This is a genomic window from Pseudomonas sp. GL-RE-26, assembly GCF_019956275.1.
Taxonomy (GTDB): domain Bacteria; phylum Pseudomonadota; class Gammaproteobacteria; order Pseudomonadales; family Pseudomonadaceae; genus Aquipseudomonas; species Aquipseudomonas grandcourensis.
Map to the genome: position 1 here is coordinate 1 of NZ_JAHBDI010000019.1, position 84018 is coordinate 84018.

Genomic DNA, 84018 nt, shown 5'->3' on the forward strand with positions numbered 1-84018 from the left:
CACCGGCTTGTTCCAAGGCCTGTTCGACCAGCGATGGATCAAGCAACGAGTCCAATCCCTCGAGGGAATTGGGAGTCGAGACGAAGTTGTGGGTCAGTTCCAGTGCCCGAGCCAGACGCATAAAAAATCCGATGCCTATTCAGGCATCGGATTTTGATTTCTTGCGGCCAAAGGTCAAGCAATGAGGCTTAACTGATCGGCATTACCGGCATGCCCGGGCTTTTTATTGTCTGGCGTTCCAGCCACTCACTGATTCCGCGCTTTGGCCTCGGCAGCTTTCGCCGCGCGCAGTCGGCGCACCTCTTTCGGATCGGCCAGCAACGGGCGGTAAATCTCGATGCGATCCCCGGCCTGGACTGCCCGACTCTCCGCGTCAGCTACCAACTTGCCGAAGATCCCCACAGGGCAATGGGTCAGATCCAGCTCCGGAAACTCTTCTGCCACGGCCGACCTGTGCAAGGCCGCCCGCACGGTCGTTCCGACAGGTACGACCACTGTCAGCAGCACCTGACGGTCTACGGCCGCGTAGACCACCTCGACTTCAATCATGACCTCAACCATGTATCTGCTTGGCGCGCTGACAGAACGCATCCACCAAAGTGTTGGCCGCCTGATTGAACAGCGGCCCCAGGGTGGCACGAACCAATGGTCCGGCATAATCGAACGACAAATCGAGGCTGATCTTGCAGGCTTTGTCGGTCAGCGCCTTGAATACCCAGATGCCATGCAATTGGGTGAAAGGGCCCTCTTCGAGGTTCATTTCGATCGACTGCCCCGGAACCAGGGTGTTGCGCGTCACGAAATGCTGGCTGAGCCCGCCCTTCGCCACGCCGACGCTCGCTCGCATATGCTCGGGTGAGCTCTCCAGGACTTCGGCGGACGAGCACCACGGCAGAAATTCCGGATAGCGCGCCACGTCGTTGACCAGGTCATACAGCGCTTGCGCCGGGTACGGCAGCAAGGCCGAACGTGAAATGTGTGTCGTCATGTCAGCGTCACTTCCACAGCTGGGCGGCAAACACTACGAGAATGCCGATGGGCGCCACATAGCGCATCAAGAACAAGGACAGGCCAAACAGCGCAGGGTTACGGATCGACAGCTCGTCGCGCACCGCTTCACGCCCCATGATCCAGCCCGCAAACACCACGAAACACAAACCGCCAAGCGGCAGCATGAGTCGCGAGGTGAAGAAATCGATCACACCGAAGAAGTCGAGGCCACCCGCGGCTCCCCATTGGTAGAGGTGGAACATCCCGCCTTCGTTCACGAAGAACTTGGCCTCTTTCCAGATATTGAAGGAGAACACCGTACCCAGGCCGACAAACCAGCAGCTGAAAGCCAGCCAGAAGGTCACCCAGGTACGACTCACTTTAGTGCGCTCGACCAGGTAAGCCACCATCGGTTCCAGCAGGGAAATTGCCGAACTCCAGGCAGCGACCGCCACCAGCACGAAGAACACCACCCCCATCAATTGCCCGAACGCCACGTTACCGAAGGCAAACGGCAGGCTGACGAACATCAGCCCCGGCCCTTCGCTCGGATTCAGGCCCGCCGCGAAAACAATCGGAAACAATGCCAGGCCGGCCACCAGGGAAACGAAGGTGTCGAGCAGCGCCACACCAACAACCGTCCCTGAGATCGACGAGTTCTTCGGCATGTAGGCGCCGTAGATCATGATCGAGCCGACGCCCACGCTCAGGGAAAAGAACGCATGCCCCATCGCGGGCAACAAGCCGTCCAGGACCTTTTCCGGGTGGAAGTCGAACATGAAATGCACGCCGTCCATGAAATGCCCGGTGGTCATGCTGTAGCCCAGCAGCACCAGGATCATCACGAACAACAACGGCATCATGATGCGCAAACTGCGCTCAAGCCCGGCAACCACGCCCCTGGCGATCACCACCGCTGACAACAGCATGAAAATCGTGTGCCAAAGTGTAAGGCGCCAGGGATCGGCGATCACATTGCCGAAGTAAGCCCCCACCTGATCAGGCGTCGCGCCCTGAAAATCGCCACGCCCCATGTCGATGATGTAGTCCAGCGACCAGCCGCCGACCACACTGTAGAAAGACAGGATCAGCAACGCCGTGATCATCCCGGCAAACGCGCCCCAGGACCATTTGGCCGAGTGCCCCGCCTCCACCGCCAGGTTCTTCAATGCATTGGCCGGGCTCTGCCGGGCACGCCGGCCGATCAGGGTTTCCGCCAGCATGACCGGCACCCCGATCAGCGCGATGCAGGCCAGGAACATCAACACGAAGGCGCCGCCGCCATAGACGCCGACCATGTACGGGAATTTCCAGATACTACCCAGCCCCACGGCCGAACCGGTCGCGGCGAGTATGAAGACCCAGCGGCTAGCCCAACTGCCGTGGACAGAAACCTTGTCTGTCGACATCGTTATCACGCCCAAGCGTTCAAAAAAGAGGCCGCATTGTCCGGGATTCAATCAACCTGCTCAAGCACGTAGCAACACCGTAGCCGACTCGCGTGCAACTCCCTATAATGCCGCCCCTATGGCTAAACAGAAGAAACACCCAACAGGGACCATCGCGCAAAACAAAAAGGCGCGACACGATTACTTCATCGAACATCGTTTCGAGGCTGGTCTGGTCCTGGCCGGCTGGGAAGTAAAAAGTCTGCGGGCAAGCAAGCTGCAGCTGGTTGACAGCTACGTGCTGCTCAAGGATGGCGAAGCCTGGCTGCTCGGCAGCCACATTACGCCCCTGACGACCGCCAGCACCCACGTCATCGCGGACCCGGTGCGCACCCGTAAATTGCTGCTCAACCGGCGCGAGCTGGAAAAGCTGGCCGCGGCCGTGCAGCAAAAGGGTTACGCCTGCGTGTGCCTGTCCTGGTACTGGAGCAAGCACATGGTCAAGTGCGAGATCGCCCTGGGCAAGGGCAAGAAGGAATACGACAAGCGCGATACCGAGCGCGAACGCGACGCCGGTCGCGAGTTGCAGCGCGCGGTGCGCAACAAGGGCAAGGAAGACTGATTTTTCTGCCCTGATGCGACTTTGTGGCGAGGGAGCTTGCTCCCGCTGGGGTGCGAAGCGCCCCTCGCTTGACGGCCCCCCTCACAAAAACTGCTAACGACTGCTGCGCAGCCGAACGGGAGCAAGCTCCCTCGCCACAGCAAGCTCCCTCGCCACAATCAAGCTACCGCCTCACATCCCCTTGCGCCGCTCCGCCCGGGCCATGCGCTGCACTTCCTGACGCACTTCTTCCAGCACCTCCTGCACATACAGAATGTGTCGACTGGAAACTTCTCGCGCCTGCTCCGCCCGCCCTTCGATAATCGCCTGATACAACTCCCGGTGCTGCGTGATCAGCATGTCGCGGGTTTCAGTGCGTTGCTTGTACATGCCACCGATGTTGGTCACCACGTTGCGCTTGAGCAGGTCGAACAGCCCGCGAATGGTGTGCAGCAACACGGCATTGTGGCTGGCCTCGGCGATCGCCAGGTGAAAGCTTGCGTCCGCCGCCCCCTCTTCGGCACGACTCACTTCTTCGTGACGCGAATAGCAGTCCTGCAATTCGTTGAATGCCGCGGTCAGCCGCTCGCGATCCACCTCCGTGGCACGCAACGCCGCGTAGTAGGCGCAAGACGCTTCCAGCGTATGGCGAAACTCCAGCAGATCGCGTTGCGCCTCGGGATTGCTTTCCAGCAGATGCAACAAGGGATCACTGAAGGTGCTACCCAGTGATTCCACCACATAGTTGCCGCCGCCCTGGCGGCTGACCAGCAGGCCCTTGGCGGTCAGCTTCTGAATGGCTTCGCGCAACGAAGGGCGTGACACGCCAAATTGCTCGGCCAGCGCGCGCTCGGCCGGCAAGCGCTCACCCGCTTTCAGCGTGCCCTCGAGGATCATGCCCTCAAGCTGCTCGACAATATCGTCAGACAAACGGCGCTGACGAATCTGATCAAACCCCATAACTCGATTACTCCACGATCCGACGGCTCGCCGGGGCTCTATTCTGGCCTATCGGCGCCGCGCCAGCACCTGCCACAGCGCATTTGGTCATACCAGACAGACGACCTGCGCACTTTGCATTCGACAAAAGTTTTAGGGCGGCAAATTGACACACCGCCTACAAGGCTTTTACCCTAGCCAACAGCGATTGTAAATTGGTCTTACCAATTATCCAAGAACGCTGATCAGTGCCTGACCAACAACAATTAGGGGCCACCCCATATGCAAACCTGGCAACAGCTCTATACCCCGCTCGGCAGCCTCGGCCTGTCCGCACTCGCCGCCGTCATCCCCATCGTATTTTTCTTCCTGGCTTTGGCCGTGTTCCGCCTCAAAGGGCATGTGGCCGGCAGCATCACCCTGGCTTTGTCGATCCTGGTGGCGATCTTCGCTTTCCAGATGCCGGTCGATATGGCGTTCGCCGCCGCCGGGTATGGTTTCGCTTATGGCCTGTGGCCGATTGCCTGGATCATCGTGGCAGCGGTGTTCCTCTACAAACTGACGGTCAAGAGCGGGCAGTTTGAAGTCATCCGCAGTTCGGTCCTGTCAATCACCGATGACCAGCGCCTGCAGGTCCTGCTGATCGGTTTCTGCTTCGGTGCCTTCCTCGAAGGTGCAGCCGGTTTTGGTGCACCCGTGGCGATTACCGCCGCGCTGCTGGTAGGTCTTGGCTTCAACCCGCTGTACGCCGCTGGCCTGTGCCTGATCGCCAACACCGCGCCGGTGGCCTTCGGCGCCCTGGGCATTCCGATCATCGTTGCCGGGCAAGTCACCGGCATCGACGCGTTCAAGATCGGCGCCATGACCGGCCGCCAACTGCCACTGCTGTCGCTGTTCGTGCCGTTCTGGCTGGTGTTCATGATGGACGGCCTGCGCGGCGTACGGGAAACCTGGCCGGCAGCCCTGGTGGCCGGCTTGAGCTTTGCCGTCACCCAGTACTTCACCTCGAACTTCATCGGCCCGGAACTGCCGGACATCACCTCGGCCCTGGCCAGCCTGATTTCCTTGACCCTGTTCCTGAAAGTCTGGCAACCAAAACGCGCCGCTGGCCAACACATCGTCGGCGCTGTCTCGGCCTCCGTGGTGAGCGCCAGCGTCGGTGGTTTCGGCCAGAAGCGCACCACCGTGGCTTCGCCTTACAGCCTTGGGGAAATTTTCAAGGCCTGGTCGCCGTTCCTGATCCTGACCGTACTGGTCACCATCTGGACCCTGAAGCCGTTCAAGGCGATGTTCGCCGCCGGCGGTTCGATGTACAGCTTCGTGTTCAACTTCGCCATCCCGCACCTGGACCAGATGGTAGTCAAGGTTGCACCGATCGTGGCCGCGCCAACCGCCATTCCGGCAGTGTTCAAACTGGACCCGATTTCCGCCACTGGCACAGCGATTTTCTTCTCGGCGCTCATCTCGATGCTGGTCTTGAAGGTCAATCTCAAAATTGGTCTGACCACTTTTAAGGAGACCTTCTACGAACTGCGTTGGCCAATCCTGTCCATCGGCATGGTGCTGGCGTTTGCCTTCGTGACCAACTACTCGGGCATGTCCTCGACCATGGCCCTGGTACTGGCGGCGACGGGTGCAGCTTTCCCGTTCTTCTCGCCATTCCTTGGCTGGCTGGGCGTGTTCCTCACCGGTTCCGATACCTCGTCCAACGCCCTGTTCAGTTCGCTGCAAGCGACCACCGCACACCAGATCGGTGTCAACGACACCTTGCTGGTGGCGGCGAACACCAGTGGCGGCGTGACCGGCAAGATGATCTCGCCACAATCGATCGCCGTGGCTTGTGCCGCGACCGGCCTGGTGGGTAAAGAATCGGATCTGTTCCGCTTCACCCTCAAGCACAGCCTATTCTTTGCAACGATTGTCGGCTTGATCACGTTGGCCCAGGCCTACTGGTTCACCGGCATGCTGGTGCACTAAGGGCTACAGGCAACACGATAAAAACCGACGCTGGGCCACGCCCCCGGCGTCCGCTATTCACACCCCGGTCTGTAAGGCTGCTGAAAGCTTCCGGCTCTATATTCAGCAGCCTCGACAGACGAATAACCGGGACCACCCGGAGACCGCCTGATGAGCGAGCTTTTTTACAACGCCGTGCCGAATGCGACCCGTGTCGCCCCGCCACTGCCCGAGCCTCGGCAGTACCCCAGCGAGAAACCGTCACGGGTCTACCTGTTCGGGACCTGCGTGGTCGATTTGTTCTACCCGGAAGCCGGGATGGATGCGATCCACCTACTGGAACGCGAAGGCATTCGTGTCGAATACCCGCAAGGGCAAAGCTGCTGCGGCCAGCCGGCCTACACCTCGGGTTACACCGAACAGGCACGGACCGTGGCGCGCTCACAACTGGCGCTGTTTGCCGGCGACTATCCGGTGGTGGTGCCGTCGGGTTCTTGCGCGGGCATGCTGCGCGAACATTACGCCGACTTGTTCAAGGACGAGCCGGACACGTTGAAACAGGTCCAGGCGCTGGCTGCCAGAACCTACGAACTGGCCGAGTTCCTGTTGTTTGTCTGCAAGGTGCAGCTCAAGGACAGCGGCGAGCCAGTGAAAGTGGCGCTGCACACCTCGTGCTCGGCACGCCGCGAGATGAACACCCACCTGCACGGCCGCGAATTATTGGCGCAGTTGAGCAACGTGGAACGGGTCAATCACGATCACGAAAGTGAATGCTGTGGCTTTGGCGGGACATTCAGCGTCCGTATGCCAGACATTTCCGGCGCGATGGTGGCTGACAAGACCCGGGCGCTGAAGGAATCTGGCGCGCACAAGGTGTTGAGTGCCGACTGCGGTTGTTTGATGAACATCAACGGCTCGCTGGAAAAACAGCAGGAAGCGTTGCGCGGTCAGCATCTGGCCAGTTTCCTCTGGCAGCGTACCGGAGGTGCCCGATGAGCACCTCGACGATTATTCCTACGGTCGCCGTAGAAGAAGATTTCCGCACCCGCGCCCGCAAGGCACTGGGTGACGCGCAATTGCGAGGCAACTTTCGCAAGGCGATGGATTCACTGATGACCAAACGGGCAGCGGCGTTCAGCGATGCCTATGAAAGAGAACACTTGCGTGCGCTGGGCAATGCAATCCGTGCCCGCGCGCTCTCCAAGTTGCCCGAGTTGCTCGAACAACTGGAACAGAACCTGACCCGCAACGGTGTGACAGTGCACTGGGCGGAAACGGTGGACGAGGCCAATGGCATCGTCCTCTCGATCATCCGCGCTCACGAGGGGCGGCAAGTGATCAAGGGCAAATCGATGGTCAGCGAAGAGATGGAGATGAACCATTTCCTCGCTGAACAGGGCATTGAATGCCTGGAATCGGACATGGGCGAGTACATCGTCCAGCTCGACCACGAGAAGCCTTCACACATAATCATGCCGGCAATCCACAAGAACGCCGGTCAGGTCGCGTCCTTGTTCCACGACAAACTTGGCGTGGAATACACCAAGGACGTAGACCAACTTATTCAGATCGGCCGCAGAGTCCTGCGGCAGAAATTCTTCGAAGCGGACATCGGCGTCTCCGGCGTCAACTTCGCCGTGGCCGAAACCGGCACCCTGCTGCTGGTGGAAAACGAAGGCAACGGTCGCATGACCACCACCGTGCCACCCGTGCACATCGCCGTCACCGGTATCGAAAAAGTCGTGGAAAACCTGCGCGACGTGGTGCCGTTGCTGTCATTGCTGACCCGCTCGGCCCTCGGAATTCCAATCACCACCTACGTCAACATGATCTCCGGCCCGCGCAAGGAACATGAACTCGACGGCCCGCAGGAAGTGCACCTCGTACTGCTCGACAACGGCCGCAGCCAGGCCTTTGCCGACAGCGAACTGCGCCAGACCCTGAACTGCATTCGCTGCGGCGCCTGTATGAATCATTGCCCGGTCTACACCCGAATCGGTGGTCACGCCTATGGGGAGGTTTACCCCGGGCCTATCGGAAAAATCATCACCCCGCACATGGTCGGCCTGGCGAAAGTCCCGGATCACCCGAGCGCCTCGTCGCTGTGCGGCGCCTGCGGTGAAGTCTGCCCGGTGAAAATCCCGATCCCTGCTCTGTTACGGCGCCTTCGGGAGGAAAACGTCAAAGCCCCGGACAGCCCCCATCAAGTGATGCGCGGCCAAGGAAGCAAGTACTCGCGCAAGGAGCGGTTCATCTGGAACGCCTGGGCGAAGCTCAACAGCTCGCCGACGCTGTATCGCCTGTTCGGTTTCTTCGCCACCCGTTTGCGCGCCCTCACGCCGAGCAACGTCGGCCCGTGGACGCAAAACCACAGCGCACCGAAACCCGCTGCCCGCTCGCTGCATGACATGGCCCGCGAACATTTGGCCAAACAGGGAGACCGTTGATGAGCGCCAAGCAAAATATCCTCGGCAAGCTGCGTAAAAGCCTGACAGGCACCACGCCGGTGGCTGACGACTTCGATGTCGATCTGGTGACCCAGCCTTACACCTACGCGCCGGAGCAGCGCATTGCGCAACTGCGCAAATTGATGGAAGCGGTGCACACGGAAATTCATCTGACGTCCGGTGAACAGTGGCCGACGCTACTCGCGCAATTGCTGCAGGACCGCCAGTTGCCGAGTCTGCTGATCGCACCGACAACGCCCCACGGCCAAAGGATCACGCAGCACTGGGCGAATAATCCCGACCTGCCAATGCTCAAGGCCTACGACCGTCCGGTTGAAGAATGGAAGGCTGAGCTGTTCAACGACACCCCGGCGAGCATCACTGGAACCCTCGGCGCCATCGCTGCCACGGGCAGCCTGATTCTCTGGCCGACCCGGGAAGAACCACGTCTGATGAGCCTGGTGCCACCGGTGCATTTCGCTCTGCTCAAGGCCAGCGAAATCCGCGACAACTTCTATCAGGTGCAGCAGGAGTTCGAATGGGCCCAGGGCATGCCGACCAACGCGTTGCTAGTGTCCGGCCCGTCGAAGACCGCCGACATCGAGCAAGTGCTGGCGTACGGCGCCCACGGTCCGAAGGACCTGGTGGTACTGATCCTGGAGGACCAATGAGTCTACCGGCTGCTTTCCTGCGTGATGCACAGCAACTGATTCCCCAAGAGCGACGTTTCGACGACCCGCTGTCGACCCTGGCCTTCGGCACCGACGCCAGTTTCTATCGCTTGATTCCGCAACTGGTGATCCGCGTCGAATCCGAAGACGAAGTGGTGGCACTGCTGCAACTGGCGCAACGCGATCAGGTGCCGGTGACTTTCCGCGCCGCCGGCACCAGCCTGTCCGGCCAAGCCATCAGCGACTCGGTACTGATCGTGCTGGGGGATAACTGGAACGCTCGCGAAATTCGCGGCCAAGGCACGCAAATCCGCCTGCAACCTGGGGTGATCGGCGCTCAGGCCAATGCCTGGCTGGCACCGTTCGGGCGCAAGATCGGCCCGGACCCGGCCTCGATCAACGCCTGCAAGATCGGCGGCATCGTCGCCAACAATGCCAGCGGCATGTGCTGCGGCACGGCGCAAAACACCTATCACACCCTGGCCGGCATTCGTCTGGTGCTGGCCGACGGCAGTCGTCTCGATACTGAAAATGCCGCCAGCGTCGCGGCGTTTCGCCAAAGCCACGCCGCCCTGCTGGAACGTTTGGCGACCCTGGGCCGCGAGACCCGGGAAAACGCCGAACTGGCTGCGAAAATTCGCCACAAATACCGTCTGAAAAATACCACCGGCCTGTCGCTCAATGCCCTGGTGGATTTCGACGAGCCTGTGGATATCTTGAGCCACTTACTGGTGGGTTCCGAGGGCACGCTCGGGTTCATCAGTGCCGTGACCTACGACACAGTGATCGACCACCCGAACAAGGCCTCTGCCCTGATTGTGTTCCCGGATGTCGAAACCTGCTGCAACGCGGTCACTGTGTTGAAAAGCCAACCGGTGTCGGCCGTGGAACTGCTGGACCGCCGCAGCCTGCGCTCGGTGCAGGACAAACCCGGCATGCCCGCTTTCGTACAGCATCTGTCGAACAATGCCTGCGCCTTGCTGATCGAATCCCGCGCCGCGTCGTCCACCTTGCTGCACGAGCAACTGGCGCAGATCATGGCGGCGCTGAAGGCGTTCCCGGTGGAAAAGCAGGTCGACTTCACCGAAGACCCGCAGGAAAACGCCCGTCTCTGGGCCATCCGCAAAGACACTTTCCCGGCCGTCGGCGCCGTGCGCAAGACCGGCACCACGGTGATCATCGAAGACGTCACCTTCCCGGTCGAACAGCTGGCCATCGGCGTCAACCGCCTGATTGAACTGTTCGACAAACATCACTACGACGAAGCGATCCTTTTCGGACACGCCCTGGAAGGCAATCTGCACTTCGTCTTCACCCAAGGCTTCAACAACCCGGAAGAAGTCGCACGCTATCAGGCGTTCATGGACGACGTGGCGCAACTGGTGGCGGTGGAATTTGGTGGTTCGCTGAAAGCCGAACACGGCACCGGGCGCAACATGGCACCGTTCGTTGAACTGGAATGGGGCAGCGATGCCTACCAGTTGATGTGGCAACTCAAACGACTGCTCGACCCCAACGGCATTCTCAACCCGGACGTCGTGCTCAGCGAAGACCCACAAATCCACCTCAAACACCTCAAGCCCTTGCCCGCCGCTGACGAGATTGTGGACAAGTGCATCGAGTGCGGCTTCTGCGAACCGGTCTGCCCGTCGAAAGGCCTGACCCTGAGCCCGCGTCAGCGCATCGTGATCTGGCGCGACATCCAGGCGAAGAAACGCGCGGGCATCGATACGTCCGAACTCGAAGCCGCCTACGACTATCAAGGCATCGATACCTGCGCCGCGACCGGCCTCTGCGCACAGCGTTGCCCTGTAGGCATCAATACCGGCGAACTGGTGAAAAAGCTGCGTAGCCGGAAGGCGACGCATACGAAAACCGCCAACTGGCTTGAAGGACATTTCGCCACGGCCCTGCAAGGTGCACGCTTCACCCTGCACGTGGCCAATGGTGCGCGTATATTGCTGGGGGCGCCGAGATTGGCGAAGTTGTCGGCAACGTTGACGCGCCTGTCCAAGGGTCAGGTCCCGCAATGGACCAACGCGATGCCGCAACCGGAAAAAGCCATTCGCTTCAGCCCGACGGTGACGGATGCGCGCCCGCGCGTGGTCTATCTTGCGGCCTGTGTATCCCGCGTCATGGGTCCGGCGGCGGGCGACACGGAGCAAATGTCGCTGCACGACAAGACCCGAGGCCTGCTGGAAAAGGCCGGCTATCAGGTGGTTTTCCCGGACAACCTCGACAACCTGTGCTGCGGTCAGCCATTCGCCTCCAAAGGCTACGCCGAACAAGCCGAACACAAACGACAGGAACTGATCGGCGCCCTGCTCCACGCCAGCCGTGGCGGGCTCGACCCGATCTACTGCGACACCAGCCCCTGCACCTTGCGCCTGGTTCAAGACCTCGGCGAAGTCCGTCTGGACTTGTATGACCCGGTACGCTTCATCCGCACTCACCTGATGGATCGCCTGGATTTCACGCCTCAGGAGGCCCTCATCGCCGTGCACGTAACCTGCAGCACCCAGCACCTCGGGGAAAGCCAGGCGCTGATCGACCTGGCGCGCAAGTGCAGCAAAAACGTGATCATTCCCGAAGGTATTCACTGCTGTGGCTTCGCCGGTGACAAGGGTTTCACCACCCCGGAACTGAACGCCCATTCGTTGCGCACGCTCAAGGACGCGGTGCAGCAATGCAGCGAGGGGATCTCCACCAGCCGCACCTGTGAGATCGGTTTGACGCAACATGGCGGCATTGACTACCACGGACTAGTCTATCTGGTGGACCGCGTTACCCAGGCTAGGGTGCCCTGATAGCAGGATCTAAAGGAAGGTGCATAAAGGTGCCCTTCGTTAACGCTTCTTGTCGGAATCGACAGCTCTACAGCAGAAAAAAGAACCCTGATGTGCCGCCGCAGTCCACTGATGAAGTCCCGCTAATGCGGAACCTTCCAAAAACTCGGTAGACCGATTTGATGGCCAGCAATGTCTGGCCCTTCAGCTCAAGGAGAAACACATGAATCGTTCTGTGCTTTTAGGTTTGTTCGTTGCTGCTTCCATGATGGCTTCCACTTCGTTTGCGGCCGAAAAAGACCAATGCGCGGTCAACCTGCAAACCATCGAAAACGGCAAGGCACAGATTCCCGGGGAAATGCTTGACCAGGTGGAGGCCTCCGTCAAGAAAGCCAAAGCCGACCAGGCAAAAGGCACCAAGGCAGGTACTAATGATTGCATCGCCGAGACCAACCAAACCATTATGGACGTCACGAACGCGCACAAAGGCGGGAAGTAACTCAGTTCAAGGCCAACCTTCGGGTTGACCTTGCGGGCCACGTTGGCGTACATCGACAACGGAGTACTGGCGGCCGGGAGTTCAAAGCCCGGCTGCGCCCGCTACGAAGCAAACCAAAACCCGCCAGTTGCGGGTTTTGTTGCATCTGGTCTCTGGAAATGTGTCCCCCCATCCCTGGAAAAGCTCGACACATTGTCTGAAAAAACCGAATTCTTGCGTTGAATCGTAGTCTTTGAGGTAGGCCCCATCAGATCGTGGCTGATTTTTCGGGCTCGGCTTGGCCGTCCGTTCATACGGCAGCACTGAGACCATCAGCTCAAGGAGATACCCATGAAACGCACCACACTCGCTGGCCTGTTCATTTCAGCAGCAATGCTGGCCTCTCCTGTATTTGCGGCGGACAACAACCTTTGTACGAGCAAGCTGCAAGAGCTCAAAGGCAAAGTGAATGCGCTGCCGGCGAACGCCACAAACACCTCAATGGAGATCAAAAGGCTGATATCCAGCGCCGAAGCCTCACAAGCCTCCGGAGACGACAGAAAATGCGTCACCGAGGCCACCCAGGCATTGGCACTCGCTGACAGACAGAGCAACCAGCCAAACCCATGATCTGTGGTGGTCAACCTTCGGGTTGGCCTTCCGGGGCGCGATGACGTACACTGTATAGGCCTGCTGCTCACTTGATTCACAGAGCATCAGGCTCGGGGCCGTTTAGGATTCGACGCCGGTTGCGAAACTTTAGGTGCATGCCGAGTTGGTAACAGAACTCGTAAATCCACTGTTGCAACTACTTATAGTTGCCAATGACGATAACTACGGCCAGGAATTCGCTCTCGCTGCGTAAGCAGCCTTAGCCCTGAGCTTCTGGTACCTTCGGGTCCAGCAATCACCAGGGGATGTCTGTAAACCCAAAGTGATTGTCATATAGAACAGAATCGCCGTGCAGTACGTTGTGGACGAAGCGGCTAAAACTTACACAACTCGCCCAAAGCACCCTGCCCGTCGGGTCGCTGAGGGTTAACTTAATAGACACGGCTACGCATGTAGTACCGACAGCGGAGTACTGGCGGACGGGGGTTCAAATCCCCCCGGCTCCACCACTTCATCATCTAAAGACGTCCACGGACGTCTTTTTTTGTGCCTGCGATCCAGTAAATACGCGGCCTCCAGCGCTTTTGCGGTCTTCTGAGATTTTTTTAGTTCCAGCCATTCGGGTATTCCAAACGGTATTCCAACCCATTCGGTGCTAACCTTTGGAATACCAAATCAGTGCCTGAGGAAAATCTCATGCCTGCTCCAGCCCTCCGCCTATCTGATCGACAGCTCAAGGGAGTCAAACCCGCGCCCAAGGATTACGTCCTCACCGACGGTGACGGTTTGCAACTCCGTGTACGCAGCAACGGCTCTCTGCTGTGGAATTTCAATTACCGTGAACCGGTGACCAAGAACCGCATCAACATGGGCTTGGGCACCTACCCAGAGCTCTCGCTGGCGAACGCCCGAAAGATGGCGGTCGAAGCACGCGAACTGCTCGCCCAAGGCATCGATCCGAAGGTGCAGCGCGATACGCTGAATGAGGCCAAGCGCGCAGAAACGGAACACACCTTCGAGAACGTGGCCACCGCCTGGTTCGAGCTTAAGAAAGACTCGGTCACGCCGGCCTACGCCGAGGACATTTGGCGGTCGCTCACGCTGCATGTATTTCCAGACCTGAAAACAACGCCGCTTTCAAAAATCAGCGCCCCAATGATCATCGAACTGCTTCGCCCAATCGAGGCCAAAGGCAGCCTCGAGACAGTGAAGCGATTGAGCCAACGGCTCAACGAGATCATGACCTACGGGGTCAATTCAGGACTGATCTTTGCGAACCCCCTCAGTGGCATTCGCGCAGTATTTAAAAAACCCAAGAAACAGAACATGGCCGCGCTACGACCCGATGAGCTTTCCGAGCTCATGATCGAAATCGCAAACGCCAGCATCAAGCGGATCACCCGCTGCCTGATCGAATGGCAACTGCACACCATGACCCGTCCTGCCGAAGCGGCTACCACCCGATGGGCAGACATCGACTTCGACAAACGCATCTGGACCATCCCTCCGGAGCGCATGAAAAAGCGTCGTCCGCACACCATCCCGCTGACCGAACAGGCACTCGCGTTACTGGAGACGCTCAAGCCCCACAGCGGCCACAGGGAATACGTGTTCCCGGCAGATAGAAACCCGCGCACCCACGCCAACAGTCAGACTGCCAACATGGCGTTGAAACGCATGGGCTTCCAGGACCGCTTGGTCAGCCACGGCATGCGCTCCATGGCAAGCACCATCCTGAACGAGCATGGGTGGGATCCGGAGCTGATCGAAGTCGCGCTGGCGCATGTCGACAAGGACGAAGTCCGAAGCGCTTACAACCGAGCTGACTACATCGAACGCCGGCGTCCGATGATGGCTTGGTGGAGTGAGCACATCCAGAAAGCGGCCACTGGCAACCTGTCGGCATCTGCGATCAATCAAACCAGGGACCACAACGTTGTGCCGATACGGTGAGCGCTCCCCAGATGGAGTGATGGTTGATTTGGCGACAGCGGCGACACCGGCGACAACCCTTGTAATACCTGGCCTGCAGCATGGCGACAGAAGTGGCGACTGTCGCCGCCGCAAGCCTTGCTCTTGGGGCCTTTTCGACTAAGTCCATGCGAGCGGGAAGGCTCCGCATTCCCGCTCGCATGGACTCTGCGTAATTGCATCCCACTTGACCACCTAATTGCATTGCCACTGACCAGTCGTTTGCATTCGCGCTGACCAGCCGTTTGCAGTTGATAGGTGTCAGCGGGTGCCACTCAGCTCGATTGCGTCAGCCAAGCACTGAAGGACTGCAACCTGCCGATTGTGTTGAAAAAGTCGACCCGGCCGAGCTACCCATTTATCGAACGGTGAAAATGCCATTTTTGCACACCGCTACGTCAAATCTGAGCCTTGAACCTTCTGCGCAACGCACGAATTTCAATCTCGAACGCGTACTTTTCTGCCGTAGAAATAGAAGTCGACTTTTTCAACAGAATCGGCCAAAAGCGGCCCGTTAAAGTGCCTACTAAACTAGGGGCGGCTCAGTAGTCCATTCATGACAATCAGTGAGTAGAGATAGAGCGCCTTGCAATGCTTTAGCCCACTCATGCTTGCTTTCGGTAATATCCGGGATATCTCAGGATTGCCGAAGGTTAAGAAATGAGTGTCATCCAGATGTCGGTATCGCTGCACGACCTTGGCCTCGCCTATCGCAAGGCCAAGGTTGACCTCTACTACTCAACCAACCCCTCGCTGTTCGACATTGCCAACTATGAAGACGACCTGAGCAAAAACCTCACTCGCCTGAAAGAGCAAATCGAAGCCATGAACGAGGATTGGGTGAAAGACCATGCATTTCTCGGCACTTGGACGCTGGCCCCCAAAGAAATCCAGATTGCCAAAGGAAAGCAGGATCCAAGTCTGATCTTCGCCTCACCGGAAGCCGAGTGGGTAAGCGCGACTGAGGCCGGCAACCACCCCACCGCCGTATTCCGCCTCATGGCCCGCTGCAGCATCGACTTTCACGTGCTGTCATCGCTATGGATGATGGAAGTCGGCGATCTCTTCGACAAACAGCTCGGCAGCAACGTCTTTGGCAGCCGCCTGCGCCGTAACCGGCACGATGAGATCAGCACGTGGGCCCTTGGATCATTCAAACCCTATCTCAGACCCTTCCGTGAATGGCGCGACGGTGGCATCAAGGCGATGCGCACAGCCCTGAGCGAGAAGAAAAAAGTATTGGCACTGACAGCCGATGTAAGCAGTTTCTATCACGAGCTAAGCCCCGGCTTTATGCTCGACGACGGCTTCCTCAAATTAGCCAAAATTGAACTGAGCGAATCGCAGTCAAAACTGAACCGCCTGTTCATTTCCGCCTTGTTGGCCTGGGCACAAAAAACGCCACTAGGAAAAGGTTTACCCGTAGGGTTGCCTGCGTCTGCCGTGGTCGCAAACGCGGCACTAATCGGGCTCGACCAGTTCATCGAGCAACAAGTAGTGCCACTGTATTACGGCCGTTATGTGGACGACATTCTGCTGGTCATGGAAAACGCCAGCGACATCAAAACCATTGAGCAGTTTTGGGAGTGGATCTTCAGTCGCGACGGCGGCAAGGACCTGCTTAAAAAAAATAACGGCAGCATCCTGTTCAAACCTGGCTATCTCAAAGAAGACCGCATCGCTTTTGAAAACAGCAAAAACAAGCTGTTCATCCTTGCAGGGTCTGCAGGTACCGCTCTGGTCAACGCCATTTCCGAACAGATCAACCAACGTGCAAGCGAATGGCGCGCGTTACCCGACCTGCCGAATTCGCCCAACACCGTGGCTACGGACCTGCTCAAAGCTACCAACCTTGCCGGAGAGCAAGCAGACAATCTGCGAAAGACCGATGCACTAACGCTGCACCGCGCCGGTTTTGCCCTCAGCCTTCGCAACTACGAAGCCTTCGAACGCGATATCCCCCCGGAGGATTGGCAAGCACACCGCCATGCTTTTTTCGCCGCAGTCATAGAGCATCTGCTAACCCCGATGAAGTTCTTCGAACTGGCTCAATACCTCCCGCGCATCATCCGCATGGCTACCGCCTGCGAAGACTTTGAATACCTAGATAGGATCATCAATGCACTTGATGGCCTGATCATTAAAGTAGAGAACGACTGCACTTTAGCGATCAAAAGTCTGGACGCTGCCAACCTGCCAGCCGAGGCCCGACATTTATGGAAGCGATCCATCTGGGAAGTAACAACGCAGAGCATCGTCTCTGCGTTTCCTCCCCGCCTAAGCAAATCGGGGGCTACCGCCTGGAAGAACCAGATGACCGGTCATATGGAGAGCCTTGCCTTCGTCATCTGGAGTAACTTCCTGGACAGGCCAATGAACATCACCAGCCAGCACATACAGAAGCTTCAAGCTCGGCTGTTCAGCTCCGATCTCGCGCATATCCCCTTGCGCTTTACAGGCCTGCCTCAGGAAATGGTCAGCCAGCGCGGTATTCCACTCCGTAAAAACCTCGCAACTTTTGACGCAGAAGAGCTATTGCCTGACGAGATGACCGACGGCATCGCCACACTGGCGAACTGGCTCAGGCTTAAACGCGGCACCCCGTCTGGTCTAACCTTTGCCACTCGCCCATTCAGTCTCAATGAACTCTACCTCATAGCCCCCACCCCTTTTGCCGCCTCCAGCCGCAAGACACTGGGGTTGGTGGTGCAAGCACTGCGCGGTTTTGAGCTGACCGAGCACAAGATGCCCCACCTCGACAAAAAGCAGGTTTTGCATATCCCGGACGGAGAACCCAAAGCAAAACAGACCATCGCTGTGGCCAGTTTGGAAACCAAAGATGAAAGCTTTACCGCCGCCATCATGGGGTGGCCCGATCCGGACGGCCTGCACCGTTACCAACGCATCAATCGCCTGATTAACGAACTGATCTCTCGGCCTGACGGCGCTGGTTACTTGATCCTCCCGGAAGTGTCTTTACCACCCCAATGGTTTATGCGTATCGCCGACAAGCTCAAGGGCCGTGGCATATCTTTGATCACCGGGGTGGAGTACCTCCATGCACCGAGAAAGTATGTGCGCCACCAGGTTTGGGCTTCGCTAACCCACGACGGTCTTGGGTTCCCTTCGCTTATGCTCTATCGCCAGGATAAACAGCGTCCAGCATTTCATGAGGAGCAAGAACTCTTTCGCCTAGCAGGCCTGCAGATGCAGCCCACTCAAGAGCAACAGTGGCAAAAGCCTCCAGTCATCCAGCATGGTGATTTCCGCTTTGCCATCATGATTTGCAGCGAGCTAACCAATATTCGTTACCGCGCAGACCTACGCGGCCAGGTCGACGCGCTGTTTGTTCCAGAGTGGAACAGCGACACCGACACATTCAACGCACTGGTGGAGTCTGCCGCCCTTGATATTCATGCCTACATCATCCAATGCAACAATCGCCGCTTCGGTGATAGTCGTATCCGCGCACCTTATAAAGACCGCTGGAAGCGCGACATATTACGAGTCAAGGGAGGTAACCACGACTACTGCATTACAGGTGAAATCGACGTACTGAGCCTGCGCCAGTTCCAGTCCAGCCACCGCTCGCCAGCCTCAGGTTTCAAGCCTGTGCCAGATGGCTTTAACGAGGACATGGCATCGGATCGGAAAGTATTACCCAAAGGGGCTTAGACCAGACAAGTCGAATGAAAACGGTTGATCCGCACAACTGCAATTGACTGGTCAGTGACAATGCAAATGGTCAAGTCCATGCAATTACGCAGGCTCACATTAAAACCCGACGAACGACCACCCGGCCATGGAGAACCACCGGGTTCCAAGGTCTTCCAGCACTACCGATTGGCGCAAGAGTCGCCCCCAAAGTACTGTTGACCACGAGCAGAACGAGCGCTAAACCAGAACTGTACCAGCGCTGTCCTCGACAGCACCCAGGTAGCCAGAACCTTTGAGGCTACGCCACATCGTGGTGGTTCACCCCAAGTGCGATTAGCGTCCGGCGGCTCGCACGGTCACAGCGATGTGATGGATGCCTACTTCTCAACTTTGCCCACTGCGGCAACTCAGGCCTTCTCCTGGCTGCTCTGCAGCAACTTATCCGCTTGGCCATTTCTTGCGCCAACCTGTTGCCCGTCTCTTTGCCTCCTAAAGAGACGGGCGCATATCACACTGCTGCAGCCCTGCTCGCACGGGCCTTTGCGGCTTTCCCCCTCGTGACAATCGGCGTGACAAACACCGAAAAGTCACCAACAACAGCGATGCCGATGATGGTGCCGCAGCCCAGGGAATGGACTGCACCTGACTGACAGTCAGGCACGCCCCGGTCATCGCCTCACTGCCTTCACCTGACTCAGGATCTCGCGGCACCGGTCTCGTCAGCCAGTGCAGCCTCCACCCGCCCACCGCTATCGGTGTTCAGGAGGCCAGATCATGAGATGCCCAAGCTCTCGGTCGTAAAGAGCCGCCAGTCCCGCGTCAGTGGACAAACCTCACAGGTCGCAGGGACCTTGATCCCTGATAACACTCAGCAACCGTGGCGGGATGAGTGAGGACGAAGTCGATCATCTCAGGAGAATGGCGATGCAACTGTGTGAAGCGTTCGAGCCACCACAACCCTTGCTGGAATACCAGCAGGCGCCACTGCCGTACCCGGTCGAAGCCCTAGGGGATCTGTTGGGCCCTGCGGTCGAACGACTGGCCGAGGTGATCGGCGTGCCCTGCGCCATGGCCGCTCAATCGGTACTGGCTACTACTGCCCTGGTGAGCCAGGGTCATGCCAATGTCCAACTCGACGGTCGAACCTATCCGCTGTCCCTTTACCTACTGACGGTGGCGTCCTCGGGTGATCGCAAAAGCGCGGTGGACCATCTGGCACTGAAGGCGGCGCGCGACTGGGAACGACAGCAGTGGACCCAGTATGCGGAAAAGCTCAAAGCCTATCGCGCCGCCAGCAACATCATGGCCAAGCCCAAAACCGCAAAGAAACACGCGGAGGCGGAAGGCGGTGAGCAGTCCGAACCGGTACCGCCAAGACTGATCATTGCCGAACCGACCATCGAGGCCCTGGTCAAAAGCCTGTGCCATGGCTTGCCCAGCATGGGTTTGTTCAATGATGAAGGTGGCCAATTCTTGGGTAGCAGCACCATGAGCAAAGAGAATCTGCTCAAGGCAATCACCACCTTGTCGATGCTGTGGGATGGCAGCCCGATCGACCGGGCGCGCTCCATGGCCGGAGAAAGCCTGCGGGCCTATGATCGCCGTCTCAGCCTGCATCTGATGCTGCAACCCTACCTGGCCAACCAACTCTTCAAAGACCCGGTGATCAATGGCCAAGGCATCCTGGGCCGTTGTCTGATCAGTTGGCCCGAGCGCCTGGCCGGCCAGCGGCTCTATAGGGCGATCGACTTGAGCCGGGATGCCAAAGTCCAGCGCTACCAGCAGCGGATCACCGCCCTGCTGCAAAAGCCCTGGTTGCTTCACCAGGATGGCTCACTCAATCCCACCACGCTGGAGCTGACTCCCCGGGCCCGACGGGCCTGGATCGATATTCACGACACCATCGAGTGCCAGTCTGGCGAGTTCGGCGAGCTGGCCGGCGTCCAGTCTGTCGCGAGCAAGGCCGCGGCGAATGTACTGCGTATCGCGGGCGTGCTGGCCATGGTGGAAGAGGCCAGTGCATTGGAGGAAGCACACATCCAGCGCGCCTCCACGTTGATGGATTACTACCTGGCCGAGATCCAGCGCCTGACCGAACAAGAGCCGGTCAATAGCCGATGCGAAGAGGCGGATCGGCTGCTGCGCTGGCTGGTGCAGAAAGGCTGGACCCACTTCACCATCCGTGACGTCAATCGCAACGGCCCTCGCTTTGCCCGCAAGAGCGCTGACCATACCGCCTCTCTATTGGTCGTGCTGATCACGCATCGCTGGCTGAGCAGCCGCGACGGAAAAACCTTCGAGGTCCGCCATGTTTCGCCTCAATGACGCGGTGCGCCGCTACCAGGCGCAACATCAAGCGCCGCCAGAATCAAGGCCTGTCGCCGCCTCTGTCGCCACCCTGTCGCCACGCGCCAGGCCAGCAACGACGCGGGTTGTCGCCACTGTCGCCGCTGTCGCCACACCACCCCAGGAGCCTACCCACCTCGCCCTGCTGATCGAGCAACTGCGCGAGGAAGGGGCACTGCTGCAACACCAGGAGAACGCCCTCCTGATCCGCCCGACACACTGGCAGCAGGTGGACAGGCTCAGCCCTCACTGGAAAGCCCTGCTGCTCTTTCTGCAAACAAACGAAAACGGTGATGATGATGGCTCTGGTCGGTCGGCGTGAGGGCCGCAACTTTGGCTATGGCCGCCAGCTGAGCTACGCCGGCCCACAAGCGCTCAAGGATCTGTTTGCCGGCGGCCACTTCGCCACGGTCAAAGCGCATAGCGATCGCTGGCAAGCGTTCGTGCGTTGGTGTCGATCAGAGGACGGCCCCGGTTACAACGATGCGCGCCAGATCGATCGACAGACGCTGCAGGACTACGCCGCGTACCTGCGCCAGCAGATCCAGCAAGGTGAACTCTGCATCGCCACCGCGCAGAACCGCCTGAGCAGCGTCAACCGCACCCTCGCTGCGCTGCGCGGTGATCAGGACGTGAGGATCGCCAGCCCGAGTCAGGCGTTAGGTCAGCAGCGCTCGAGCGTACGCACCCGCGCGCCGGATGGCCAAGACCTCCAACAGGTTTGGCGAGTACTCGAGGCACTTGGCGAACAGCACCACGAGCGGGTGGCCGCGATTGTCCTGTTGGCCCGAACAACCGGCATGCGCTTGCGCGAAGCGATCCTGGCTGACCTACCACGCTTGCACCGCGAAGCCGAACACTTAGGCCGCATCAATATCCAGGACGGCACCAAAGGCGGTCGCTCAGGGGCTTCAGCGCAGCGGTGGGTTGTGGCCAATGAAGCGGTGAAGGCGGCGCTGCAGTTGGCTCGCCATGCGTCGCCACCCCATAGCCGCAACTTGCTGGCCCGCGACGAAAGCTACGCCGCGTTCCTGCAACAGACCGTGCTCCCTGCCCGAGAAACGCTGCATGAACAAGGGCTGAAGGGTTTTCATGAACTGCGAGCGGCCTACGCCTGTGAGCGTTACGAGCAACTCACGGGCCACGCCGCCCCGATCAATGGTGGCCACTGCTATCGCATTGACCGCGACCTTGATCAGCAGGCGCGCCAACAGATCAGCGTTGAACTCGGGCATTACCGGGTCGATGTGGTTTCAGCCTACATTGGAGGTCGAGCGTGAATAAGCCCTTCGATATGGCGCTGTTCTTGAGCGGCGTACTGACCGGCTCGAAGACCACCCAGCAACGCCACCTACGGCAAGCCCGAGTCATGCAAGCGGCCATTCAACAACGATGGCAGCGAGATAATCCCTGGACCTGGCAGCTCAAGCATGTGCGCTGGCTTTTCACTCAGCACCTGAAAGATCACTCCGACGCCACCCGATATTACTATCGACTCACCGCCCTATTGATCTGGAAGCGATTAGGGAACAACCGAGAAATGCTGATCTAACGCTTGAGCCGTGGATAGGCAAACCTCCAAGCTCACTTGCCCGCCTTCATCTATCCCAGCATGGATATTCTCTTGCGGATAAACCTGCTCGAAAAACACCCACGCAATGGCAAAAAACGACCCAAACCGGCCGGTCACAGCGTCTAGCAAATCAGGGGCGGTTCAGCGGTTTGTTCATGGCTAAGCCTTTAATGAATGGCGTAGCGCCAAGTTATTCGACTTGCTCCTATGTGTCGCTATCCCAGCAAAATGTTTTTCTCACCCGCCTAGGTACGTGGGACGGCTCGCCCACATCGCAGACAGTTCAGCCCTGTTTTCCCCCCGACTCTAAGATGCGCAGGTCAGGTGTTCTGTCGCCGGTAATATGCCCATCCCGGGACAAGGCTCAGGTCACTGATCTTCATCAGTCAATGTTGAGGGGAAGATGTCGAAGCTTGCTGGACGACGATCGCCATCCAGCGAGCATTCAGTGCGATAGCTACTCGGTGGCTGCCGTGGCCAAGTCGCCCGCCGGCTGATCAACGATCTGCTTTTTGATCCAGGTGTCTAACGCATCTATTCGAGCAAATGCAGTTGGGACCTCGTACGGAGGATGGACCATCCAGTAGTAGACCTCTCGACTGACATAAATCTCGAGATTTCGTGGTTGGTTGCCTGTGGGTGTCGGCCAGCCGAGCAGCTCCAGCATCCGTGATCTGTGCTGAATCAAGAATTGCCTACGGCGCAGTATCCGACTGAATTGGCCGCTTCTGTCGTCTTCACTCTTACCGAAGATTTTATCTCTGAGTCGCCGAGTATCTTTCATCGAATATGGCGGCTGGTTGTATTTGCATTCCGCAACGAGCAACGTATCTGTCTCCGGCCAGTACGCGAATACGTCAAAATCTCCAACGTCGTCAAACCGTTCGCTGCGGAACCTGCGATAAAAGTCCAGATTTCGTACCATATACGGCGTGTGCCGGAGAAGCACTTCCCCTGTTCGTTCCTCCAGCCGTTTCTCTATCCCTTCTTTAACGTCTCTGATGAGAGGCTCAACATTAGGCCACGCAAAGTCGGCGGGAAGATATCCATCCCGCACAGAGGCATTCCAGATACTCAGGGCCCGACTGGCCGCTTCTGCGCCCCATCGAAGGGACTCTCCTTCAGTAATCAGTGGGCGGATGGCGTATCGGTAGATTCGTTTGTTGTGTTCCCAGTAAGGGACCTCTGCCTCGTCCACGTCCCGCCCTGCCAGGCGAAGAATGTGGGGCCCTGACAGCGTCAGGAACTCCAGAATTGCGGTGCTCTCGGTGATCTCGAGTCCTTTAAGATTTTCGACTAGGAGCTGTGAGATCCTATCCGAGGTCGCTACGTATGAAAGTGCAAGCGTGTCAGCTAATCCCCATTGGACCGGCTGGGACAGAATCACCAGTGAACTGAGCAAGTGCTGCAATTCAAATCCCAGATCCTGTTTGAACGCCTGGCGCAGTCTCTCGTCAGACAGTAGCTCTTCCGAGGCACCTACTACTTCATCCTGATCGTTCAGGTCGATGCCCAGCCGGGATTTGGCGTACTCACGGGCGAATTTCGTACCACGCTCCCCGGAGTCGGTTGAATAGAAAACCTCAGGTATGTAGAAATCGTCGATTTCAATACCCCCGACGTCCACACCGGTATGCAAGACGTCGCCGGCGTCAGCCAGGACTTTGTACCAATCTACCAATCCGATTAGCTCACGCAGTACATCGTTGGTGACCGGTTGGGCACCCTTGCAAGAAGAACTGAGAACTTTTTCAAGCAGGTACCGATAGTGGCGGGCCGCTGATCCAAGCTCTTTACGAACTTTCTCCACAACCTCAAGGCGGTCGTACTCGACGTCATGCGAAAGACTCTGGCGGGCTCTCAGGATGGCAAATCTTTCGGCCGCCACGAGCGCATCATGCTGTTCGATGCATTGTCGTACGAGCTGATGCCTGTCGAGTGAAGCAAGTCGTTGTTCAATATGGACTCGAAGAAAGTCCCGCCCGGCATCAATTTTCGTCTTGGCTTCTTTGAGTTCGTACCGTCCTGGATTCAATCCTAACTGCTGCATCGCCACGGCCAGATGCTTGCGTGCCAATTTGTAATCAGTCGGAGATGGAACGACGGGGTCTACGAAGTCCGGAACATCAACAACACGCTTTGTGTGCTGCAACTGGAATCGCGCGGCTTCCGAAGCTCGGGATTGGAGCAAGTCGGTCAAGTCATCTGGAAACGGAAGGCCAACCTCCTCGTGGCAGCATTGGAGTGCTTCAATGAGGCATCTCACCTCAAAAGATGCGTCCTTGGCATCATTGAGGCCGGCCAGCACAGCACGTGTGCTGATCTTCAGAAGTAATTTGTGCGGCTGTGCATCAACTCGTGACGCGGTGAAGACTGCGTCGGGGAACGTCGCAAGCGGTTCGGGAGGTTGTTCAGGTTCAACGGTATTCGCCGCATCCACCTCACATATGAGCACCAGATATGGTTGCTGCATGAACGGCAATTTGGAGAGCAGGTCGCGGTTTCGGAAGAACTGGTCTGCGAGAAAATGTGCAAACATTTCCAGCATCCGCCCGTCCATGACATGCAGGCGCGGAGTAATGGGAACCAAGGTCTGGACGGTACAGGAGCCGGTTTGTGTTGAAAATACGAACAGCGGCAGAGCCCGGGAATTCATTCTCGTGACGCCCTCTGTAGCCTGTGTGAGGCGCCAACCTGTTGAATCGTCGGGAAACTTGATGGGGGCTCGGGACCAGAATGAAGTTAACTCCTGGAAGCGACGCGAGGTTCCCCAATGTGTGTCCAGCATCAGCAACGACGGTGTCATGGCCCCTTCGACCAGCACCCCGTGGCTGTCTTTAAACGAAGCAAAAAGATCCGCAAGTCCGCTTGAGAAAGGGCTGAACATCCCATCTTGGCCGTCGACAAACTTCCAGAGAGACTCAATATCGTCAGGTTCATCCAGGTCATCGAAGATCGTAATGAAGTCCGCCAATGGCATAAGCCTCGCAGGCCGTTGGGCTGGAAGGATCATTCCAAGCTCAGTACTCGATTGAGTCAGCACAATCAGAATGCGGACCTCATCAGTTTTGAGCCCCCGCGCCTCCCCGCGACCCAGGCTGAAGCCGCGTCCATCTGCCAAGCGAAAATACGCAAGCTCACCACGGTTAAGAGCAGCATATGCACCCTGCGACGCGCGCGAAGCTTTCTCATACGACGCGTGATCACACGCGCATATGAGGTAGACCCCCTCTTTGCCGGGGATAAGACAGCTGACAGGAAGGTGATCTATCGCTTTGTGGCCGATCATCAGTGTCATCGGACCTACATGAGTGCGGCTGAATCGGTCCGCGACAAAGCGACCGAGCATCCGGTGAACTTGTGCTCCTAGGCCAGCAGTTTGGTGTTTTGCCCAATAGTCGACCACCACTGACGGAAGGCTTCGCACTGACATAGGCACCCAACTTTCTCCGTCTGTCACAGCGAGAAATGGCAGTACCTGACCCTGCATCACTGCATTGCCGAAACCGTCGCGCGTCAAAGGCGCTTTTACAACGCCAAAGCCTATTTCAAGTTCTTTACTTGCTTGGGAGCGCCGGTTCACCAAGTGGTGACCGAGTTGAAGAAGCATTGGCCGGCACGTCAGCCAGAAGTCCTCAGGTGGTACCTCTACATGCCCGCTGCTGGGCTGTGGTAGTGGCACGCGGGACAAATCGGGTATTGATCCAATGATATGCGCCTGTACGGCGACCGCGAGGTTCATGTCGGCTTGTGCGGTATCGATGTCACCATAGGAGATGCGAAACGCCTCCACAAAATCCGGTGTGCGCTCAATGCAACTTCCGTAAAACATGGGGACGAAGTCTGAATCCAGCCGTACCCTCGTCTGACCCCAGTCAGCCTCTGGGGAAAAATCTTCGAGCATTGGGAAGTCAGGCCATACCGCGTAAAGCGCGTTCGCGAAGTCCGTGAACTCCTCATACGTAGCAATAGGAAGCACGTCGAGGGGCGGCTCGCCCATCCTCAGCAACACAGCCCAGGCAAACATATGCTTGATGGGGCTGGCCACATTCGCTGGCCACAGATCGGAAACACTTAAAGCCAAGGCCGTATCAATGCGTCTGTACCGTTGAAACACGGCTAGCGTTCGCTCGATGCGATTTTGAAATTTGCTTTCGAGCTCCGAGTCGCGCGCATCTCGCCGGAACAAAGACGAGAGATCTTGAGACCACCCCTGCGGATCCATGCTCATTTTCGCGGCCTTTCGCTCGCGCTTTTCCCGCGATTTCTTGCCCATTTAACTATTCCTTTTTTAGTTTTTGTCGACTTTCATTTCACCACCGGAGGTGGGCCCCCTCACCCAGGTCTAAGCAAATCCCCTCAGCTTTCTCATCCGATCGACACGCACTCATGGGTCCGGCTCGCCTTGGCTTTTCCCTCTCCAAGAAGCACCTTTCGGTAAAGCGCTACAGCCTCCTGCTATAGGCCACCTGTGTCGCCTTTTCCGTCTACGGAAAGAGCAACGGTGAAAGGTTTTCGAGATTGTCAATGTCGAATTTCACCGACCTCGAGGCTGCGATGCTGGCCGAAATTGAGCCTCAGGACAAGGAGAGGGCACGTTTGCTCGCTGATCGCGGTTATTCAAATTGCTTTATACGCCGGGGCGATCAGAGCATGTCGCTTCGTAAGAGTGCGTTTCCTTACTATGCTGATCTTCGGCTTTCGACCCAAGCTGTGTGAAAACGCATGTGCCGTTTTGAAGTCTGCGTTGCTAAGTAATATCTGCCAGCAGTTTGGTTAACCAGCAGGCCGGAAATTTGCGAAGGAACGCGATTTTCGTTCCAGTCCTAACTGTCAAACCTGCTCTAAAACGTTTTCACACAACCTGGACCCAAAGCGGATGCTTACTAGAAACTATCTTGGCCAGAGGATATCTGCAGTCCGGGCTTCCAATCTCTACGCACCCTATTACCATCCCGGGGCGGTACTCCTTTTTCCGCCCACCGTTTGCGCTCCAGCGGTATCTGCCGCGTCACCTCACGCGCCTGCCGTCTCAGCTCTCAGCTTTCAGCACCGGTGTCGGGAGCTGGTGGCTACGTTGTCTCTCACTACAAGGCAATAAGATGACTATCAACTTCGATTCCTTAGCGTCTGACTTCAGGCTACACGATCTCTTCGGCGACACCGAAAATCTCAGCGCCACCCAACTGTGGGTATTAGAGATCGAGCACAAGAACACAAGCGAGCTCAGATTTCTCTATGGACGGTCGCTGCCAGCTACCTTCCGGTCAGATAAGTGGACGGGGACATTCAGCAAAACCCCTTTAGACGCCGACAGTGCCGTAAAAACCCACGCTCTGACCCTTCATACGTCGGCGGGAAAGCTCATGACTTTCGTTCGAAGCTTCCTTGATGGAGCCACTTTCCGGGAAGCAAGCCTCCGGGCGGGTGTCGAGCTGGATAAGAAACTGGTCGGAGCCGTCTCGGATGTCAGCTTTGGTGGCAAACCCATTGCTCGGCCAGTGATGCATTTTCCAACACGAGACTTCTACTTCAACCACACCAAACGTTTGAGCCCGACTAGCTTTGCTAGCGCGAACACCGGCGCAGTCTCGTCGCCAATCAAACCACTGATCTTCGCTGCTACTGGAAGGGTCGAGAGTAAGCTTGCGAGGGTTGCGTGTGACGCGCTGGACGCCGATACGGGAATGGAGTTCGGTACTTTGGACGCCTGGCGCCTCGGGGATTTCGAGTTCGTCTGCGTGCCTGGCCTGACCAAGAACGAACGCCGAAAATATGAGTTGAAGCTCAAAGGGGAAAACTCATCGCTAACGCTCTTTGAGCCACTAACGCGAGATCCTGCCGAGCTTCTGGTGATAGTGAACTCCTTCAGCGACGGCGGCTTGCAAGCGTCTTACATCACTCGTCTCGCTAGTGATGTCGAGTATCCCGTCAACCATATCTTCAGCATCGACACTTTTAAGAATCACGTTGCCACTGCTTATACCTTGGAAATCTACGCCGTCGGCACTGACGGAGCGGAATCGAATCTGGTACTGCAGACTGGCTCCTACTTCGTTCGCAGCATGAATATGAACATGCAAATCGTCGAATCCATTCGGTCAAACGGTCGCATGGATTGGCTCGCGAGGCAGGTTCCAAACACTGCGAAGGACAAGCTTGAAGCCGCCGGGCGAATTAGCCGAGCTAACCGGCCCAACCGCTCTGAGATTGGCGGGCACACTTACGATCCGTGGGTCACTCAAAATCGGCTCGTCGAGGATGATGTGGGGTCGCTGTTGCCAAAGGCATCCAAAGGACATTTCTTCCAGACGCTGTCGGTTAGCGGTGGTAACAGCCGCCTGCAGTTGTCTGAGTGGCTGCGTAAGATTTTTGAACGGCACCACGACGCGCAGGTTGCCTGGATCGATCCGTATATGGAAAACGTAGGCATCGATCTTCTCAACACGCTTGGCACTGCGACCAGCGAGTACCTCATCATCACGACTGAGAAACTGTCCGCGGAAGACTCCAAGGCTACACAAGGGGAGCCAAACCGCATACAGAACCTGCTGGCGAGCTGTACGGCCTGGAGCAAAGGCTACTACGGCAACGTCAAGCTTAGGGTACTTGCTGTACCGGAAAGCAAGCTGCACGACCGCATGATCCTCATCCGAGCGGCAAACGGACGGCCTATCGCCGGTTACCACTTGTCCAACTCTGTTCAGCGAGCCAACATCGAATACCCGCTACTAGCCACTCCCATCCCACTTGACGTGTTGCCAAGCCTCTTCGAATTGGCGGACGGGATTATTCAGAGCACCTTGTACACGGATGGCAAGAAAGCACCGACCGCGAAGCTCATTTTCGACTCCAGCGCCGAGCCCCCGGAGGATGAGAGTGACCCAGTTCGGCTAAGCTATCGCTCGTCATTTACCGACCACACTCGGTCAGGGGATGTGCTTGCTTGGTGGCTAGACGATCCAGAGCTGGCCGATCGCTCAGGATCGGAATTGCACGATCTCATGCAAACCAAAGGTTACCTGAAAGAGGGCAAGCTCCATCCCGATCGTTTCGAGAAGATTCCCACGAAACTTTGGAGCGATGGGCTTGCACTCCCAGACTTCCACTCTGCATGGGATGCGGCAGGATTTGTCTTGGCACATTCGCACGCCGGTCAGTTTTACAACGATGACCAGACGTCGTTGCCTGACCAGCTGAAAGACAACCTGCTTGCACATCTGAGTTCAACGCGGCCGAATGCATTGGCGCCAAAGGAAAGAAAAAGCTACCTAGACATTGATTACTACCAACGCAAAAGCCTCACAGAGCTTCTGCTTTCCAACGACCATCCTGACCGAGTTTTTGGACACTCAACCACCGACACCGCTTGGAGCGACTACTACGCCATCAGAGTACTGTGGCTGAAGGCGCCCCAAGCCCTTGTGAACTGGCTGGATCAGCAATGTGCCAGCCCGATCGATGGAGATCCTCGCAGGCGTGCAATGGTCGTCCAGGCACTGAGGCTCATTTGCTTATCGCTTGGATTTGATAAAGCCCTCCCTCAGATCGGTGCGTTATTGGCATGTAAAGCAAGTATTCCGACCTGGGTTGGTGTCCATGCCTTTAAAGACGCGATCAACGCTGGCACCTTCACCGCCGACACCCTCGGTATGCTCGACCTGATCGCCCCCGGTGAGCAGCAAACGACTCTGTGTTGGCTGATCAATGAGGCTAACTATGTCGACTCTTCCGCTAAGCACTATCTAGTTGCTAGGCTCACAGCCTCGATAGAGAGCCCACTCAGCGACGCACAGCTGAAGGACATCCTCCAGCCTGTGCGGGGCCGCCTCGGAAGGCTCCATCACTTCACGCCCTGGATCTTGGAATCGCTTCTGATCCCAATGCTAGGGCTAAAGGTCATTGATGCTGCACAAGTGTCCCGCGAGTGGCTGGGTGATCTTACTACTCATTGGAAATCCGCACTCAAAGGTGGCTCGCTTTACTTCAAGTTCGATGCCGACGGTGCCTTCACCGACGAGCTCGCTGCGTTGAGTGCGCATCTTGCGCCAGCAGATCAGCTATACATCGGGGCAGAGCTCACCAAGATCTTTAACAGTCTGGCTCGGACTGTCCGCAAACCGCTGAGCGCGCAGATCGATTGGATTTCTTATATCCGTGCGCATGAGGTCAACCTTTGGCTCTATGCTCTCGCCCGCCGAATGGCAGCGCTGATTCACAAAGATGAAAGCCAGCCGTTCAAGAAACTCGTGGAGGACAGCGAATCGCTGATCGAACGGCTTTCCGTTTCGGAGTGGGAGACCCTCACCAGCCCGGAGCTTATTAAGTACCTCAGGGGCGATCCTGACCAGATCAAATCTCATCGGCTTCTGGACACTATCGCCGCGGCGATAGACAGCAGTCTCTAACAAAGAAAGGAGGCTGAACCGCAAGGTTCAGCCATTTCCAAGATCGCCGTTCTGGCGGTTGGTCGATCCGCACAATGGACTTGAGACTCACATATCGCAACGCTACCAGTGGCCGCTTTGCTCACCTCCTCTGAATCGCTCTTACAGCTATTGATCTCATTATATCGCGCCCAACTCTAAAGGCCGCTGGAGACGCGACTGAACGACATCGACGGTGATGATGGTGGCCCGGGATGGAATATCTCTTTCCTACGTTTCCCGGTTGCTCTTGTGCGGCAGATGGCAGGGAATGGATATTCAGCGAGTGCTGGAAAATGCTGATTTGACAATCCACAAGCTTGTGCTGATCTATGGATTTTCCAGCAATGTTGAATAATATGCATTACTGATATAAATATTTAGACCCCTGGGACCTTCATAGCTTACCAGCGAACTGCTCTTAATAGAGCACACAAATAAATTGCATGCTCTAACGCCGAGACTTACTTTGATCCACCTAAAAACCCTAAGGAGCAACCCCTTACAATCTCGACCAGTTCCTTGCCCAATGTTATGTGCGAACTGTAAAAATCTTTTATTGTGAATAGATCTTCCCCAAGAAGGGCCCTGGAAATAGCGAGTCCGTTTTTTAATGTTATTAAACATGTACTTTCATCAGCTTTTCCTGGATTGATAATTTCATAAATCGCATACTGGAGCCCGAGACCTTTGCACGCCAAATCCTCTTTCACGTACTGCTCGCCAAAGGCAAGCATAAGAAAGTAATCCTCCACTGTACCGTATGAATTCTCGATCCACTTATTAGCATTAGCGTTTTCTACAATGCCATTCCAAGCTAAATTACCTAAATATATGGTTGTCTGCCTCTCTCCGGAAATGACTAGCTGGAAGCTTGGCAGGTATCTGAAGTCATTTTCTCCAAATACTTTGGAAAGGCCCAACAATATGTTTCCTGGATTATAGAGGCTAATTGATACTGTCGAATTAGAAGAATCCGCCTCTATTTCTCTTGTCAATACGTCGAAAAAAGACTCCCATTTTTTGTTTCCCATGAGAACCAAAAATACATCGCTTTTAAATTTGTTCCAGCTCGGCAGGTACTTAGGGGAGGATGTATGTTGCAGATAGTAGTTAGCACCTCCTTCTGTTTTCGTGAACTCTGACATAAGCTGATCATTAGATAGAAGTTCAATATTTTTTTGGTATCGTCCATTACGAAAAACTACTGAAATTGACCAGCCTTGTTCATCCATTAGCTTGAGCTTTTCGGGATGACCTATTTCCGCAGTGTCGTTTCCGCGAATTTTATCCATCATCGCACAGAGAAAATTTTCATCCAGATCATCTAGACACTCATCCCATTTTAATGCCTGCATGATACGTTTTGATTCTTCGCTTTCAGGATTTGAAATCGGCGAAGAGAAACCAAAATATATACCAAAAGGATAAATCACATCACTATTTCGCCCTTTATAATCCGCTGTCAGAATTGCAAAATCTGATAGCTGTGACTGAATTGCAGCACTTGCAATTATGTTAATCCCGCTATCTCTTTTTGTGGCATTTTCGTACAAAATAAGACTTTGCTGCCTACTAATAGAAAGCCCTTGTTCTACATGGACGGGAGCGAATTTATTGCAACGAACGACCTCGCCAGAATCAGTTGCTGATATTATGTACCCTGCAGTCGGGACCTCGCATATTTTCTGGTACTCAGAAAATGGAACTGCCAGTTCTTTCCATTCAGTTGAGACTAATAGGGCTCGTATCTTTTCAGCGGGCACCCCCAAAGAAGACCTTAGTAGGGCTACATATTTTGTAAGCTCATGCAAAGCAGCTCTGGCGGCTTGATTGCTTCTTTTAATTTCTATAATTACATAATGACCAAGACTGTCCTTTGCAAGGATATCTATGCTCCCGTCTGAGCCAAAATTGTTGGCTAGCCTATATTCTTTACGGACAATTGTTAGGTTTGGTTCGATTACTCTCAGATTGATAGCTAAAAAATCCCTGATTCTCTCCTCAAGTCTGTTCACTATCTCCCCTCTATTTTATTTGACATTATTGACAAGTTCTTACTGACGAAGTGCTTACCTTGAATTCCGTAACTATCAGGGATCCGAAGCTTTTTGCAAATAACCGCTTCTGGTCGCGAGCAGACGTTATTGCGTGATCATATCATGGCGGAAAAGTGTGTTTGACGGACCAAAATCCGCCCGCTGCGGCATAGCACCAGAGTGTTATCATGCACATCCCGCCTTGCGCCTTCATAGAAGCGTAGGCCACCGTGATCAATATCAGGAGTGTGTTATGTCTAGTGGACTGGGCACCATCGAAGTCTGGGATATCGAAACGACCGAAACGACAACGCGCAATGCGTTGCCTTCGCTGGGGCGCCCCAGAACCAGTACTACCGAAGTGGATCTGGAAACCCTGAGCGAAAACCTTAAGGCGGTGCTATCCCGGTTTCAGAAGGTACTGGACGAACAGCCAGTAGCGAAGTCGGGTTATTGCGTCGATGAGATCGAGGTATCGCTCGGAGTCAATGGTAAAGGTAGCATTGCACTGATCGGCAAGCTCGAGGCCGGCATGCAAGCCGGTATCAAAGTGAAGTTCAAGCGAGCCCAGTAAATGACCCCGAAGGAATACGTCGCATCCAGGAAGACAAGTGCGAACCGCCGCGTCTACACGGAGAAGGATATCACTTCTGACATCGCCACGGCTTGTCACGCTGCCGGACTAAAACTGTCCGATCTGCTCAAAAAGCTCAACGAGGAGGATTGGGCAGAGTTTCTGGTCAGCTATCTGAAACCCCGGCTTCATCCTGTTCTTCTCTCGCTGTTGGAATCCGACACTGTCGCGATAGGAACAATCGAAAACCCTGTCCCTGATGCCAGCATCACCGAGCTGGAAAACGGATATGCCATCCTTTTCAGTACGGGCATGAGAGAGTTCGTGTACCGGTTGGCACGTATCATTGCAACTCGCTTCTCGATCGCCGACCAAAGCGTTGGAGTGGAGTTGCACGAAACTGCCAGGCTGGTAGCAGAAGTGTTCTGGTGGTTCCAGGAAACAAAGGTTGCCCATGGTCCCGATTATGCGATCAACGATGCCCAGATGCGGATAGCAAACAACCTGGCCATGGAGGCTGAGGCGTTTCTGCTGTGTCACGAGATCGGGCACATAGCCTCGGATACGCCCGGCATGTTAGAAGAGCTATCGGATGACATGCCGGGGGTGGACTTTGCTGCGCACCTAGACGAGTTTGTCGCCGATTTTTTTGGCGCAATGTTTGTGCTGGGGGCGAGAGAAGATGACCACTCTTCGGCCGACGCCATCAATCTGCAATTCAGATACGCCGGCATAGAATTCGTGTTGCAAATCTACCAATGCCTTGAAAAAGTCGGGATAAATTTCAGCGACAGCCATCCCTCGGCGACCGAGCGTTTGGCTTATATCCGCAACGCTATTCGCCACCGTTGTGCCGATGACGAGTCTTGGCTTGGCTTATCGACAATTGCCAGTGGCATCGAAGGCATCTTCAACAATATTCTGGCAATCCTCGATTCACCGCAAGAGCATGCGCAGTATTACGAGCGCAAGGCCGCAGAGTTGCTTGATGACCTGAATCGCGCGCTGGATGAGTGTTCGGGAGAGATGGTGCCCGATTATGCGAATTTTCACCCTCGTGCCGGGGAGATCTTTGCCAGAGGCTATCCTGAGAGTGTCATCGAACGTGTAGCGCAAGTGGCTGCAGACTTTTTTTCCGACGTGTATGCCGACGGCCAAGAGGGCGCAGAGTATGGTTCGGAGCAGTGGGTCCGCTTCCAGCAGTTCAAGCTGCTTCTGTCATTTGTCCGGGATATGCATGAGAGCGCTGTGAAGGCACGTTTTATGGTTGCGCTTGGCTGGTCGGAGGAGTGAGTTCATCCCCGTGCCAGCGCTCTAGCTTCACCTTTGCACAAAGGCTCCTCATTCTAACGAATGAGCATGAACGGGCTTAGTGCATCCAGAGCTCTCCGGCGGCGTCGGTTTTAAAACGTTGTTTGTAACAACCACTTCTAGAAACGACAGTTCGCAGGTGATTCGGCTGTCGCCTTGTTGGAAGGGCCTTCTAGCTCCGCATGCGGGTCGCATCGTCCGTCCACAGGCGCCCCATTTACTCCAATAATATGATCAGGACAGCAACACACATGAACACCAAGGAAAACCTGACCGGTGCGTTTTTTGGCTAAATGGTATTCCAGTCGGTATTCCAAAAGAAAAAAACTATGAAGATTGATCAACTAAATCAATAACATAAAACACCAGTTCAAATTACCCCGGCCCACCAATTGAGACACCAACGAAGCCCGCCCTGTGCGGGCTTTGTTGTTTCTGGCTGCATCGCAAGCCCTGCAACAGTCTGATGCAGAACCCACACTAACGATCAGTACTTGATGTCCCGGGCTGTGCGACGGGTATCCTGCTTGGTGCTGCGCTTGTCCTGGCGACATTCGACGTTGCTCTTGTCACTGCCCTTCCTGCATACATCCTTGGTTTGCCGGGCAGTGGAGCGCCCTTCCTGCCTGGTATCGCGAGCTTCACGTCGCTGCTCACCCTGCTCGGTCGCGTAGACGGGTAGCGTCAGCCACTGCACGCCAGCGGCGATGAGCAGCGTCGCCAGGGCTTTCAAGTAGTGCTTGCGAATCATGACTTTTCTCCAATTCAACATCGCCCGGTCACTTCGTTCGCTCCCCCAGGAATTCAGCGAAAACGTGAGTTACATCGTACGCCCACAACTCACAAAAGCACTTTGTGGCAGGTAAAATCTGACGATAGGGTCACATGGACAGTCGCGCAATGCCGCTATGTGCATGGTTGCAATATGGGCATCGGTAACGGCTGAGCTTCGCAGCTGGCCTGCCAGCGCGACCAGCCAGAATATTTTGCATCCAGGGTTGCCCCTATCACTGCCATTCGGAGAAACCCATGCGCCAAGCCCTCCTGATCATCGACGTACAACCCGGCTTCGCCCCGCCGCAGTGGCTGATCGACGGTATCCAGGCGCTCATTGGCACCCTGCCCAGTGTCGCCACGGTCGAGCGCCATGACGAATCCATAACCCCCTTTGAAAAACAGCTCGGCTGGCACCCCGCGCCGAACGATGACAGCCTGATCCCGGCCGACCGCATCTTTATCAAGCACGGCTACGCGCCCACACCGGAAACCATCGACTACCTGAGAAGCCTCAACGTCGAACGCGTACTGGTGTGCGGCCTGCAGACCGAGACCTGTTGCCTGGCGGCGGGATTTGCGCTGTTTGATGCGGGTTTGCAACCGACGTTGATTACGGATTTGACGGTGGGGTCATCGCTGGACCGGACGGGCGGGTTGGGGGTCAGGCTTTGGGAGCATCATTTCAAGCACACGGTGAGATCAAGTGACCTGTGATCGATGCAACGACTTCACCGCGTCCTAGGACATTTCCCGCAAAACGCATCGCCTTTCATGAACTGGCGGACGCAACTTCTCGACGATAGCCTTCAGGGGTCGCTGCAAATCAGCGATCGGCTTTGACAGGCTGAAAGTGTAATCTTCACACCTCCCAAATCAGACAGCATGCATTCGCGCATGTAGTCACGATTATGGCGGCTGTGCGCGGGGCACCTTCGGGTGCACCGGGTTCTCACACTTCCGGTCTGTCAACCCGCGTATAGCTGCCACCCAATCCTGTTTGACAGCAGGGGATGGCAGCTTCTCTAAACAGTGTGAGGAATGCCATCTTGAAAAAGAACAGCCCCAATCCCCCGGAAACCCCAGCTAATTTAGCTTAAGACAAAATCGACTTATCCCAACTCTCCAAAACCACCGAACCCGCCATCAGCGCCCGCCTGCGCAATCCCAATCACCTCGACCCCATCAGCCACGTCTTCACCCTCCGCCCCAACATCGACACACCGTCCCTGCTCACCCACGCCAGCGAAATCCTCGCCTCGCTCAACGTCATGAGCACCGACCTTGCCTGCGAGCTTGAGAGTTCGCGTCGCAACATCGCCCTGGCGATCCAGCAGTTGGCCGTGCTGGCGCAATTGCTGGTAAACCGGGCACTGGACAACATCGCGCCTCTCGACGAAGTGGAGGCTTGAGATGGATCGATACATGCCGATGACCGGCATCGACTGCACCATCGCGTCGCTGCTGATCGACACCGAGGCACCACTGGATGTGCTGCACGAAACAGCTGCTTATCGCATTCGAACCGCAACGCAATTGCTGGAGAGTTTCGCGGCTGACGAGGGTGTTTACAGCGAACTGGCGCGGGTGCTGGTCACGTCCCTGCGCGATGGTTGCGATTTGCTGGATGTGGTTGGACGGCGGTTGCGGATGCAGGTTTGATCCTTGAAAAATGGACGGTCTCATTGAGGTCGTCCAACTCCAGAGCCGCGATCATCAAGCACGCAGCCGCTTAACCCCAACCCCCACCAATATCCCCAACACAATCGACACCAACGGCACCGCTCCCACCCAAGTCAGCGTCGGAAACACCAACAAAATCTGCGAGTCATTGCCGCCCAGCATCATCGACGCACCGGTCCCCATCAACACGCCTGCGAGCAAATGCCTGCCCGCTGTCATCGCTGCAAACCGCTGAAAGTTGAACGTGCGGCGATGCAAGGTGTAACAGAGCATGCCCAGCATCAGCATGGCGAACACCGCCACACGCGGGGTAGTCAATGATGTGTCGCTCGAGACCCAGAACGATTGCGAGAGATCGTAGAAAAACACGCTGGGCGTCCACAACGGTTCAAAGGCGTAGAGAGCACTGGTCAACGCCCCCAGGAGCAAGCTCGACAGCACCAGGTGTCTGTCGCCGTGAATCCGGATCAGGAACAGCAAAATCAGCAGCACGATGCCAATGACCAGCCAGTAATGACGGCTGGTGATCATCGGCATTTGCAGCGCCCGGTGTTCGGGCAACATGTTCAGGTGATGCCACAGTACGATGCCCAGCACCCAGCCGAGAATGGTGAAGACCTTGTTGAGGTTGCCGCTGGCGAGCTTGGTGAGGGTGCCGACACTGCATCCGTCGTTGAGTACCGAGGCGAGGCCGAACAACAAACCGCCACCGACCAGTGACAGATAGCCAACTTCAGGGATGAACAGCGGCTGACTGACGCCAGACAAGGCGTAGAGCGGTGCGAGCAACAGACCGAACAGACCACAACTGACCAACGACACGAACAGGGTCGGCCGACGCTTGAGCAGCAGCCCCATGGCATTGACCAGGCACATACCCATGCGCTGAGAGACCCAGCCGATGAGGAACGCCAGCAGCAGTGAAACCGGCAATGAAAACACGGGCCTCCTTGTTTCCGGGTGATGGCATCAAGTCGATGCCTGACAGACAGATTAGTCGTTGCGCAAACACTTCGGACGAACCCGCAAAGCCCTTCTACACTCAATCCGCAATTGCCCCACAACCCCTGTCGAATAGGCCTCCATGACCACCCTCACCGACCGTTTGAAGCAAGGCAAGAATGCGCGCAAGAAGTGCTCCCGCAGTTCGCAAGCAGCCCTGGGCAATGTCGAGCGCGACCCCATACCGCTGATCAAGGCGTCGAGTGAAGGACGCATCAAATCGCTGGTGGAGTTGCGCTACGGACGGATGCTGGTTTCACCGTTCACGTTCTATCGCGGCAACGCGTTGCTGCAGGCCCACGACCTGGCGGGCACCTCGAACATGGGGCTGGTTTCGCCGATTTGTGGCGATAGCCACTTGATGAACTTCGGCGGTTTCGCAACGCCTGAGCGCAACCTGCTGTTCAGCGTCAACGACTTCGACGAAGCCCATCCCGGGCCGTGGGAGTGGGACTTGAAACGCCTGGTGGCGAGCTTCCTGGTGGCCGCCCGCGACTTGCGCCATGGGGAATCCGTTGAGGAAACGATCTGCCACGAAGTGGTGCACGCCTATCAGCAGACCATGCTGGAGTGCGCCGAACAGAGTGCGCTGGAAACCTGGTACGAATCCATCAGCTATGACGACCTGCTGGCGCAGGCCAACAAGAGCACCCTGGAGCATGTGGAACGCGCCATCGCCAAAGCCGAACGGCGCACCCACGCCGAACTGCTGCCGAAAATCAGCGAACGCGACGCCCATGGCCGTCTGATCATTCGCGATGACCTGCCGGAAATTTTCCACCTGCACAAAAACACCACACTGCTGGACGCCGATGATGACTGGTTGCGCCTCTCGGACTGGCGTCCGCTCTACGACACCTTCATGCGCGACTACCGCGGCACCCTGCAAGCGGACCGCCGTGATCTGGTGTCGCGTTTTCACGTTCAGGACATGGCGTTCAAAGTGGTGGGCGTCGGCAGTGTCGGCACCCGTTGCCTCGTGGCGCTGCTGACCGACGATCAGGAGTTCCCGCTGTTCCTGCAATTCAAGGAAGCGCGACGCTCGGTGCTCGCCGGCTACGTGAAGACCAGGTCGCGAATACGGCATGAGGGGCAACGGGTGGTCGACGGCCAGCGGTTGATGCAATCGGCCAGCGACTTGTTCCTCGGCTGGACCACCGGCCCCAGTGGGCGGCATTTCTATGTGCGGCAATTGCGCGACATGAAGATTTCTGCCGAACTCGAGACCTTCGATGGCGACGCATTCGCCGCCTATGGCCGGCTCTGCGGCCGGGCCCTGGCTCGCGCCCATGCCAAGTCTTCCGGGCAAGCGGCAGTGATCAGCGGCTACATCGGCAAGAGCGACGCACTGGCCGACGCGCTCTATAAATATGCTAAAGGCTATACCGAGCAGAACGAACGTGATTTCGAGCGGTTCCAGCAAGCCTGCCGCAAGGGCCGTTTGCGTGCCCGGTCGGAAGCCGACTTTGCTGCGGATCATTTGCCGTAGCGGTGTCGCAAGCTCTGGTACGGGGCGTTGATCCAGATGAACTTTTCTTCACCCCACGGTTCCGTTACTGCCTGTACATTGCACTCGCTCATTCAAGAAACTACGGTTTGCCCGCCCTCCCGCGGGCTTTTTTTTGCCTGCGGGTTTGCGCCAATCACTGTGCCACCTGCGCGACGCTCCCTTGCGATTGCTCGGGCAGCAAACAGCCTTTGGCCATCCACTGGCAATCTCTGGCCCAGCGAAAGCCGGACTCCAGATCGCCGCGGTCGTTGTAATACCCCAGCCTGAGTTGAGTGGCGCTCAGGTCAAGTTTGGCAAAACCAGCCCGCGAGTCAGTAAAGGTGCTATCCGGTGTTGGCGCTTGCAAGGCATACAGCCTCTTGCCACCCGCCCCGGAAATCACCCACGCGGGTTCACCTGCACGCAACAGCAACTGCTGGTTGTGATCATGACCTGACAAAAGCAGATCGACGTGGTTGCGTTGCAACACTGGCAAGAGCCGTGTGAGCAGATCCGACTCCTCGCCATGCTGGCCTTGATTGCGCACCGGGTGATGGGACGCGGCTATTCGCCATACCGGTGCCGGTCCGGGTGCCTGGTACGCCTGATCGATCAAGTCGATTTGCTGCTGCAAACTCTCACGTGGCGCCGAGGTATCGAGGAACACCATCCGCACCAATGGCCGCCCGTCGACGTCACCGAAATCCTTGATGTAGAAATTCGCCGGCATCTGCCAACGGCCCGATCCCTTGTGCTGTTGGCCGTACTCGATCTCGTATTTTTGCGACACCGGGTAATCGTGGTTACCCAGCACTGCGTAGAACGGCACATGACTGAGCCAATGGCCCCAATAGACACGCTCGAATCGGGTTTCCCAGTGGAGATCGTGGGTGCTGGTCAATGGCTTGCCATAGAAGTTGTCGCCAAGGAAAACCACCATGTCCAGGCGCCCCTCCCTGGACGCAACCCGCTCCATGGCTTGCCCCACCCGCCACTGTTGCAAGTCACCGCTACCCTGATCGCCCACCGCGATCATCGACACCGATGCAGGGTCCAGACGGCTCAACGGAACGTACGGCGATGGTGGCGTAAACAGCCAGTAACCAACGGTCGCCAACAAAAGAGCGAAGGCAATGCCGGAGCCAAGCACAATCCTTCGGAGCACCAAACGTTTTGCAGAAATCGAGGTGGAATTTTTGCGTTTCACTCAGGGACTCACTGGGCTTGGAAAGCCAGACAGGGTGACGAAATAAAGATCGATCTACCCCCCCAATAGATCACAGCATTTGTTCACGATTTGTTAAGAAATCGTTCCGTACACTTTTTTCCAGCCTGTTTTTTTCGGCCTTCCTTTTCCGGTAGCCAGAAGTCATGTCGTGCACTGTGTTGCCTGCGACTTTTCAGCGAACCGTTTCTGGAAAAACCGCCTCTGAGTCTGCTGTACCGTTGATCGCAGTCGCACACGAACCCTGAGCTTTCTGACGGTTTCCTCGGGCAAAAAAAACCCGCAACCCTTTCGGGTTGCGGGTTTTTCAGTTCAACGCCAACTCAATTCACAGGCTGAGTCTGAGCCATCGGCACCGGTTGTTGCGCTTTGGAGAGCACGGGCTGTTCCAGCCTCGCTCGCCCGTAGAACGCCAGCGCCGTCAGCAAACACGCCAGCCACACGAAGATCCCGGCCCAGAAGGTGTGGGACATGTAGTGCCACCCTTGTAGTACCCGTGTGGTGCCATAAATGAAACCGAGGGTCAGCGAGCCGTACATGATCGCTTTCGAGTAGCGCCAGCGATAGCGGCGAGCTACGAAGTACAACGCCAGCATGGTGAAACCGCCCGACGCATGTCCGCCCGGCCAGCAGCGACCGTCACCGGCGGTCTTGAGCAGGTCGAAATTCTCATACCACTCGATGTGCTCCATTTTGCCGCCGTACAGGGTCGTCTCGATCGGGCAATACACGCTGGTGTGGCCCTTGAGGTAGTGAATGACCCCGGTGCTGATGGAGAACGCAAACACCACGTAGAGAAAGTCGCGACGATGGCGGGTGGCAAAGCGCAGCACCGGTGCGACTTTGATTTTTTCCAGGAAAGCGATGATTTTCGAGTGCTTTTCAGCCTTCAGGCGCGGCCAGAGAAACGACAGCAAGGCACCGATAATCGCAATTTCGCCGGTCCAGTTCGGAATGATCCGCGCCCATTTGTGGGTGATCTTTTCGAACAGATGGACCTGGTCCAACGGGTACGTCTGCGTCACCGGATCGAAAAAGTAATTGTTGAAGGCGATGTCGATGCTGGTCATGTCGAACATCAGGAACACCGCGACCGCGCAGGCCAGCGGAATACCAAAATTCACCCAGTAAAAGCGGTAGCGAGAGGCGGTCAGCATTGTGAATCCTGATTCAGAAAGAAGAGGGAAAAACTCAATGAGTGCTTACCGAGTTCCAGTCGGAAGCGTCGATAAAGCCAAGCATGCGCGGAGTCTGCGGGGTTTCGGCGGAAAAAAACAGTGAAGCGCCATAACCCAGGGCCGAAGGCGGTAACTCGAGGTCTTTTTCCAGTTGCTCCATGCACTCGCTGTGGGTCACCAGAATCAGGTTACGCCCGGCCACTTTATGCGCAAGCGTCTCGCGCAGCATGGTGCCCTTGCAACTGATCAGCCAGTCTTCCCCCGCGCCAACCTTGTTGAACATGAAGTTGGCAGTCTGTGCAGTGCGCAGGATCGGGCTGTTGTAGATATCGGCCTTGCCCAGGCCAAGGTGTTTGAACTGTGCCCCAAGGCTCTCGGCAACACTGCGAGAGCGCTCGGTAATGCCATCGTTGCCAACCAGGCAAGGCGCCGAGGAGTGATCGCAGCGCTCGACGTGACGCACCAGCACGATGATGTCGCCCTTGGCCCATCCCGCCATCAAAGCCTGTGCACCGGCCACATTGCCGTGAGCCAGGTCCGGTGCGGTGGCGGGACGCAACAAAAACAAGGTCAGCGGAATGACCAGCAGCGCCGAGGCCAACACCACCGCAGCGTTGCGATAGCGGGCGAAGCGGTTCAGATCGATCGAGCGTTTTTTTCCGAAAAGACTCAGTCTTAATTCCACATCACGCCGCCTCGCCAGCAAACACTACCCCATTAGATCCCGGCAGGTTAAAGAAAGGCGCGTCGGTGACTGGTGAAACGTATGTGAAAAAAAGCTCAAAAGCGCTGTAAAAATCTTGTTACACAAAACCTGCGGAAAAATCCTTTCAGCTCCCGGGATTGCTGCCGATACATCCTGCTTACACAGCTTGGCGGCTTCCAAAAAAAACAATCTTCCAGCCAACCGACGATAAAGAAGTACCAAGTTCCTGGAGGAATGTGATGAATAGCTGGTTCGGTAACATCAGCGTGAACCTGAAGCTGGGCCTGGGGTTTGGCCTGGTCCTGGCACTGACCTGCGTCCTGGCCCTGACCGGCTGGACCAGCCTGGGCGGGTTGATCGACCGCAGCAACTGGATGAGCGACATCACCCAACTCAACGCCGGCCTGACCAAGCTGCGCGTGGTCCGCCTGCAATACATGCTGACCAACGGCGACGAAACCGCCGCACAGAGCGTGCAGACCACCCTCGACGCCTTCTCGGCCCAGCAGCAAGCCCTGCTGGCGAAGTTCAAGAGCCCGGAAAACCTCAAGCTGCTGCGAGAGCAAGGCGCCGTCATCGACACCTACAGGACGTCCCTGGGCAAGATGCGCAGTGCCTATCGCGCCGGCAACAGCGCCCGTGACGCCATGAGTGCCAACGCCGAAACCGCCAACACGCTGATCAATGACATCAATACCCGCGTGCAGCAAATGCCGTTGAGCGACCAGCGCTTCGAACAGTTCCAGGCCATCACCGCGGCCAAGGAAGCGTTCCTGCTGGCCCGCTACGAAGTGCGCGGCTACACCGCCAGTACCAATGCCGAGACCGAGCAAAAAGCTGTCGGCCAACTGGACGCCGCCATCGCCAGCCTGAAACCGCTGAACGCGCACTTCGCCGATTCCCAGCAAGACGCCCTGCGTCAATTGGAAACCGCGTTGAGCAACTACCGCAACGCCTTGCAGGCCTACAAGGCCGCCAGCAATGACGCGGTGCAAGCGCGCAAGGAAATGACCGACCAGGGCGCCGCCATCGTGTCCCAGAGCGATCAGCTGTATCAGATCCAGCTCGACCGTCGCGACGCCGAAAGCGCCCAGGCCCGTACCCTGCAACTGATCAGCACGTTGCTGGCGTTGCTGGTGGGCATCATTGCCGCCGTGGTCATCACTCGCCAGATCACCCGCCCATTGCGCGAAACCCTGGCGGTGGTCGATCGCATCGCCAGCGGTGACCTGTCCCACAACGTGCTGGTCACCCGTCGCGACGAACTCGGCGTGTTGCAGCAAGGCATCGCACGTATGGGCGTAACCCTGCGCGACTTGATCAGCGGCATCCGCGACGGCGTGACCCAGATCGCCAGCGCCGCCGAAGAACTGTCGGCCGTGACCGAGCAGACCAGTGCCGGGGTCAACAGCCAGAAAGTCGAGACCGATCAGGTCGCCACCGCCATGCACGAGATGACCGCCACCGTGCAGGAAGTCGCGCGCAACGCCGAAGAAGCCTCGCAAGCCGCTGCGGCGGCGGACGGCGAAGCCCGTGAGGGTGACAAAGTGGTCAACGAAGCCATCGCCCAGATCGAGCGCCTGGCCAGCGAAGTGGTGCGCTCCACCGAGGCCATGAGCGTGCTGCAACAGGAAAGCGACAAGATCGGCAGCGTCATGGACGTGATCAAGGCCGTCGCCGAACAGACCAACCTGCTGGCGCTCAATGCCGCCATCGAAGCGGCCCGTGCCGGTGAAGCCGGTCGTGGTTTTGCCGTGGTGGCCGACGAGGTCCGCGGCCTGGCCCAGCGTACGCAGAAATCCACCGAGGAAATCGAAGGCCTAGTGGCCGGCCTGCAGAACGGCACGCAACAAGTGTCCGCCGTGATGAACAACAGCCGCGTCCTCACCGACAGCAGCGTGGCCCTGACCCGCAAGGCCGGCGAGTCACTGGAGAACATCACCCGCACAGTGTCCAATATCCAGTCGATGAACCAGCAGATCGCCGCCGCTGCCGAACAGCAAAGCGCCGTGGCCGAGGAGATCAGCCGCAGCATCATCAACGTGCGCGATGTGTCCGAACAGACCGCCGCGGCGAGCGATGAGACCGCCAAGTCCAGCGTTGAACTGGCGCGGCTGGGTGGTCAATTACAGCAGATGGTGAGCCACTTCCGCGTGTGATGACTTCAGGCTCGCTCCTACAGGGGAACTCAGCTCATCCAGGGATCTATCACTTCAACACCGCTGAACTCGAAATCTCGAACATTGCGGGTGGCTATTGCTGCCCCATGACTTCGGCAAATGGCGGCAATTTGCGCATCTGCCATTGAAACCGCACGCCCATTTGCCTCAGCACCTGCCGTCAGCGTTGCGTACTCAACAGCGGCATGGGCATCGAACGGCAAAATGCGTCCGGTAAAGTCCTCTTCGAACATGGCCATGGCATGGGCTTCAAGTTTTTGTTTGCACTTGCCCGAAGGCAGGCGTGCGATGCCGTGGAGTATTTCCGCCACCGTTACCGTACTGACTGCCAGATCCATCGCCGGCTGCGCATCAACCCAGGCAAGCACCCTGGCTTCAGGCTCGACTCGCATAAACTCTGAAAGAACGTTGGTATCGAGCACTATCATTCAGAAAAATCCACCGCCGTTGCTTTCTCTGAACGCTCTGGCAGATCAAGCTCGACTCCACCGAGAGCGCTGAATCTGTTGCGGATCCTGCTTCCAAGTCCACCGGCGCGATCAACTGTCGCCAAGGCCCTGCCCAGAATCAGGCGAGCCTCTTCTTCCATGGAATGTCCGTTATGAGCCGCTGTGATGCGCAGTTGCTCCTTGAGCTTCTCATCAAGGTTTCTAATTGTGATGCTGGCCATGATGCCTCCTGCAATCAATGAAATCATTGATTGCAGGCTAGCACATCCTGGCAAACCAAAACCCGGCAATCTTCCGAATGGCCAATATCACCGCGTCCCGCGCTGGCGCAATGCCGACGGCATGAAGTAAGCGTCTTCCGGTACCGGTTGGGCGAAGTCCACTGTGCCCGGCTCTTCGTTATCCAGGTTCTGCACGTAGTAACGACGCGCCTGCAAGTCATGGAATACGTCCAGCGCACTCCAGGTGGTGGGCAGGTCGTAGAAGTTTTTCAGGTAGGCCATCGACACCCGCCACAACTCCCCTCGCCCGTCGTATTGATCCACCAAGGCGGCGCCCCAACTGTCTTCGTCCAGAAACAGCACGCGCTTGGAATAGATATGCCGCGCGCCTGGCTTGAGCGTGCCTTCGACCACCCAGACCCGATGCAACTCATAACGGGTGAATTGCGGGTTGAGGTGGCCCGGTGTGAGCAACTGCTCGTACTTCACCTCAGGGCTGCCGACTTTGTAATTGTTATAGGGAATGTAGACCTCTTGCTTGCCCTTGAGCTTCCAGTCGTAGCGGTCTGGCGAGCCGTTGAACAGGTCCGTATCGTCCGCCGTGCGCAGGCCGTCGGATGAGGCGATCGGGGTGTCATACGCGAGGTTCGGCGCCCGGCGCACACGGCGCTGGCCGGCGTCGTAGACCCAGGCCTGGCGCGGGTCCTTGAGCTGGTCCAGGGTCTCGTGAACCAGTGCTGCACCGCCCGCCAGCCGGGCCGGGCTCTTCACGAACGCCAGGTAGTAGAACAGGATGTTTTTCAGGTCGGCAAACTGCCCGCCCGAGCGGTAATAATTGAAGAGCCCTTCCTGCTGCGAGGTCACCAGCGCGAAGCTGCCGTTGCGTTGTACCGGCGCTTCGGAGGCACGACGGACCACATAGATGCCGCGATAACGGGTGATGTGGTTCCACAGCACCTCGACCCCATCCTTGGGCACCGGGAACGGCACACCGCCATAGGCATCGGCAAAACCGGTCCCGCCATCGAGCAGCTTGGCCGAGGTCGCATTTTTCAAGGTGTTGTCGTACAGCCACTGCGGCGCCGAGCTCGAGCGGCGAGAGGGATAGACCGGCATCTGGAAGGTGTCGGGGTAGCTGTTGAACAGTGCGATCTGACCCGGGCTGAGGTGGGCCTTGTACTGTTCAAGGTTGGCCTTGGTGATGGTGAAGAGCGGCTTGTCCGCCGCATAGGGATCAAGGTGATGCTGGCCTGGCTTGTAGCCCGCCGGCGCCTGGGTGATGCCGCCGCTCCAGGCCGGAATGGTCCCGGCCGCGTTGCCGGCACGCTCGGCCCCCAGCGGCGTCAGCGTGGTCTTCAATTGCTCGGCCTGCTGGGGCGTGACCGCGGCCAGCGCGCTGCCGGCGGCCAGGCTCAGGAACAGCGCCAGCGTGGTCTTGGTCAGTCGTGAAGTGTGAAACATGATCGTTCTCCGAAATACAAAAACCTGTAGGAGCGAGCCTGCTCGCGATAGCGGTGTGTCAGCCAACATCAACTTCGACTGAAAGTCCGTCATTGCGAGCAAGCTCACTCCTACAGGGGGATGAGTTGGAACTCACAAGAAGTACTTGAGGTTGAAGCCAACGTTGTCGCGATCACGCAGGCCGTTGTCCTGCCCGCCGCCGTAGAACTCGGTGTATTGCAGCTCGGCCTCCAGCTTGTTCTGGTAGTTGGCCTTGATCCCCAGGGTGTAGGCCTTTCGGCCCTCGATGATGTTGCCCGCCTGATAGCTGTTGCCCTCGAAGTCATCCTTGTAGACGACATAAGGCGAGACGTTGACCCCGGCATACACGTCGTTCCAGGTGCCGTTGAGCATCGCGGTGTAGCTGTAGGAGTTGCGGTTGACCTGGTCGCTGCGCTCGCCGCCGGACACATAGGAAAAGTTACCGGTGCCAGCGAAGTAACGGGTACTGCCGTCATACGCGGTGTATTGCAGGCTGCTGCCCCGCAGGTGCTCGGACGCCAGTTCGAATACGCCGAACATCGAGTCGAATGACAGGCTCGGGCCAAAGTTGTAGATCGTGCCCAGGGACGTGTTGAACGCTTCCACCCGCTCGGCGTTATTGATCTGGCTGTCGAGCGTGACCTGCTGCCCGCCGATGTTGATGGTCTGGCCGCCTGCCGCTGCGGCGGCGCCGTTGGCCAGGTCGCCGATCAGGTCGTTGGTGGCGGCGACCCCGATGGGCAGGTTCGGCCGATAGGCCACTTCACCGAACACCGACGCCTGGCCCAGGGTGGTATTGAAACTGAAGCCGTACATGCGGATGTCTTCGGCGTAGCGTCGATGTGCCTGGATATTGCCCAGCACATCCACGGTCGCCAGGCCATTGGCGAGTTGCCCCGCCTGACTGCCGGCGACACCGGCCAACAGGTTGGTCAGGGCATTCATGTCGATGCCCTTGTACCCGCCCAGATCGGCGGAAATGGTTGGTTCCTTGGCGTGGTAGTTGACCATGTACAACCCGAACTCGGTGCTGTTGAGCTCTTCTACGATGTAGCGAAAAGCGAAACCGAACTGGCCGTCGTTGCGCGCGTTGTCATCCTTGCCGACCGAGGCCACTTTGACGGTGTTGCCAAAGGCCGGGGTGACCCCGTTGGCGTACAGGCCGGTGGTGCTCAGGGCCTGGTTGAGCAACGGGTTGTTGCCCAGTGCACTGTACAGACCGATCACATTGCCGAAGCCAGGCACCGGGGTGTCCAGGGCGGTACCGGTAAAGTTGTTGTAGGCGGTGTTGCCGCCGTCGGCGAACAGGTCCGTCTGCGAGTAGAACGTGCCGACCGGGTCGATGCGGGTTTCCTTCCAGTTCGTCTGGTAAAAGCTTTCCATGGTCAGGCTGTCGGTCAGGCCGATGTTGAAGCTCAGCGCTTCCACCGGTACCAGCACTTCCTTGACTTCGGCACCGGGCAAACGGTACTTGGCCGCATCCACCGGGTTGGTGGTGTTGATCCCGCCTCGGTAGAAAATCCCCTCGCCCCAGTTGAACACCTGGCGCCCTATGCGTGCCGTGAGCGGCATCTGCGCGACGTCCCAGTTGCCATAGAGGTAGGCGTCGAGCATCTCCACCCGGCTGCCGGCGATATCGCGGGTCTGGTCCGTGAAGTGGTCGTCCTGCGGGAAACTCTGGCTGGGTTGCGACGGGTTGTTGTTGCGGTAGTAATCGTTGCGCTTGTCCATCAGTTGCGTGTCATAGAACGCGGTACCGCGCACGAACATCCCGTAGTTCTGATAGTTGGCCTCGAGCTCCGAGGTGATCTTGTACACCTCGGAAACCAACCCGGTATCGAAGTTGCGATTGCCGTCGTTGGTGTTGACGTCATCGTTGTTCTTGTCCCGGCCCTGGACCCGCCACAAGCGCCCATAGGACAGGGTACTGTCGAATGAACCGGTGACCTGGTTGTCCAGCACGCTGAACTCCTTGGCCTGCACGCCGTCGACCGCGCACAGTTGCAGCAGCCCTGCCAGGCCCACGCCGGGAAGCGCCGCGCCAGACAGGCGAAATCGAGTGTTCATGATCTGTTCCCCTTTCCCTGGTTTTATTGTTTTTGTGTTCTGACACTGTTGCTGCGATGGCTATGGCGCCAATCCCGCACGGGCGTAAATCCGGCTGTGGGCGCCGAAATGCCCCAGCAGTTTGAACAGCTGCCGGTTAAGTGCCGGATGATCGAAGTCTTCGCGCTGCAGCTGATTACCGTTGCTGAAATCGCTGGTGATCGGTGCCGTGTCCAGCCACTGGCCGATGGCTTCATCAAATGCCGCCGATTCGTCGACAGACTCGGCACTCACTACTTCGCGCAGGTAGTCCACCGAGTACGGCGGATAGCGGGCGTCCTGTGCAGAGTCGGCATAAGCGTCGAGCATCGGGTGTGCCTGGCCGGCGCGCAGCAGGCGACGAAGCCAGGTCGACTGATATTTCTCCACTTCCATGTGCCGGGTGGCGACCCGTTCGATGGCCGCATGTTTGTCCGCATCGAAGCCGGCCAGGGCCTTGCCTTCCAGCACCAGCAGGCTCGCCAGTTCCACACCGGGCAGCGGCTTCGCGTGATAAGGCTGGGTCAGGTCCTGAACGTGGTGCAGGCCCCAACCGAGAAATCGATAACCCCAGTAAGGATGGCCAGTGGCAAACGCCAGTCGCGCCAACCCCATGTACTGGTAGGCGCGCCAGTCCGGCCAGCTGCGCTGAAGAAATCCGGCGGCGGCATACACCACCGGGCTTTCATGGAAAAACCCCATATGGAACGGCGCCTGGGAGCTGTACTGAAACCGGGCGTCACCGAAAGGCTGCGGGCCGAAGTCGTACAACGCGCCCACTTCGCCCGGGTTGTCGCTGAACAGGTTGATGTCGTGGCCGTAATCCGGCTCATCTGAGGCGCTGGCCAACACGGCCAAGGGCGCGACTTGTTCGTGGTCAGCCACAACGATGAAGCGCTGGTGATTCCACGGTGAGAGCGTCTGCTCCACCATGACTTGTTCGGCCTTGAGGTGTTCACGCTCGGACAGATCCTTGCCCGGCACCGGCTGGATGACCATCGCCAGATGAATCCCGGGATTGATGCGCAGTGCGGTGAGGAAGTCGTGGCGCAGATTGTCCCCGGGCACGGCTGGCAATCGCAGGTTGTCGGGGCGCGGCGGGTATTGGGCGAAGTGCTCGCGGGCGAAAAGCTCCTGCTCATCCAGCAGCGCACTCACGGCCTGGTATTGCTGCGAAAGAAACTGTTCCAGCGGCTCGACTTCGACCTGCGGTGCATCACGCAACGCCGGCAAATCCTGCAACGCCAGGTAGCTGCCCACCGTATGGTTCGACCAGCCCCAGGCTGTCGGGGCCGTTGCACAAAGCAGCAACAGGAGGAATGTCAGCTTCATTGCTTGGTTCTTATTGGATGTGCTGTGGGGGTTGAGCCTAACAACCGACCCTGCCCCTGACACTGTCCAATCTCACCAGAAAAGTTCTCCGATAGCGCCACATGAGGTGGCGTGAAAACACCACCGGACATTGTAGGAGTGAGCCTGCTCGCGATGGCGGTGTGTCAGCCAACAGTTACTTTGACTGACACACCGCCATCGCGAGCAGGCTCGCTCCTACAGGGATCTACGGTGTTATTTCAGGCGGGGTAACCGGTAATTTTGCGGATGCTCTGGTACAACGGCTTGAGCTGTCGATACATGCGCAGGTAGACCTCTTTGTACAGTCGCTCATAGATCTGCTGCGCCTCGGGTTGCGGCATGAATACCGCACCGACCCGCGTCATGGCAGCCATCGCCGTGGGGAAATCCGCGTGCAACCCCAGGCCCACCGCACAGCAAATCGCCGCGCCCAGGCCGGACGCTTCGTAGACATGCGGACGCTCGGCCGGCAGGCCAAAAATGTTCGCCGTGAGTTGCATCGCGGCATCACTCTGCGAACCTCCGCCGGCAACGCGCAGGCGAGTGACGGAGACCCTCGAACGCTTCTCGATCTTCTCCATACCCTGACGCAGGGCATACGCCAGGCCTTCGAGGATCGCCCGGTAAATGTGCGCGCGGGTATGCACGTCGCCGAAGCCGATCATCGCGCCCTTGGCTTCCACACCCGGCTCGCGGATGCCGGGCGACCAGTAGGGTTGCAGCATCAACCCCATGGAACCCGGCGGCACCGCGTCGACCAGCGCATCGAAGAGTTGCTCGGGCTCCACGCCCTGGGCTTTGGCCTGCTGCATTTCCCGCAGGCCGAACTCGTTCTTGAACCAGCTGACCATCCAGTAGCCGCGATAAATCATCACCTCGCAGTTGAATTGATCCGGCACCGCGGACGGGTAAGGCGGAATCAACGGGACGATTTCCAGGTAGCGCGAGCGGGTGCTGGTGATCGTCGCCGTGGTGCCGTAGGAAAGGCACACGGTGCCTGGGTCGACGACGCCGGAGCCCACGACCTCGCAGGCCTTGTCGGCACCTGCGGCGATCAGCGGCAGCCCCTCGGGAATGCCGGTGTGGCGGCTGGCCTCGGCGCTGATGTAGCCCAGGGTTTCACCGGGCTTGTGAAGGTTCGGCAGTTGCTCTGGACGCACCGCCAGCGCCTGCCATTTCCAATCGGTGGGGGCGGCCCATTTCAGGCGTTTGAAGTCGAACGGCAGGTAACCGACGCAACAGCCCACCGAATCGACAAAGCGCCCGCAAAGGCGATGGGTGAGAAACCCCGAGAGCAGCAGAAATTTGTCGGTCGCCGCCCAGACGTCAGGCTGATGGCGGGCGATCCAGTTGGCCTCGGCCTGGGCGCGAAAGTGGTCCACCGTGGCTTGCGCGCCGACCAGTTTGAACAGCCAGCCCCACGGTCCCTTGATGCCGCCTTTGACTTCGGCCTGGCGTTGATCGAGCCACAGGATCGCCGGGCGCAGTGCCTTGCCCTGGGCATCGACGTTGATCACGGTGCCGCGCTGGGTGGTCAGGGATACACCGGCAATCTGTGAACGATCGATGCCGGTTTGTTGCCACAACTGCTGGCAGGCCTCACCCAGTTTTGCCCAGTAATACTCCGGGTCCTGCTCGGCCCAGCCAGGTTGAGTCGAGTAATAGGCCTGCAACTCGACCTTGCCTTTGCCCAGCAGATTGCCCTGCAGGTCGAAGAGCAGCGCGCGCACGCTCTGGGTGCCGTTGTCGATGGCCAACAGGTAACGCTTGTTCGGGTGGTTATCCATGGAGCTCTCTTCAATGGGCATCAATGCGCGGCATCCGGCAAACCATGATGGCGTTGCCACAACGCCCGATAACGCTGTAATTCCTGCTGCCAATGCTCATCGTCCCAGCCCAGTCGCGGTTGGCAGAGTTGGCGAATGGCAGCGAAATAATCCTCACCACCGCGCGGCAGCAACAGGCCCAGACGGGTTCGGCGCAGCAGTAGGTCATCCAGGTGCAGGACCATTTCCCCATCGCAGGCAACGGCCAGCTCCGCCCACAAGGTGTCTGTGCCGCCGACGGTGTCGTGGCCCAGTTCGGTGATCAGTTGCGCCAGCCTCGGCAGGTCACGGCCATGCCGCCCGGCCAGGCGTCGCCACCGGCTGACGCTGAGGCCAGGGATCACCAGCGGCGGCACGACGGCAAACACCGGCGCGGCGTCATCAACGAATGGACGGTCGAGCATGCTCGCGCAGGCCTTGAGCACTTCGATGGCCTGCGGGCGAAAGGTGGTCAGCTTACCGCCGGCCAGGGTCACGCAACCAGGCTCCTGCCACAGTACATGCTCACGGGTTTCATTCGACGGTTTGTCTTGATGCTCACCCGCCGCACTGCCCACCACCGGGCGTACTCCCGACCAGGTCGACAGCACATCGGCAGCGACCACCTCGGCCTGGGGAAACTGTTGGCTGCAGGCCGCCAGCAGATAGTCGAGTTCATCAACGCTGATGCTCGCGCTCTGGTCCAGATCGCCGTGATGATCGAGGTCCGTGGTGCCGACTACCGTGGCGCCCTCCCAAGGGAAAACGAACACCGGTCGACGGTCACGCTCGTGCAGGAAGGTGAAGGCTTGCGCCACTGGCAGGCGCCAGCCCGGCAACAACAGATGACTGCCACGCAACGGGCGCAACTGGCGAGGAGCGTCGGGCAGGCGCAAGCGCTCGGCCCACGCGCCGGTGGCCACGGCCAGCACTCCGCAACGCAATGTCAGTGATCCGCCGCCCTCGCAGTCTTCGACCTGAACCCCACAAACGCGCCCCTCTTCACGCAGCAATTGCTGCACGCGCACGCCGTTGAGCACCACGGCGCCGTCGGCACGGGCCTCGCCCAATACGCGCATCACCAGACGGGCATCATCGGTCAGCGCATCGACAAAACAGGTGCCGCCCAGCAGGTCATCTTCCTTCACCCCAGGCGCCAGATAACGCAGTTGTTGCGCGTCATGGAAGCGATGGCTGCGCCGTCCGGCCAAGGCGTCATAGATGGACAGCAAACCACCCAGCACCCGTGGCCCGGGAAAACCGCCACGGTAATGCGGCATCATGAAACTCATCGGCTCCACCAGCCCCGGCGCTTCGTCAAGCAGGCGCTGGCGTTCGCGCACCGAGTCGCGGGTCAGGCGCCACTGGCCCTTGGCGATGTAACGCAAGCCGCCATGGACCATTTTCGAGGAGCGACTGGAAGTGCCCCAGGCGAAATCGCGCTGCTCCAGCAGCAGGCAGCGCCAGCCACGGCGCGCGGCTTCGCGCAGGATACCGGCACCGCTGATGCCGCCGCCGATGACGATCAGGTCCCAGGTTTCATCCGCCAGCGTCGGCAGCACCTGCTGTCGCCACGCCGCGTTCCAGTCCAGGCTCATGGCCGTCACTCCTGCAACAGCGTGCCAGGGTTCAGTCGCCCGGCCGGATCAAAATGCCGACTCAGTGCCTGCAGGGTGTCCATCGCCAGCGCGCCCTTCTCACGCCGCAGGTACGGCGCGTGATCCTTGCCCACGCCATGCTGGTGACTGATGGTGCCATGGTTGTCGACGATGGTCTGGCTGGCCGCCTGCTTGAGTGCCTGCCAGCGCGCCAGGGTGGCGGGGTAGTCCGCCGCCGGGCGAAACACATAGGTGGTGTAGATGCTCGATCCTTCGCCGTAGACATGGGAAAGGTGGGTGAAGACATGCACCCGCTCGCCTTCGGCAGCCAAGGCGTCGCGCAGGCTGTTTTCGATCAGCGTGAGGAGGTTATCGACGTTGCTCCAGTCAGTGGCCGTTTCCAGGGTGTCCACCACGTAACCGGCGTTCCACAGGTTTTCGCGCAGGTAGGGAAAACGGAAGCGGTTCTGCGCCCACTTCTTGCCGAGCAAGGTGCCGGTAAACACCCCGCCGAATGATTTTAGGTGCTGCCGGGCCTGACTCAGGGACAGCGCATTTTGCCGACGATTGCCGGTCACACCGAACGTCAGCAAACATTTGCCCGCACCAGTGCCGCGCAGGGCCAGATACTTTTCCAGCCAGGCGATCTGCTGCGGGTGACCGGCCAACGCCAGCTGCGTTTCGGTTTCCACCGCGTTGGACAGGCGCAGCATCGACAGCGGCACGCGCGCCTGGGCCAACTGGCGGATGGCTTGCAGCGCCTTGGGCCAATCGGGCAGAAACACCCCATAGAAACGTTCATCGGCAGGCAGTGCGCTGACCCGCACCTTCACCTCGGAAATGATCCCGAAACGCCCCTCACAGCCCAACACCACTTCCCGCAGATCGGGCCCGGCCGCCGAGGCCGGAAAGGATGGAATTTCCAAAGGCCCGGCAAAGGTTTCCAGGGTGCCGCCGGCGAACAGTTGCTCGATCCGCCCATAGCGCAGCGACTGCTGGCCACTGGAGCGGCTGGCGACCCAACCACCCAGGGTCGACAGCTCCCACGACTGCGGGAAATGCCCCAGGGTGTAACCACGGGCGCGCAACTGACTTTCCACTTGCGGTCCACTGGTGCCGGGGCCGAAGGTCGCCAGCAGGCTCTCTTCGTCGAGGTCCAGCAGGCGATTCATGCGGGCCAGGGAAACCGTCACCACCGGCCGCGCGGAACTCGGCGGGTTGATGTGACCGGCCACCGAGGTGCCGCCGCCATAAGGAATCAGGCACAGGTCCTGTTCATGGGCGAGCAGCAGTAACTTGCGAATCTGCTCAGCGGTCTCGGGATAGGCCACGGCGTCGGGATAATTCCCCAACGCGCCTTCACGCAACGCCAGCCAGTCCGGCAGGCTCTGGCCCCGCGCATGCAGCAAACGATCATGGGCATCCACGCTGTACAAATAGTGTTGCTGCAACCGCGACGGGGGCACACGGGCCAAAGCCGTCTCAAGCGTCGCGTCGGGCAGCGCTCGGCCGTCCCCCACCCGCCGGGCGAGAAAACTCGCGCCCTGGGCCGGCAGTTCGACCACCGTGGTTGCATCTCCCCAGCCGTTCCAGCGTCGCATGCGTGTGTCCTTTTGCGGTTCTGATCAGTGATATTTCAGGCCCCCATACTAGTCAGCCGCCCGAAAGTGTCACGGTCGCATCCGGCCAGTTCGAGTAGCCAATTGAGTCAAACGTCGCGCAGGCGTCAGCCATTTACTTTAGCCGTGGTTTCAAATTACCTTTCAGGGCATTCATCCGCGCACGCGGGCCTTGATCAAAGGAATACGATCATGCAATCCCTGGGCTTCACTTCAGTTCCGCCACTGCTCAAATACCTGCGTCATGCCGAACAACTGGGCATGGCCATCGAGCCTGCGTTGGCGGCTGCCGGGTTGCAGGCACAGCAGTTGAGTGACAACAGCCTACGGTTGCCGGGTGAAGCCCATGAACGGCTGCTCGACTATTTCTGCGAACACTCGGGCGATGCGTTGTTCGGTCTCAACGCCGCGCGTTTTGTGTTGCCCAACTCCTGGAGCGTGCTCGGTTACATCACCATGAACTGCGCGACACTGGGCGACGCCATGAGCCGCATCATGCCGTTCGAGAAGCTGGTGGGAGACATGGGCGTCAGCCGCGCCGAGGTGCAAGGCAGCGAGGTGCACCTGATCTGGACATGCCGCCATCAGCGCCCGCGAATTCGCCGACACCTGGTGGAAAACGTGCTCGGTTCCTGGCTGCAATACGCGCGCTGGATCGCCGACACGCAAATGTCGCCGGCCGCCGTCTGGCTGGAACATGCCCGTCCGGCCGACACGACGCTGGCAGAGTACGAGCAGTTCTTCGACTGCCCGGTACTGTTCAATCAGCCTTATTCGGCGCTGATTGTCCCGTTGCCGTATTTGCAGTTGCCATTGCGCCAGGCCGATGCGCAATTGCTGCGCACGCTGGAAGAACATGCCCAGGGATTGATGGCCACACTGGAGGACGCGTCGCTGGAACAGCGGGTCAAAAGCATCCTGCGAAAGTTGCTCAAGGAAGGTCTGCCACGCAAGGAGCAGGTGGCCGAGCATCTCGCGGTGTCAGTGCGCACGCTGCAACGCCAGTTGCATCTGGCCGGTACGTCGTACCAGCAGATCCTCGATGACCTGCGCCAGGAACTGGCCGAGCATTACCTGCTCAACAGCACCCTGCCGATTCAGGACATCGCCCAGTACCTGGGTTTCACCGAACCCCGCTCGTTTCACCGCACGTTCAAAAGCCGGCGCGGGATGCCGCCGGGTGAGTTTCGCCAAACCCACCGGGTGCCGAACGAAGGGTGAAGACTTAAGCCTGAGGGGCTGAAGGCTCAGAGGCTGATCGCGTTAGTGAACACCAAGCGATTGCCGAACGGGTCGGCGATGGTCATGTCCTGGCTGCCCCAGGGCATGGCCTGAATCTGCGGATGGGAAAACCTGTATTCCTTGGCCAACAGTTGCTGCTGAAACTTCTCTAGCTCATCCGTCTCGATCCGCAGGGCAGAACCCGGTGTGCTGTCGCCATGGTGTTCGGACAGGTGCAGCACGCATTCGCCACGGGAGATTTGCAGGTACAGCGGGAAATTCGCTTCGAATCGATGTTGCCAGTCGATCTTGAAACCGAGGAAGTCGACGTAGAACTCCACTGCCTTGGCTTCGTCGAAAATACGCAGGATCGGAGTGGTTTTGCCGAAGCTCATCGAGTTGCTCCCAGACGGTGAAAGCCCGTGGTGTAGCCGGGCCTGATGTCAGCAATTCGGCGCGGAAATGCCAATCTTTAGTCTCAAAATGCCACCACTGTGACGCAGTCCTCGAAACTCACTGAAAACCCGTGCGCAAATCCCCTTCCCGGGCCAGGAACCGCCCTTCCCTGCGCCCGTTGGCCTGGCCATCGCGGTAGCTCAACACACCGTTGACCCATACCCCCTCGATGCCTTGTGCCGCCCGCTGCGGATCGTTGAAATCGGCGACATCCCGGATGGTCGCCGGATCGAACAACACCAGGTCGGCCCAATGGCCTTCGCGGATCTCACCGCGCTCCTTCAAACCGAAACGTGCCGCCGACAGCCCGGTCATTTTGTGCACGGCGGTGTGCAGCGGGAACAGTCCTACATCACGGCTGAAATGTCCGAGTACCCGAGGGAATGCGCCCCACAAGCGTGGGTGCGGGAACGGGTCTTCCGGCAAGCCGTCGGAGCCGACCATCGACAGCGGGTGCGCGAGGATTCTGCGGACATCCGCCTCATCCATTCCGTAGTACACCGCACCGGCCGGTTGCAGTTGGCGAGCGGCCTCCAGCAACGGCACATTCCATTCAGCGGCGATGTCCATCAGGTCGCGGCCGCCCATTTCCGGGTGCGGGGTCGACCAGGTGATGGTGATGCGGTGGGCATCGGTCACCTGCTTCAAATCCAGCGTCGAAGAACTCGCTGCATACGGATAACAATCGCAACCGACCGGGTGGGTTTTCGCCGCTTCTTCGAGGGATGCCAGCAGTTGCGGACTACGCCCCCAGTTACCGGCGCCGGCACATTTGAGGTGGGAAATGATCACCGGGCTTTGCGCATGGCGGCCGATCTTGAACGCCTCGTCCATGGCCTCCAGCACCGGTTCGAATTCGCTGCGCAAATGGGTGGTGTAGACCGCTCCGAACGCGGTCAACTCTTCGGTCAGTTGCATCACTTCATCGGTGGATGCCGAGAAGGCACTGGCATAGGCAAGGCCGGTGGACAGGCCCAAGGCGCCGGCCTCCAGGCTCTCGCGCAATTGCTCGCGCATCGCGCTGATTTCATCCGCCGTGGCGGTGCGAAACAGGTCGTACAGATGATTGCTGCGCAACGCCGTATGGCCGACCAATGCCGCGACGTTCAGCGTGGTGTTCGCCGCTTCGACCGCCGCGCGGTAGTCGCGGAAGGTCGGATAAACGAACGCAGCGGCCGTGCCCAACAGGTTCATCGGGTCCGGCGGATCGCCGCGCAAACTCACTGGTGACGCGCTGATCCCGCAGTTGCCGACGATGACCGTGGTCACGCCCTGGCTGAGCTTGGGCAGCATCTGCGGCTGACGAATCACCACAGTGTCGTCATGGGTGTGCACGTCGATGAAACCCGGCGCCAGCACATGGCCCTGCGCGTCGATTTCTTCGCTGGCACGGGCATCGCGCAAGTCGCCGATACGCTCGATGCGCCCGTTGAGAATGGCCACGTCGGCGGGGTAACCGGGGCTGTTGCTGCCGTCGATGATCAGGGCGTTGCGAATCAGCGTGTCGTACTGCATGTCAGTCTCCCAGCGGCAAGTGATCGTCGCCGCCGCGGTATTCGTCGAGGGCGAGTTTGATCCGCCGCAGACGTTCTTGATTGTCTTCAGGATTGGCCAGGGCCAGCTCGGTGGCGAGCACGTCGATGGCCAGCAGCATGCCGTAGCGCGCTGCCGTGGGTTTGTAGATGAACGAGGTTTCGGCGCTTTGCAGGGGCAGGACGATGTCGGCCAGTTGCGCCAGCGGAGAATCGGCCCGGGTGATGGCCAGAATGCGTGCGCCGTAGTTGCGCGCCAGTTCCACCGTTTCAATCAGCTCCGGGGTGATCCCGGTCAGCGAGCAGACAATTACCACGTGTTCGGCGCTGAGGCTGGCGGCTGTGACGCGCATCATCACCGCATCGTGGCATACCGCAATCGGATAGCCGAGGCGCACTAGGCGCACTTGCAGTTCATCGCTGCACAGGGTCGAGCAGCCGCCCATGCCGAAAGCGTGAATCATCCGCGCCTTGCCCAGCAGTTTCACCGCATCGGCGAAACGCGACTCATCGAACGCGGCCAGGTGCTGGCGCAAGGTCGACTCGATATCGCCCACGATCTGCCCGTAGAACGCCGACTGCTCGGGCGTGCCCGCAGGGTCGAGAAACCGGCTGCCGACGCCGCTGGCCTGGGCCAGTTGCAGGCGCAGGTCACGCAGGTCCTTACAGCCGACCGTGCGGGCGAAGCGCGACAGCGTGGCGCTGCTGACCTCCGCCCGCAGCGCCAGCTCATCGAGGCTGGCGGAGGCGGCAAATCCTACGTCGTCGAGCATCAGGCGGGCGATGCGTCCTTCACCGGCGCTGAAGGAGTCCTGACGGGCGCGGATCTGGTAGAGGATGTCCATGCAAGTGGCTCCGGCTAAATCAGGTAAGAAAGGCCAACGGTAAGGCCGAAGGCAATGACCGAGATCAACGTCTCGAGCACGGTCCAGGTCTTGAAGGTTTGGGTAACGGTCATGTTGAAGTATTCCTTGATCAACCAGAAACCGCCGTCGTTAACGTGGGAAAAGATAACCGACCCGGCGCCAGTCGCCAGCACCAGCAGCTCCGGATGGGGATAACCCAGACCAATGGCAACGGGTGCTACCACGCCTGAAGCGGTGGTCATGGCCACAGTGGCAGAACCGGTGGCGATGCGCATCAACGCGGCAAACAGCCAGCCCATCAACAGCGGCGACAAATGAAACTCGTGGGCCAGGCCGACGATCTGGTCGGTGACGCCGGCGTCCACCAGAATCCGGTTCAAGCCACCACCTGCGCCCACCAGCAGTGTGATGCTCGCGGTCGGCGCCAGGCATTCGTTGGTGAACTTGAGGATCGATTCGCGGTTGAAGCCCTGGGCCAGGCCGAGGGTCCAGAAACTCAACAATGTGGCCAGCAACAGCGCGATCACCGAGTTGCCGATGAACAGCAGGAACTGGTTGAAACCTGTGCCCGGTGTTGAAATCAGGTTGGCCCAGCCGCCGATCAGCATCAGCACCACCGGCAACAGGATGGTCGCCATGGTGATACCGAAACCCGGCAGGCTGTCGCGCGGTTCACGCTCAAGAAACTGTCGTTCCAGCGGGTTTTCCGCCGGCAGCTGAATGCGCGGCACAATGAATTTGGCGTACAGGGGACCTGCGATGATCGCGGTCGGAATGCCGATCAGGATCGCATACATCAAGGTCTGCCCCACCGACGCCTGATACACCTGCACCGCCAGCATCGCCGCCGGGTGCGGCGGCACCAGCGCATGCACCACCGAAAGCCCGGCGACCATCGGCAAGCCGACCATCAGGATCGATACGCCCACGCGCCGCGCCACGGTAAAGGCAATCGGCACCAGCAAGACGAAACCGACTTCGAAGAACAGCGGCAGCCCCACCAGAAACGCGATGCACACCATCGCCCAATGCGCGTTCTTCTCGCCGAAACGGTCGATCAAGGTCCGCGCCACCTGCTCGGCGCCACCGGACTCGGCCATCATCTTGCCGAGCATGGTGCCCAGCGCCACCACCAGTGCGATATGCCCCAGGGTCTTGCCGACACCCGCTTCGTACGCCCCCACCACACCGGACGGCGGCATGCCCGCCACCAGCGCCAGGCCGATGGAAATCAGGGTGATGACAATGAACGGGTTGAGCCGGTAACGGGCGATCAGAACGATCAGCGCGATGATGGCAACAGCGGCATACACCAGCAGCCAATAGCCGAAGGACAGGGTCATGCGGTACTCCTCGAGAGGGTCACGTCGAAATATTTGTGAAACTCTTAAAACATTTCTGCAGGTGATTTTCAAACGAGGTGAAAGTAATTTTCGTGCAGAGGTAAGGGGTGTCGTGCAGAGGTATGAGTTGTCGCAAATAATGAAAATATGGCAGGCGGATTTTCATCGCGCCTGCCTGTTTGATTTCAGTCGTGCTGCATCCGGGCGCGCTTGAGCAATTTCTTGCAACGCTCGGACAAATGCAGCACCCGCAAGTGCTTGCCAGCCTTGGTGTAGCGCTCGCGCAAGGTGCCCAGCGCGGCGATGGCCGAGTAGTCGACAAAACTCAGGTGCTGGCAATCAAGTGTCACTTGCGCCGGGTCATTGGCCGGATCGAACTGATTGAGAAAGGGTGTGGTCGAGGCGAAGAACAGCGTGCCATGCACCCGGTACAGCTTGCTGCCGTCAGTCTCCAGATGACTGTCGGCGTACAACTGCCGAGCCTGCTGCCAGGCGAAATTGAGCGCCGCAATGATGATGCCGCAGAGCACTGCCATTGCCAGGTCGGTGAGCACGGTAATCACGGTCACCGCGATGATCACCAGCACGTCGTTCAACGGCACCTTGTTCAGCACCCGCAACGAGGCCCAGGCGAAGGTCTGTTGCGACACCACGAACATCACCCCCACCAGCGCGGCCAGTGGAATGCGCTCGATCAGCGGCGACAGAAACAGGATGAACAACAGGATCGACACCCCGGCCACCACCCCGGACAAACGCCCGCGCCCGCCGGAACTGAGGTTGATCACGGTCTGGCCGATCATCGCGCAACCGCCCATGCCGCCGAACGCACCGGACACGATGTTCGCCGCCCCCAGCGCCACGCACTCGCGATCCGGATAGCCACGGCTCTCGGTGATTTCATCGGTGAGATTCAGGGTCAGCAGGGTTTCCAGCAAGCCGACCATAGCCATCAGGATCGCATAGGGCGCGATGATGCGCAGGGTGTCCAGGTTCCACGCAATGTCCGGCAGCGCCAGCGTCGGCAAGCCACCGGCGATGTGCGCCATGTCGCCCAGGGTGCGGGTCGGCAGGCCCAGCGAATACACCGCCAGGCCCACGCCGAGAATCGCCACCAGCGCCGGCGGCACCGTGCGGGTCAGGCGCGGCAGCACGTAGACAACCGTCATGGTTACCGCAACCAGCCCGATCATCATGTACAGCGGCGTACCGCTCAACCAGGCTTCACCGCTCTTGAAGTGTTCCAGTTGCGCCAGGGCAATGATGATCGCCAGGCCGTTGACGAAGCCGAGCATCACCGGGTGCGGGACCATGCGCACCAGTTTGCCGAGCTTGAGCAGCCCGAACGCCATCATGATCAACCCGCCCATCAACACCGTGGCCAGTAGATACTGCACGCCGTGTTGCACCACCAGCGCGACGATCACCACGGCCATCGAGCCGGCCGCACCGGACACCATGCCCGGTCGTCCGCCGAACAGCGCGGTCAGGGTGCAGATGATGAACGCGCCATAGAGCCCCATCAGCGGATTGAGATGAGCCACCAGCGCGAAAGCGATGCACTCGGGCAACAGGGCGAAGGACGTGGTAAGCCCGGCCAGGACATCGGCGCGTAGACGTTTTGCTTTCATGGGGGATCGCACACAGGGAGAGACGAAAAAGAGTGTGCGGATGTTACGGAATCGGGGGCAGCGCGGCCAGCAGATGGGCCAGTGGAAACGCAATCGCGAGCAGGCTCACTCCTACATTTAACCGCGTTCCATCAGAAGGAATGCAATCAAATGTAGGAGTGAGCCTGCCCGCGATGAACGATGACGCGGTCTATCGCGAACTCAAACCATCTCGTCGTGAATCCACTCCACTACCGACGTGCGCTTCGGCACCCAACCCAGCAATTCCCGCGCATGCTTGCCGCGCACCCGACTGTTGGAGCCCAAACCATAGTTGGCCATTTCATAGCCCCACTCGGTTTCCGCATCCTTGAGCGCCCAGTCCTGCGGCTCGCCCAGGTTCAGCGCCTGGGCCATGGCCGTGGTCATGTCGATGAACGACGCTTCACCGCTTTCGACGAAGTAGAAGGTGCCCGGTACGTTTTCAGTCAGCGCCAGCAGATACAGCGCCACCACGTCCTCGATGTGCACATTGGACCAGATGTTCTGGCCCGGGCCGACATGGCGCACCACACCGCTTTTGCGCGCCTGTTTGAGCAGGCGCGGTAGCTGCACGCTGTCACGATGGACGCCCAGGCTGTGGCCGTAGATCAGCGTGTTACAGATCACTGCCGAGTTCACCCCGTCCATGGCCGCCGCCAGGATCAGGTTGTCGATGGCCACGCGCGCCGCCTTGTCGACTGTCGGTTTCGGCAGGTTGTCTTCGAAGTAGATGACATCACTGGATTTACCGCCCGGGGCATCACCGACGATGCTCGAACCGCTGGTGTGCAGGAACACTTTGCCAGCACCGCGCAAGGCATCGAGCAAGGCTTCCACCGCGCCACGATGATCGCTGCTGGCGGCGTTGATCACAGCGTCCGCAGCAAGCGCCTGATCGGCCAACAGGGCGCAGTCGTCCAGCGTACCGATTACCGGGGTGATGCCCAGTGCACGCAGTTCATCGGCTTGTTCGGCGCTGCGCACCAGACCAGTGACGTTGTGGCCGGCCTGGACCAGGCCCGTGGCGATGGAACCGCCGATAAAACCGGCGGCACCGGTAACGAATACGTTCATGGAGCAACTCCCTGCGTGGATAAGTGATGCAAGGAGTATCAAGGAGCGATCACTGCCGAAAAATGCCCTCTGACCCAATTCACTTTTGCGCAGGAATCACGAATCAGCCCTTGAAATCTGCGCTCGCATAATCGGCCAGCTTGCCCTGGATAAAGTCCAGGAAGCATTGAATCCGCAGGGCCAGTTGCGAGTTGCGGTAGTACACCGCGTTGATCGGCTGGCGATAACCGCTGTTGAACTCGGCCAGCAACACTTTCAAGCGTCCGGCACGAATGTCTTCGATGGTCATGAAATGCGACAGGCTGGCGATGCCCTGGCCGTCCAGTGCGAGATGGCGGATGGTTTCGCCGCTGGAGGCGCTGATCGATGCCTGGATCGGCCAGCGATCGCCATGCACGTAGCGCAGTGGCCATTGGTTGAGGCCTTCGTTCTGGGTGAACCCCAGCAGGGTATGGTGGGCCAGGTCAGCCACGGCTTGCGGTGTGCCGTGCTTTTCCAGGTAGGCCGGGCTGGCGACGATGTGCAGCGGGCTGCAACCCAGGGAGCGGGCATGCAGCGTCGAGTCGGTCAGAGTGCCGATGCGGATGGCAATGTCAGTGCTCTGCTCCAGCAGGTCGATGATCAAATCGTTGCTGTTGAGTTCGAGCTGGATGTCCGGGTAGAGCCTGCGGAACTCTTCGATGTAGGGCACGATGGCGTGCAGCATGAACGGTGACGCCGCATTGATCCGCAGCCGCCCGGACGGCGTTTGCTGGCGCGAGGACAGGCGCTCTTCGAGCTCGTCCATCTGATCGAGAATGCGCTTGGCGTGCTCGAAGAAGTACTTGCCCTCTTCGGTCAGGTCCATGCGCCGCGTGGTGCGATTGATCAAGGTGGTGTCGAGCTTGGCCTCCAGCCGCGAGAGCGTACGGCTGACCGCCGAAGGCGTTTGCCCGACCTGCTCGGCCGCCGCGGAAATCGACCCGCATTCAATCACGCAGACGAAAACCTGCAATTCATCGGATCTGGCTTTCACGTGTGTCCCTTATCGATAGTCCTGCGCCGGTTCTTCCAAGCTGAGAAGAACCCTTGTGGCGAGGGAGCTTGCTCCCGCTCGCCGGCGAAGCCGTCGTAAATGGTTTGACGCAGACAACTTGAACCACCGAGCAGGCTGGTTTTGGGTCCGCTTCGCGCACCAGCGGGAGCAAGCTCCCTCGCCACAAAAGCCCGAACACAGACTCAGGCTTTCGATAGTAGCTGACAGTTACGCCTTGAGACCAAACACCTCAGCCAAATGCTGCTCATAGCGCGCCACGTCGCCTTCGATGTTCGGGCGCTTCATCACGTCCACGCAGAGGAACGTCGGCAAACCGGTCATGCCCAGGAACTCGTTGGCCTTGTGGAACGGGAAGTACACCGCGTCCACGCCTTTGGCCTCGAAGAAATCGCTTGGGTCGTCGAAGGCTTGCTGCGGGGCGTTCCAGGTCAGCGACAGCATGTACTGCTTGCCGTGAATCAGACCGCCGCTGCCGTACTTCTGCGATGCGTCCGAACGGGTGCGACCGTCGCTGGCATAGAGGCTGCCATGGCCCTCGGTGAAGACTTCATCGATGTACTTTTTCACGGTCCACGGTGCGCCCATCCACCAACCGGGCATCTGGTAGATGATCACGTCGGCCCAGAGGAACTTGGCCACTTCTTCGGCGACGTCGTAGCCCTCGTCGATGAAGGTGGTTTTGACATCCATACCACCGCGATCCAGCACGCTCAACGCGGCTTCATGCAGGGTGGCGTTGTAGCGGCCGTCGGAGTGCGCAAATTTTTTGCCGCCATTGAGCAACAGGACTTTTTTCATGAGAGGTCTCGGGAAGGTCGGGAATCGGATGGCGGCAGAGTACCGATCGACCTCGCGCGGAGTAAGCGTCGATTTGGCAAAATTCATTTGACCTACAAGCACGAATCAACAGGTGATTGTTGCCTTAGACTGGCGCCAATTCTGATTTGAGGAGAGATGTAGATGAGTGAAATCCAGGGCTTCATCCTGCACGCCAAGACCCGCCCGGAAAAATCCGACGCCTTCGAAGCCTTTTTCAGCGGCTACGTGCAAGCGAGCCGAGCCGAACCCGGTTGCATCGAATACCACATGTTGCGCGACCAACAGGACCCGACCCTGTTCATCTTCTACGAGATCTGGCAATCCCGGGCCCACCTCGACGTGCACTCGAATCTGCCGCACATGAAGCAGTTCCTCGCGCAGCGTGATGAATACCTGGAACGGGACTTCGAGATCCGTGCCATCGAGATGATCAGCCCGTCGTCCGCTAACCGCTGATCAGCAAATGGCCGCCGAGCACACCCAGGCCAACGAAGAACACGCGCTTGAACCACAGGGTGCTGATCCGCTGGCGCAGCGATTGTCCCAGCCACATGCCGAGCATGGCCGGAATCAGCGCCAACAGCGATGCGCTCAACTCGCCCCCACCAAGCGCGCCACGCCATAGCAAGCCACCGGCCAGCGCGAGGGTCGAGACGGTGAACGACAGGCCCAGCGCCTGCACCAGCTCGTCCTTGCTCAAACCCAGCGCTTGCAGATAGGGCACCGCCGGAATCACGAACACGCCGGTGGCCGAAGTGATGACGCCGGTCAGCACGCCACACAATGGACCGAGCCAGCGTTCATTGCGCCGCCCCACGTGCACAGTCGGCAGGAACAACCCGCTCAGCGCATACAGCAACAATGCAGCCCCCAACCCCCGCACCACCCAATGGCCACCGCTCATGCCGATCCACAGTGTGCCTGCCCCGGTGCCGATGAAAATCGACAGCAGCATCGGCCACAACCGTTTGACCAGCCCCGACAGATGCCCGCCGAATGCCAGTTGCCAGACGTTGGTCAGGGTCGCCGGAATGATCAACAGCGCCGCAGCCTGCGTCGGCGCCATAGCCAGACCGAGCAACCCCATGGCAACGGTCGGCAGGCCGAGACCGATCACGCCCTTGATCATGCCGGCCAGCACAAAGGTGCCGATAACCAGTAGCGAAAGGGCTAACCCGAGATTCTGATAAAACGCCGAGAGTGTATTCATGGGGCCATGGTGAGCCCGCGGGGGTCGATTGAAAATCTGCCATATACTGAGGCAGCCTCTCTCCACACAAGAGGCTGAATAATCGCGATGGCGTCCTCCCAGACAACACACAACTTGGGATTGTTGTAATGCACTTCGACCTGACCGACCTGCGCCTGTACCTGAACATCCTCGACACCGGCAACATCACCGCCGGCGCCGCACGCAGTCATTTGTCCCTGGCAGCGGCCAGTGCGCGAATTCGCGCCATGGAGGCGTCGCTGGGCGTCGAGTTTCTTCAGCGCAATCGTCGCGGGGTCAGCCCGACACCGGCCGGCAATGCCCTGGCCCGACACGCCCGGATCCTGCTGCAACAGGCCGAACGCCTGCAACAGGAACTGGCCGAATACGCCCAGGGCGTCAAAGGCCAGGTGCGGCTGCTGTGCAACACCACGGCAATCACCGAGTACCTGCCAGAATTGCTCGCGGATTTCCTGCATAGCCACCCCAACCTCGACATCGACTTGCAGGAACTGCCCAGCACCCGCATCACCCACGCCTTGCGCCAGGGGGCGGCGGACCTCGGCATCGTTTCCGACGCGGTGGACACCGATGACCTGCAAACACGAGCGTTCCGCGATGATCCGCTGGTGCTGATCATGCCCCGGGAACATCCCTTGGCACAGGCGACCTCAGTGAGCTTCACCGACACGCTGCATCACGACTACGTCAGCCTGAATGCCAACAGCGCCTTGGCGGTGTACCTGGAAGAGCAGGCACTGCACGCCGGCCTGCGCATGCAGATCCGCATCCGTGCCGATGGCTTCGATGGCGTGATGCGCATGGTCGCCCGAGGGGCGGGACTGGCGATTGTGCCCTTGGCGGCGGTCGATCGGTGGTCCAACGAACCGTCTTTCAAGAGCCTCTGCCTGCAAGAGCCCTGGGCACAGCGCAGGCTCTTGATCTGCGCCCGCGATTTCGCCGCGCTGCCCGGCTACGCCAAGGCGTTGCTGCAAGCGTTGGCCTAGCCAGAAGATTGAGCAGGGAGCGCGTTTCTGGACACCTCAGTGTCGACCACAGACAACTGATCGCTGGACAGGCGCTATAGGGTGCGACTTCAGTTCTTGAGCCCACTGCCCGGAGTCATCATGACCGCACCGATTACCGTTCTTCGCGACACTCACCCGCTGCCCGTGCTCGACGCCTGTAAATGGGAAAAACTCGAAGGCGACCCGCACACCGTCAACCTCAATGCCTACACCAGCGAAGACGGCAGCAAGATCATGGGCACCTGGATCTGCACGCCGGGCAAGTGGTACGTGGAATACGTGAAGTGGGAGTACTGCCACTTCCAGGAAGGCTACTGCATCATCACCCCGGAAGGCATGGCGCCGATCCACCTGCGCGCCGGCGACATTTTCGTCGTTGAGCCGGGGATGAAAGGCACCTGGGAAGTGGTGGAAACCGTGCGCAAATACTTCGTGTTTGCCTGATACAAAAAAACCGGGGGATCACCCGACGTGATCTCCCGGTAAATATGCTTTCAGACCCAGTCGTTCCAACCCTGTGGCGAGGGAGCTTGCTCCCGCTCGGCTGCGAAGCAGTCGCAAAGTCAACAAACTCGGTTTGTCTGAGACTCCACATTCTCCGCATTTGGGTCCGCTGCGCGAACCAGCGGGAGCAAGCTCCCTCGCCACAAAATCCGCTTGTCACCAACCGTTATTGCGGCTTGCGATAGCCGTTGATGATCGCCGAGAAGTCCTGCCCACCCTCCCCACGCAAACTCATCGCCTGATACAACTGCTGGGCCACCGCGCCGAGTACCACCGGCTGGTGCGCCTGACGCGCCGCTTCAGTGGCCAGCCCCAGATCCTTGAGCATCAGTTCAGCACCGAAACCACCGGTGTAACCGCGCGACGCCGGCGCCGTTTCAACGATGCCCGGCCACGGGTTGTACATCTCCGAACTCCAGCAACGCCCCGTGGAACTGTTGATGATGCCCGCCAGCACCTTGGTGTCGATGCCCAATGCATCGCCAAGCGCCATGGCTTCGCTGACGCCGACCATAGAGATACCCAGCAGCAGGTTGTTGCAGATTTTAGCGATTTGCCCGGTGCCGACCTCACCACAATGGACGATGTTGCGGCCCATTTGCGCCAGTACCGGTTGCAGGGTGGCGAACAATTCAGGCGTGGCGCCGACCATGAAGGTCAGCGTCCCGGCGGCTGCACCACCGGTGCCGCCAGAGACCGGTGCATCGGCCATGGCCACACCCTGTTTGGCAGCGGCGGTGGCTACGTCCCGCGCGGTCTGCGGATCGATGGTGCTGCAATCCACGGCCGGCACACCTTTGCCGATACCGGCGAGCACGCCGTCTTCACCCAGCCACACACTGCGTACATGCACCGCGGCAGGCAGCATGGTGATGACCAGCTCGGCGCCTTCTGAAGCTTCGCGGGCCGTTGGGCTGATACTGCCGCCCAGCTGTTCCAGTTCCGCCAGCACAGCTTTGTTCAGGTCCACCAGGCGCAGAGCATGGCCGGCCTTGATCAGGTTGCGCGCCATCGGCGCGCCCATATTGCCCAGACCGATAAAAGCGATTTTCATGTCCGGCTCCTTATCGCAGGTTGATGGTGGTGTTCACACCGTCGTTGACGCTGTCGTCATCGAACCAGCGACTGGTGACGGTCTTGGTCTGAGTGTAGAACTGCACCACTTGCTTGCCGTATGGGCCGAGGTCGCCGAGCTTGGAACCGCGCGAACCGGTGAAGCTGAAGAACGGGACCGGCACCGGAATCGGGATGTTGATGCCGACCTGGCCGACGTCGATTTCGTTCTGGAACTTGCGCGCCGCAGCGCCGCTCTGGGTGAACAGGCCCGTGCCGTTGCCGAACGGGTTGGCGTTGACCAGAGCGATGGCCTCATCAAGCGTATTAACCTCCAGTACCACCAGCACCGGGCCGAAGATTTCCTGGGTGTAGATCTGCATGTCGGTGGTCACGCCGGAGAACAGGGTCGGGCCGACAAAGTTGCCCTTCTCGTAACCCGGGACCGAGATCTCGCGACCGTCCAGCTCCAGTTTCGCGCCTTCCTTGATGCCGCTCTCGATCAGGTCGAGAATCCGCGCCTTGGCCTTTTTCGAGATCACCGGGCCGACATCGGTGCCCGGCTCGCTGCCGGCATTGACCTTGAGCTTCTGCGCCAGCGCCTTGAGATCAGGCAGCCACTGCTTGGCCGCGCCCACCAGCACCACCACCGAGGTGGCCATACAGCGTTGACCGGCAGCACCGAAACCGGCACCCACCAGCGCATTCAGCGCTTGTTCGCGATTGGCATCCGGCAGCACCACCGCGTGGTTCTTGGCGCCCATCATCGATTGCACACGCTTGCCGTGTTTACCCGCCAGGTCATAGACATGAGTACCGACGGCGGTTGAACCGACGAAGGAAACCGCCTTGATGTCCTTGTGGGTGCAGAGCCCGTCCACCACGTCCTTGCCGCCATGCACGACGTTGAGCACGCCGGCCGGAATGCCCGCCTCGATCGCCAGCTCCACCAGCAGCATGGTCGACATAGGGTCCTGTTCGGACGGCTTGAGCACGAAGGTGTTGCCGCAGGCGATGGCCATCGGGAACATCCACAGCGGAATCATCGCCGGGAAGTTGAACGGGGTAATGCCGGCGCACACGCCGATTGGCTGGCGCAGGGTGTAGGTGTCGACGCCACCGGCGACGTTCTCAGCGAACTCGCCCATTTGCAGGCTGCCGATGGAGCAAGCGTGTTCGACCACTTCCAGGCCACGGAAAATATCGCCTTCGGCGTCGGCAATGGTCTTGCCCTGCTCGGCGCTGAGGACAGCGGCGATGCGCTTGGAGTGTTCGCGAATCAGCGCCTGGAGCTTGAGCATGATGCGCATGCGGGCGCCGATCGGGGTCAGCTTCCAGGTCTGGAAGGCGCGATGGGCGGCGCTGATGGCCGCATCGACTTCTTCGGCGGTGGCAAACGGCACCTTGGCCAGCACCTGCTGGGTCGCCGGGTTGATGATGTCGTGCCATTCGGTGGTCTTGGATTCGACCCACTGGCCGTCGATCAACAGTTTGACCTTTTGCACGGTGGTTTCGTTGGGCGTGAGCGATGCGTTCATGTGGGTCTCCAGATCTTTGTTTTTATCTTGGGAGCCAAGGCGAGAAAGTCGCCTTGAGATGAGGCGTGTGCCGCGAATTGGTTAACGGACTGTTTTTGGAGTATAGATGTGCAAACTTCTAATAAGAACGCACATTAAAACCGGTCCAACATGCAAAAAAACATCACCTCCCTCGGTTCGCTGAACTGGGATGACCTCAAGTTTTTCCTTGAAGTCGCCCGCACCCGCAAGGCCAGCACCGCGGCCAAGCGCCTGGCGGTGGACTACACCACGGTGTCGCGGCGCATCAGCTCCCTGGAAACGGCGCTGGGCACTTTGCTGTTCGAAAAATCCCGGACCAACGGCTTTGTCCTGACCGCCGAAGGCCAGCGGTTGATGGGGTATGCCGAGTCAATCGAAAGCACCTTGCACATGGCGTGCGAGCAGGTTTCCGGGTCCGGCGTGGCGCTGTCCGGTCATGTGCGCATGGGCTGCACCGAAGGCTTCGGCAGTTTTTTCATCACGCCGCAGCTGAGCCACTTCGTCGACACCTATCCGGCCATTTCTGTGGATATCCTGCCGCTGCCGCACTTCATCAGCCTGTCCAAGCGCGAAGCCGACATCGTCATCGCCCTGGAGCGTCCGGAGCATGGCCCGTACGTCTGCTGCAAACTGTGCGACTACCGATTGCAGCTGTACGCGACCCAGGATTATCTGGACAACCACCCGCCTATCCGCCGCCCGGCAGACTTGGCCAAACATTCGTTTATCAGTTACGTCGACGACCTGGCGTTCAGCTCGGAGCTGCTGTACCTGGCCAACGTACTGCCCGGCGCCAGCGCCAACCTGCGCAGCACCAGCGTGATCGCGCAGTTCGTGGCCGCGCAGCAAGGACGCTCACTGGCGATCCTGCCGTGCTTCCTCGCCACCCAGGACCCGCGCCTGCTGCCGGTGTTGCCGCAGGAAATCAATATCACCCGACAGTTCTGGATGTACTGCCGCGAGGATCTCAGGAAGCTCAAGCGGATCACCCTGTTGTGGGATTACATCCGCCAGGTCACCGAGCAGAATCAGGGCCTGCTGATGGGAGAAAGCCGGGAGATGCTGTTTGCCGATTAGTCGGAGCTGACCACAATCGCCACCCGGCGATTTTCGGTGCGGCCACTGGAGGTGTTGTTGGTGGCCACCGGCACGCTGCTGCCCAAGCCACGCAGCTGGATGTTTTCCTGTTTCATGCCGACGGTGTTGAGCACCTTGGCCACGCTTTTCGCCCGGCGCACGGACAGTTGCTCGTTGTAGGCCTCTTTGCCCGAGGCGTCTGTGTGACCATCGACCCGTACCCGCTCGATACCTACCCCCAGCAGCGCCTTGCCGATGCGCTCGACAATGTCGGTGCTCTGCTTGTTCAGGCTGTCGTCGTCACTGCCAAACAGGACCTTGCCGGACAAGCCGAAAGCCCAGCCATCGTCTGTCAGCTCGAACCCCTGCTGTTTCAGCACGGCGATTTGCGCCGGGGTCAGGCCTTTGGGGGTGGTCTGGCAACCGGTCAGGCTCAATAAGGCCACGAGCAGTGTCAGGGTGAAAAAACGCAGGGAACGCGGGTTGAATGTGAACACGGAAATCAGCTCCTGTTTTGAACATCGGCGGCGGGGTGCTCCGACCCTGCCGTGTACTGTGCGCCTCGGGAGAGGCGCTTGGCCTGGTACATCGCGCCATCGGCGGCGTTGAGCAGGGCACCCGGCGTTGCGCCATGATCCGGGTACACCGCGACGCCGATACTGAGAGAGGTCAATACCTGGGTGCTGCCCGGCAATGGAATCGGCATGTCCATGCTGGCCAGAATCTTGTCGGCAATCCGTTCGGCGTCTTCGGTCTTGTGCAGCGGCGTCAGCAGCACGGCAAACTCATCGCCACCCAAGCGCGCCACCAGGTCCCCTTCCCGCAGTTGCGCCCGAACCCGGTTGGCCACGGCCACCAACACCGCATCACCCGCCGCATGGCCGAAACTGTCGTTGATCTCCTTGAAGCGATCGCTGTCGAGAAACAGCACCGCCACTCGCTCGCCGAGCTTGTTGGCGCTGCGCAACGCGCGCATCAGGCGACCTTCGAAAAACGCCCGATTGGGCAATCCGGTGAGGCTGTCGTGGCTGGCCTGGTGAGCCAGGGATTCGTTTTCGCTTTGCAGGTGCGACTGCCAGGCCTCGAGTTCATCGAGCAGGGCATTGAAGTCGTTGCCGAAATCATCGAGTTCAACAATGTCGGCAGGCGGCACGCGCTTGTCGAAGGCCCGTTCACTGCGCGCGGCGTGGGCAACAGCGGCCAGGTTGCGCAGCGGCTTGGTGATCCCGCGCAGTTGTCGGCGCGCCAAGAAGAGTGCAACCCAGGCACTGATGGCCGTGCACACTACGATGCCCATCAGACCGCTGAGCAAAAACCGCATCAGGCTGGCGCCATGACCGGTGAGCCTGATGCTGCCGACTTCCCGCCCTTGGTGGGTGATCGGCATGCTCATAGGTTCTTCCAGAAACGCTTTGGCGATGTGCAATTCGAGATCGGACACCCAACCGGTTTCCGGTCGTTGCCAGCGGGCCAGCAACTGGCCCTGTTGATCGAACACCTCGGCGTCGGCCACTTCCTCGGTGGAGGCAATCAACGCCAGCGCTTCGGTGGCGGCGGGTTTGTCGTTGAACACCACCGCGGCTTCCACGGTGTAGCTGATCGAGCGCGCGATCAGGTGCAGGTTGTGATCGGCGTATACGCGCAAGGCCAGCACGCCAAGCAACGTCAGTGAAACACTGGCCATGACAACGCCCACCAGCGCAACGAGGAGGTTGCCGCGACCGATGACCGAATGCAAAGTCGGGCGGCTGCCCGGTCTCATTAACTTCATGGCGCCGCCGGCTTGCGGCGGGATAGTTGCAACACGCTCGGATGAATGCGTACGCCGCTGCGGGCGACAGAGTCGAGATTGACCTCGAACGACACCTGCTCGTCGCTCACCCGCAAGCAAAACAGGCTGCCGACGGTGCATTGCTCGTCGTTCTCACTGATGCTCAACACCGGATGCCCGATCAACGCGGCGAACAATCGGCTGCGTTCTACGCCAGTCAGCTTGCCGATATAAACCGCATCACAGTCACTGACAATTGAAGGGTTGTCGGCCAACAAGCGTTGCACCGTGACAGGTCGCCCCGTCGCCTGGGTCGTGCCCTTGACCAGATCGTCGGTGTATTCGGTAGGGCCGACCAGGCACAGGCGCAGCAGTAAAGGCTCGACGGGCCAGCGGGCATAGCTGAGGATTCCGAGGATCACCTGGGTAACCGCTTTGGCGCGTTGGTCCGCCTTGCCCACCGGGGCTTGCGATTGAGCGAAAACGACGCTGGCCAGCAGACAAAGAAGAATGGCAAGCAGCGCTTTTCTACAGCCAACGACGCGCTCTGTCGTCCTGACAGCCACCTTCATGCAGGGATACTCTTCGACCGTAGCGAAATGATGCCGCAACGATAGCACAGCAACGAAATGCCAGCGAGGCCACGTACTACGCAGCCTCGGACATTTTCCTACAGCCTGTTACTGACCTTTCAGACTGTCGGCTCGCTGCCGCCCTTGAGCTCCAGCATCAGCCCGCTCAAGCGTTTGACCCGGCGTTTCACCGCCTCTTCAAACACGCCCGCACGGGACTCGATCAAGGTGAACCAGTCCTTGGCCCGGGTAATGCCGGTGTAGATCAGCTCCTTGGTGAGTACCGGATTCAAGGCATCGGGAAGAATCAACGCGGTATGTGCGAACTCCGAGCCCTGGGATTTATGCACGGTCATGGCGTACACGGTTTCGACATCATTCAGACGGCTGGGCAGGACAAATCGCACACCGCCCTGGCCATCATTGCGTGGGAATGCCACGCGCAAAACCTGTTTTCCGTGGCCTTCCTGTTCAGGGAGCTTGAGGGCAATGCCGATATCGCCGTTCATCAAACCCAGCCCGTAATCGTTGCGGGTCATCAGGACAGGGCGACCTTCGTACCACTGCTGGTCGCTGTCGATCAGGCGCGCCCTGAGCAATGCGTCCGTCACCCGCTGGTTCAAGCCCTCGATACCCCACGGCCCCTTGCGCACGGCACATAACAACTGGAATGCGTCGAAGGCCTGCAACACTTGTCGAGCCCAATCAATCCAGCACGAGTCTTCCAGCGGACTGTCCAGTGACGGCCGCTGATTGCGCAGCACGCTCAGGTAATGTCGATAACCCTGCGGCCCCTCACCATGGCCGTCTAGAAGCAAGCGCTCCAGGGCCCGATCCTGCTCTCCCTTGAGGGCCAGGCAATACACATCGTCATGGCTTCGCGCCGACAACAACTTGCGGGCTTCTTCGGGTTGCTGCTGGTTGACCCAGCGAGCCAGTTGGCCAATGCCGCTGCCTTCACCGAATCGCCGGGAATGGCGCAACATCACGACCTGTTGGGCCAATGGATGAGTGCCCTGCACGTCCTCCTGCAAGCCACTGGCCTGCAGGCTTTCGCCACTGACGGTTTCCAGCCACTGGCGCGTCTGCGGGCTGTACCAGCCAGCCTCCGCGTCGCGACAAAGATCCCCCAATACCGCACCGGCCTCTACCGAAGCCAATTGATCCTTGTCACCCAACAGCACGAGGCGCGCATGGGCCGGCAAGGCGTCGAGCAGATTGGCCATCATTTCCAGGTCGATCATCGAGGCCTCATCCACCACCAACACATCCAGCGGCAGGCGATTGCCCGCGTGATGGCGGAAATGACGAGTCCCGGGCCGGCTGCCGAGCAGGCGGTGAACGGTGGTGACGTCGGAGGGGATCTTTTCCCGAACGTCCTCCGTGACCTTCAAGGTCCGGACTTGCTGGCTGATGGATTCTGTCAGACGCGCCGCGGCCTTGCCGGTCGGTGCAGCGAGGCGAATGCGCAGGGGCATGCCGGCCTCGACCGCCGGCGCCTGGAGCAATGCCAGCAAGCGCACGACGGTGGTGGTCTTGCCGGTTCCCGGTCCCCCCGTGACAATGCTGAAAGCACTGCGGGTCGCCAGGGCGCAAGCCAGCTTCTGCCAGTCGATCACCTCACCCGGCCGGGCAGGACCAAACAAACCGGTGAGGCGCTGGAGCAAGTCGCTCGGCGTAGATTCGTGTTCCGTCAAACGCTCACGCAACGAAAGGTCGATCCGCCGCTCGTAGGCCCAATAGCGGCGCAGGTACAAGCGTTTGCCCGATAACACCAAAGGCCGGTCGCGCACGTTGTCACGACTGTCAGCGGCCAGCGCGACCAGGTTGCTGGCGGCCAGCACCTTGCACCAATGAGCACCGTCCAGCGATCCCAGCAATTGCGAGGGCAACAGCATCGCGCCGCTTTGCACGTCACCTTCGGGTGGTAACGACAGGGCGAAGTCCGGCTCTTTCAGCGTTTCGAACAGGTCGAGGCAGACATGCCCGTGGCCCAACTGGTGGCTGGTCAGCGCGGCTGCCAGCAACACCAGTGGATCATCTTCAGGGGCCAGTTCATGCAGAAACGCCACAAAGGCTTTGTCCAGCGCGCGCAACCAGCCACGCTCGACCCAACGAGTGAGCAACAACAGCAAGTCGTCGGCACGACTCAGCGGTGCCAGATCGGCCAGGCTTTCGGCTGCCAGCGATGTGGGCAACAAATCGGCGAATGTGCGACTCATATCAGTACTCCCTGTTCCCAGGCGGGCTCGGCCTTGGGCTCTGGCTTGCCCTGGAACAGCCTGTCCAGACGTTCGATCAGCTCTCTTGGCGGCCGGGCGAAAAACACACCCTGGCTGGCCGCACGCGTACCGCGCAAAAACAGGTACAACGCACCGCCGACATGCCGGTCGTAGTCGTAATCGGCGAGCCGCGCCTTGAGCTGGCGGTGCAGGGCCAACAGGTACAACACGTATTGCAGGTCATAACGGTTGTCGAGAATCGACTGTTCCATTGCCTGCGCGGTGTAGGCCGCATCATCGACGCCGAGCCAGTTGGATTTGTAGTCGGCCACGTAATAGCGGCCGTCATGTTCGAACGTCAGGTCGATAAAGCCCTTGAACATGCCGTTGAGCAACACCGGTTCCGCGGCGACCCGGGCCACGCCGTTATGGGTGTATTGGCACACCAGCGCATCGAGCTTGAGCACATCGACCTTATGGCTGGCGAACCAGAACTCCATCTCGACCTGATACTGCGTCAACTGGCCGAATATCACCGGTGCCTGGCCGTCGCCCAGTTGCAACGGCGACTTGAGCAGATGCTGCAGCCAGTCACTCAAGGTGCTGATCCAGCCCTCCCAGCCTCGACGGTTGCAGCGACGGGCAATGGCGTCGATCACCTCTTGCGGTGCCGCATCAAAACTCTCGCCTCCCGCCCATTCGAGCAAGCCATGGAGGAAGGTGCCGGGGTTCGGGCCGCGCGGGAAGCGATGGATATCGCCGCCACCGGCCACCACTTCCCTGGGGGCCTGCGGGTCGAGGCGTTCGTCATCGAACAGTTTTTGCGCCTGCGGGCTCTCCGGCGCCTCGTCGGTGCCGACACTCAGGGTGTCGCCAATGCGCAACGCGCTGTAGGAAGCGATCCACCAGTTTTCACTGGCCTTACGTTTCGGAACCAGCGGAACCAGCAGCGCCGCGTCATTTTGCGGTGGCTGGTAATGCACCGTTGTCGCTTCAGGCATCTCGGCATACGCCAGCGCCGGGCAGTCCTGTTGCAGATCCCGCAACCAAAGCTGCAACGCCGGGGACTCGGCCAACGGCGCACCGCCGCCCAGCAGATAACCCAATGCCGACAGATGCAGCACCGAGCCATTGTTGTTGCCGCGCTTGAGGTCGGCCACCCCCAGCCAGCAGGCGTGTTGCGCCCGGGTCAGGGCGACATAGAGCAAGCGCAGATCCTCGGCCAGACGCTCATCGTCAGCCAGGGCAATCAATTCTGCCGTCGGTTCCAACGTGACCTGGGCATTGCCGGATTCATCGTGGTAGTGCAACGGCAGGCGGCTGCCATCCACCGGTTTCGCCGAGCAAATGAACGGCAGGAACACCAAGGGGTACTCAAGGCCCTTGGATTTGTGAATGGTCACGACCTTGACCAATTGCTCATCACTTTCCAGACGCAGGATCTGCTCTTCGCCAGCCTGCCCGGACAACGCCAGATGCTCGGACAAATGCCGGATCAGGGCTTGCTCGCCATCGAGTTCGGCGGCGGCTTGTTGCAGCAGTTCGAAAAGGTGCAGAAGGTTGGTCAACACGCGCTCGCCGTCACTGCGGGCGATCAGCGCCTGGGGCAAACGGAAGTCGTGCAGCAAGCGTCGCAGCATCGGCAGTACGCCCTGCTTGCGCCAGACTTCGCGATAACCACGGAACTGCATGACCCGGGCTTCCCAGGCCAACTCGTCCTGATTCAGCCGCTCCAGTTCCGTCAGCGATAGGTTCAACGTGATGCTGGCCAACGCGGCCCGCAGCGGTCGCTCGACATCCGGCTCGGCACAGGCCTTGAGCCAGGTCAGCACGTCATGCGCCTCCTGGGCGGCGAACACCGAGTCCTTGTCCGACAGGTAAACACTGCGCACGCCACGGGCGGCCAGTTGCGCACGAACCGCCTGCGCCTCCTTGCCGTCGCGGACCAGGATGGCGATGTCCGCCGGCAACAGGCCCCTGAAGGCTTTGCCATCCTGGGAGAACCCCGCATGCCCCTGCTGCCCGCCATTGAGCAATGCCGTGATTTCACTGGCGCACGCAGCCGCCAGTTGTTGCCGGTACACCGCACCGGACAACGGTTGTTCGGCCGGCAAGTGCCAGATGTTCAAGGCCGGGATTGCCTGGTCATTGATGCGCAAGACTTCTTTGCGACCTTGGGAGGCAACCGGCGTGAACGGAACCGGGTTGTCGCCATTCTTCTGCCGAAAGAGGAAAGCGCCGCGGCCTGACGCCCGGGCTTCGGCGCGCTCGAACACATGGTTCACCGCGTTGACCATGCCATGGCTTGAGCGGAAGTTGGTGCCCAGGGTGTGCAGGCGGCCAGTGGTGGCCTGCCGGGCGCGCAGGTAGGTATGGATGTCGGCGCCGCGAAAAGCGTAGATCGCCTGTTTCGGGTCGCCGATCAGGAACAGACCGCACTCGGGGCTGTTCTCTTCAATCCGGTAGATGCTCTCAAAGATCCGGTACTGCACCGGGTCGGTGTCCTGGAACTCATCGATCAGGGCGACCGGAAACTGTTCACGAATCAGGGTTGCCAGGCGTTCGCCGCCATCAGACTGCAAGGCCGCATCAAGGCGCAGCAACATGTCGTCGAAACCCATTTCCGCGCGGCGGCGTTTCTCTTCCTCGAATCGCGCCCCGACCCAGCGGGCCGCATGTTGCAGTACGGCGGCATCAGGTGTCGGCAACCCATCGAGGCAGGCCTTGAGGCCGGCCATCGCATCGAGCCCCGGATGTCGAGGCGCCTCACCCTTCCAGGCTTCAGCCATGCCATCCGGGGTCAGACGAGTGAAGCCAGTGCCGATATCCAGTTGCTCGAGGGATTCGTCCTCGGCCCAGGCTTTGATTTTTTCAAACCAGGGCTCGAAATAGCGTGCCTGCATCTTGCGACCATCGACCGCCTTGCCGGCAACGCCTTGGTGACAGATCGCAAGTAATTCGTCCGCCCACTCCAACCAAGGCTTCTTGAGTTCGATCAGGGCAGCCCGTCGCTCTTGCAAGCATTGCGAAATCACTTCGGCGGGTTCTTTCCCTTCAAGGGTATCCCGCTCGCTGGCGAACAGCGCACGAATCCGCGGCAGCAGCGCCGCCGGCCCGCCCCAATTGCTGCGCACCCAATTCAAGGCATCACCTTGCATCGGGTAACAGAACAGCCGCCAGTAATCGCGCAGGACTTCCCCCAGCAAGTCGCTGTGGTCGGTTTCCAGGGTCTGGGTAAACAGGCTGCCGCTGTCGAATGCGTGCTCGCGCAACATGCGCTGGCACCAACTGTGGATGGTCGACACCGCCGCCTCGTCCATCCACTGGGCGGCGATATCCAGGCGGTTTGCGCAGCCGGGCCACTGCTCGGGCAAGTACTGGTCGCGCAACTCGGCAATCAGGCTGTCGGGGGCCGGTGTTTCATCGCGGAAATAGCGTGCGGCCTCGGCGAGCCGCGTGCGGATGCGTTCGCGCAGTTCTTTGGTCGCGGCGTCGGTGAAGGTCACGACGAGGATTTGCGGTGGCAACAGCTCACGTCCAAAACCACTGTCCTCCCCGCCATTGCCAAGCACCAGACGCAGGTACAACGCGGAAATGGTGAAGGTCTTGCCGGTCCCGGCGCTGGCTTCGATCAGTTGACTGCCGCGCAACGGGAATGCCAGGGCCAGAGGTGTCTTTGTGCTCATCAGCGCGACTCCTCGCTGGACAGTGAACGCCAGGGTGCTTCAAGAAGCGGGCGATAGAGCGCGTCACACCACAGGGGGAACGTCTCGTCGGCGACCAAGGCATCGTAATCGGCGAATTGACGGGCGAGTGCCGGGCTTTCGCGACGCTCTCCGTCCGTCGTTTGTCCATCCCCTTCATAGGCCTTGCGCGCAGCGGCCTCGGCTTTGACCGGGTCGGTTTGCCCCAGCCACGCGAAGGCTGTCTTGACCGCGATCGGCAGAGGCTGGCGCATACCCGACTGCCAGGCCATCAACAGGTCACCGAGAATTGTCTGCGCCGTGGACTGGTCCAGTGGACCGAGCAACAGGCTGTCGTCGCTGGCCACCAATGCGGTGGTCAGTGACATGCCACTGGCACAAGCCATCAGATGATTGACCCACGGGCGTGTCAATCGATGCCATTTGCGCGACTTGATCGAGCCGATGCTGTTGGGAATCGTAGTGATAGACAGCAATCCACCATCGGCGCGCTGATGCAGGCCGCTGAGCCAGCCCTCGATGTGCAGGCCTTGCAGTTCAAGACTGACCGGCAACGCGCTGCTGAGGGGGGTTGGCCACAACGTCAGGAGCTGTTGGTGGCGTTGCAGCAAGTCAGGCAATGGCTCGATCAACTCGCGTTGCAGACACTCACCGAATCCGGCCATGGGCAGCAGTCCGCTGTTCTGCAAGCGCTTCGCCTGATCCTCCAATGCCTGCCCGGAATTTCCAGGATCTGCCAGCGCGGCTTCGAGCAAACGGTCGCTGAGGCTGTAACGCTGCAACGCATCCAGGACAAAGGGCTCTTCATCGGCCAACGGCACTTCGGCCGCCTCGAAGAAGACCTTCAGTCGCTGGCTGAAAAAGTGCCGTACCGGATTGCGCAGGAAATCCTGCACCTGACCGAGGCTCAGTGGTTCGTCCTGGACGTGGGGCCCGAGCACTTCGGCGCCTGCCTGATGCTCTGCCGCCTGATGAAGCACCTGCCATTCACTGGCGTAGCTGAACGACTCATCCCCGTCGTGAAAGTAGCGAGCACTGAAGGGTTGCAATGGGTGTTCGCGAGTCATGGCTTCCAGCAGATCCTCGTCGCCTTGCAGCAATCGCCAACCGCTGGCCAAGTGGTCACGCAACTGGCCAATCAGCACCGAGGCAGGTCGCTCGCTGTTATCGCGGATGCTGCGGCCCACCCAACTGATGTAGAGCTGGTCCCTTGCCGACAGCAAGGCTTCCAGTAGCAGGTAGCGGTCGTCTTCACGCCGGGAGCGGTCACCCGGACGGTAATCACTGCCCATCAGATCGAAATCCAGCGGCGGTTGCGCGCGCGGATAATCGCCGTCATTCATGCCCAGCAGGCACACCAGTTTGAACGGGATGGCGCGCATGGGCATCAAGGTGCAGAAGTTGACCGCTCCGGCCAGAAAACGCTGGGACAAACGGCCCTGATCCAGACCTGCAAGCCAGGCTTCACGGACAACGGTCAGCGGCAACTCGTCCTGCAACCCTACAGATTCACAGGTCTCGAGCCAGGTCTCACGCAGCTCTTCGAGCTGGGCCAGCAAGTAGTCATCGTGTTCGTTACCGGCAAGGAAGAACAACTGCACCAAAGCCTGCAAGCGCAAGCCCCATTGCCCCGGCGATGCAGGCTGAGAGAGTTCGTGGTGAGCCACTTCCAGCGCGTCCAGCAATGCAACCAGCGGACCGATGAGCGCAGCGTCCAGACCACCGATCTCGTCGTAGGGTTCGATACCCTCATAAGCATCGGCGCTGCCGACGGCATAACCGAGCAACATCCGTCGCAAGCCGAAACGCCAGCTGTTTTGCTCCAGTTCATGCGGCAGCCCAAGCCCGGCACGTTGCTCGGCATTCATCCCCCAGCGAATGCCGGCACCTTCGATCCAGCGGTGCAGCGTCGGCAGGTCACGCTCCTCGACGCCAAAACGAGCGCGCAGCGCGGGGACGTCCAGCAGATCGAGAATTTCACTGACGGGGAATCGGCTGTCGGGCAGCTTGAGCAGGTGCTCGACAGCAATCAGCAATGGATCGCGACCACGCTGGCCCTGGTCAGCCAGGGTAAACGGAATGAAGCGTGGATCCTGGCGGTCAAGCTGACCAAACACGGCACGAATATGCGGTGCGTAGCTGTCGATGTCCGGGACCATCACGATGATGTCCCTGGGCCGCAGTGTCGGGTCGGCGCTGAAGCGCGCGAGCAGTTGATCGTGGAGGATCTCGACTTCTCGCTGGGCGCTATGGGCGATGTGAAAACGGATCGACTCGTCCTTCTGCAGATCGATAGCCGGCCAACGCTCCCGAGTCTCGTTGAGGGGGCGCAGTTCGAGGATGTCGTCCTGCAACTGGTTGAGCACATTCAGCGGCTGACCATCACTGAACAGGTCGATGCGCCCGTCACGGAATGCCGAACGATAGCTGTTGGGATCGTCATAACTGTCGAGCAGGTTGATGTAGTCCCGCCCCTGCTTGCCCCACGCGGCCAGTAGCGGGTGAGCATGCTGGTGGAGGGTTTGCGGATCGATCACTACCGGCATGCCGCTCTTGCGGGCCTGACGCTTGTATTGATGCCGCAACAGGTCTTTATCGGCGACGATGTCTGCCCAATGATGACGACATGGGTTGTGTACGCACAGCAGGACCTGGCTGAATCGTGCCAGTCCCGCCAGTGCTTCCAGGGCCTGAGCAGGCAGGGAAGAAATCCCGAAAACGATCACTCGCGAGGGTAATCCCTTGGGGGCTGTTTCGAGATTGTTGATGCGTTCGACAAACCGCTGATGGACGCCGGCACGGCTTTGCGCCATGCCTTCTACTCCCACATCCAGCAAGAGTGCGCGCCATAACTCTGCCTGCCAGCAATTGGCCGGGGTCAGGTGTTTGGCTTCGCCTCTGGCGTTTCTTGTTTGATGTCGACCTTCCGCCCAGTCTTCGAGCCAGTCAGCTCGGTACACCTGGTATTGGTCGAACAGATCCGCCAGGCGCTCAGCCAGTTGATAGCGTTTGCGCAGGTCGGTGTCATGGGTCAGGAAACGCTGCAGCGGCTCGAAGTGCGGTTGGTTGATCAACTGCGGCAGCAGGCGCATCAGACGCCAGGTCAGCGGGGCTTTATCGAGCAGGGACTTGACCGGAATTTCGTCGCGGCCAAGGACCATGCGATAGAGCTGCCACATGAAGCTGCCGGGCAACTGCACGTCGATGGCGGCAGCGATGCCGCAGCCTCCCATGTCGTCTTCTTCAGAATCTTCCGCCAGTGCCAGCTTCAGCCATTGGGCAATGCCATTGCTTTGCACCAACGCGATTTCATTCTCCAGGGGAGCCAGCGGGTAGCGCCGCATCCAGCTGACCACCAGGCTGCGCAACTCGTCCAGGCGGTTGCCGTGAACCACCATAAAACCAGCACTGAGGGACGTCGCGTCCGGCATAAAGGCTTCCTTGGAAAATACAAACGCCAGGGGCGAACCTTAGCATTGTCGGGAGACGGTGACAGCGTGAACCTGCTCATTGTTGCTGTGCGAACTTTCTTGCGGACAAAAACAAAACCCCTACCTGCATACGCAGATAGGGGTTTCGGAATTTAATCTTGACGATGACCTACTCTCACATGGGGAAACCCCACACTACCATCGGCGATGCATCGTTTCACTGCTGAGTTCGGGATGGGATCAGGTGGTTCCAACGCTCTATGGTCGTCAAGAA

At 59.1% G+C, this 84018-nt stretch carries 63 protein-coding genes, 1 rRNA gene, 1 other RNA gene and 1 pseudogene; 29 read left to right on the forward strand and 37 right to left on the reverse strand.

What is annotated here, in order from left to right:
- Positions 1-246 precede the first annotated feature (246 nt).
- Genes KGB07_RS13975 through KGB07_RS13985 form a run of 3 tightly spaced genes read right to left on the reverse strand, consistent with a single transcriptional unit; the run spans position 247 to position 2399 of the window.
- Positions 247-561, reverse strand: a complete 315-nt coding sequence (locus tag KGB07_RS13975) for an RnfH family protein (protein WP_046038690.1) — start codon at positions 559-561, stop codon at positions 247-249.
- Entirely contained in the window at positions 554-988 is a 435-nt protein-coding gene (locus KGB07_RS13980; RefSeq protein ID WP_046038689.1) for a type II toxin-antitoxin system RatA family toxin, read from the reverse strand. Before KGB07_RS13980 ends, KGB07_RS13975 begins: the two co-directional genes overlap by 8 nt.
- A 7-nt stretch (positions 989-995) precedes the next feature.
- Entirely contained in the window at positions 996-2399 is a 1404-nt protein-coding gene (locus KGB07_RS13985; RefSeq protein ID WP_046038688.1) for a sodium-dependent transporter, read from the reverse strand.
- 118 nt (positions 2400-2517) lie between these two features.
- Between KGB07_RS13985 and smpB the strand changes: the two genes are divergently transcribed.
- Positions 2518-3000, forward strand: coding sequence for an SsrA-binding protein SmpB (smpB, locus tag KGB07_RS13990; protein WP_008057382.1), 483 nt, complete (start codon positions 2518-2520; stop codon positions 2998-3000).
- A 171-nt stretch (positions 3001-3171) separates the two neighbouring features.
- Here smpB and KGB07_RS13995 read toward each other — a convergent pair whose 3' ends face one another.
- Positions 3172-3939 (reverse strand): GntR family transcriptional regulator, encoded by a 768-nt coding sequence (locus tag KGB07_RS13995; RefSeq protein WP_046038685.1) that lies wholly within the window; start codon positions 3937-3939, stop codon positions 3172-3174.
- A gap of 261 nt (positions 3940-4200) precedes the next feature.
- Between KGB07_RS13995 and KGB07_RS14000 the strand changes: the two genes are divergently transcribed.
- From KGB07_RS14000 to KGB07_RS14065, 14 genes are all read left to right on the forward strand, one after another.
- The gene (locus tag KGB07_RS14000; RefSeq protein ID WP_223465675.1) at positions 4201-5895 is read left to right on the forward strand and encodes a lactate permease LctP family transporter; all 1695 of its coding nucleotides are present in this window, start codon (positions 4201-4203) and stop codon (positions 5893-5895) included.
- A gap of 150 nt (positions 5896-6045) precedes the next feature.
- Entirely contained in the window at positions 6046-6870 is an 825-nt protein-coding gene (locus KGB07_RS14005; protein WP_046038683.1) for a (Fe-S)-binding protein, read from the forward strand.
- Positions 6867-8321 carry a LutB/LldF family L-lactate oxidation iron-sulfur protein gene (locus tag KGB07_RS14010; RefSeq protein WP_223465676.1) on the forward strand — a complete coding sequence of 485 codons (1455 nt, stop codon included), beginning with the start codon at positions 6867-6869 and terminating at the stop codon, positions 8319-8321. Before KGB07_RS14005 ends, KGB07_RS14010 begins: the two co-directional genes overlap by 4 nt.
- On the forward strand, positions 8321-8992 hold the full coding sequence (locus KGB07_RS14015) for a lactate utilization protein C (RefSeq protein ID WP_223465677.1): 672 nt from the start codon (positions 8321-8323) through the stop codon (positions 8990-8992). The genes KGB07_RS14010 and KGB07_RS14015 overlap by 1 nt, the downstream gene beginning before the upstream one ends.
- Positions 8989-11799, forward strand: coding sequence for an FAD-binding and (Fe-S)-binding domain-containing protein (locus KGB07_RS14020; protein WP_223465678.1), 2811 nt, complete (start codon positions 8989-8991; stop codon positions 11797-11799). The genes KGB07_RS14015 and KGB07_RS14020 overlap by 4 nt, the downstream gene beginning before the upstream one ends.
- Before the next feature lie 202 nt (positions 11800-12001).
- Positions 12002-12277: a hypothetical protein gene (locus KGB07_RS14025; RefSeq protein WP_046038679.1), complete on the forward strand. Its 276-nt coding sequence runs from the start codon at positions 12002-12004 to the stop codon at positions 12275-12277.
- Positions 12278-12607: 330 nt separating this feature from the next.
- Entirely contained in the window at positions 12608-12886 is a 279-nt protein-coding gene (locus tag KGB07_RS14030; RefSeq protein WP_046038678.1) for a hypothetical protein, read from the forward strand.
- 94 nt (positions 12887-12980) lie between these two features.
- Positions 12981-13377, forward strand: a transfer-messenger RNA (tmRNA) gene (ssrA, locus tag KGB07_RS14035).
- Positions 13378-13564: 187 nt separating this feature from the next.
- Positions 13565-14821 carry an integrase domain-containing protein gene (locus tag KGB07_RS14040; protein WP_223465679.1) on the forward strand — a complete coding sequence of 419 codons (1257 nt, stop codon included), beginning with the start codon at positions 13565-13567 and terminating at the stop codon, positions 14819-14821.
- A gap of 678 nt (positions 14822-15499) precedes the next feature.
- On the forward strand, positions 15500-18514 hold the full coding sequence (locus KGB07_RS14045; protein ID WP_223465681.1) for an RNA-directed DNA polymerase: 3015 nt from the start codon (positions 15500-15502) through the stop codon (positions 18512-18514).
- Between the two features lie 906 nt (positions 18515-19420).
- Entirely contained in the window at positions 19421-20821 is a 1401-nt protein-coding gene (locus KGB07_RS14050; protein ID WP_223465682.1) for a YfjI family protein, read from the forward strand.
- Entirely contained in the window at positions 20805-21164 is a 360-nt protein-coding gene (locus KGB07_RS14055; protein ID WP_223465683.1) for a hypothetical protein, read from the forward strand. The genes KGB07_RS14050 and KGB07_RS14055 overlap by 17 nt, the downstream gene beginning before the upstream one ends.
- The gene (locus KGB07_RS14060; protein WP_223465721.1) at positions 21142-22122 is read left to right on the forward strand and encodes an integrase domain-containing protein; all 981 of its coding nucleotides are present in this window, start codon (positions 21142-21144) and stop codon (positions 22120-22122) included. Before KGB07_RS14055 ends, KGB07_RS14060 begins: the two co-directional genes overlap by 23 nt.
- Positions 22119-22394, forward strand: a complete 276-nt coding sequence (locus KGB07_RS14065; protein ID WP_223465684.1) for a hypothetical protein — start codon at positions 22119-22121, stop codon at positions 22392-22394. The genes KGB07_RS14060 and KGB07_RS14065 overlap by 4 nt, the downstream gene beginning before the upstream one ends.
- Positions 22395-22872: 478 nt before the next feature.
- Here the strand turns inward: KGB07_RS14065 and KGB07_RS14070 are convergent, their stop codons facing one another.
- Positions 22873-26691, reverse strand: a complete 3819-nt coding sequence (locus KGB07_RS14070) for a hypothetical protein (protein WP_223465685.1) — start codon at positions 26689-26691, stop codon at positions 22873-22875.
- 826 nt (positions 26692-27517) lie between these two features.
- On the opposite strand from KGB07_RS14070, the gene KGB07_RS14075 reads away from it, so the two are divergent.
- The gene (locus tag KGB07_RS14075) at positions 27518-30823 is read left to right on the forward strand and encodes a VPA1262 family protein (protein WP_223465686.1); all 3306 of its coding nucleotides are present in this window, start codon (positions 27518-27520) and stop codon (positions 30821-30823) included.
- A 482-nt stretch (positions 30824-31305) separates the two neighbouring features.
- Here the strand turns inward: KGB07_RS14075 and KGB07_RS14080 are convergent, their stop codons facing one another.
- Complete coding sequence (locus KGB07_RS14080) at positions 31306-32859, reverse strand: endonuclease NucS domain-containing protein (RefSeq protein ID WP_223465687.1); 1554 nt, start codon at positions 32857-32859, stop codon at positions 31306-31308.
- Between the two features lie 274 nt (positions 32860-33133).
- Between KGB07_RS14080 and KGB07_RS14085 the strand changes: the two genes are divergently transcribed.
- Together KGB07_RS14085 and KGB07_RS14090 are read left to right on the forward strand one after the other, a co-directional pair.
- Complete coding sequence (locus KGB07_RS14085; protein ID WP_223465688.1) at positions 33134-33454, forward strand: hypothetical protein; 321 nt, start codon at positions 33134-33136, stop codon at positions 33452-33454.
- The gene (locus tag KGB07_RS14090; RefSeq protein ID WP_223465689.1) at positions 33455-34747 is read left to right on the forward strand and encodes a hypothetical protein; all 1293 of its coding nucleotides are present in this window, start codon (positions 33455-33457) and stop codon (positions 34745-34747) included. It begins immediately after the preceding gene.
- A 505-nt stretch (positions 34748-35252) separates the two neighbouring features.
- On the opposite strand, the gene KGB07_RS14095 is transcribed toward KGB07_RS14090, so the two are convergent.
- The gene (locus KGB07_RS14095) at positions 35253-35516 is read right to left on the reverse strand and encodes a hypothetical protein (RefSeq protein WP_223465691.1); all 264 of its coding nucleotides are present in this window, start codon (positions 35514-35516) and stop codon (positions 35253-35255) included.
- Positions 35517-35794: 278 nt separating this feature from the next.
- Here KGB07_RS14095 and KGB07_RS14100 point away from each other — a divergent pair, with 278 nt between their 5' ends.
- The 3 genes from KGB07_RS14100 (at position 35795) to KGB07_RS14110 (ending at position 37201) form a co-directional block, all read left to right on the forward strand.
- On the forward strand, positions 35795-36256 hold the full coding sequence (locus KGB07_RS14100) for an isochorismatase family protein (protein ID WP_046038657.1): 462 nt from the start codon (positions 35795-35797) through the stop codon (positions 36254-36256).
- A 389-nt stretch (positions 36257-36645) separates the two neighbouring features.
- Positions 36646-36951, forward strand: a complete 306-nt coding sequence (locus tag KGB07_RS14105; protein WP_223465723.1) for a DUF6124 family protein — start codon at positions 36646-36648, stop codon at positions 36949-36951.
- A gap of 1 nt (position 36952) precedes the next feature.
- Entirely contained in the window at positions 36953-37201 is a 249-nt protein-coding gene (locus tag KGB07_RS14110) for a hypothetical protein (protein ID WP_056728170.1), read from the forward strand.
- A 54-nt stretch (positions 37202-37255) separates the two neighbouring features.
- Here KGB07_RS14110 and KGB07_RS14115 read toward each other — a convergent pair whose 3' ends face one another.
- The gene (locus KGB07_RS14115; RefSeq protein ID WP_046038654.1) at positions 37256-38164 is read right to left on the reverse strand and encodes a YeeE/YedE thiosulfate transporter family protein; all 909 of its coding nucleotides are present in this window, start codon (positions 38162-38164) and stop codon (positions 37256-37258) included.
- Positions 38165-38306: 142 nt separating this feature from the next.
- Between KGB07_RS14115 and KGB07_RS14120 the strand changes: the two genes are divergently transcribed.
- Positions 38307-39713 (forward strand): DUF2252 domain-containing protein, encoded by a 1407-nt coding sequence (locus tag KGB07_RS14120; protein WP_223465693.1) that lies wholly within the window; start codon positions 38307-38309, stop codon positions 39711-39713.
- Between the two features lie 154 nt (positions 39714-39867).
- Here the strand turns inward: KGB07_RS14120 and KGB07_RS14125 are convergent, their stop codons facing one another.
- The 3 genes from KGB07_RS14125 to KGB07_RS14135 all read right to left on the reverse strand — a co-directional run bounded on the left by KGB07_RS14125 (position 39868) and on the right by KGB07_RS14135 (position 42801).
- Positions 39868-40920 carry a metallophosphoesterase gene (locus KGB07_RS14125; RefSeq protein WP_223465694.1) on the reverse strand — a complete coding sequence of 351 codons (1053 nt, stop codon included), beginning with the start codon at positions 40918-40920 and terminating at the stop codon, positions 39868-39870.
- A 341-nt stretch (positions 40921-41261) separates the two neighbouring features.
- Positions 41262-42095 (reverse strand): phosphatase PAP2 family protein, encoded by an 834-nt coding sequence (locus tag KGB07_RS14130; RefSeq protein WP_046038652.1) that lies wholly within the window; start codon positions 42093-42095, stop codon positions 41262-41264.
- A gap of 34 nt (positions 42096-42129) precedes the next feature.
- Positions 42130-42801, reverse strand: a complete 672-nt coding sequence (locus tag KGB07_RS14135; protein ID WP_223465696.1) for a histidine phosphatase family protein — start codon at positions 42799-42801, stop codon at positions 42130-42132.
- Positions 42802-43196: 395 nt separating this feature from the next.
- On the opposite strand from KGB07_RS14135, the pseudogene KGB07_RS29700 reads away from it, so the two are divergent.
- A pseudogene (locus KGB07_RS29700) lies at positions 43197-44075 on the forward strand (methyl-accepting chemotaxis protein); the annotation flags it as partial.
- 201 nt (positions 44076-44276) lie between these two features.
- A complete protein-coding gene (locus KGB07_RS29705) occupies positions 44277-44981 on the forward strand; it encodes a methyl-accepting chemotaxis protein (protein WP_407514505.1) in 705 nt (234 codons plus the stop codon).
- 29 nt (positions 44982-45010) lie between these two features.
- On the opposite strand, the gene KGB07_RS14145 is transcribed toward KGB07_RS29705, so the two are convergent.
- From KGB07_RS14145 to KGB07_RS14180, 8 genes are all read right to left on the reverse strand, one after another.
- Positions 45011-45430 carry a type II toxin-antitoxin system VapC family toxin gene (locus KGB07_RS14145; RefSeq protein WP_223465701.1) on the reverse strand — a complete coding sequence of 140 codons (420 nt, stop codon included), beginning with the start codon at positions 45428-45430 and terminating at the stop codon, positions 45011-45013.
- Complete coding sequence (locus tag KGB07_RS14150) at positions 45427-45672, reverse strand: FitA-like ribbon-helix-helix domain-containing protein (RefSeq protein ID WP_046038645.1); 246 nt, start codon at positions 45670-45672, stop codon at positions 45427-45429. The genes KGB07_RS14145 and KGB07_RS14150 overlap by 4 nt, the downstream gene beginning before the upstream one ends.
- A gap of 87 nt (positions 45673-45759) precedes the next feature.
- Positions 45760-47133: a DUF1329 domain-containing protein gene (locus KGB07_RS14155; protein WP_223465703.1), complete on the reverse strand. Its 1374-nt coding sequence runs from the start codon at positions 47131-47133 to the stop codon at positions 45760-45762.
- A 132-nt stretch (positions 47134-47265) separates the two neighbouring features.
- On the reverse strand, positions 47266-49221 hold the full coding sequence (locus KGB07_RS14160) for a DUF1302 domain-containing protein (protein WP_185754753.1): 1956 nt from the start codon (positions 49219-49221) through the stop codon (positions 47266-47268).
- A gap of 60 nt (positions 49222-49281) precedes the next feature.
- Entirely contained in the window at positions 49282-50571 is a 1290-nt protein-coding gene (locus KGB07_RS14165) for a phospholipase (protein WP_223465704.1), read from the reverse strand.
- Between the two features lie 239 nt (positions 50572-50810).
- The gene (locus KGB07_RS14170) at positions 50811-52379 is read right to left on the reverse strand and encodes an FGGY-family carbohydrate kinase (RefSeq protein WP_223465705.1); all 1569 of its coding nucleotides are present in this window, start codon (positions 52377-52379) and stop codon (positions 50811-50813) included.
- A 20-nt stretch (positions 52380-52399) separates the two neighbouring features.
- Positions 52400-53995, reverse strand: coding sequence for a glycerol-3-phosphate dehydrogenase/oxidase (locus KGB07_RS14175; protein WP_223465706.1), 1596 nt, complete (start codon positions 53993-53995; stop codon positions 52400-52402).
- 5 nt (positions 53996-54000) lie between these two features.
- Positions 54001-55596 carry an FAD-binding oxidoreductase gene (locus KGB07_RS14180; protein WP_223465707.1) on the reverse strand — a complete coding sequence of 532 codons (1596 nt, stop codon included), beginning with the start codon at positions 55594-55596 and terminating at the stop codon, positions 54001-54003.
- Between the two features lie 210 nt (positions 55597-55806).
- Between KGB07_RS14180 and KGB07_RS14185 the strand changes: the two genes are divergently transcribed.
- Entirely contained in the window at positions 55807-56835 is a 1029-nt protein-coding gene (locus tag KGB07_RS14185; protein ID WP_046038637.1) for an AraC family transcriptional regulator, read from the forward strand.
- A 26-nt stretch (positions 56836-56861) separates the two neighbouring features.
- Here KGB07_RS14185 and KGB07_RS14190 read toward each other — a convergent pair whose 3' ends face one another.
- The 8 genes from KGB07_RS14190 to KGB07_RS14225 form a co-directional block, all read right to left on the reverse strand.
- Positions 56862-57230, reverse strand: a complete 369-nt coding sequence (locus KGB07_RS14190; RefSeq protein ID WP_007994548.1) for a glyoxalase superfamily protein — start codon at positions 57228-57230, stop codon at positions 56862-56864.
- A gap of 118 nt (positions 57231-57348) precedes the next feature.
- Complete coding sequence (locus tag KGB07_RS14195) at positions 57349-58806, reverse strand: N-acyl-D-amino-acid deacylase family protein (RefSeq protein WP_223465708.1); 1458 nt, start codon at positions 58804-58806, stop codon at positions 57349-57351.
- 1 nt (position 58807) lies between these two features.
- Positions 58808-59668 carry a MurR/RpiR family transcriptional regulator gene (locus KGB07_RS14200; RefSeq protein ID WP_046038631.1) on the reverse strand — a complete coding sequence of 287 codons (861 nt, stop codon included), beginning with the start codon at positions 59666-59668 and terminating at the stop codon, positions 58808-58810.
- A gap of 14 nt (positions 59669-59682) precedes the next feature.
- Complete coding sequence (locus KGB07_RS14205; RefSeq protein ID WP_046038629.1) at positions 59683-61032, reverse strand: GntP family permease; 1350 nt, start codon at positions 61030-61032, stop codon at positions 59683-59685.
- Between the two features lie 185 nt (positions 61033-61217).
- Complete coding sequence (locus tag KGB07_RS14210) at positions 61218-62663, reverse strand: SulP family inorganic anion transporter (RefSeq protein WP_223465709.1); 1446 nt, start codon at positions 62661-62663, stop codon at positions 61218-61220.
- Positions 62664-62864: 201 nt separating this feature from the next.
- On the reverse strand, positions 62865-63758 hold the full coding sequence (locus tag KGB07_RS14215) for an NAD-dependent epimerase/dehydratase family protein (RefSeq protein ID WP_223465710.1): 894 nt from the start codon (positions 63756-63758) through the stop codon (positions 62865-62867).
- 103 nt (positions 63759-63861) lie between these two features.
- Positions 63862-64773: a LysR family transcriptional regulator gene (locus KGB07_RS14220; RefSeq protein ID WP_223465711.1), complete on the reverse strand. Its 912-nt coding sequence runs from the start codon at positions 64771-64773 to the stop codon at positions 63862-63864.
- Between the two features lie 228 nt (positions 64774-65001).
- Positions 65002-65592: an NAD(P)H-dependent oxidoreductase gene (locus tag KGB07_RS14225; RefSeq protein ID WP_223465712.1), complete on the reverse strand. Its 591-nt coding sequence runs from the start codon at positions 65590-65592 to the stop codon at positions 65002-65004.
- A 162-nt stretch (positions 65593-65754) separates the two neighbouring features.
- Here KGB07_RS14225 and KGB07_RS14230 point away from each other — a divergent pair, with 162 nt between their 5' ends.
- The gene (locus KGB07_RS14230) at positions 65755-66069 is read left to right on the forward strand and encodes a putative quinol monooxygenase (RefSeq protein WP_223465714.1); all 315 of its coding nucleotides are present in this window, start codon (positions 65755-65757) and stop codon (positions 66067-66069) included.
- Here the strand turns inward: KGB07_RS14230 and KGB07_RS14235 are convergent.
- Positions 66059-66823: a sulfite exporter TauE/SafE family protein gene (locus KGB07_RS14235; protein WP_223465716.1), complete on the reverse strand. Its 765-nt coding sequence runs from the start codon at positions 66821-66823 to the stop codon at positions 66059-66061. The genes KGB07_RS14230 and KGB07_RS14235 overlap by 11 nt on opposite strands.
- A gap of 128 nt (positions 66824-66951) precedes the next feature.
- On the opposite strand from KGB07_RS14235, the gene KGB07_RS14240 reads away from it, so the two are divergent.
- Together KGB07_RS14240 and KGB07_RS14245 are read left to right on the forward strand one after the other, a co-directional pair.
- Positions 66952-67830, forward strand: coding sequence for a LysR family transcriptional regulator (locus KGB07_RS14240; RefSeq protein ID WP_046038618.1), 879 nt, complete (start codon positions 66952-66954; stop codon positions 67828-67830).
- 120 nt (positions 67831-67950) lie between these two features.
- A complete protein-coding gene (locus KGB07_RS14245; RefSeq protein WP_046038617.1) occupies positions 67951-68295 on the forward strand; it encodes a cupin domain-containing protein in 345 nt (114 codons plus the stop codon).
- Between the two features lie 226 nt (positions 68296-68521).
- Here KGB07_RS14245 and mmsB read toward each other — a convergent pair whose 3' ends face one another.
- The gene (gene mmsB / locus KGB07_RS14250) at positions 68522-69409 is read right to left on the reverse strand and encodes a 3-hydroxyisobutyrate dehydrogenase (RefSeq protein ID WP_046038616.1); all 888 of its coding nucleotides are present in this window, start codon (positions 69407-69409) and stop codon (positions 68522-68524) included.
- A 10-nt stretch (positions 69410-69419) separates the two neighbouring features.
- The gene (locus tag KGB07_RS14255) at positions 69420-70946 is read right to left on the reverse strand and encodes a CoA-acylating methylmalonate-semialdehyde dehydrogenase (RefSeq protein WP_046038615.1); all 1527 of its coding nucleotides are present in this window, start codon (positions 70944-70946) and stop codon (positions 69420-69422) included.
- Between the two features lie 150 nt (positions 70947-71096).
- Between KGB07_RS14255 and KGB07_RS14260 the strand changes: the two genes are divergently transcribed.
- On the forward strand, positions 71097-72044 hold the full coding sequence (locus KGB07_RS14260; protein ID WP_007994583.1) for a LysR family transcriptional regulator: 948 nt from the start codon (positions 71097-71099) through the stop codon (positions 72042-72044).
- On the opposite strand, the gene KGB07_RS14270 is transcribed toward KGB07_RS14260, so the two are convergent.
- The 7 genes from KGB07_RS14270 to rrf all read right to left on the reverse strand — a co-directional run bounded on the left by KGB07_RS14270 (position 72041) and on the right by rrf (position 84016).
- Positions 72041-72541, reverse strand: a complete 501-nt coding sequence (locus KGB07_RS14270; protein ID WP_046038612.1) for an OmpA family protein — start codon at positions 72539-72541, stop codon at positions 72041-72043. The genes KGB07_RS14260 and KGB07_RS14270 overlap by 4 nt on opposite strands.
- Positions 72542-72546: 5 nt before the next feature.
- Positions 72547-73815, reverse strand: coding sequence for a diguanylate cyclase domain-containing protein (locus tag KGB07_RS14275; protein ID WP_046038611.1), 1269 nt, complete (start codon positions 73813-73815; stop codon positions 72547-72549).
- Positions 73812-74387: a YfiR family protein gene (locus tag KGB07_RS14280; protein WP_046038609.1), complete on the reverse strand. Its 576-nt coding sequence runs from the start codon at positions 74385-74387 to the stop codon at positions 73812-73814. Before KGB07_RS14280 ends, KGB07_RS14275 begins: the two co-directional genes overlap by 4 nt.
- Positions 74388-74506: 119 nt before the next feature.
- The gene (gene recD / locus KGB07_RS14285) at positions 74507-76609 is read right to left on the reverse strand and encodes an exodeoxyribonuclease V subunit alpha (protein ID WP_223465718.1); all 2103 of its coding nucleotides are present in this window, start codon (positions 76607-76609) and stop codon (positions 74507-74509) included.
- Entirely contained in the window at positions 76606-80295 is a 3690-nt protein-coding gene (recB, locus tag KGB07_RS14290) for an exodeoxyribonuclease V subunit beta (RefSeq protein ID WP_046038606.1), read from the reverse strand. Before recB ends, recD begins: the two co-directional genes overlap by 4 nt.
- A complete protein-coding gene (gene recC, locus KGB07_RS14295) occupies positions 80295-83744 on the reverse strand; it encodes an exodeoxyribonuclease V subunit gamma (RefSeq protein WP_223465719.1) in 3450 nt (1149 codons plus the stop codon). The genes recB and recC overlap by 1 nt, the downstream gene beginning before the upstream one ends.
- Before the next feature lie 156 nt (positions 83745-83900).
- Positions 83901-84016, reverse strand: a 5S ribosomal RNA gene (gene rrf, locus KGB07_RS14300).
- Positions 84017-84018 lie beyond the last annotated feature (2 nt).

Coding starts and splice junctions, on each gene's coding strand:
- KGB07_RS13975 (WP_046038690.1), bottom strand. CDS start 561: ATGGTTGAGGTCATGATTGAAGTCGAGGTGGTCTACGCGGCCGTAGAC.
- KGB07_RS13980 (WP_046038689.1), bottom strand. CDS start 988: ATGACGACACACATTTCACGTTCGGCCTTGCTGCCGTACCCGGCGCAA.
- KGB07_RS13985 (WP_046038688.1), bottom strand. CDS start 2,399: ATGTCGACAGACAAGGTTTCTGTCCACGGCAGTTGGGCTAGCCGCTGG.
- smpB (WP_008057382.1), top strand. CDS start 2,518: ATGGCTAAACAGAAGAAACACCCAACAGGGACCATCGCGCAAAACAAA.
- KGB07_RS13995 (WP_046038685.1), bottom strand. CDS start 3,939: ATGGGGTTTGATCAGATTCGTCAGCGCCGTTTGTCTGACGATATTGTC.
- KGB07_RS14000 (WP_223465675.1), top strand. CDS start 4,201: ATGCAAACCTGGCAACAGCTCTATACCCCGCTCGGCAGCCTCGGCCTG.
- KGB07_RS14005 (WP_046038683.1), top strand. CDS start 6,046: ATGAGCGAGCTTTTTTACAACGCCGTGCCGAATGCGACCCGTGTCGCC.
- KGB07_RS14010 (WP_223465676.1), top strand. CDS start 6,867: ATGAGCACCTCGACGATTATTCCTACGGTCGCCGTAGAAGAAGATTTC.
- KGB07_RS14015 (WP_223465677.1), top strand. CDS start 8,321: ATGAGCGCCAAGCAAAATATCCTCGGCAAGCTGCGTAAAAGCCTGACA.
- KGB07_RS14020 (WP_223465678.1), top strand. CDS start 8,989: ATGAGTCTACCGGCTGCTTTCCTGCGTGATGCACAGCAACTGATTCCC.
- KGB07_RS14025 (WP_046038679.1), top strand. CDS start 12,002: ATGAATCGTTCTGTGCTTTTAGGTTTGTTCGTTGCTGCTTCCATGATG.
- KGB07_RS14030 (WP_046038678.1), top strand. CDS start 12,608: ATGAAACGCACCACACTCGCTGGCCTGTTCATTTCAGCAGCAATGCTG.
- KGB07_RS14040 (WP_223465679.1), top strand. CDS start 13,565: ATGCCTGCTCCAGCCCTCCGCCTATCTGATCGACAGCTCAAGGGAGTC.
- KGB07_RS14045 (WP_223465681.1), top strand. CDS start 15,500: ATGAGTGTCATCCAGATGTCGGTATCGCTGCACGACCTTGGCCTCGCC.
- KGB07_RS14050 (WP_223465682.1), top strand. CDS start 19,421: ATGCAACTGTGTGAAGCGTTCGAGCCACCACAACCCTTGCTGGAATAC.
- KGB07_RS14055 (WP_223465683.1), top strand. CDS start 20,805: ATGTTTCGCCTCAATGACGCGGTGCGCCGCTACCAGGCGCAACATCAA.
- KGB07_RS14060 (WP_223465721.1), top strand. CDS start 21,142: ATGGCTCTGGTCGGTCGGCGTGAGGGCCGCAACTTTGGCTATGGCCGC.
- KGB07_RS14070 (WP_223465685.1), bottom strand. CDS start 26,691: ATGGGCAAGAAATCGCGGGAAAAGCGCGAGCGAAAGGCCGCGAAAATG.
- KGB07_RS14075 (WP_223465686.1), top strand. CDS start 27,518: ATGACTATCAACTTCGATTCCTTAGCGTCTGACTTCAGGCTACACGAT.
- KGB07_RS14085 (WP_223465688.1), top strand. CDS start 33,134: ATGTCTAGTGGACTGGGCACCATCGAAGTCTGGGATATCGAAACGACC.
- KGB07_RS14090 (WP_223465689.1), top strand. CDS start 33,455: ATGACCCCGAAGGAATACGTCGCATCCAGGAAGACAAGTGCGAACCGC.
- KGB07_RS14095 (WP_223465691.1), bottom strand. CDS start 35,516: ATGATTCGCAAGCACTACTTGAAAGCCCTGGCGACGCTGCTCATCGCC.
- KGB07_RS14100 (WP_046038657.1), top strand. CDS start 35,795: ATGCGCCAAGCCCTCCTGATCATCGACGTACAACCCGGCTTCGCCCCG.
- KGB07_RS14110 (WP_056728170.1), top strand. CDS start 36,953: ATGGATCGATACATGCCGATGACCGGCATCGACTGCACCATCGCGTCG.
- KGB07_RS14120 (WP_223465693.1), top strand. CDS start 38,307: ATGACCACCCTCACCGACCGTTTGAAGCAAGGCAAGAATGCGCGCAAG.
- KGB07_RS14130 (WP_046038652.1), bottom strand. CDS start 42,095: ATGCTGACCGCCTCTCGCTACCGCTTTTACTGGGTGAATTTTGGTATT.
- KGB07_RS29705 (WP_407514505.1), top strand. CDS start 44,277: ATGACCGCCACCGTGCAGGAAGTCGCGCGCAACGCCGAAGAAGCCTCG.
- KGB07_RS14145 (WP_223465701.1), bottom strand. CDS start 45,430: ATGATAGTGCTCGATACCAACGTTCTTTCAGAGTTTATGCGAGTCGAG.
- KGB07_RS14150 (WP_046038645.1), bottom strand. CDS start 45,672: ATGGCCAGCATCACAATTAGAAACCTTGATGAGAAGCTCAAGGAGCAA.
- KGB07_RS14155 (WP_223465703.1), bottom strand. CDS start 47,133: ATGTTTCACACTTCACGACTGACCAAGACCACGCTGGCGCTGTTCCTG.
- KGB07_RS14160 (WP_185754753.1), bottom strand. CDS start 49,221: ATGAACACTCGATTTCGCCTGTCTGGCGCGGCGCTTCCCGGCGTGGGC.
- KGB07_RS14165 (WP_223465704.1), bottom strand. CDS start 50,571: ATGAAGCTGACATTCCTCCTGTTGCTGCTTTGTGCAACGGCCCCGACA.
- KGB07_RS14170 (WP_223465705.1), bottom strand. CDS start 52,379: ATGGATAACCACCCGAACAAGCGTTACCTGTTGGCCATCGACAACGGC.
- KGB07_RS14175 (WP_223465706.1), bottom strand. CDS start 53,995: ATGAGCCTGGACTGGAACGCGGCGTGGCGACAGCAGGTGCTGCCGACG.
- KGB07_RS14180 (WP_223465707.1), bottom strand. CDS start 55,596: ATGCGACGCTGGAACGGCTGGGGAGATGCAACCACGGTGGTCGAACTG.
- KGB07_RS14185 (WP_046038637.1), top strand. CDS start 55,807: ATGCAATCCCTGGGCTTCACTTCAGTTCCGCCACTGCTCAAATACCTG.
- KGB07_RS14190 (WP_007994548.1), bottom strand. CDS start 57,230: ATGAGCTTCGGCAAAACCACTCCGATCCTGCGTATTTTCGACGAAGCC.
- KGB07_RS14195 (WP_223465708.1), bottom strand. CDS start 58,806: ATGCAGTACGACACGCTGATTCGCAACGCCCTGATCATCGACGGCAGC.
- KGB07_RS14200 (WP_046038631.1), bottom strand. CDS start 59,668: ATGGACATCCTCTACCAGATCCGCGCCCGTCAGGACTCCTTCAGCGCC.
- KGB07_RS14205 (WP_046038629.1), bottom strand. CDS start 61,032: ATGACCCTGTCCTTCGGCTATTGGCTGCTGGTGTATGCCGCTGTTGCC.
- KGB07_RS14210 (WP_223465709.1), bottom strand. CDS start 62,663: ATGAAAGCAAAACGTCTACGCGCCGATGTCCTGGCCGGGCTTACCACG.
- KGB07_RS14215 (WP_223465710.1), bottom strand. CDS start 63,758: ATGAACGTATTCGTTACCGGTGCCGCCGGTTTTATCGGCGGTTCCATC.
- KGB07_RS14225 (WP_223465712.1), bottom strand. CDS start 65,592: ATGAAAAAAGTCCTGTTGCTCAATGGCGGCAAAAAATTTGCGCACTCC.
- KGB07_RS14230 (WP_223465714.1), top strand. CDS start 65,755: ATGAGTGAAATCCAGGGCTTCATCCTGCACGCCAAGACCCGCCCGGAA.
- KGB07_RS14235 (WP_223465716.1), bottom strand. CDS start 66,823: ATGAATACACTCTCGGCGTTTTATCAGAATCTCGGGTTAGCCCTTTCG.
- KGB07_RS14240 (WP_046038618.1), top strand. CDS start 66,952: ATGCACTTCGACCTGACCGACCTGCGCCTGTACCTGAACATCCTCGAC.
- KGB07_RS14245 (WP_046038617.1), top strand. CDS start 67,951: ATGACCGCACCGATTACCGTTCTTCGCGACACTCACCCGCTGCCCGTG.
- mmsB (WP_046038616.1), bottom strand. CDS start 69,409: ATGAAAATCGCTTTTATCGGTCTGGGCAATATGGGCGCGCCGATGGCG.
- KGB07_RS14255 (WP_046038615.1), bottom strand. CDS start 70,946: ATGAACGCATCGCTCACGCCCAACGAAACCACCGTGCAAAAGGTCAAA.
- KGB07_RS14260 (WP_007994583.1), top strand. CDS start 71,097: ATGCAAAAAAACATCACCTCCCTCGGTTCGCTGAACTGGGATGACCTC.
- KGB07_RS14275 (WP_046038611.1), bottom strand. CDS start 73,815: ATGAAGTTAATGAGACCGGGCAGCCGCCCGACTTTGCATTCGGTCATC.
- KGB07_RS14280 (WP_046038609.1), bottom strand. CDS start 74,387: ATGAAGGTGGCTGTCAGGACGACAGAGCGCGTCGTTGGCTGTAGAAAA.
- recD (WP_223465718.1), bottom strand. CDS start 76,609: ATGAGTCGCACATTCGCCGATTTGTTGCCCACATCGCTGGCAGCCGAA.
- recB (WP_046038606.1), bottom strand. CDS start 80,295: ATGAGCACAAAGACACCTCTGGCCCTGGCATTCCCGTTGCGCGGCAGT.
- recC (WP_223465719.1), bottom strand. CDS start 83,744: ATGCCGGACGCGACGTCCCTCAGTGCTGGTTTTATGGTGGTTCACGGC.